The 115,343-nt window shown below is 40.8% G+C and carries 102 protein-coding genes (2 of these 102 only partly in view); 97 read left to right on the forward strand and 5 right to left on the reverse strand.

What is annotated here, in order from left to right:
* From M594_RS03145 to M594_RS03310, 34 genes are all read left to right on the forward strand, one after another.
* On the forward strand, positions 1-735 hold the end of the coding sequence (locus tag M594_RS03145; RefSeq protein WP_173875935.1) for a putative polysaccharide biosynthesis protein. It extends 888 nt beyond the left edge of the window; only the last 735 of its 1,623 coding nucleotides appear in the window; its start codon lies beyond the left edge, outside the window; it ends in the stop codon at positions 733-735.
* A 204-nt stretch (positions 736-939) separates the two neighbouring features.
* The gene (locus M594_RS03150) at positions 940-2,898 is read left to right on the forward strand and encodes a peptide ABC transporter substrate-binding protein (RefSeq protein WP_173875936.1); all 1,959 of its coding nucleotides are present in this window, start codon (positions 940-942) and stop codon (positions 2,896-2,898) included.
* A gap of 315 nt (positions 2,899-3,213) precedes the next feature.
* Complete coding sequence (locus M594_RS03155) at positions 3,214-3,669, forward strand: hypothetical protein (protein WP_173875937.1); 456 nt, start codon at positions 3,214-3,216, stop codon at positions 3,667-3,669.
* A gap of 165 nt (positions 3,670-3,834) precedes the next feature.
* Positions 3,835-4,929 carry a cystathionine gamma-synthase gene (locus M594_RS03160; protein WP_173875938.1) on the forward strand — a complete coding sequence of 365 codons (1,095 nt, stop codon included), beginning with the start codon at positions 3,835-3,837 and terminating at the stop codon, positions 4,927-4,929.
* A 7-nt stretch (positions 4,930-4,936) separates the two neighbouring features.
* Positions 4,937-6,103 (forward strand): MalY/PatB family protein, encoded by a 1,167-nt coding sequence (locus tag M594_RS03165; RefSeq protein ID WP_173875939.1) that lies wholly within the window; start codon positions 4,937-4,939, stop codon positions 6,101-6,103.
* A gap of 91 nt (positions 6,104-6,194) precedes the next feature.
* Positions 6,195-9,293, forward strand: a complete 3,099-nt coding sequence (locus M594_RS03170; protein WP_173875940.1) for a DEAD/DEAH box helicase — start codon at positions 6,195-6,197, stop codon at positions 9,291-9,293.
* A 47-nt stretch (positions 9,294-9,340) separates the two neighbouring features.
* Positions 9,341-9,958, forward strand: a complete 618-nt coding sequence (locus M594_RS03175; RefSeq protein WP_173875941.1) for a cystathionine gamma-synthase — start codon at positions 9,341-9,343, stop codon at positions 9,956-9,958.
* Between the two features lie 10 nt (positions 9,959-9,968).
* Positions 9,969-11,303, forward strand: coding sequence for a UDP-N-acetylmuramate--L-alanine ligase (murC, locus tag M594_RS03180; RefSeq protein ID WP_173875942.1), 1,335 nt, complete (start codon positions 9,969-9,971; stop codon positions 11,301-11,303).
* A gap of 9 nt (positions 11,304-11,312) precedes the next feature.
* On the forward strand, positions 11,313-11,780 hold the full coding sequence (locus tag M594_RS03185; protein WP_173875943.1) for a GNAT family N-acetyltransferase: 468 nt from the start codon (positions 11,313-11,315) through the stop codon (positions 11,778-11,780).
* On the forward strand, positions 11,777-12,271 hold the full coding sequence (locus tag M594_RS03190) for a GNAT family N-acetyltransferase (protein WP_173875944.1): 495 nt from the start codon (positions 11,777-11,779) through the stop codon (positions 12,269-12,271). Before M594_RS03185 ends, M594_RS03190 begins: the two co-directional genes overlap by 4 nt.
* Before the next feature lie 79 nt (positions 12,272-12,350).
* The gene (gene mltG / locus M594_RS03195) at positions 12,351-14,054 is read left to right on the forward strand and encodes an endolytic transglycosylase MltG (protein WP_173875945.1); all 1,704 of its coding nucleotides are present in this window, start codon (positions 12,351-12,353) and stop codon (positions 14,052-14,054) included.
* Positions 14,055-14,112: 58 nt separating this feature from the next.
* Complete coding sequence (gene greA, locus M594_RS03200) at positions 14,113-14,595, forward strand: transcription elongation factor GreA (protein WP_000818750.1); 483 nt, start codon at positions 14,113-14,115, stop codon at positions 14,593-14,595.
* A 73-nt stretch (positions 14,596-14,668) separates the two neighbouring features.
* Entirely contained in the window at positions 14,669-16,033 is a 1,365-nt protein-coding gene (locus tag M594_RS03205; RefSeq protein WP_173875946.1) for an amino acid permease, read from the forward strand.
* A gap of 100 nt (positions 16,034-16,133) precedes the next feature.
* Positions 16,134-16,544: a GNAT family N-acetyltransferase gene (locus M594_RS03210; protein WP_173875947.1), complete on the forward strand. Its 411-nt coding sequence runs from the start codon at positions 16,134-16,136 to the stop codon at positions 16,542-16,544.
* 382 nt (positions 16,545-16,926) lie between these two features.
* A complete protein-coding gene (locus M594_RS03215) occupies positions 16,927-17,772 on the forward strand; it encodes an ABC transporter ATP-binding protein (protein WP_080977898.1) in 846 nt (281 codons plus the stop codon).
* Positions 17,773-17,787: 15 nt separating this feature from the next.
* Positions 17,788-18,516: an ABC transporter permease gene (locus tag M594_RS03220; protein WP_049543346.1), complete on the forward strand. Its 729-nt coding sequence runs from the start codon at positions 17,788-17,790 to the stop codon at positions 18,514-18,516.
* A 383-nt stretch (positions 18,517-18,899) separates the two neighbouring features.
* Complete coding sequence (locus M594_RS03225; protein ID WP_173875948.1) at positions 18,900-19,109, forward strand: helix-turn-helix transcriptional regulator; 210 nt, start codon at positions 18,900-18,902, stop codon at positions 19,107-19,109.
* The gene (locus M594_RS03230; RefSeq protein WP_125455083.1) at positions 19,099-19,587 is read left to right on the forward strand and encodes a DUF6773 family protein; all 489 of its coding nucleotides are present in this window, start codon (positions 19,099-19,101) and stop codon (positions 19,585-19,587) included. The genes M594_RS03225 and M594_RS03230 overlap by 11 nt, the downstream gene beginning before the upstream one ends.
* 115 nt (positions 19,588-19,702) lie before the next feature.
* Positions 19,703-21,163 (forward strand): nicotinate phosphoribosyltransferase, encoded by a 1,461-nt coding sequence (locus tag M594_RS03235; RefSeq protein WP_173875949.1) that lies wholly within the window; start codon positions 19,703-19,705, stop codon positions 21,161-21,163.
* Positions 21,160-21,984 carry an ammonia-dependent NAD(+) synthetase gene (nadE, locus tag M594_RS03240; RefSeq protein WP_173875950.1) on the forward strand — a complete coding sequence of 275 codons (825 nt, stop codon included), beginning with the start codon at positions 21,160-21,162 and terminating at the stop codon, positions 21,982-21,984. Before M594_RS03235 ends, nadE begins: the two co-directional genes overlap by 4 nt.
* A 207-nt stretch (positions 21,985-22,191) precedes the next feature.
* Positions 22,192-22,740: a GNAT family N-acetyltransferase gene (locus M594_RS03245; RefSeq protein WP_173875951.1), complete on the forward strand. Its 549-nt coding sequence runs from the start codon at positions 22,192-22,194 to the stop codon at positions 22,738-22,740.
* 165 nt (positions 22,741-22,905) lie between these two features.
* On the forward strand, positions 22,906-23,616 hold the full coding sequence (gene ccdA2, locus M594_RS03250) for a thiol-disulfide oxidoreductase-associated membrane protein CcdA2 (RefSeq protein ID WP_173875952.1): 711 nt from the start codon (positions 22,906-22,908) through the stop codon (positions 23,614-23,616).
* A 13-nt stretch (positions 23,617-23,629) separates the two neighbouring features.
* Entirely contained in the window at positions 23,630-24,193 is a 564-nt protein-coding gene (locus tag M594_RS03255; RefSeq protein ID WP_000759264.1) for a redoxin family protein, read from the forward strand.
* 9 nt (positions 24,194-24,202) lie between these two features.
* The gene (msrB, locus tag M594_RS03260; protein WP_173875953.1) at positions 24,203-25,315 is read left to right on the forward strand and encodes a peptide-methionine (R)-S-oxide reductase MsrB; all 1,113 of its coding nucleotides are present in this window, start codon (positions 24,203-24,205) and stop codon (positions 25,313-25,315) included.
* 70 nt (positions 25,316-25,385) lie between these two features.
* Positions 25,386-26,123: a response regulator transcription factor gene (locus tag M594_RS03265; RefSeq protein WP_173875954.1), complete on the forward strand. Its 738-nt coding sequence runs from the start codon at positions 25,386-25,388 to the stop codon at positions 26,121-26,123.
* A complete protein-coding gene (locus M594_RS03270) occupies positions 26,120-27,811 on the forward strand; it encodes a cache domain-containing sensor histidine kinase (protein ID WP_173875955.1) in 1,692 nt (563 codons plus the stop codon). Before M594_RS03265 ends, M594_RS03270 begins: the two co-directional genes overlap by 4 nt.
* 114 nt (positions 27,812-27,925) lie before the next feature.
* Positions 27,926-28,489, forward strand: a complete 564-nt coding sequence (locus M594_RS03275) for a TIGR01440 family protein (RefSeq protein WP_173875956.1) — start codon at positions 27,926-27,928, stop codon at positions 28,487-28,489.
* Between the two features lie 2 nt (positions 28,490-28,491).
* A complete protein-coding gene (locus M594_RS03280; RefSeq protein ID WP_173875957.1) occupies positions 28,492-34,416 on the forward strand; it encodes a ZmpA/ZmpB/ZmpC family metallo-endopeptidase in 5,925 nt (1,974 codons plus the stop codon).
* 72 nt (positions 34,417-34,488) lie between these two features.
* A complete protein-coding gene (pabB, locus tag M594_RS03285; RefSeq protein ID WP_173875958.1) occupies positions 34,489-36,210 on the forward strand; it encodes an aminodeoxychorismate synthase component I in 1,722 nt (573 codons plus the stop codon).
* A complete protein-coding gene (locus M594_RS03290) occupies positions 36,211-36,828 on the forward strand; it encodes an alpha/beta fold hydrolase (protein WP_173875959.1) in 618 nt (205 codons plus the stop codon).
* Between the two features lie 49 nt (positions 36,829-36,877).
* Complete coding sequence (locus tag M594_RS03295; RefSeq protein WP_080975959.1) at positions 36,878-37,687, forward strand: N-acetylmuramoyl-L-alanine amidase family protein; 810 nt, start codon at positions 36,878-36,880, stop codon at positions 37,685-37,687.
* 163 nt (positions 37,688-37,850) lie between these two features.
* Positions 37,851-39,758 carry an Ltp family lipoprotein gene (locus M594_RS03300; RefSeq protein ID WP_254597204.1) on the forward strand — a complete coding sequence of 636 codons (1,908 nt, stop codon included), beginning with the start codon at positions 37,851-37,853 and terminating at the stop codon, positions 39,756-39,758.
* A gap of 103 nt (positions 39,759-39,861) precedes the next feature.
* Positions 39,862-40,821, forward strand: coding sequence for an ROK family glucokinase (locus M594_RS03305; protein ID WP_125838762.1), 960 nt, complete (start codon positions 39,862-39,864; stop codon positions 40,819-40,821).
* A gap of 97 nt (positions 40,822-40,918) precedes the next feature.
* Positions 40,919-41,758 carry a thymidylate synthase gene (locus tag M594_RS03310; RefSeq protein ID WP_173875961.1) on the forward strand — a complete coding sequence of 280 codons (840 nt, stop codon included), beginning with the start codon at positions 40,919-40,921 and terminating at the stop codon, positions 41,756-41,758.
* 50 nt (positions 41,759-41,808) lie between these two features.
* Here M594_RS03310 and M594_RS03315 read toward each other — a convergent pair whose 3' ends face one another.
* Positions 41,809-41,979 carry a DUF3042 family protein gene (locus M594_RS03315; RefSeq protein WP_001051780.1) on the reverse strand — a complete coding sequence of 57 codons (171 nt, stop codon included), beginning with the start codon at positions 41,977-41,979 and terminating at the stop codon, positions 41,809-41,811.
* Positions 41,980-42,099: 120 nt separating this feature from the next.
* Between M594_RS03315 and miaA the strand changes: the two genes are divergently transcribed.
* The 6 genes from miaA to M594_RS03345 all read left to right on the forward strand — a co-directional run bounded on the left by miaA (position 42,100) and on the right by M594_RS03345 (position 54,524).
* Positions 42,100-42,984, forward strand: coding sequence for a tRNA (adenosine(37)-N6)-dimethylallyltransferase MiaA (gene miaA, locus M594_RS03320; RefSeq protein WP_020902452.1), 885 nt, complete (start codon positions 42,100-42,102; stop codon positions 42,982-42,984).
* Positions 42,977-44,215 (forward strand): GTPase HflX, encoded by a 1,239-nt coding sequence (hflX, locus tag M594_RS03325; protein WP_173875962.1) that lies wholly within the window; start codon positions 42,977-42,979, stop codon positions 44,213-44,215. Before miaA ends, hflX begins: the two co-directional genes overlap by 8 nt.
* Positions 44,208-44,831: a cystathionine beta-lyase gene (locus M594_RS03330; protein WP_000129696.1), complete on the forward strand. Its 624-nt coding sequence runs from the start codon at positions 44,208-44,210 to the stop codon at positions 44,829-44,831. The genes hflX and M594_RS03330 overlap by 8 nt, the downstream gene beginning before the upstream one ends.
* Positions 44,832-44,845: 14 nt before the next feature.
* On the forward strand, positions 44,846-45,775 hold the full coding sequence (gene rnz / locus M594_RS03335) for a ribonuclease Z (protein WP_084862498.1): 930 nt from the start codon (positions 44,846-44,848) through the stop codon (positions 45,773-45,775).
* A gap of 20 nt (positions 45,776-45,795) precedes the next feature.
* Positions 45,796-46,551, forward strand: a complete 756-nt coding sequence (locus tag M594_RS03340; protein WP_173875963.1) for an SDR family NAD(P)-dependent oxidoreductase — start codon at positions 45,796-45,798, stop codon at positions 46,549-46,551.
* Positions 46,552-46,793: 242 nt separating this feature from the next.
* A complete protein-coding gene (locus M594_RS03345; RefSeq protein ID WP_254597212.1) occupies positions 46,794-54,524 on the forward strand; it encodes a G5 domain-containing protein in 7,731 nt (2,576 codons plus the stop codon).
* Positions 54,525-54,702: 178 nt separating this feature from the next.
* Here M594_RS03345 and M594_RS03350 read toward each other — a convergent pair whose 3' ends face one another.
* Positions 54,703-55,062, reverse strand: a complete 360-nt coding sequence (locus tag M594_RS03350; RefSeq protein ID WP_173875964.1) for a DUF3397 family protein — start codon at positions 55,060-55,062, stop codon at positions 54,703-54,705.
* 91 nt (positions 55,063-55,153) lie between these two features.
* Here M594_RS03350 and M594_RS03355 point away from each other — a divergent pair, with 91 nt between their 5' ends.
* Genes M594_RS03355 through M594_RS03375 form a run of 5 tightly spaced genes read left to right on the forward strand, consistent with a single transcriptional unit; the run spans position 55,154 to position 59,852 of the window.
* On the forward strand, positions 55,154-56,110 hold the full coding sequence (locus tag M594_RS03355; RefSeq protein ID WP_153193854.1) for a TIGR01212 family radical SAM protein: 957 nt from the start codon (positions 55,154-55,156) through the stop codon (positions 56,108-56,110).
* Positions 56,094-56,651 carry a tRNA (mnm(5)s(2)U34)-methyltransferase gene (locus tag M594_RS03360; RefSeq protein ID WP_173875965.1) on the forward strand — a complete coding sequence of 186 codons (558 nt, stop codon included), beginning with the start codon at positions 56,094-56,096 and terminating at the stop codon, positions 56,649-56,651. The genes M594_RS03355 and M594_RS03360 overlap by 17 nt, the downstream gene beginning before the upstream one ends.
* On the forward strand, positions 56,644-56,898 hold the full coding sequence (locus tag M594_RS03365; protein ID WP_173875966.1) for a hypothetical protein: 255 nt from the start codon (positions 56,644-56,646) through the stop codon (positions 56,896-56,898). The genes M594_RS03360 and M594_RS03365 overlap by 8 nt, the downstream gene beginning before the upstream one ends.
* Positions 56,899-56,909: 11 nt before the next feature.
* Positions 56,910-58,964, forward strand: coding sequence for a cation:proton antiporter (locus M594_RS03370; protein WP_173875967.1), 2,055 nt, complete (start codon positions 56,910-56,912; stop codon positions 58,962-58,964).
* A 27-nt stretch (positions 58,965-58,991) separates the two neighbouring features.
* Positions 58,992-59,852 carry a YihY/virulence factor BrkB family protein gene (locus M594_RS03375; protein WP_173875968.1) on the forward strand — a complete coding sequence of 287 codons (861 nt, stop codon included), beginning with the start codon at positions 58,992-58,994 and terminating at the stop codon, positions 59,850-59,852.
* Between the two features lie 80 nt (positions 59,853-59,932).
* Here M594_RS03375 and queA read toward each other — a convergent pair whose 3' ends face one another.
* Positions 59,933-60,961 (reverse strand): tRNA preQ1(34) S-adenosylmethionine ribosyltransferase-isomerase QueA, encoded by a 1,029-nt coding sequence (gene queA / locus M594_RS03380; RefSeq protein WP_173875969.1) that lies wholly within the window; start codon positions 60,959-60,961, stop codon positions 59,933-59,935.
* Between the two features lie 150 nt (positions 60,962-61,111).
* On the opposite strand from queA, the gene M594_RS03385 reads away from it, so the two are divergent.
* The 21 genes from M594_RS03385 to M594_RS03485 all read left to right on the forward strand — a co-directional run bounded on the left by M594_RS03385 (position 61,112) and on the right by M594_RS03485 (position 77,355).
* Positions 61,112-61,819, forward strand: coding sequence for a glucosamine-6-phosphate deaminase (locus M594_RS03385; protein ID WP_173875970.1), 708 nt, complete (start codon positions 61,112-61,114; stop codon positions 61,817-61,819).
* A 150-nt stretch (positions 61,820-61,969) separates the two neighbouring features.
* Positions 61,970-62,146, forward strand: a complete 177-nt coding sequence (gene rpsU, locus M594_RS03390) for a 30S ribosomal protein S21 (RefSeq protein WP_000048054.1) — start codon at positions 61,970-61,972, stop codon at positions 62,144-62,146.
* Positions 62,147-62,427: 281 nt separating this feature from the next.
* Positions 62,428-63,366 (forward strand): HPr(Ser) kinase/phosphatase, encoded by a 939-nt coding sequence (gene hprK / locus M594_RS03395; RefSeq protein ID WP_173875971.1) that lies wholly within the window; start codon positions 62,428-62,430, stop codon positions 63,364-63,366.
* The gene (gene lgt, locus M594_RS03400; RefSeq protein ID WP_173875972.1) at positions 63,359-64,147 is read left to right on the forward strand and encodes a prolipoprotein diacylglyceryl transferase; all 789 of its coding nucleotides are present in this window, start codon (positions 63,359-63,361) and stop codon (positions 64,145-64,147) included. Before hprK ends, lgt begins: the two co-directional genes overlap by 8 nt.
* Positions 64,148-64,531 carry a DUF948 domain-containing protein gene (locus tag M594_RS03405; RefSeq protein WP_173875973.1) on the forward strand — a complete coding sequence of 128 codons (384 nt, stop codon included), beginning with the start codon at positions 64,148-64,150 and terminating at the stop codon, positions 64,529-64,531. It abuts the gene before it with no gap.
* 15 nt (positions 64,532-64,546) lie between these two features.
* Positions 64,547-64,936, forward strand: coding sequence for a YtxH domain-containing protein (locus tag M594_RS03410; RefSeq protein WP_000517381.1), 390 nt, complete (start codon positions 64,547-64,549; stop codon positions 64,934-64,936).
* An 83-nt stretch (positions 64,937-65,019) separates the two neighbouring features.
* Entirely contained in the window at positions 65,020-66,150 is a 1,131-nt protein-coding gene (gene hemW / locus M594_RS03415) for a radical SAM family heme chaperone HemW (protein WP_173875974.1), read from the forward strand.
* A gap of 4 nt (positions 66,151-66,154) precedes the next feature.
* A complete protein-coding gene (locus M594_RS03420; RefSeq protein ID WP_173875975.1) occupies positions 66,155-66,892 on the forward strand; it encodes an acyl-[acyl-carrier-protein] thioesterase in 738 nt (245 codons plus the stop codon).
* Positions 66,893-66,901: 9 nt separating this feature from the next.
* A complete protein-coding gene (locus M594_RS03425; protein ID WP_173875976.1) occupies positions 66,902-67,675 on the forward strand; it encodes a TIGR01457 family HAD-type hydrolase in 774 nt (257 codons plus the stop codon).
* On the forward strand, positions 67,665-68,282 hold the full coding sequence (locus M594_RS03430) for a TIGR01906 family membrane protein (protein ID WP_173875977.1): 618 nt from the start codon (positions 67,665-67,667) through the stop codon (positions 68,280-68,282). The genes M594_RS03425 and M594_RS03430 overlap by 11 nt, the downstream gene beginning before the upstream one ends.
* A 211-nt stretch (positions 68,283-68,493) precedes the next feature.
* Positions 68,494-68,895, forward strand: a complete 402-nt coding sequence (locus M594_RS03435) for a Spx/MgsR family RNA polymerase-binding regulatory protein (protein ID WP_000631255.1) — start codon at positions 68,494-68,496, stop codon at positions 68,893-68,895.
* Complete coding sequence (locus M594_RS03440) at positions 68,895-69,173, forward strand: UPF0223 family protein (RefSeq protein WP_023939738.1); 279 nt, start codon at positions 68,895-68,897, stop codon at positions 69,171-69,173. Before M594_RS03435 ends, M594_RS03440 begins: the two co-directional genes overlap by 1 nt.
* Positions 69,163-69,936, forward strand: a complete 774-nt coding sequence (locus tag M594_RS03445; protein WP_173875978.1) for an inositol monophosphatase family protein — start codon at positions 69,163-69,165, stop codon at positions 69,934-69,936. Before M594_RS03440 ends, M594_RS03445 begins: the two co-directional genes overlap by 11 nt.
* Entirely contained in the window at positions 69,937-71,241 is a 1,305-nt protein-coding gene (locus M594_RS03450; protein ID WP_173875979.1) for an RsmF rRNA methyltransferase first C-terminal domain-containing protein, read from the forward strand.
* Between the two features lie 221 nt (positions 71,242-71,462).
* Positions 71,463-72,341, forward strand: coding sequence for a phosphate ABC transporter substrate-binding protein PstS family protein (locus M594_RS03455; protein ID WP_173875980.1), 879 nt, complete (start codon positions 71,463-71,465; stop codon positions 72,339-72,341).
* Positions 72,341-73,258, forward strand: coding sequence for a phosphate ABC transporter permease subunit PstC (gene pstC / locus M594_RS03460; protein WP_001070903.1), 918 nt, complete (start codon positions 72,341-72,343; stop codon positions 73,256-73,258). The genes M594_RS03455 and pstC overlap by 1 nt, the downstream gene beginning before the upstream one ends.
* Positions 73,248-74,132, forward strand: coding sequence for a phosphate ABC transporter permease PstA (gene pstA / locus M594_RS03465; RefSeq protein WP_000543046.1), 885 nt, complete (start codon positions 73,248-73,250; stop codon positions 74,130-74,132). Before pstC ends, pstA begins: the two co-directional genes overlap by 11 nt.
* Before the next feature lie 10 nt (positions 74,133-74,142).
* On the forward strand, positions 74,143-74,946 hold the full coding sequence (pstB, locus tag M594_RS03470; protein WP_020900241.1) for a phosphate ABC transporter ATP-binding protein PstB: 804 nt from the start codon (positions 74,143-74,145) through the stop codon (positions 74,944-74,946).
* A gap of 12 nt (positions 74,947-74,958) precedes the next feature.
* A complete protein-coding gene (gene pstB / locus M594_RS03475) occupies positions 74,959-75,717 on the forward strand; it encodes a phosphate ABC transporter ATP-binding protein PstB (RefSeq protein ID WP_000133484.1) in 759 nt (252 codons plus the stop codon).
* An 11-nt stretch (positions 75,718-75,728) separates the two neighbouring features.
* The gene (gene phoU, locus M594_RS03480; protein WP_000946460.1) at positions 75,729-76,382 is read left to right on the forward strand and encodes a phosphate signaling complex protein PhoU; all 654 of its coding nucleotides are present in this window, start codon (positions 75,729-75,731) and stop codon (positions 76,380-76,382) included.
* A 157-nt stretch (positions 76,383-76,539) separates the two neighbouring features.
* Positions 76,540-77,355, forward strand: coding sequence for an ABC transporter substrate-binding protein (locus M594_RS03485; RefSeq protein ID WP_153198746.1), 816 nt, complete (start codon positions 76,540-76,542; stop codon positions 77,353-77,355).
* A gap of 20 nt (positions 77,356-77,375) precedes the next feature.
* Here M594_RS03485 and M594_RS03490 read toward each other — a convergent pair whose 3' ends face one another.
* Positions 77,376-78,647: a PLP-dependent aminotransferase family protein gene (locus M594_RS03490; protein ID WP_173875981.1), complete on the reverse strand. Its 1,272-nt coding sequence runs from the start codon at positions 78,645-78,647 to the stop codon at positions 77,376-77,378.
* Between the two features lie 294 nt (positions 78,648-78,941).
* Here M594_RS03490 and budA point away from each other — a divergent pair, with 294 nt between their 5' ends.
* The 13 genes from budA (at position 78,942) to alaS (ending at position 95,384) form a co-directional block, all read left to right on the forward strand.
* Positions 78,942-79,673 carry an acetolactate decarboxylase gene (budA, locus tag M594_RS03495; RefSeq protein ID WP_000360311.1) on the forward strand — a complete coding sequence of 244 codons (732 nt, stop codon included), beginning with the start codon at positions 78,942-78,944 and terminating at the stop codon, positions 79,671-79,673.
* Between the two features lie 9 nt (positions 79,674-79,682).
* Complete coding sequence (locus M594_RS03500; protein WP_045611274.1) at positions 79,683-80,435, forward strand: YhfC family intramembrane metalloprotease; 753 nt, start codon at positions 79,683-79,685, stop codon at positions 80,433-80,435.
* Between the two features lie 110 nt (positions 80,436-80,545).
* Positions 80,546-81,451 carry a UDP-N-acetylmuramate dehydrogenase gene (gene murB / locus M594_RS03505; protein ID WP_173875982.1) on the forward strand — a complete coding sequence of 302 codons (906 nt, stop codon included), beginning with the start codon at positions 80,546-80,548 and terminating at the stop codon, positions 81,449-81,451.
* Positions 81,452-81,610: 159 nt separating this feature from the next.
* Positions 81,611-82,768: an ABC transporter ATP-binding protein gene (locus M594_RS03510; RefSeq protein WP_173875983.1), complete on the forward strand. Its 1,158-nt coding sequence runs from the start codon at positions 81,611-81,613 to the stop codon at positions 82,766-82,768.
* The gene (locus M594_RS03515; protein WP_000753801.1) at positions 82,749-83,555 is read left to right on the forward strand and encodes an ABC transporter permease; all 807 of its coding nucleotides are present in this window, start codon (positions 82,749-82,751) and stop codon (positions 83,553-83,555) included. Before M594_RS03510 ends, M594_RS03515 begins: the two co-directional genes overlap by 20 nt.
* Entirely contained in the window at positions 83,552-84,325 is a 774-nt protein-coding gene (locus M594_RS03520) for an ABC transporter permease (protein WP_125442884.1), read from the forward strand. Before M594_RS03515 ends, M594_RS03520 begins: the two co-directional genes overlap by 4 nt.
* Complete coding sequence (locus tag M594_RS03525; RefSeq protein ID WP_023946326.1) at positions 84,322-85,392, forward strand: ABC transporter substrate-binding protein; 1,071 nt, start codon at positions 84,322-84,324, stop codon at positions 85,390-85,392. Before M594_RS03520 ends, M594_RS03525 begins: the two co-directional genes overlap by 4 nt.
* Positions 85,393-85,655: 263 nt before the next feature.
* The gene (locus M594_RS03530) at positions 85,656-88,448 is read left to right on the forward strand and encodes a class I SAM-dependent DNA methyltransferase (protein WP_001085249.1); all 2,793 of its coding nucleotides are present in this window, start codon (positions 85,656-85,658) and stop codon (positions 88,446-88,448) included.
* Positions 88,445-90,376 (forward strand): DEAD/DEAH box helicase, encoded by a 1,932-nt coding sequence (locus M594_RS03535; protein ID WP_023946332.1) that lies wholly within the window; start codon positions 88,445-88,447, stop codon positions 90,374-90,376. Before M594_RS03530 ends, M594_RS03535 begins: the two co-directional genes overlap by 4 nt.
* On the forward strand, positions 90,369-91,514 hold the full coding sequence (locus M594_RS03540) for a GIY-YIG nuclease family protein (RefSeq protein ID WP_000997679.1): 1,146 nt from the start codon (positions 90,369-90,371) through the stop codon (positions 91,512-91,514). The genes M594_RS03535 and M594_RS03540 overlap by 8 nt, the downstream gene beginning before the upstream one ends.
* A gap of 72 nt (positions 91,515-91,586) precedes the next feature.
* Positions 91,587-91,892, forward strand: a complete 306-nt coding sequence (locus M594_RS03545; RefSeq protein WP_000429946.1) for a hypothetical protein — start codon at positions 91,587-91,589, stop codon at positions 91,890-91,892.
* A gap of 366 nt (positions 91,893-92,258) precedes the next feature.
* The gene (locus M594_RS03550; protein ID WP_173875984.1) at positions 92,259-92,744 is read left to right on the forward strand and encodes an LURP-one-related/scramblase family protein; all 486 of its coding nucleotides are present in this window, start codon (positions 92,259-92,261) and stop codon (positions 92,742-92,744) included.
* Between the two features lie 21 nt (positions 92,745-92,765).
* The gene (alaS, locus tag M594_RS03555) at positions 92,766-95,384 is read left to right on the forward strand and encodes an alanine--tRNA ligase (protein ID WP_173875985.1); all 2,619 of its coding nucleotides are present in this window, start codon (positions 92,766-92,768) and stop codon (positions 95,382-95,384) included.
* Between the two features lie 90 nt (positions 95,385-95,474).
* Here alaS and M594_RS03560 read toward each other — a convergent pair whose 3' ends face one another.
* A complete protein-coding gene (locus tag M594_RS03560; protein WP_173875986.1) occupies positions 95,475-96,929 on the reverse strand; it encodes an alpha-amylase in 1,455 nt (484 codons plus the stop codon).
* 177 nt (positions 96,930-97,106) lie between these two features.
* On the opposite strand from M594_RS03560, the gene M594_RS03565 reads away from it, so the two are divergent.
* The 18 genes from M594_RS03565 to M594_RS03645 form a co-directional block, all read left to right on the forward strand.
* A complete protein-coding gene (locus M594_RS03565) occupies positions 97,107-97,856 on the forward strand; it encodes an ABC transporter ATP-binding protein (protein ID WP_033684913.1) in 750 nt (249 codons plus the stop codon).
* Positions 97,837-99,471: a hypothetical protein gene (locus M594_RS03570; protein ID WP_173875987.1), complete on the forward strand. Its 1,635-nt coding sequence runs from the start codon at positions 97,837-97,839 to the stop codon at positions 99,469-99,471. The genes M594_RS03565 and M594_RS03570 overlap by 20 nt, the downstream gene beginning before the upstream one ends.
* A gap of 71 nt (positions 99,472-99,542) precedes the next feature.
* Positions 99,543-99,803 (forward strand): hypothetical protein, encoded by a 261-nt coding sequence (locus M594_RS10190; RefSeq protein WP_368039307.1) that lies wholly within the window; start codon positions 99,543-99,545, stop codon positions 99,801-99,803.
* 467 nt (positions 99,804-100,270) lie between these two features.
* Positions 100,271-101,434, forward strand: coding sequence for a class I SAM-dependent rRNA methyltransferase (locus M594_RS03575; RefSeq protein ID WP_173875988.1), 1,164 nt, complete (start codon positions 100,271-100,273; stop codon positions 101,432-101,434).
* Complete coding sequence (gene aroD, locus M594_RS03580; protein ID WP_173875989.1) at positions 101,431-102,108, forward strand: type I 3-dehydroquinate dehydratase; 678 nt, start codon at positions 101,431-101,433, stop codon at positions 102,106-102,108. The genes M594_RS03575 and aroD overlap by 4 nt, the downstream gene beginning before the upstream one ends.
* On the forward strand, positions 102,098-102,952 hold the full coding sequence (locus M594_RS03585) for a shikimate dehydrogenase (RefSeq protein ID WP_173875990.1): 855 nt from the start codon (positions 102,098-102,100) through the stop codon (positions 102,950-102,952). Before aroD ends, M594_RS03585 begins: the two co-directional genes overlap by 11 nt.
* 18 nt (positions 102,953-102,970) lie before the next feature.
* On the forward strand, positions 102,971-104,038 hold the full coding sequence (aroB, locus tag M594_RS03590; RefSeq protein WP_173875991.1) for a 3-dehydroquinate synthase: 1,068 nt from the start codon (positions 102,971-102,973) through the stop codon (positions 104,036-104,038).
* A gap of 9 nt (positions 104,039-104,047) precedes the next feature.
* Positions 104,048-105,214, forward strand: coding sequence for a chorismate synthase (aroC, locus tag M594_RS03595; RefSeq protein ID WP_173875992.1), 1,167 nt, complete (start codon positions 104,048-104,050; stop codon positions 105,212-105,214).
* Between the two features lie 9 nt (positions 105,215-105,223).
* Positions 105,224-106,327, forward strand: a complete 1,104-nt coding sequence (locus tag M594_RS03600) for a prephenate dehydrogenase (RefSeq protein ID WP_173875993.1) — start codon at positions 105,224-105,226, stop codon at positions 106,325-106,327.
* Positions 106,328-106,337: 10 nt separating this feature from the next.
* On the forward strand, positions 106,338-106,676 hold the full coding sequence (locus M594_RS03605; RefSeq protein ID WP_000065980.1) for a YlbF/YmcA family competence regulator: 339 nt from the start codon (positions 106,338-106,340) through the stop codon (positions 106,674-106,676).
* Between the two features lie 91 nt (positions 106,677-106,767).
* Entirely contained in the window at positions 106,768-108,051 is a 1,284-nt protein-coding gene (aroA, locus tag M594_RS03610) for a 3-phosphoshikimate 1-carboxyvinyltransferase (protein ID WP_173875994.1), read from the forward strand.
* A complete protein-coding gene (locus M594_RS03615) occupies positions 108,044-108,520 on the forward strand; it encodes a shikimate kinase (RefSeq protein WP_173875995.1) in 477 nt (158 codons plus the stop codon). Before aroA ends, M594_RS03615 begins: the two co-directional genes overlap by 8 nt.
* A complete protein-coding gene (gene pheA, locus M594_RS03620) occupies positions 108,517-109,365 on the forward strand; it encodes a prephenate dehydratase (RefSeq protein WP_173875996.1) in 849 nt (282 codons plus the stop codon). The genes M594_RS03615 and pheA overlap by 4 nt, the downstream gene beginning before the upstream one ends.
* The gene (locus M594_RS03625; RefSeq protein WP_173875997.1) at positions 109,362-110,672 is read left to right on the forward strand and encodes an LCP family protein; all 1,311 of its coding nucleotides are present in this window, start codon (positions 109,362-109,364) and stop codon (positions 110,670-110,672) included. Before pheA ends, M594_RS03625 begins: the two co-directional genes overlap by 4 nt.
* 144 nt (positions 110,673-110,816) lie before the next feature.
* Entirely contained in the window at positions 110,817-111,653 is an 837-nt protein-coding gene (locus M594_RS03630; RefSeq protein ID WP_173875998.1) for a LicD family protein, read from the forward strand.
* Complete coding sequence (locus M594_RS03635; protein ID WP_173875999.1) at positions 111,650-112,618, forward strand: glycosyltransferase family 2 protein; 969 nt, start codon at positions 111,650-111,652, stop codon at positions 112,616-112,618. The genes M594_RS03630 and M594_RS03635 overlap by 4 nt, the downstream gene beginning before the upstream one ends.
* 21 nt (positions 112,619-112,639) lie before the next feature.
* A complete protein-coding gene (locus M594_RS03640; protein ID WP_173876000.1) occupies positions 112,640-114,799 on the forward strand; it encodes a LicD family protein in 2,160 nt (719 codons plus the stop codon).
* Positions 114,800-114,856: 57 nt separating this feature from the next.
* Positions 114,857-115,343: the 5' portion of a LicD family protein gene (locus M594_RS03645; protein WP_173876001.1), read on the forward strand. It continues 326 nt past the right edge of the window; only the first 487 of its 813 coding nucleotides appear in the window; its start codon is at positions 114,857-114,859; its stop codon lies beyond the right edge, outside the window.

The following is a 115,343-nucleotide window of genomic DNA, read 5'->3' on the forward strand; positions in this document are numbered from 1 at the left end:
ATCACAATGATTTTGATTTCTGTTGGGGTTTCGATTGGGAGTGTAGGGTTGCCACTTTTGACTGAAAACTATGTCAAGGGAGACTTGAAGGCAGCTTCTCGTCTAGTTCAGGACAGCATTACCATGCTTTTCCTATTCCTGCTGCCAGCAACGATTGGAGTAGTCATGGTAGGAGAACCTCTCTATACTGTCTTCTATGGCAAGCCAGATAGTTTGGCCATGGGCTTGTTTGTCTTCGCAGTTTTACAGTCTACTATTTTAGGCTTGTACATGGTCTTGTCTCCAATGCTTCAGGCCATGTTCCGCAACCGCAAGGCAGTTCTCTATTTTATCTATGGTTCTATTGCAAAGCTAGTCTTGCAACTTCCAACCATCGCTCTCTTCCACAGTTATGGGCCTTTGATTTCAACAACCATCGGTCTCATCATTCCTAATGTTTTGATGTATCGGGACATTTGCAAGGTAACTGGTGTCAAGCGCAAGGTGATTTTGAAGCGAACCATTTTAATCAGTTTGCTAACTCTTTTCATGTTTCTAGTAGTTGGGACATTGCAGTGGATTTTAGGATTTGTCTTCCAACCAAGTGGACGTTTGTGGAGTTTCCTATATGTAGCCCTTGTCGGTGCCATGGGTGGAGGTGTTTATGGAGTTATGAGTCTCCGTACCCGTTTGTTGGATAAGGTGATTGGAAAAGCTCAAGCAGATCGCTTACGAATCAAATTGAAGTTAACTTAAAAAACATTTATAAATAAAAGGGATAATTTGAACATTTCTATCATGAAATGCTTAGATTATTCTCTTTTTTATTAATTTGTGGAATAATAGCTAAAATTTGTAGATAGTAATTTAATTTTTCTTAAATTTTACTTAAAAAACTATTGACTAAATAAAACTCAAGTTGTATAATAAGACAAATATTTAAATCAGGAGGTTCTGGAGATGAAAAAGTCTAAAGCCAAGTATGCAGCACTTGCAGGTGTCGTGTTAAGTGCAGGTATTTTATTAAGCGCGTGTGGAAATTCTAGCACAGGGTCAAAGGCATATAACTATGTTTACACTAGTGATCCATCTAGTTTGAATTACCTAGCAGAAAACCGTGCAACGACCAATGATATCGTGGTTAATTTGGTAGATGGGCTCATGGAAAATGACCAGTATGGGAACTATATCCCATCCTTGGCAGAGGATTGGAGTGTATCCAAGGATGGTTTGACCTATACCTACAAACTGCGTAAAGATGCTAAATGGTATACTGCAGATGGGGAAGAATATGCTCCTGTAACTGCCCAAGATTTTGTAACAGGTTTGAAATATGCGGCTGATAAAAAATCAGAAGCCTTGTACTTAGTTCAAGAATCCGTTGCTGGTTTAGATGACTATATCACTGGTAAAACAACAGACTTTTCAACTGTTGGAGTTAAGGCTATTGACGACCAAACGGTTCAATATACCTTGACACGACCAGAATCTTATTGGAACTCAAAAACAACTTCAACCATTCTCTTCCCAGTTAATGCGGAGTTCTTGAAATCAAAAGGGGATGATTTTGGAACAGTTGATCCTTCAAGTATTTTGTACAATGGACCTTTCTTGATGAAATCCTTTGTTTCAAAATCTGTCATCGAATTCAAGAAAAATCCTAACTACTGGGATGCTAAAAATGTCTTTGTAGATGATGTGAAATTGGCCTATTATGATGGTAGTGACCAAGATGCACTGGCTCGTAACTTTGTAGAAGGTGCTTATAGCTACGCTCGTCTTTATCCAAATAGTTCAAGTTTTGAAGGAATTAAAGAAAAGAATAAGGACAATATCATTTATAGTTTACAAGATGCTACTTCTTACTTCTTAAACTTTAATCTAGATAGAAAATCTTATAAATTCACTTCCAAGACAAGTGATGCTGAGAAGAAATCGACTCAAGAAGCGGTTCTTAACAAAAATTTCCGTCAAGCCATCAACTTTGCCTATGATCGTACAGCTTACGGGGCTCAATCTCAGGGAGAAGATGGTGCAACTAAGATTTTGCGTAACTTGGTTGTTCCTCCAAACTTCGTAAGTATCAACGGAAAAGACTTTGGTGAAGTAGTAGCCTCTAAGATGGTTAATTATGGTAAGGAATGGCAAGGAATCAACTTTGCGGATGCCCAAGATCCATACTACAATGCTGAAAAAGCCAAGGCTAAATTTGCAGAGGCTAAGAAAGAACTCCAAGCTAAAGGAGTCCAATTCCCTATTCACTTGGACATGACAGTTGACCAAGCTGCTAAAAAGGGTGTTCAAGAGGCAAACTCTATGAAGCAATCTATTGAGGCAGCTTTAGGTGCAGAAAATGTTGTAATTGATATTCAACAACTCACTACTGAAGACTTTGATAATACAAGCTATTTGGCTCAGACTGCAGCACAGAAGGATTATGATCTTTACAACGGTGGTTGGGGTCCTGATTACCAAGATCCTTCAACCTATCTGGATGTCTTAAATGTTAATTCTGGTGGTTTGCTGCAAAATCTTGGTTTAGAGCCAGGTGAAGCCAATGACAAGGCCAAGGCAGTTGGATTGGATGTCTACACTCAAATGTTGGAAGAAGCTAATAAGGAACAAGATCTTGCAAAACGCTATGACAAGTATGCTGATATTCAAGCGTGGTTGGTAGATAGTGCTTTAGCAATTCCAAATGTGTCTAAGGGTGGAACACCAGTATTGAGAAAAACAGTTCCTTTCTCAGAACCATATTCATTGGCTGGTAATAAAGGTATCGAATCATATAAATACCTCAAAGTACAAGATAAGACAGTCACAAAAGAAGAGTATGAAAAAGCCAAAGAAAAATGGCTGAAAGAAAAAGAAGAATCCAATAAAAAAGCCCAAGAAGAATTGGCAAAACATGTCAAATAAGGATTTTTCAAGAAAAACGATGGTTTCGGAAGAAACTGTCGTTTTTTAATAGAATAACGTTAAATTCAGATTAAAAACGCTTACATTTTTTAGATTGTTTATTTTAATTATGATATAATAAATATGATAAAAATATAAAAAGTTACTTTCGAAATCCTCTTCTGGTGTTAGTTGAAGTATGCATATTCTAGAACAATTTTATAGGAGGCATGCTATCTACTGAAAAAGTAAGATAAAACGCAACAAATGATAAGTTCTTCTTTTATGTGAAGAGTTCTTATCTGCCTATTTACTAATAGTTATGGAGGTAAAATCATGGGCGCTATTATGGAGTTTGCAACAGAAAAACAGATTGAATCCTTTCTTTCAACTTGTCACATTAAAGGGCAAAAGAATTTTCTGATGGCTTTCAAGAAAAAGACATGGTTGAAATCCTTTATTGATTTTTTCATTATAGGTGGTTCCTACTATGTTCAGTCGAGTGTGAATCCTAAGATTCTGGCATTCACACCAAAGGGAATCTACTTGATGGATATCAGTGATGTGACTGAGAATCGTTCTAATCACGTCGTAGAGATGCCTTGGAATCAAGTTCAAGATTTTACTTATAAGACAGTCTTGAATACAGTTAGACTTAATTGGCATTATCAAAATGAAGACTATATTTTTTCCGTGGATGTCGGTCAGATTGGTCAGCATGTGGGCCAATATCAATTTAACAAAGACCATTATGACTATTTAGCCCAACAGGCTTTCTTTCGTTCACAGTAAATTCTAGCAATCATTTTCACAAAAGAATCTGGAAGCTTTTCTGGATTTTTTTTTAGCTTTACTCGATAAGTCTATAGTTTGAAACTATAGCTAGCTCTTGAAAAGAAGAAAATGAGTTGATGAAAATAAGTGGTACAATAGTTACTATAGATTTGGAGGAATTGTATGAGCAAGGAATTACACATTAACACAATTTTGGCCCAGGCGGGTATCAAGTCAGATGAAGCGACAGGAGCCTTGGTGACACCGCTTCATTTTTCAACGACCTATCAGCATCCAGAGTTTGGTAAATCTACTGGATTTGACTATACGCGCACCAAAAACCCAACTCGCAGTAAGGCGGAAGAAGTCTTGGCGGCTATTGAGTCAGCAGACTATGCCCTAGCGACTAGCTCAGGGATGTCAGCTATTGTACTGGCCTTTAGCATCTTTCCAGTAGGAAGTAAGGTCTTGGCTGTCCGTGACCTTTATGGTGGTTCTTTCCGCTGGTTCAACCAAGTGGAGCAAGAAGGACGTTTCCATTTTACCTATGCCAATACAGAAGAAGAGTTGATTGCTGAGCTAGAAAAGGACGTGGATGTTCTCTATATCGAAACACCAACCAATCCCTTGATGTTGGAATTTGATATCGAAAAACTAGCAAAATTAGCTCATGCTAAGGGTGCCAAAGTAGTTGTGGACAATACATTCTACAGCCCTATCTACCAACGTCCGATTGAAGATGGAGCAGATATCGTTCTCCATTCAGCAACCAAGTATCTAGCAGGGCACAATGATGTCTTGGCTGGAGTGGTTGTGACCAATAGTTTAGAACTATACGAGAAGCTCTTTTACAATCTTAATACGACAGGGGCAGTCTTGTCTCCATTTGACAGTTATCAATTGATTCGTGGTCTCAAGACCTTGTCTCTTCGTATGGAGCGCTCAACAGCTAACGCCCAAGAAGTGGTTGCCTTTTTGAAGGATTCTCCAGCAGTTAAGGAAGTTCTCTACACTGGTCTAGGGGGCATGATTTCCTTTAAAGTAGCCGATGAAACTCGCATTCCTCATGTTTTGAACAGTCTCAAGGTCTTCTCTTTTGCGGAAAGTTTAGGTGGGGTAGAAAGTCTCATTACTTATCCAACAACGCAAACTCACGCTGATATTCCAGCAGAAGTGCGCCATTCTTATGGTTTGACAGATGACCTCTTGCGCTTGTCAATTGGGATTGAAGATGCTAGAGATTTAATTGCGGATTTGCGCCAAGCCTTAGAAGGATAAGAAAAAGATGGGAAAATATGATTTTACAAGCCTGCCCAACCGTTTAGGGCACCATACCTATAAATGGAAAGAGGCAGAAACGGATAGTGAAGTCCTACCAGCTTGGATAGCGGATATGGACTTTGTGGTCTTGCCTGAAATCCGCCAAGCCGTGCAAACTTACGCAGATCAATTGGTCTATGGTTATACCTATGCCAGTGAAGAGTTAATTAAGGAAGTTCAAAAGTGGGAAGCCACACAACACGGTTACCACTTTGATAAAGAAGCTCTAGTCTTTATCGAGGGTGTAGTCCCAGCTATCTCAACAGCTATTCAAGCCTTTACAAAAGAAGATGAGGCGGTTTTGATTAACACACCTGTCTATCCACCTTTTGCCCGCAGTGTTAAGTTGAACAATCGCAGATTGATTACCAATTCTTTGGTGGAAAAGGATGGTCTGTTTGAGATTGACTTTGACCAACTGGAGAAGGATTTGGTGAAAGAGGAGGTCAAACTCTATATTCTTTGCAACCCTCACAATCCTGGTGGACGTGTTTGGGAAAAGGAAGTGTTGGAGAAGATTGGCCAACTCTGTCAAAAACACGGTGTTTTGTTGGTTTCAGATGAGATTCACCAAGATTTGGCCCTCTTTGGTCACAAGCACCATTCCTTCAATACCATCAATCCTGATTTTAAAGAATTTGCTATCGTCTTAAGCAGTGCCACTAAAACATTTAATATTGCTGGAACAAAAAATTCCTATGCAGTCATTGAAAATCCTAAGTTGAGACTGGCTTACCAGAAACGACAGTTAGCAAATAACCAGCATGAAATTTCAGGTTTGGGTTATTTGGCGACAGAAGCTGCCTATCGCTATGGGAAGGATTGGTTAGAGGAACTAAAGCAAGTCTTTGAAGACCATATTAATTATGTGGTAGATTTATTTGGAAAAGAGACTAAAATCAAGGTCATGAAGCCGCAAGGAACCTACTTGATTTGGCTTGATTTTTCAGCCTATGACCTGACTGATGAAACATTGCAAGAGCTTTTGAGAAATGAAGCTAAGGTTATCCTCAATCGTGGTTTGGATTTTGGGGAGGAAGGAAGTCTCCATGCCCGCCTCAATGTAGCCATGCCTAAATCTTTGCTGCAAGAAGTTTGTCAGCGGATTGTGGCAACTTTTGCCAAACTTTAAAATCCAGCCTTCTAGGAGAAAAGTATCCTTAGAAGGCTATTTTCATAGGTAAAAATATGGTATAATAAAAAGATAAGGTAAAGGTAAAAATATGGCTAAATTGATTCCGGGGAAAGTCCGTATCGAAGGCGTTGCCCTTTATGAAACTGGTAAAGTTGACATCATCAAGGAAAAGAATAATCGGCTCTACGCTCGCGTCGCAGAAGAAGAACTGCGCTATAGTTTAGAGGATGATTTGGTTTTTTGTGCCTGCGATTTTTTCCAAAAGAGGGGCTACTGTGTGCATTTGGCAGCGTTGGAGCATTTTCTGAAAAATGATGAGCGTGGTCAGGAAATCTTGCAGGGTCTGGAAGAAGGTCATGAAGAAAAAGAAGCCGTTGAAACCAAGGTGACCTTGGGTGGTAAATTTTTGGAACGAATCTTATCTCCAAAATCAGACCGAGCTTATGAGTTATCGGCTGTGGGTCAGGTGGAAGCAGGAAGCAATCATATCTTGTGGACGCTGAGAATCGGCCAAATCAATAGCCAAAAATACTACGTTATTCGGGATATTCCACTCTTTTTAAGAGTTGTCGAGAAGAGAAAACCTTATATGATTGGTAAGACCTATGAGGAGTCTCTGTCTTGGGAAGCCTTTGATGAAGCTAGCCAAGAACTTCTGACTTTTTTGCGTGGACTAATGGAGGAAGGACTTAGTCCAGACCTCTTTTTCCAAAACCAAGGTCGGCATCTCTTTTTTCCTCTGACCTTTTTTGAGCAGGGTGTGAATTTACTGATGGCCTTGCCGCATTTTCAATTTGACCATCAAGTGGATAGCTACCAAACCCTACTTTTTCAGGATTTGCATGCGGATGCTAATCTATTTGCCTTTACAGTAACAGAATACTCGGATTATTTTGAAATGGAAATCAGTGAGAGTCCAAGGGTCAATGTCTTTTATCAGGGAGCTGTGCTTTTCAATAAAGGACAGGTTTATTTTCTAACAGACCAGCAGATGCGTCTTCTCAAGGAAATCAAAGCGCTGCCTTTGGATCAACATGGAAAGAAATACCTGCAATTTGATAGCAGTGACCGCGATAAGTTGGCTTCTTGTCTAACTCTCTTTGGCCAGATGGGCACCGTTTCAGCTCCAGAACGTCTACAAATCAAAACTTTTGTGCCCTCTTTCTACTTTGACAGGGAAGAAGATAATCGGATTCGTTTAGAAATTCAGTTTGATTATGGAGATAAGCAGGTATCTAGTCGACAAGAGCTAGAAGAATTGCCATTTTCGAGTGACGCGGACTTAGAAGAAAGAGTTTTCCAAGTCTGTTTGGCTGTGGGCTTTGAAGCAGACTTTCAATCTTGGCGTCAGGCCTTAAAAGCAGAGTCTGTCTATCATTTCTTCCATGAAATCATTCCAGTCTTTGAAAAACTTGGGAATGTTGATTTATCAGACAAGTTAGAAGAGCTTTATAGTCTAGCAAGCCCTCAAGTGCAAATTGCTTCCAGGGGAGGTCTCTTGGAAATCCAGTTTGATTTTCAAGATATCGCCCAAGAGGAAATTGACCAAGCCATGAAGGCCTTGGTTACCAATCAAGATTTTTACATTGGTTCGTCTAATCAAGTCTACTTTTTCGATGAAGAAACCAAGAAAATTCGCCAAAATCTACAGGAACTGGGGCAGTTTGAATTAAAAGATGGGGCCTTGCAGGCTCGAAAATCCTTGGCTTATAGTTTAGCTCATCTTTTTGAGGGGCGTGACCGTGTTTCTTTTTCACAAGAATTCCAGAATTTGGCCCACGACTTGACGCATCCAGAGGATTTCCCTAGACAAGCAACTCAGGTTCAGGCTGATTTGCGAGATTATCAGGAAAAGGGAATCGGCTGGCTGCAAATGCTCCATCATTATGATTTTGGTGGGATTTTGGCTGATGATATGGGACTTGGTAAAACCCTGCAGACTATTGCTTTTTTGACCAGTCAAGTGACAAAAGAAAGCCGGGTTTTGATTTTAGCTCCGTCAGGTTTGATTTACAACTGGGCAGATGAGTTTCAGAAATTTGCCCCACAGTTGGATGTGGCTGTTGTTCATGGTTTGAAAGCTAGTCGTGAGGAGATTCTTGCTGAGAACCATCAAATCTATGTGACGAGCTATGCTACCTTCCGTCAGGATAGCGATCTTTATCAGGGGATGGCCTTTGACTTCCTTTTCTTAGATGAGGCTCAGGTCATGAAGAATGCCCAGACCAAGATTGCTCAGACATTGAGACAATTTGTGGTGCCATCAGTATTTGCCCTGTCAGGAACTCCTATTGAAAACCATCTAGGTGAGCTGTGGTCTATTTTCCAAATCGTCATGCCAGGACTTTTGCCAAGCAAGAAAGAATTTATGAAATTACCAGCTGAGCGCGTTGCTCAGTTTATCAAACCTTTCGTGATGCGGCGCAAGAAAGAAGAAGTTCTGACTGAATTGCCAGACTTGATTGAAGTGGTTTATAAAAATGAACTGGAAGACCAGCAAAAGGCTATCTACCTAGCCCAGTTGCAACAGATGCGGGACCGTCTAGCTCAAGTGTCAGATCAGGAATTCCAGCGAAGTCGGGTGGAAATCTTGTCTGGTCTGATGCGCTTGCGTCAAATTTGTGATACTCCTGCCCTCTTTATGGAGGATTATCAGGGTGCCAGTGGTAAACTGGATAGTCTCCAAGACCTGCTAGTACAGGTGGCAGACGGTGGACACCGTGTCTTGATTTTCTCGCAGTTCAAGGGAATGTTGGAGAAAATAGAACAAGAACTGCCAGACTTGGGCTTGACATCTTTTAAAATTACGGGTTCAACCCCAGCCAAGGAAAGACAAGACATGACCAAAGCCTTTAACCAAGGGGAAAGAGATGCCTTTCTGATTTCCCTCAAGGCTGGTGGTGTCGGTCTGAATCTGACAGGTGCTGATACGGTTATCTTGGTTGACCTTTGGTGGAATCCTGCGGTGGAAGCGCAAGCCATTGGCCGTGCCCATCGGATGGGTCAGGAAGAAACGGTTGAGGTCTATCGCTTGGTGACCAAGGGAACCATTGAAGAAAAAATTCAGGAACTCCAAGAACAGAAGAAACATCTGGTGTCACAGGTATTGGACGGCACAGAGTCACGTGGCAGTCTGACCCTAGCAGAAATTAGAGAAATTTTGGGAATTTCTGAAGCCAGCACTTGAAAAATCAAGACAATACGCTATAATGAAGTGTTGAAAGGAAATAGAAAATGAGAGAAGAACGATTTCCATTGGTGTCAGATGATGAGGTCATGCTGACTGAAATGCCGGTTATGGACCTCTATGATGAATCTGACTTTATCAGTAATATCAAGGGAGAATACCGTGATAAGAATTATCTGGAGTGGGCCCCTATTACTGAAGAAAAACCAGTCAAACCGCTTGAAAAGCCAGTAGAGAAACCTAAGAAGGCTGGTTTAGGAGTTAAAAAAGAAGGAAAGAGCTATGCGGAGGTAGCGCGTGAAGAAGCGCGTGCGGATTTGAAAAAGAAACGCTCAGCAAGTTATCTGACTAAGGATATTACTCCTACAAGACGCCATTCTCAGCCAAATTTGGTTAGACAGGGCAATCAACCTACTGCGCCTTTCCAAAAGGAAAATCCTGGTGAATTTGTTAAATATAGTCAAAAATTGACCCAGTCTCATTACATCTTGGCGGAAGAAGTGAACAATATTTCGACTCAAGCTGAGCCAAAAGAAACTTCAGGCCCAAAGAAAAACAACTATGATTTTCTGAAGAAGAGCCAAATCTACAATAAAAAGAATCAACAAAAAGAACAAGAACGTCAGGTTGCCCAAGAGTTGAATCTGACAAGAATTACGGAATAGGGGAGAAAACATGTCAAAGACATATCATTTTATCGGAATTAAGGGATCAGGTATGAGTGCCTTGGCCTTGATGTTGCACCAAATGGGGCATAAGGTACAGGGTTCAGATGTTGAAAAGTACTACTTTACTCAACGTGGTCTTGAGCAGGCAGGAATTACCATTCTTCCTTTTGATGAAAAGAATCTAGACGGTGATATGGAAATTATCGCTGGAAATGCCTTTCGTCCAGATAACAATGTCGAAATTGCCTATGCAGACCAAAATGGTATCAGCTACAAACGTTACCATGAGTTCCTAGGTAGCTTTATGCGTGACTTTGTCAGCATGGGAGTTGCTGGAGCGCACGGAAAAACTTCAACAACAGGTATGTTGTCTCATGTCTTGTCTCATATCACAGATACTAGCTTCTTGATTGGAGACGGGACAGGTCGTGGTTCAGCCAATGCCAAATATTTTGTCTTCGAATCTGACGAATATGAGCGTCACTTCATGCCTTACCACCCAGAATACTCTATTATCACTAACATCGACTTTGACCATCCAGACTATTTCACAAGTCTAGAGGATGTATTCAATGCCTTTAACGACTATGCTAAACAAATTACCAAAGGTTTGTTTATCTACGGAGAAGATGCAGAATTACGTAAGATTACGTCTGATGCTCCGATTTATTACTATGGTTTTGAAGCAGAAGGGAATGACTTTGTAGTTAGTGATCTTCTTCGTTCAACAACTGGTTCAACATTCACAGTTCACTTCCGTGGACAAGAGTTGGGTCAATTCCACATTCCAACCTTTGGTCGTCACAATATCATGAATGCGACAGCTGTTATTGGTCTTCTTTACACAGCAGGATTTGATTTGAACTTGGTGCGTGAACACCTGAAAACATTTGCCGGTGTTAAGCGTCGTTTCACTGAGAAAATTGTCAATGACACAGTTATTATCGATGACTTTGCCCACCATCCAACAGAAATTATTGCGACCTTGGATGCGGCTCGTCAGAAATACCCAAGCAAGGAAATTGTAGCAGTCTTCCAACCGCATACCTTTACAAGAACCATTGCCTTGTTGGACGACTTTGCCCACGCTTTGAATCAAGCGGATGCTGTTTACCTAGCGCAAATTTATGGATCTGCTCGTGAAGTAGACCATGGTGATGTTAAGGTAGAAGACCTAGCCAATAAAATCAACAAGAAACACCAAGTGATCACTGTTGAAAATGTTTCTCCACTCCTAGACCATGATAATGCTGTCTATGTCTTTATGGGAGCAGGAGACATCCAAACCTATGAATACTCATTTGAGCGACTCTTATCTAACTTGACAAGCAATGTTCAATAGGACGTTCTCATGGAAATTCCAATTAAGATCATTCAGGCAAGTAAGTCTGATTTGGCTGAGATAGAGGCACTTCAGGCTTCATCTTTTCCAGCTGAAAAGCAGCAACCTTCCCATATTTTAGAAGAAAGTATCCGTAAGTGTGCGGATACCTTTCTTCTAGCTAGGGATGAAAATCAGCTTCTGGGCTATGTTCTAGGTGGTCCTTACCCACACAATCCGCAATGTCTAGAAATACATTCTTTAGTCATTGATACTGACCATCAGAGACAGGGCTTGGGAACGCTTCTTCTTGCGGCATTGAAAGATGTGGCAGTTGAGCTGGATTACAAAGCTATTCGTTTGAAGAGTCCTGATGAGTTGCTTTCCTATTTTGAAATGAACGGTTTTATTGATGAAGAAGAGACAGATTCGCTTTATGCAGCTAGTCAAGGTTTTAGTATGATTTGGTTTAATCTCTTTTATCTGGAGGTGCAATGAAAATTAGGAAAGCAAGATTAGAAGATTTGGATCGTATCGTTGAGATTGAACTAGAAAATTTCTCGGTTGAAGAAGCCATTCCTCGCTCTATTTTTGAGGCGCATTTTCGAGAGATTCGGACCTCTTTTCTGGTTGCAGAAAAAGAAGGCAGAATCATGGGGTATATAGAAGGGCCAGTTGGGCCACACCGCCATCTGCAAGATCAGTCTTTTACAGAAGAGATAGAAGATTATAGTCATGAGCCTGGTGGTTATATCTCTGTGACCTGTCTTTCTATTGCCGAGGAGGCACAGGGCCTTGGACTTGGTCAAAAATTACTAACAGCCTTGAAAGAACTGGCTCTTGAACACGAAAGAGAAGGCATTAATCTAACCTGTCATGACTATCTCATCGCCTACTATGAAAAACAAGGATTTGTTAATGAAGGCCTGTCCCAGTCAACCTTTGCAGGGGAAACATGGTATGATATGATTTGGGAAGCTAAAAAATAAGCTAGAAAAGCATGCTAGGTTGCTTTTCTTTCGTTTTTAAGATATAATATTATCGACTGTCAACAAGGAGGTAAATCTTTTGAGTGAAAATCCAAAAGAAGAAAAATTAAGCTTTAAAGAGCAGATTTTACGTGATTTAGAGAGAGTAAAAAAACAAGATAGAAGTGAGCAAGAAAACGAGATTACAAGTTTTGAAACTCCTTCGTCTCCAGAAAATTCAGTAGTTCCTTCAATTCAGGACAACGAACCTTCAGCAGAAGAGTTGATGGCTAATTCTCTCTCTGTTGTGGATCAAATATTAAAGAACGCTCCTAGTGTTCCGTCACGTTCAAATGATATTTCGGATGAAATTGCAGCAAATGAAGAAGTTGCAGAATCTAAAATTGAAGCGGCTGCTGAGCCTGTAGTTGAACCTGTAGAACCTATTTTTGAGCCAGTTCAACCGAAAGTAGAACCTGTAAAGCTTAACGAAGACAAAGAATTTAACGAGATTCCAACAAAGGTTGCGGTGTCGTATAAAACAAGTAAACAGCAGAAAGAAGTTAGTACTCCTGCAGTGGATAATGAGCTATCTGAGTCAGCTGAATTAACAGACAGCCTAGCTAGTGCTCCGAGACGTAGTCGTCGCGAAGCTACAAAATCAACTGCTAAGAAGAAGCCAAAAGGGAAAGGATGTCTTGTTGGCTTCCTGTTATTCTTGGTAGTTGTTGCTCTTGGTGGCTATTTTGGCTATGTCTATATCCAAGATTCATTTAAACCTGTAGATGCAAACTCTAAGGAATATGTAACGGTTCAAATCCCAGAAGGCTCCAATGTCCAAGAAATTGGGAATGCTTTGGAAAAATCTGGTTTGGTCAAACATGGAATTATCTTCAGCTTGTATGCTAAGTACAAAAATTACTCTGATTTCAAATCAGGATACTATAATTTGATGAAGAGTATGAGTACGGATGATTTGATTAAAGAATTGCAAAAAGGTGGTACACCTGAACCTCAGGCCCCATCTCTTGCGAACTTGACAATTCCAGAAGGTTATACGATTGATCAAATCGCACAAGCAGTGGGACAACTTGAAGGTAATTTTAAAGAAGCTCTTACGGCAGATGCCTTCTTGACAAAAGTTCAAGATGAAACCTTTATTGCTCAAGAGGTAGCTAAGTATCCAAACTTGCTTGGAAGTTTGCCAACAAAAGAGTCTGGTGTTCGTTATCGTTTGGAGGGATATCTTTTCCCAGCAACATACTCTATCAAGGAAAGCACAACTATTGAAAGTTTGATTGATGAGATGCTGTCTGCTATGGATAAGGCCTTATCAAACCATTATAGTGCGATTAAAGAAAAGAATTTGACGGTTAATGAACTATTGACGATTGCATCCCTTGTAGAAAAAGAGGGTGCTCAGACAGAAGATCGCAAAAAAATTGCTGGTGTCTTCTATAACCGTTTGAATCTTGGTATGCCACTTCAAAGCAATATTGCGATTTTATATGCTCAAGGAAAACTTGGTCAGAAAATTAGTTTAGCAGATGATGCTGGAATTGATACAAATATTGATTCACCTTTTAACGTCTATACTCGTTTAGGTCTTATGCCTGGGCCAGTTGATAGTCCAAGTCTTGATGCTATTGAAGCAAGTGTTAACCAAACAAAGAGTGAATATTTGTACTTTGTAGCCAATGTTGAAGATGGAAAAGTTTACTTTGCAACAACTAAAGATGAACATGATCAAAATGTTGCACAGCATATCAACAGCAAATTATCCCAATCAAGTAGTGCAAACTAAAATTATGTGGTTCGCCACATAATTTTGCTTTAAAAGTTAAATAAGAAAGTTGAGAAAAATGGCAGAAAAAACATATCCTATGACCCTAGCGGAAAAGGAAAAACTTGAAAAAGAATTAGAAGAATTGAAATTGGTCCGCCGACCAGAAGTGGTAGAACGCATTAAGATTGCCCGTTCATACGGTGACCTTTCTGAAAACAGTGAATATGAAGCAGCTAAGGATGAACAAGCCTTTGTCGAAGGACAAATCTCTAGCTTGGAAACAAAAATTCGCTATGCTGAAATCGTCAATAGCGACTCAGTTGCTCAAGACGAAGTAGCGATTGGTAAAACAGTCACTATCCAAGAAATTGGTGAGGACGAAGAAGAAGTTTATATTATCGTAGGTTCAGCGGGTGCGGATGCCTTTGCAGGTAAAGTTTCAAATGAAAGCCCAATTGGACAAGCCTTGATTGGCAAGAAAACAGGTGACACAGCAACTATTGAAACACCTGTTGGTAGCTATGATGTAAAAATTTTGAAGGTTGAAAAAACAGCCTAAAAACAAAAAAGGAGTGGGGGGGCAATGCGCTTCACTCACTCCTTTTTCCATTTTAAATTGAATTGGAGACGATATGAGTTCAAAGAAGAAAAAAAATAAGATGGAACGTGGTCTGACCAATCGTCACGTGCAGGTTATGGCCATTGCGGGAACAATTGGAACAGGACTCTTTTTGGGAGCGGGTCGATCTATCAGCCTAACAGGTCCTTCTATTGTACTAATTTATATGATTACGGGGGCCTTCATGTTCCTCATGATGCGTGCGGTTGGGGAAATGCTCTACCAAGATCCTGAGCAACATACCTTTATCAACTTTATCACGCGTCATTTAGGTAAGGGCTGGGGTTATTTCTCAGTTTGGTCTTACTGGTTATCCGTTGTCTTTATCGGTATGGCGGAAATCACTGCGATCTCTCACTATGTTCAGTTCTGGTTCCCTAGCTGGCCAAGTTGGATGATTGAGATTGGATTTTTGACCATTCTAGCCTTGGTCAATCTGATCGCGGTGAAGCTCTTTGGGGAAGTTGAGTTTTGGTTCGCTATGGTCAAGATTGTGGCTATTTTAGCCATGATTGCAACAGGAGTCTTTATGGTCTTGACAGGCTTTAAGACACCTCATGGAGTAGCAAGTTTGGCTAATATTGCCGACAATTTCTCCCTTTTCCCAAATGGTGGAGTGAACTTTGTCATGGCCTTCCAGATGGTTTTCTTTGCCTACCTCATGATTGAGTTTATCGGGGTAACGACTTCAGAAACAAAAAATCCACGCCAGGTCTTGCCAAAAGCCGTTAAGGAAATTCCTTTGCGTATCGCTTTTTTCTACGGTGGTGCCCTCTTAGCCATCATGGCTATCATTCCATGGCGTGAGCTTGCATCGGCTGATTCACCTTTTGTTACAGTATTTGAATTGGCAGGTATCAAGTGGGCAGCAGCCTTGATTAACTTCGTCGTTTTGACCTCAGCAGCATCTGCTCTTAACTCAACCCTTTATTCAACAGGTCGTCACTTGTATCAGATTGCTCATGATTCACCAAATCGCTTCCTAAAGGCTATTAAAGCAGATACTCTTTCTCGCCATAATGTACCACAAAATGCCATCATCGCTTCAGCAATCTTGATTGCCCTAGCAGCCTTTATCAACATCTTGCCAGGTGTGTCGGATGCCTTTGCCTTGATTACGGCATCATCATCAGGTGTCTATATCGCCATTTATATCTTGATTATGGTGGCTCACCTTAAATACCGCAAGTCACAGGACTTTATGGCGGACGGCTATCTCATGCCCCATTATCGTTTCCTAAATCCCTTAACCATGCTCTTCTTTGCCTTTGTCTTTGTAACTCTCTTTTTACAAGAGTCTACATTTGTCGGAGCAATCGGTTCAGCTATCTGGATTATCGGTTTTGGGATTTACAGCCAGTGGAAATTTAGAAAATAGATTTGAAACTCATCAACTCAGGTTGGTGAGTTTTTGCTAGTTTGACAGTCTATTGAAATAAGACTATAATCAAGCTGTAACAGTATTTAAGGAGGTTTAGATGTACTTTAGATTGGAAAATAAAGAATCCCATAAATCACAAGAAATAGGGAATCTGATTCGTGTTTATAACCGTTCAAAAAGAGAAGAATCTGAAAGTGAGTCACTTAATCTTTATGTCGAAGATGAAAAGGGCAATCTCCTGGCAGGTTTGATAGCAGAGACTTTTGGAAATTGGTTGGAAATCGAATATTTGTTTGTAAAAGAGGAACTGAGAGGGCAAGGAATCGGTTCAAAATTATTGCAGCAAGCAGAAACTGAAGCAAAGAATCGAAACTGTCGTTTTGCTTTTGTTAATACTTACCAGTTTCAAGCTCCAGATTTTTATAAAATGCATGGCTACAAGGAAGTTTTTACCTTACAAGACTATCCCTACACAGGAAAAAGATTTTATTACCAAAAAGATTTGTAAGGAGAATATGAAATCATAAAGTAAAGAGGGGGCTTGACATAAGTATGGAGGTGGACTAATGGATATGAGTAACTATCGATAAGTAGCAGTTATAATCTACAAATTGTGTCTTTCTAGACGATATTGAGGACAATACAGTCGTAGCTAAGACATTAGATGTGAAATCCTACGATGCTGTAGATGTTTTGAGAAAATTGAATAAGCAGAAAACTCTCTATCATTTAGGTGGTAGAGAGTTTTTTGTTAATAAAATTTTACAAAATGACATTTATATATTGCATTAAGTTAGATATATGATATAATGTTGTTAAAAAGAGGCGCAACTTTTTAAAATTAATGAGAATCAAAGAGAAAACCAAGAATGTTAATGGAGGAATAAAAAATGGAAGTTATAAATGTAAGTAAGCATTATGCTCATTCAATCATTCTCAAAGATATAAATTTTGCACTTAATAAGGGTGAAATTGTTGGTCTAGTAGGGAGAAACGGAGTTGGCAAGAGTACATTGATGAAAATTCTTGTTCAGAATAATCAACCGACTTCAGGGAATATTATAAGTAGTGATAATGTTGGGTATTTAATCGAAGAACCAAAATTATTTTTATCTAAAACAGGTTTAGAGAATTTAAAATATTTGTCAAATTTATATGGTGTTGACTACAATAAAGAAAGATTTGGAAGTTTGATCCAAGAGTTAGATTTGACTCAGTCTATTAATAAAAAAGTAAAGACCTATTCTTTAGGTACAAAACAAAAATTAGCTTTGCTTCTAACTCTCGTTACGGAACCTGATATATTGATTTTAGATGAACCGACTAATGGTTTAGATATTGAATCATCACAAATAGTTTTAGCAGTTCTAAAAAACTTAGCTTTACATGAAAATGTGGGAATTTTAATATCGAGTCATAAATTAGAAGATATTGAAGAAATTTGTGAGAGGGTCCTTTTCTTGGAGAACGGGCTTTTGACATTCCAAAAAGTAGGAAAAGATAGACATAATTGCTTGTTTGAGATAGCTTTTTCATCAGCTACAGATAAAGACATTTTCCTTACCAAACAAGAATTTGGGGATATTGTTCAGGAAGAGGGACTGAAAATTACTATGTCTGGGAATATTCAAAGTAGTGAGCTTTTTAAATTTTTTAACGAAAACTCTATTAAAGTAGTTGATTTTGAAACTAAAAAAGAGACGCTTAAAGATATTTATCTAAATCGTTCAAAATAAAGGAAGGTTATAATCATGAAATTAAATAAATTGAATTTTCTTAAGGAAAATATAAGAGATTTATATTCATCAGGCGTAATATATCTCGGATTGATTATCTCGTTTATACCGCCGATACTGGTTACATTCTTTATTCTAAAGACTCAAGGGACATCACTTGGTATTAAGCATATTTCAAATTTTTATGCTATGCTCGGTATGTTAATGGCTGTTATACATGCTAACCGAATTATTAGCAGGGATTTTTCTAACAATACGATCAGTTTATTTTATAATCAAAAGAAAAATCGGATGATTTACGTCTTGTCTAATTTTCTATATGCCATCTCAGTTTCTATTATTTATGCTTTGAATGGCATTGTGCTACTAGTCATCGTATGTAAATTGGGTGTTCCAGGTGATTTAGGATTAGATTTTATAGTAGCTATTGTAGTCAATACAATTTTGTTAGTCCTATTTTATTTTCTATTATCTTACATTTTCTATTTATACAAATTGAAAAGTGGCTTGATATTTGGTATTTTAGTTGCTTTACTACTCTTTATCCCTAATATATTAAATACGATTATGATGAATACTAGTAATGATTTGTTTATCAAAGCAATTGAACTTCTTCCTTTTTATTCTTTACCTGTATTTGTGGCTTCAAATACGATGTCTATTAGTCAGTATCTTGTGGTAATCACTACAATCATTTTATTGTACTTTTTCACTCTCAAGAAAAGCAAGAAGTATTCATTTTAGTTTCGTTTAGTATTATTTTGCATACTTAAAACCAGCAAAAAATCAGTCATCTTGGTATGCTCCTTCTCTTGCTGTTCACCACGTTTTTGACTTATACTAGACTCATTTCCAAAAGCATTATATAATAGTAATATGAAACCAACTAAACTAAACAAGAAGTACAAGCAATAAAAACTCGTTTAAAAGATTCTACTAAAGCTAATACTAAACAAAAATAAAAGAGTAAACTAGGAAGTTTATTTCAAACAATCCAACATACTGATTTTAGGTTGAAGATAATATTGGAGTGCTAATTAATGAGGTTATAATAAATAGCTGACAGCTTGTGTTAGTTTTGGATTTTTTAAGAGTAGATGAGTATTAAAACTATAAGGAGGACGCAGGTGGCTAAAAATTTAAAATTAAAATTAGCTCGTGTAGAGCTTGATTTAACACAAGGTCAACTGGCAGAGGCTGTTGGTGTGACGCGCCAGACTATTGGTTTGATAGAGGCGGGGAAATACAATCCCAGTCTCTCACTCTGCCAGTCGATTTGCAGATGTTTAGGGAAAACCCTAGACCAACTATTTTGGGAGGAAGAAGATGGTAACTAAATTCATTCATTATCAATTACTTGACGAAAGAGAAGAACAACTAATCAATAAAGCTGGGGCGGAATCCTTTACCCTCTTCATTGGACTGGTGCTTCTAAGCTATTTGGTGGCTGTATTGGCTCCATCTCTTTTTAATCCGAATTTTCTAGTCTATACTCTGATAGTAGGAATTCTCTTCTTTTTCAATCGTGCTCGTTATCTGGGAGTGACCTATTATAGTCGTTTTCATTTTACGATTTTGGGTTGTTTTTTCCTAACCTTGGCGATTACAACTCTCTTGATGTTGCAGAATTATCAATTCAATATAGACATTTATCAGCACAATCCTTTGAATCCTAAATACCTGTCCGCTTGGGCTATTACTTATGTCATTTACCTTCCTTGGGTCTTTATTGGCAATCTCGGTTTGAAGAGTTATGGAGAATGGGCTCAGAAAAAGTTTGAACAAGACATGGATGAACTGGAGAGTGGAGAATAGCTTGTTACTTTTTTCTCAATCCAAATAAAATGTGATATAATAGTACTAATTTATTGGAATACATGAAAGTTTTTGAAAATTTTTATGGGTTTCTAGTTAAGGAAGTAGGAAAAGTATGTATCCAGATGATAGTTTGACATTGCACACGGACTTGTACCAGATTAACATGATGCAGGTTTACTTTGACCAAGAAATTCACAATAAAAAGGCGGTTTTTGAGGTTTATTTCCGCCAACAGCCTTTTAAGAACGGCTATGCAATTTTTGCAGGTTTGGAAAGAATTGTGAGTTATCTTGAAGACCTGCGTTTTTCAGATAGTGATATTGCCTATTTGGAATCACTAGGCTATCATGGGGCATTCTTGGACTATCTCCGCAATTTCAAGTTGGAGTTGACTGTTCGTTCTGCCCAAGAAGGGGACTTGGTCTTTGCAAATGAACCGATTGTACAGGTGGAAGGCCCTCTAGCCCAATGTCAGTTGGTTGAAACAGCTCTTTTGAACATCGTCAACTACCAGACCTTGGTGGCGACTAAGGCAGCTCGTATTCGCTCGGTTATTGAAGATGAACCCTTGATGGAGTTTGGGACACGTCGGGCTCAAGAAATGGATGCAGCTATCTGGGGAACACGCGCAGCGGTGATTGGTGGCGCCAATGGAACTAGCAACGTGCGTGCTGGTAAACTCTTTGACATTCCTGTCTTGGGGACCCATGCCCATGCCTTGGTGCAGGTTTATGGCAATGACTATGAAGCCTTCAAGGCTTACGCTGCGACCCACAAAAATTGTGTCTTTCTTGTGGATACCTATGATACTCTTCGCATTGGGGTACCCGCTGCCATTCAGGTGGCGCGTGAGCTGGGTGACCAGATTAACTTTATGGGTGTGCGGATTGATTCTGGGGATATTGCCTACATTTCCAAGAAAGTCCGTCAGCAACTGGACGAGGCTGGATTTACAGAGGCTAAGATTTATGCTTCAAATGACCTAGATGAAAATACCATCCTCAACCTCAAGATGCAAAAGGCCAAGATTGATGTCTGGGGTGTGGGAACTAAGCTGATTACAGCCTATGACCAGCCAGCTCTTGGGGCTGTTTACAAGATTGTTGCGATTGAAGATGAAAATGGGAACATGCGCAATACCATCAAATTGTCAAACAATGCGGAAAAAGTATCAACACCTGGTAAGAAGCAGGTGTGGCGCATTACCAGTCGTGAAAAAGGCAAGTCAGAAGGCGACTACATCACATATGACGGTGTGGATGTGAGCGACATGACAGAAATCAAGATGTTCCATCCGACTTATACCTACATCAAGAAGACCGTTCGTAATTTTGATGCCGTTCCTCTCTTGGTGGATATCTTCAAAGACGGAAAATTGATTTACAACCTGCCTAGCTTGACTGAGATTCAGGATTATGCTCGTAAGGAATTTGACAAGCTTTGGGATGAATACAAGCGTGTGCTCAATCCGCAGCATTATCCAGTGGATTTGGCGCGTGATGTATGGCAGGATAAGATGGACTTGATTGACAAAATGCGCAAGGAAGCCCTTGGTGAAGGAGAAGAAGAATGAGTTTGCAAGAAACGATTATCCAAGAACTTGGCGTGAAACCAGTCATTGATGCCCAGGGAGAAATCCGTCGTTCTATTGATTTCTTAAAAAGATACCTGAAAAAACATCCCTTTCTAAAAACCTTTGTACTAGGGATTTCTGGGGGACAAGACTCAACCTTAGCAGGTCGATTGGCCCAATTAGCTATGGAAGAACTGCGAGCAGAGACTGGTGACGATAGTTACAAATTTATTGCTGTCCGCCTGCCTTATGGAGTGCAAGCTGATGAAGCCGATGCTCAAAAAGCCCTTGCCTTCATCCAGCCAGATGTCAGTTTGGTAGTTAATATCAAGGAATCAGTAGATGCTATGACAGCTGCAGTTGAAGCGACAGGTAGTCCTGTTTCAGACTTTAACAAAGGCAATATCAAGGCACGTTGCCGTATGATTGCTCAGTATGCCCTTGCTGGTGCTCATAGCGGAGCGGTCATTGGAACAGACCACGCTGCGGAAAATATCACAGGTTTCTTTACCAAGTTTGGTGACGGTGGTGCAGATATTCTCCCTCTTTACCGCCTTAATAAACGTCAAGGAAAGCAATTATTGATGGCATTAGGAGCGGATCCAGCCCTTTATGAAAAAATCCCAACAGCAGACCTCGAAGAAGACAAACCAGGTCTAGCTGACGAAGTAGCCCTCGGGGTCACTTATGAAGAGATTGACGACTACCTAGAAGGCAAAACAATCAGCCCAGAAGCCCAAGCAACTATCGAAAACTGGTGGCACAAAGGCCAACACAAACGCCACCTACCCATCACCGTATTTGATGATTTTTGGGAGTAAAAACCTCCAGTGGAGGTTTTTACCCCGAGCGTGGAAACAGGTAAGCGAGGAAGGTCCGGGGGACCTTTTTAGCTTCTTGCCCTGAAATTAAAAAGCAAGAAAAACCTCCAGTGGAGGTTTTTAGCCCGAGTCTAAAAATAGGAAAACGAGGAAGGTCTGGGGGACCTTTTTACCCTGAGCCTAGAAATGAGAAAGCGAGGTAACATTATGAAAGCAATCGGTACGCAAAAGTTACAGACAGAACGTTTGATTTTGAGAAGATTTGTGGAGAGTGATGCGGAAGCCATGTTTCAAAATTGGGCTTCATCTGCTGAGAATCTGACCTATGTCACCTGGGATCCTCATCCTGATGTTGAGGTGACTCGGAACTCGATTCGAAATTGGGTTGCATCCTATACTAATCCCAACTATTACAAATGGGCCATTTGTCTCAAAGAAAATCCTGAGCAAGTGATAGGAGATATCAGTATCATTGAAATGCACGAGGAAGATTTAAGTTGTGAAATTGGGTATGTTTTAGGAAAAAACTTTTGGGGCCGAGGTATGATGACGGAGGCCTTGAAAGCTGTGCTAGACTTCTGTTTTACTCAAGCAGGTTTTCAAAAGGTCAGAGCACGATATGCCAGTCTCAACCCAGCTTCAGGTCGTGTCATGGAGAAGGCTGGAATGTCCTATCTAAAAACCATTACTAATGGTGTTGAGAGAAAAGGCTACCTTGCGGACCTTATTTATTATCAGATAAGTAGGGAAGAGTAGTGAATTTTCTTTTCTGTTTCTATCAGAGTCAGACCTTGTCTGGCTTTTTTTGTACCATTTTTACATAACCTGATTAAATTCCTATTTTTCCCTATCATTATCCCTGTTTTTTCTGGAGTTTTGGGGCTATAATAGTCCTATCAAATCAAAGAATGGAGGAAGGCAATGGATAATATTATCTTTTTTATCAGTGTTTTTCTTGCTGGAATTCTTTCCTTCTTTTCTCCTTGTATCTTACCCTTGTTACCGGTCTATGCAGGGGTCTTGTTGGATGATAAAGATGGTGCTCAGGTTTCTAGTGGCAAATTTTCAATCTCAATTGTTAGTTTATTGAGAACTCTAGCTTTCATAGCGGGGATCTCCTTTATCTTTATCTTACTGGGTTATGGAGCTGGCTTTTTAGGAGACCTTTTGTATGCTTCTTGGTTTCAGTATGTGACGGGTGCCGTTATCATTCTCTTGGGCTTACACCAGATGGAAGTCTTACATTTTCAGGGACTCTACAAGGAAAGAAGGCTACAATTAAAGAGAGAAGGGCAAAAGAGTAACGGCTATAGTCAGGCATTTTTACTGGGATTGACCTTTAGTTTTGCTTGGACGCCATGTGTGGGACCGGTTCTGGGCTCTGTTTTAGCCTTGGCTGCTTCAGGTGGTTCAGGTGCTTGGCAGGGAGCTGGTCTCATGTTAATCTATACGCTGGGTCTAGCGCTACCATTTTTGGTTCTAGCTCTTGCCTCCAGCTATGTTTTGAAACATTTCCGAAAACTCCATCCTTATCTAGGAACCCTCAAAAAAGTGGGTGGTTTCCTCATTATCGTGATGGGAATCTTGGTGCTTTTGGGAAATGCTTCTATTTTGACAAGTTTATTTGAATAGAGAGGAAGAAGAAATGAAAAAATGGCAAACATGTCTCCTTGGAGTCGGATCAATCTGTTGCTTGGCAGCTTGTTCGGCTAAAAATATGTCAGATGAATCTACTATGAAGGAGCAAACAAAAACAGAACAAGTCAGTTCGCAAACTGCCACCAAGGGTCAGGCGGTTGCTGATTTTGAATTGACAGGAGTAGATGGCAAGACCTACCGCTTGTCTGATTACAAGGGCAAGAAAGTCTATCTCAAATTCTGGGCTTCTTGGTGTTCCATCTGTCTGGCCAGTCTTCCAGATACGGATGAAATCGCTAAGGATGCTGGTGATGACTATGTAGTTTTGACAGTGGTCTCTCCTGGACACAAGGGGGAACAAGCTGAAGCAGACTTTAAGAATTGGTACAAGGGTTTGGATTATAAAAATTTCCCAGTTCTAATTGACCCATCAGGCAAACTTTTAGAAAGTTATGGTGTTCGTTCTTACCCAACTCAAGCCTTTATAGACAAGGAAGGCAAGCTGGTCAAAACGCAACCAGGTTTTATGGATAAGGATATGATTTTAAAAACATTGAAAGAAATGGGGTAGCGAAAGGTCATGAATGATAAAGTAAAATTGTTTGTCTTGGCAGGAATTTTTGTTCTAGCTATAAGTGGTTTCTATTTTCTATTGATGCGAAATGCAGGGCAGACAGATAGCTCGCAAATTGAGAAAGCATCAGTTAGCCAAGGAGGAAAAACAGTGAAAAAAACAGAAGTTAGCAAAGACGCAGACTTGCACGAAATTTATCTGGCTGGAGGTTGTTTCTGGGGAGTGGAGGAATATTTCTCACGCGTTCCCGGTGTGACAGATGCCGTATCAGGTTATGCGAATGGTAGAGGGGAAACAACCAAGTACGAATTGATTAACCAAACAGGTCATGCGGAGACTGTCCATGTTACTTATGATGCCAAGCAAATTTCCCTCAAGGAAATCTTGCTTCATTACTTCCGAATTATCAATCCAACCAGCAAAAATAAACAAGGAAATGATGTGGGTACCCAGTATCGTACCGGTGTTTATTATACAGATGATAAGGATTTAGAGGTGATTAACCAAGTCTTTGATGAGGTGGCTAAGAAATACGACCAACCTCTAGCAGTTGAAAAGGAGAGTCTGCAGAATTTTGTAGTGGCTGAGGATTACCACCAAGACTATCTCAAGAAAAATCCAAATGGCTACTGCCATATCAATGTCAATCAGGCGGCCTACCCCGTCATTGATGCCAGCAAATATCCAAAACCAAGTGATGATGAATTGAAAAAGACCCTGTCACCTGAGGAGTATGCAGTCACCCAGAAAAATCAAACAGAACGAGCTTTCTCAAACCGTTACTGGGATAAATTTGAATCTGGTATATATGTGGATGTAGCAACTGGCGAACCCCTCTTTTCATCAAAGGATAAGTTTGAGTCTGGTTGTGGCTGGCCTAGTTTTACCCAACCAATCAGTCCAGATGTTGCTACCTACAAAGAAGATAAGTCTTACAATATGACACGCATGGAAGTTCGGAGCCGAGTTGGAGATTCTCACCTTGGCCATGTCTTTACGGATGGACCACAGGACAAGGGTGGCTTGCGCTACTGTATTAATAGTCTCTCTATCCGCTTTATTCCCAAAGATCAAATGGAAGAAAAAGGTTATGCTTATTTACTAGATTATGTTGATTAAGAGGGCTTTCCTAAGCAGTTAGAGGAGAATTTTGCTATACTGATACTAGTAAGTGACAAAGGAGAGAAGCATGACCTATACAATCTTAATCGTAGAAGATGAATATCTGGTAAGACAAGGCTTGACCAAGCTGGTCAATGTAGCAGCCTACGATATGGAAATCATCGGTCAGGCTGAAAATGGAAGGCAGGCTTGGGAATTGATTCAAAAGCAGGTGCCAGATATCATTTTAACCGATATCAACATGCCTCAGCTAAATGGCATCCAGTTAGCGAGTCTGGTCCGAGAAACCTACCCTCAGGTTCATTTGGTCTTTTTGACTGGCTACGATGATTTTGATTATGCCTTGTCTGCTGTCAAACTCGGTGTAGATGACTACCTACTCAAGCCCTTTTCTCGTCAGGATATTGAGGAAATGTTGGGGAAAATTAAGCAAAAGTTGGACAAGGAAGAAAAAGAAGAGCAGTTACAAGATTTATTAACCGATAAGTTTGAAGGAAACATGGCCCAGAAAATCCAGTCTCATCTAGCTGATAGTCAATTTAGTTTAAAGAGCTTGGCCAGTGTCTTGGGCTTTAGTCCGACTTATCTGAGTTCTTTGATTAAGAAAGAGTTGGGCCTGCCTTTTCAGGATTATCTGGTGAGAGAACGTGTCAAACAAGCCAAGCTCTTGCTTTTAACTACAGATCTGAAGATTTATGAGATAGCAGAGAAGGTTGGTTTTGAAGATATGAACTATTTCACCCAACGTTTTAAACAGATTGCAGGTGTGACACCTCGTCAGTTTAAGAAGGGGGAAGGTCGATGAAGCGTTCTTCTCTCCTAGTCAGAATGGTTATTTCTATCTTTCTGGTCTTTCTCATTCTCCTAGCTCTGGTTGGGACTTTCTACTATCAATCTAGTTCTTCAGCCATTGAGGCTAGCATTGAGGGCAATAGTCAAACGACTATCAGTCAGACTAGCCACTTTATCCAGTCTTATATCAAAAAATTAGAAACCACCTCGACCAGTTTGACCCAGCAGACGGATGTCCTAGCCTATGCTGAGAATCCCAGTCAAGACAAGGTCAAGGGAATCCGAGATCTATTTTTGACTATCTTAAAGGCAGACCAGGACTTGAAAGCTGTTGTGCTGGTAACCAAGTCTGGTCAGCTCATTTCTACAGATGACAGTGTGCAGATGAAAACTTCTTCTGATATGATGGCTGAGGATTGGTACCAAAAGGCCATTCATCAGGGAGCCATGCCAGTTTTGACACCAGCTCGTAAATCAGATAGCCAGTGGGTCATTTCTGTCACTCAGGAACTTGTTGATGCAAAGGGAGCTAATCTGGGTGTGCTTCGTTTGGATATTTCTTATGAAACTCTGGAAGCCTATCTAAATCAACTTCAGTTGGGTCAGCAGGGCTTTGCCTTTATTATCAATGAAAACCATGAATTTGTTTATCATCCTCAACACACAGTTTATAGTTCGTCTAGCGAAATGGAGGCCATGAAACCCTATATTGAGACAGGGCAGGGCTATACTCCAGATCACCAATCCTACGTCAGTCAAGAAAAGATTGCTGGAACTGATTGGACGGTGCTTGGTGTGTCTTCGTTGGAGAAGTTAGACCAGGTTCGGAGTCAACTCATGTGGACCTTGCTTGGAGCCAGTGTCACCTCTCTTCTTGCCTGTCTCTGTTTGGTGTGGCTTAGTCTTAAACGCTGGATTGCTCCTCTGAATGACTTGAGAGAAACCATGCTGGAGATTGCTTCTGGTAATCAGAATCTTCGTGCCAAGGAAACTGGTGCCCATGAACTGAGAGAAGTGACTCGTCAGTTCAATGCCATGTTGGATCAGATTGATCAGCTGATGGCGGATATTCGCAGGCAGGAAGAAACGACCCGTCAGTACCAACTTCAAGCCCTATCGAGCCAGATTAATCCGCATTTCCTTTATAATACCTTGGACACCATCATTTGGATGGCTGAATTTCAGGATAGTCAGCGCGTGGTTCAGGTGACCAAGTCTTTGGCAACCTATTTCCGCTTGGCGCTCAATCAAGGTAAGGACTGGATTTGTCTGTCTGACGAAATCAATCATGTCCGCCAGTATCTCTTTATCCAGAAACAACGCTATGGAGATAAGCTGGAATACGAAATTAATGAAAATCCTGCCTTTGATCAGCTAGTCTTGCCCAAGCTAGTGCTACAACCTCTAGTAGAAAATGCTCTTTACCATGGCATTAAGGAAAAGGAAGGCCAGGGACATATTAGAGTTTCTGTTCAGAAACAGGATTCGGGATTGGTCATCCGCATTGAGGATGATGGGGTTGGTTTCCAAGACGCTAGCGATAGTAGTCAAAGTCAACTCAAACGTGGGGGAGTTGGTCTTCAAAACGTTGACCAGCGGCTCAAACTTCATTTTGGAGAATATTACCAGATGAAGATAGATTCTGTCCCCTCAAAAGGGACGACAGTTGAAATATACATAAATAGAATAGAAACTAGTTAACTCCCAGTCAATTCTGGGAGTTTTATGCGTAATTGGGCAAGCTTTCTAGGTTGTCTATCTTGCTAAAACGTAGAAAAAACGATATGATAGATAATGACAAAAGAGGTATCAAGTATGAAGGAAAAAGACATTCAAAGAGAAACAAGCCAGATTGTAAAAGATGTATTAGAAAAGGCCAATTTGAAGCAAGGATCTATCTTTGTTTTGGGCCTTTCTTCTAGTGAAGTGATAGGTGGTCAGATTGGCAAGGAATCCAGCCAAGAAATTGGGGAAATCATTGTGAAGACCATCCTAGATATCCTAGAAGAAAATGGAATTCATCTAGCTGTTCAAGGTTGTGAACATATCAATCGGGCCCTTGTGGTTGAACGTCAGGTGGCAGAGCAGTTTGGTCTGGAAATCGTCAGTGTCCTTCCTACCCTTCATGCAGGAGGTTCAGGTCAGTTGGCAGCCTTCAAGTTTATGCAAGATCCAGTTGAGGTTGAATTTATCAAGGCTCATGCTGGATTGGATATCGGAGACACTGCAATTGGCATGCATGTCAAGCATGTTCAGGTTCCGATTCGCCCTCTTTTGAGAGAAATTGGGCATGCCCATGTAACGGCCCTTGCTAGCCGTCCAAAATTAATTGGAGGTGCGCGTGCGCATTATCCACAAGATTCTATCAGAAAGTCGTGAGAATGAAAAAAACAAAACAACAACTAGAAAAAATTACCAAATATTCCATTCGTAAGCTAACTGTTGGGGTAGGTCCTGTAGCCATTGGGGCCTTCCTTTTTGGTGCCAGTACCCTTTCAGTAGATAAGGTGCACGCCAATGAAGTCGGTGGTGCTCATAGTGTTCATTACCGTTATTTGGCGGAGCAGGAATTGACCGAGTCTGAAAAAGCTCTGATTCATCATGAGGTTCCAACAGAGTTTCAAGATGAAGATATTATTTATGTAGTTTATCGCAAGAAGGCGACTACCAGTCAACAACTTCCTTACACAGGAAGTAAGGAAGTCGCTCTAGCAGGTCTTGGCTTGGCAACAGCCTCGCTAGCGGTTCTATTAGTTTCAAAGAAACACCGCAGTAAAGTACTAGGGGTTCTGTTAATCAGCTCTATTGGAGTCAGCAATTTTGTACCTTTTACTGCCTTTGCATTTGAAAATAAAGAGTTACTTTCTTATAACCAAACTATTTCAGCCTCTACACATGAAGGCTTGGCTAAAGGAGTTATTCATATTGAAGGATATGAGTATGTTGGTTACTTTAGAGAATCAAAATCGACTATCAATACAAGCAGTAAAAAAGGCGAATCTTTAGTTCAAGAATCGCAAGCAGCATATACTGGAAAGGTTGAGGCTAAAGGCACTCAAGAGACTGGTAAAGAGGGCGAGTCTTTAGTTCAAGAACCACAGGAAGCATATACTGGAAAGGTTGAGGCTAAAGGTACTCAAGAACCAGGTAAAGAGGGCGAGTCTTTAGTTCAAGAACCGCAAGCAGCATATACTGGAAAAATTGAAGCTAAAGGCACTCAAGAAACTGGTAAAGAAGGAGAGTCTTTAGTTCAAGAACCGCAAACAGCATATTCAGGCAAAATCGAGGCTAAAGGCACTCAAGAACCTGGTAAAGAGGGCGAGTCTTTAGTTCAAGAATCGCAAGCAGCATATACTGGAAAAATTGAAGCCAAAGGCACTCAAGAACCTGGTAAAGAGGACGAATCCTTAGTTCAAGAACCACAAGTAGCATATTCAGGAAAAATTGAAGCCAAAGGCACTCAAGAGACTGGTAAAGAGGGCGAATCCTTAGTTCAAGAACCGCAAGCAGCATATACAGGAAAGGTTGAGGCTAAAGGCACTCAAGAAACTGGTAAAGAAGGAGAGTCTTTAGTTCAAGAACCGCAAGCAGCATATACTGGAAAGGTTGAGGCTAAAGGCACTCAAGAGACTGGTAAAGAGGGCGAATCCTTAGTTCAAGAACCGCAAGCAGCATATACAGGAAAGGTTGAGGCTAAAGGCACTCAAGAAACTGGTAAAGAAGGCGAATCTTTAGTTCAAGAAAAGTTACCTGAATATAAAGTAACTGAGGGAGCGGTTACGAAAGAAACTACTACTGAGATTGACTATAAGACAGAAATTATCGATGATCCAACCAAATATACGGATGAAGAAATTGTAGTTCAAGATGGAGAAAAGGGTAGTAAAATTACCAAAACGACTTATAAGACTCTCGAAGGTGTTGAGACTGACGAAGTTTTAAATACAACAACTACTGTCATCAAAGAACCAGTCACTAAAAAAATAAGTCGTGGTACAAAACCAATTGAAGGAACTCTGGTAGAAGAAAGTCTTGAAAAGATTCCATTTAAGGAAGTTATTAAAGAAGATGACCAACTGAAAAAAGGTGAAAGAGTTACTGTCCAAGAAGGAAAAGATGGGCAGAAAAAAGTTACCAAGACTTACAGAACTATCAAAGGTTTAAAAACTGAAGAAGCACCGAAAATTGTGGAACAGGTTCTGGAGTTAGACCAAGATCGTATCGTCAAATTAGGAACTAAAAACTTTGAAAAACCAATCTTAAGTTTGTCACTTGTCGATGTTCAAGATTTGAAACGATCATCTCAAATTCGTTATAATTTGGAAAATCCAAGTAAGGCAGCCATTAAATCAATCACCTTAACTCTGAAAAAAGGTGATGAGATTGTGAAAACATTGAATGTTTCACCAGAAGATCTAACAGCTTCTTTGACAGACTTACAGTACTACAAAGATTATAAACTTGAGACGAAGATGGTTTATGACCGTGGTGAGGGTGATGAGGAAGAAGTTCTGAAAGAAGAACCGCTAAGAATCGACCTCAAAAAAGTTGAAATCAAAAATATCAAAGAAACAAGCTTGATAAGTGTGGACGCTGATGGTAACGAAACAGACACTAGTTTGCTGACAGAAAAACCAGCTGATGTTGCTCCACTCTACCTAAGAGTTACAACTCACGACAACAAAGTTACAAGACTGGCTGTTGACAAGATTGAAGAAGTAGAAAAAGACGGAAAAACGTTATTTAAAGTTACTGCAACAGCTCCTGATTTAGTTCAGCACACAGATGCTTTTAAATTGGCAAACGAGTATGTCCATTACTTTGAAAAACAAAAAGCACACGATGGTGATGTATATTATAGCTTTAACGACCTAGTAACGGCTATGAAAGCTAATCCAAGTGGTACCTTTAAACTTGGTGCAGATTTGAATGCAGCAAATGTACCAACTCTGAATAAACAATATGTACCTGGTAAATTTAGCGGAACTTTAACAAGTGTCGATGGAAAACAATATACAATTCACAATATGGCTCGTCAGTTATTTGATAATGTTGAAGGCGCTACAATTAATAACATTAACTTAGGTAATGTTAATATTAATATGCCTTGGATTGAAAATATTTCAGCACTATCAAGAGTAGCTAAAAACGCTACGGTTGAAAATGTCAAGGTAACTGGTAGCATCCTTGGTAAAGATGGTATTGCAGGTATTGTAAACAAAGTGGACGTTGGTGGTTTATTACAAAATGTTGCCTTTGTTGGTAAACTTACTGGTGTCGGCGATAAAGGCTGGGATATGGGTGGTATTTCTGGAGAAGTTTGGAAAGGGAATATTAAAAAAGCCTATGTTGATGCTGATATTGTAGCCAATAAAGCTCGTATTGGTGGTCTTGTTGCTAGAACAGATAATGGTTACGATGGAAATGGGGTTAATAAATACGCATTTACTAGTCAATCTGTCGTTAAAGGAACTATTAAGGTGAAAACTCCTGTTGAAGTTGGTGGTTTCATTAGTAAAAACTATCCATGGGGTAGAGTTCTTGATACTGTTACAATGATGAAAGTTGAAAATGGCGAAGAATTCTATGGTTCTAAAGACCTTGTTGATGAAGATGGATACTTTACAAATAATTGGATTGATAGAAACTATGTTGTTACAGGTGTGAGTGAAGGGAAACGTTCATTCAAATATTCTCGTAGTAAACGAATCCAAGAAATCAGCTTAGAAGAAGCCAACAAGAAAATAGAGTCATTCGGAATTACAGCAGATAAATTCGAAATTGCTCCACTTGTGGAAGATAAACTAAACCAAGTAAAACCAAAATCTGACACTTACAAGGATACTCAAGATTATGATGTATCTCGTGAGCTTGCTTACCGTAATATTGAAAAGCTTCAACCGTTCTACAACAAAGAATGGATTGTAAATCAAGGTAATAAGATTCCTGCAGATTCTAAATTATTAACTACTGAAGTATTATCTGTTACAGGTATGAAAGATGGACAATTTGTGACCGACTTATCAGATGCTGATCATATTATGATTCATTACGCTGATAAGACGAAAGAAATTAAAGCTATTACACAAAAAGAATCTAAGGTTCAACAAGTTCGTGAATATAGTATTGAAGGATTAGGTGATATTGTCTATACACCAAATATGGTTGTTAAAGATAGGACACAGTTAATCAGCGATATCAAAGCTAAATTAGCTTCTGTTGAACTTGATTCAGATGAAGTTCGTAAGATTAATAACAATCCTAAGATGTTATACATGGAAGAAAGCTTCAAAGAAGTAAAAGATAATCTTGATGCTTTAGTTAAAGCTTTAGTTGAAAATGAAGACCACCAATTAAATACGGACGAAGCAGCTAAACGTGCATTGATTAAAAAAGTTGAAGATAACAAAGCTAAAATCATGTTAGCTCTGGCTTATTTAAACCAATACTATGGAATTAAATTTGACGGATTAAATATCAAAAATATGATGACCTTCAAACCGGATTTCTACGGTAAGAACGTTAACGTACTTGATAGATTAATCAGCTTCGCTTCAAATGGTAACAACCTAAAAGGTGATCAATCACACGATGCATTTAACAGAGCTCTTGCAAGTGCTACTGGTAAAGCTAACTTACACGAATTTCTGAAGTACAACATGGAATTATTCACTAGTGAAACAGATATGAATACTTGGTTCAAGAACAACATTGCAGATAACGCTTATGTTGTTGAGAAACAATCATCAAATCCTGATTTTGCGAATAAGAAACATAAATTGTATGAAGTAATTAATAATGGACATCACGGACGTTATATTCTACCACTTCTGAACCTGAAGAAAGCGCATATGATCTTAATTACGACATATAATACCATTGCCTTTAGTTCATTTGAGAAATACGGTAAGAACACAGCAGAAGAACGTGAAGCATTCAAGAAGCAAGTTGATTTACGTGCGCAAGAACAAATCAATTATTTAGACTTCTGGTCAAGACTTGCTGCAGATAATGTACGAAATAATCTTCTTAAGAGTGAAAATATGGTTCCATCTGCAATTTGGGATAACCATGATGTACCAGGTTTGGGATGGGTTGACCGTATGGGACATACGAAGAAAGGTGATTTTGCTCCAATTCGTGAATTCTATGGTCCGACTGATAAATGGCATGGATACAATGGAATGGGTGCATACGCTTATATCTTCCAAAATCCACAACCACAAGAGGCGGTATATTACATCATCTCTAGTATGATTAGTGATTTTGGTACATCTGCATTCACTCACGAAACAACTCACATCAATGACCGTATGGCCTACTTAGGAACATGGCGTCACCGTGAAGGAACAGACGTTGAAGCCTTCGCTCAAGGTATGTTACAATCACCATCAGTTTCAAATCCAAATGGTGAATATGGTGCCTTAGGATTGAACATGGCTTACGAACGTCAAAATGATGGAAATCAAATTTACAACTATAATCCAAATGTGTTAAATAGTCGTGAAAAAATCGATCACTACATGAAGAATTACAATGAATCCATGATGATGCTTGATTACTTAGAAGCTGAGTCTGTCATCAAGAAAAATACTGGAACAAATGATAAGTGGTTCAAGAAAATCGATAAGAAATATCGTGAAAAAGCGGATCGCAATGGCTTAGTTGGTGAACCACACCAATGGGATTTAGTTCGTGATTTGAATGATGACGAAAAGAATACGAAGCTGACAAGTATTGATCAACTGGTTGATGGAAACTTTGCAACGAAACATGGATTACCAGGAAATGGTCATTACCGTACTGAAGGATTTGATTCTGCTTATACTGTAGTAAATATGATGACAGGTATTTATGGTGGTAATACAAGTAAGAGTGCGGTTGGTTCAATCTCATTCAAACATAATACCTTCCGTATGTGGGGTTACTTCGGATATCTAGACGGATTCTTAGGTTATGCATCAAACAAATACAAACAAGAATCTAAAGCAGCTGGAAATAAAGGTCTTGGTGATGACTTTATTATTAATAAAGTTTCTAACGGCAAATTCAAAAGCTTAGAAGCATGGAAGAAAGCATGGTATCATGAAGTACACGAAAAAGCCCAAAGAGGTTTTGTTGAAATTGAAATCGATGGTCAAAAGATTTCAACTTACGCACAACTTCAGACCTTATTTGATGCAGCAGTCGAAAAAGACCTTCAAGGTAATGATTTCAAGAATACTGTAGATCTTAAATGGAAGGTTTACAAACAACTCTTACAGAAATCAGATGGATTTGCTGGTGATTTATTCACTAAAGCATAATCAATAGTAAGAAAATAATAAAAAGGTAGATCAGCTTTGTCTGAATCTGCCTTTTTATGCTATACTTGAAATATGCATAGAAAAACAGTGATTGATTTTAGGGCTTTAGGGGAGAGATACACCTTTACCCAGCCGATTAAAGAGTTGAAAACGAGAAATGTAGCAGAAGTGGCAGATTTGCTGGCACAAGTGGAAAGTTACCAAGAGCAAGGCTATTATGTGGTGGGCTATGTCAGCTACGAGGCTGCACCTGCTTTTGAAGAGAAATTGGCAGTTCATAAAGCTCCTTTACTGGGAGAGTACCTGCTATATTTTACAGTTCATGATAGGGTAGAAACATCCCCTATTCCTCTGACTTATGATGAGGTTGATTTGCCTTCAAATTGGCAGGAAGTAACGTCTGCAGAGGATTATGAAAAGGCGATTGCCCAGATTCACTATCATTTGCGGCAGGGAGATACCTATCAGGTCAACTACACCGTCCAACTCAAGCAAGATTTAAGTGCCAATTCTTTTGCCATCTACAATCGTATGGTGGTAGAGCAGGAGGCGGGTTACAATGCTTATGTTGAACATGACGAGATGGCAGTGATTTCCATGAGCCCAGAGCTCTTTTTTGAGCAAAATGACCGCGAGTTGACAACACGACCAATGAAGGGAACGACTCAGCGTGGCATGACTGACCAAGAAGATTTAGAACAGGCTAGCTGGTTGGAGCAGGATCCCAAAAATCGCTCTGAAAATATGATGATTGTGGACCTCTTGCGCAATGATATGAATCGTATTTCTGAAGTGGGGAGTGAACATGTGGAGCGTTTGTGTCAAGTGGAGCAGTATTCGACTGTCTGGCAGATGACTTCGACTATCAAGAGTCGGTTGCGAGAGGATGTTGACCTTGTTGAAATCTTCCGTTCTCTATTTCCTTGTGGTTCCATAACGGGAGCACCGAAAATTGCGACTATGGAGATTATAAAGGACTTGGAGCCACAACCGCGTGGAGTCTACTGCGGAACGATTGGTCTCCTGCTTCCAAATGGACGACGGATTTTTAATGTGGCTATCCGGACTATTCAACTGTATCAAGGGAAAGCCATCTATGGAGTTGGCGGAGGCATTACATGGGATAGCACTTGGGAGTCTGAATACCGTGAGGTTCATCAAAAGGCAGCAGTTCTCTATCGTAAACAAGCTCGCTTCAAACTGATTACTACAGGGAAAATCAGCCAGAAGAACTTGTTGTTTGAATATCAGCATTTGGAAAGATTGAGAACAGCTAGTCGGTATTTTGCCTTTCCTTTTGACCCAGAAATTTTGAGACAAAAGATTGAAGCAGAGTGTCAGGCTTGTGATGCTAATCAAGATTACCGTTTGCGTATTTCTCTCAGCAAGTCTGGAGAGATAGAAGTAGATCGCCAAGTATTAACACCCCTCAGTCCAAGTTTTTGTCAGGTCCAACTTTACCTTCAGGAAGCCAATTTGCAACAAGCATTTACCTATTTCAAAACGACTCACCGACCGCATTTGAGCCTAGGGGAACAAGAGAAGATTTACCATAATGGAAAAGGAGAACTTCTTGAAACCTCTATCGGAAATTTGGTTCTGAAAATTTCAGGGAAACTCTACACACCGCCTATCCGACTTGGAATCTTGCCAGGAATTTATCGTCAGCATTTACTAGAAACAGGACAGGTAGAAGAGAAAGTCTTGACCTTGGCAGATTTTGCTCAAGCAGAAGCCATCTATGGCTGTAACGCGGTGAGGGGTTTGTATGAATTGTCAGTAAAGGAGAGCTAAATGAAACTAATATTTTTACATGGCCTAGGTCAGTCAGCAGATAGTTGGAAAGAAGTGCAAGAGTTGCTTGTAGATTATCCTTCTGAAGCCCTAGAGTTATTTCCTTCCGGAGTTGCTACCTATCAAGAAGCCAAGGAGCGCATTTATCAGCACTTGTCAGAGGAGACAGAACCTTTTATTTTGGTTGGATTGTCCTTAGGTGCTGCTCTGGCACTAGAACTTTCCAGTTACGATTTACCAAATCTTCAGGCCTTGGTTTTGTCAGGCTGTCCATTGAAACTAGCTGGCAATATCCCTTTTTACATTCAGTTGCTGATATTTAAACTACTCCCCAAAAGGACATTTGAGAAACAGGGAGCAGATAAATCGCTTTTGGTTGGAGTTTCTGAGGAATTAAAAACACTTGATTTAAGAGAGATTGCAAAGAATTGTCCCTATCCAACTTTGTTAATTTGTGGTAGTCAAGATAAGCCTAATCTCAGTTCAATGAAAGCTATTCAAGAACTGATGCCAAATTCCCAGTTCCAGATTATCCCTGACGGTCCTCATGTCTTGAATAGAGTCAAACCAAAAGAGTTTGCAGCAATAACTAGAAGTTTTCTTGAATTGCTGAAATAAGTTTGATAAAATAATATTGAAAACGATATCATAATTATGGGAGAAAGAAATGAGCAAACGTCTATTTTTAAAAATGAGTCTGGCAACCTTGCCAGTTTTAGCCTTATTTTCACAACCTGTGTTAGCAGAAGAAAACATTCATTTTTCTAGTTGTAAAGAGGCGTGGGCGAATGGATACTCAGATATTCATGAGGGAGAACCTGGTTATTCTGCTAAGTTAGACCGTGATCATGATGGTGTGGCGTGTGAATTAAAAAATGCCCCAAAAGGTGCTTTCAAAGCAAAACAATCAACTGCGGCTCAAAACAATACAAATTCAGCAACAACAAGTGGCTGGGTTAAGCAGGATGGTGCATGGTATTACTTTGATGGAAATGGAAATCCAGTGAAAAATGCTTGGCAGGGAAGCTATTATCTGAAAGCGGATGGTCAAATGGCACAGAGCGAATGGATTTATGATACTTCCTATCAAGCTTGGTATTATTTGAAATCAGATGGATCTTATGCAAAGAATGCATGGCAAGGAGCTTACTACCTTAAATCAAATGGTAAGATGGCTAAAGGTGAGTGGGTCTACGATAGTAGCTACAAATCATACTACTACTTGACATCAGAAGGTAGTTACGCTCGTAACACTTGGTCAGGTAATTATTATCTAAAATCAGATGGTAAGATGGCTAAAGGTGAGTGGATATATGATAGTAACTATAAATCATATTACTACTTGACATCAGAAGGAAGTTATGCTCGTAACACCTGGGTAGGAAATTACTATCTTAAATCAAACGGTAAAATGGCTGTTAATGAACGTACACCAGATGGTTATCGTGTAGATGGTTCAGGTAAATGGGTTAAATAAGAAATTAAAAAATAGGATAATAGGTAATATCAGATGAACATGTCTTTTGTGTTGCACTTCATTTTAAAATAGGGCTTTCATAAATAGTTATTATTTTAATATAAAAAAGATTAAGGATATGGTATACTATAGGTATAAATCATTAAAAACAACGGAGATTTTTATGAGAAGATCAAAAAAAATTTTGGTTACAAGTTTAGCAGCAACTACACTTGCACTTGTTTCTCTTTCAGATACAATGGGGATGTTGCCTTTCTCATCTCAGAAAGTATCTGCTCAAGAAAAGGATGCGTCTAAAAATGGTAAGATTGTAAAAGAGAATACAAAACCTGCACCAAAACCTGCACCAAAACCTGCACCAAAACCTGCACCAAAACCTGCACCAAAACCCGCACCAAAACCCGCGCCGAAGCCAGCACCAAAACCCGCGCCGAAGCCAGCACCAAAACCCGCGCCGAAGCCAGCACCAAAACCTGCGCCGAAGCCGGCACCGAAACCCGCGCCGAAGCCGACACCGAAACCCGCGCCGAAGCCAGCACCAAAACCCGCGCCGAAGCCAGCACCAAAACCTGCGCCGAAGCCGACACCCAAACCCGCGCCGAAGCCAGCATCAAAACCTGCGCCGAAGCCGACACCAAAACCTGCGCCGAAGCCAGCATCAAAACCTGCGCCGAAGCCGGCACCAAAACCTGCGCCGAAGCCAGCATCAAAACCTGCGCCGAAGCCAGCGCCAAAACCTGCGCCGAAGCCAGCACCAAAACCCGCGCCGAAGCCAGCACCAAAACCCGCGCTGAAGCCAGCACCAAAACCTGCGCCGAAGCTAGCACCAAAACCCGCGCCGAAGCCAGCACCAAAACCTGCGCTGAAGCCAGCACCGAAACCTAAAGAAACAACTCCTAAACAGGATAAATCAAAATCTAAAGTTCAGTCTGGCTGGGTAGGAAATTACTACGTCAAATCAGATGGAAAGAGAGCTAAAAATGAATGGGTAGATGGTGGTCGTTATTATGTTGATTCTGATGGAAAAAAGGTTAAAAGTGACTGGATTTATGATAAAAAGCATGGTTCATATTATTATCTAACAGCAGAAGGAAGCTCTGCTCGCAACAAATGGGTAGGAAATTATTATCTCAAATCAGATGGTAAGATGGCCAAGAATGAATGGGTAGATGGTGGTCGTTACTATGTTAAATCAGATGGTGAAATGGTTAGGGGCAAATGGGTAGATGGTGGCCGTTACTATGTAGGATACGATGGTGTGCGGCAACCAAAACCGGCAAACGGGAATCCATACTCAGCAGCTTTAAAGGAAGCACAAGCTTATAATAGGATTCATTTGTCAAAAAAAAGAATTTATAGGATGTTAATTTTTGAAGGTTTTAATAGTGACACTGCACAATATGCTATCAATCATTTGCAAGCAGACTATAAGGCGAATGCCTTAGCTACAGCAAGGGATTATAGAAAATATGGTAGTTCATCTAGATCAGAATTATATAGAAAGCTGACCTCTCCGTATGATGGTAGCTTTACCAAAGAAGAAGCCAACTATGCTATTCAAAAACTTAATCTACCATCAGAAGGCAGCTATCCTCGCAATAAATGGGTAGGAGCTTATTATTATAAATCGGATGGAAAGATGGCCAAGAATGAATGGGTAGATGGTGGCCGTTACTATGTTGGATCAGATGGTGAAATGGCTAGGGGCAAATGGGTAGATGGTGGCCGTTACTATGTAGGATACGATGGTGTGCGGCAACTAAAACCGGCAAACGGGAATCCATACTCAGCAGCTTTAAAGGAAGCACAAGCTTATAATAGGATTCATTTGTCAGAAAAAAGAATTTATAGGATGTTAATTTTTGAAGGTTTTAATAGTGACACTGCACAATATGCTATCAATCATTTGCAAGCAGACTATAAGGCGAATGCCTTAGCTACAGCAAGGGATTATAGAAAATATAATAAAATATCGAAATTGGAAATACATAGACGGCTAGTCTCGCCTTATGATGGAGGATTTACAGAAGAAGAAGCTAATTATGCAATTCAAAAACTAGGGGATAAATAGTTATTAATTATTAGATGTAACTTTTTCATGCAAAGCTTTGCACAAATCTAATGATTTTGTTATACTATATCTGTAAGCATTTTCAATTAAAAAGGAGAAGACGATGAGTCAAAAGATTATTGGGATTGACCTTGGTGGAACTTCTATCAAATTTGCAATCTTGACAACAGCAGGAGAGATCCAAGAAAAATGGTCTATCAAGACCAACATTTTGGATGAGGGAAGTCATATCGTAGATGATATGATTGAGTCTATTCAACATCGTTTGGACTTGCTTGGATTGGCAGCAGCAGACTTCCAAGGTATTGGAATGGGATCACCTGGTGTGGTTGACCGTGAAAAAGGAACTGTTATTGGTGCCTACAACCTCAACTGGAAAACCCTTCAACCAATCAAAGAAAAGATTGAAAAAGCCTTGGGCATTCCTTTCTTCATCGATAATGATGCCAACGTAGCTGCTCTTGGTGAGCGCTGGATGGGTGCTGGAGATAACCAACCAGACGTTGTCTTTATGACACTCGGTACTGGTGTTGGTGGCGGTATCGTTGCAGAAGGCAAATTGCTTCACGGTGTTGCTGGTGCAGCAGGTGAGCTTGGCCACATCACTGTTGACTTTGACCAACCAATCGCATGTACCTGTGGTAAGAAAGGCTGTCTTGAGACAGTCGCTTCTGCAACAGGGATTGTCAACTTGACTCGTCGCTATGCCGATGAATACGAAGGCGATGCAGCCTTGAAACGCTTGATCGACGACGGTGAAGAAGTAACTGCTAAAACTGTTTTTGACTTGGCAAAAGAAGGAGACGACCTTGCCTTGATCGTTTACCGTAACTTCTCACGTTACTTGGGAATCGCTTGTGCTAACATCGGATCAATCCTAAACCCATCAACCATCGTCATCGGTGGTGGTGTGTCAGCTGCAGGAGAATTCCTTCTACAAGGTGTTCAAAAGGTTTACGACGAAAATACCTTCCCACAAGTACGCACATCTACTAAATTAGCTCTTGCAACTCTAGGAAATGACGCTGGGGTTATTGGAGCAGCATCACTTGTATTGCAATAAAATAATAAAAGGAGAAAAACACTATTTTACAGCGAGTGATTTTCCTCCTTTCTTTTTTTATGCTATACTAGTTAGGAAATAAATGAGGTGAGAGTAAATGACAAAAGCAGATACGATTTTTAAAGAGAATATTGAACGAATCCTCAAAGACGGTGTCTTTTCTGAGCAGGCCCGTCCCAAGTACAAGGATGGGACTGTTGCCAACTCCAAGTATGTAACGGGTGCATTTGCCGAGTATGACTTGGCAAAGGGGGAATTCCCCATCACAACCTTGCGTCCTATTGCCATCAAATCCGCCATCAAGGAAGTCCTTTGGATTTACCAAGACCAGTCAAATAGACTAGACGTGCTCAATGACAAGTACAATGTTCACTACTGGAATGACTGGGAAGTGGGAGATACGGGAACCATCGGTGAGCGCTATGGTGCCGTTGTTAAGAAACACGATATCATCAATAAGATTCTCAAGCAGTTGGAAGCCAACCCTTGGAACCGCCGCAATATCATTTCGCTCTGGGATTACCAAGCTTTCGAAGAAACAGATGGGCTGCTCCCATGCGCTTTTCAGACCATGTTTGATGTCCGCCGTGTAGATGGGGAGATCTATCTGGATGCGACCTTGACCCAGCGTTCTAACGATATGCTGGTGGCCCACCACATCAATGCTATGCAGTATGTGGCTCTTCAAATGATGATTGCCAAACATTTCGGCTGGAAGGTTGGGAAGTTCTTCTACTTCATCAACAATCTCCATATCTATGACAATCAATTTGAACAAGCTCAGGAATTGCTCCGTCGTGAGCCATCAAACTGCCAACCACGTTTGGTCTTGAATGTGCCAGATAAGACCAATTTTTTTGATATTAAAGCAGAGGACTTTGAGTTGGTGGATTATGACCCTGTCAAGCCACAGTTGAAGTTTGACCTAGCTATTTAAAAGAATAGAAAAAAGAAGTTGAGAAAATAAATCCCAACTTCTTTTGTTTCTTAACGTGATACGCGGCGACGAGCTGCTTTTTTACGGTTTTCTTCGATGAAAGCTGCTTTTTGCTCTTCTGGTTCGATCACTTTCTTTTTAAATGCGTATACTGCACCTGCGACTGCAGCGACAGTTCCTGCGACACCTGTTACAAGACCTTTAGCGAATCCTTTAGCCATGAGTCTTCCTCCTTTATCTTCTTAATCAGCCAGCCCCCTCAAGAGGTCACATTTTTCTGACTGACCTTTTTGTGTTATAATAATAGTAACGAAAAAATGGGAATTTTTCAAGGAAAAAAGATGAAAACAAAAATAATTGTGATTGTTGGACCGACTGCAGTTGGAAAAACAGCCCTTGCCATCGAAGTTGCAAAGCGTTTTAATGGCGAAGTGGTTAGTGGAGATAGCCAGCAAGTCTATCGAGGTCTGGATATAGGGACGGCTAAGGCTAGTCCAGAAGAGCAGGCAGCTGTTCCTCATCATTTAATCGATGTTAGAGAGGTAACCGAGTCTTACTCGGCTTTTGATTTTGTTTCAGAAGCTAAGAAGGCTATTGAGGATATTCAAAGCCGTGGCAAGCTAGCTATTATTGCTGGTGGGACTGGGCTTTATATCCAGAGCTTGCTTGAAGGCTACCACCTAGGTGGTGAGACTCCTCATGAGGAGATTTTAGCTTATCGAGCTAGTTTGGAGCCATATTCAGATGAGGAATTAGCCCATTTGGTGGAGCAAGCAGACCTTGAGATTTCCCAGTTTAATCGTCGTCGTGCGATGCGTGCCTTGGAAATTGCCCATTTTGGTCAGGATTTGGAAAATAAAGAGAGTCTATATGAACCGCTGATTATCTGCTTGGACGATGAGCGCAGTCAGCTTTATGAGCGTATCAATCACCGAGTGGACCTGATGTTTGAAGCTGGACTTCTAGACGAAGCTAAGTGGTTGTTTGACCATTATCCAGATGTGCAGGCTGCTAAAGGGATTGGTTACAAGGAACTCTTTCCTTACTTCCGTGGAGAGCAGACCTTGGAGGATGCTAGTGAGAGTCTCAAACAGGCGACTCGTCGTTTTGCCAAACGTCAGTTGACCTGGTTCCGTAATCGCATGCAGGTGACCTTTTATCAGATTGGAGAAACTGGTGTAAAAGATCGCATTTTAAGCCAGATAGAGGAGTTTTTAGATGATTGAAACGGAGAAAAAAGAGGAACGGGTCCTGCTCATTGGTGTAGAATTGCAGGGCATGGACAATTTTGATCTCTCTATGGAAGAATTGGCCAGTTTAGCGAAAACAGCAGGGGCAGTCGTTGTAGATAGCTACAGACAAAAACGTGAAAAATATGATTCCAAGACCTTCGTCGGCTCTGGTAAGTTAGAAGAAATTGCGCTTATGGTGGATGCAGAAGAAATTACCACTGTCATCGTCAACAACCGTTTAACTCCACGGCAAAATGTCAATTTAGAAGAAGTTCTCGGTGTCAAGGTCATTGACCGTATGCAGTTGATTTTGGATATCTTTGCCATGCGAGCTCGAAGCCATGAAGGGAAGCTCCAAGTTCACCTAGCTCAGCTCAAATATCTCTTGCCTCGCTTGGTTGGTCAGGGAATTATGCTCAGTCGTCAGGCAGGGGGAATTGGTTCCCGTGGACCTGGTGAAAGCCAGCTGGAGCTGAATCGTCGTAGTGTTCGCAATCAAATTACGGATATCGAGCGCCAGCTCAAGGTGGTTGAGAAAAATCGGGCGACTGTCAGAGAAAAACGTTTGGAGTCAAGCACCTTTAAGATTGGTTTGATTGGTTACACCAATGCTGGGAAATCAACCATCATGAACACTTTGACCAGTAAGACACAGTATGAAGCAGACGAGCTCTTTGCGACTTTGGACGCGACAACTAAGAGTATCCATCTGGGAGGCAATCTCCAAGTAACTTTGACAGATACAGTTGGCTTTATTCAAGATTTGCCGACAGAGTTGGTGTCCAGTTTCAAGTCAACCTTGGAAGAAAGCAAGCATGTGGACCTTCTGGTTCATGTTATCGATACCAGCAATCCTTACCATGAGGAGCATGAAAAAACAGTCCTGTCCATCATGAAAGACCTGGACATGGAAGATATTCCTCGCTTGACCCTTTATAATAAAGCGGATTTGGTGGAGGATTTTACGCCGACCCAAACGCCTTATGCCCTCATTTCTGCCAAGTCTGAGGATAGTCGTGAGAACTTGCAGACACTATTTTTAGAGAAAATCAAGGATATTTTTGAATCTTTTACCCTGCGCGTGCCTTTTTCTAAGTCCTACAAGATTCATGATTTAGAAAGTGTTGCGATTCTTGAAGAACGTGATTATCAGGAAGACGGCGAAGTGATTACAGGCTACATTTCCGAGAAAAATAAATGGAGGTTAGAGGAATTTTATGACTGATATTAAAACCTTGGCTCTAAAATATGGGGGCTATACAAGTCTGGATAAGGTCTATCTGGATCAACTTCTAGCTGGTAAAACAGAGCAAGAGCAGTTGGCACTGATCACTCCTCCGCCTAGCGTGGTCAATGCTTATTTTGCAGAACTCTACCAGAAAAAAAGTCCTGAGGCTGCGACGGATTATTTTGCGGAACTCAGTCAGGAACTGAATCTTTACAATACTGAGCCAAGTTTCACCCTAGAAAATAAGCCTTTTATTCGGCTTAATCTGTCGGGTAAATCCTTTGGTTTTTGTTATGAGAGTGAGGGTCTGGGTCGGATTTTCTCTGAAAATGAAGAGAAGATTTCGGATGACTTGCTTTTTGAAATTGCGCAAATTTTCCCCCATCAACTGGTCTTTGAAGAGTCTGGTAAGATTTACATGAAGGCTGTTGTAGATGAGGAAGTTGTTAGCATGGAGAGTCTCACAGCTTTGACTGATTTGGAAAGCTTGGCTGATGGTCGTAAACGTCTCAAAGCCTACAGTCAAGAGGATTTATTGCAAGAAGCTAGAGCTTTTACTGGCAAGCGCTATTTCCGATCGGAAAACCGCACAGCCATGTTATATATTGATTAATTAGAAAGTATCGAATGGATATTCAATTTTTAGGAACGGGGGCAGGTCAGCCCTCTAAAGCCCGCAATGTTTCCAGTCTCGCCCTGAAACTCTTGGACGAGATTAACGAAGTCTGGCTCTTTGACTGTGGAGAAGGTACGCAAAATCGCATTCTGGAAACCACAATTCGACCACGTAAGGTCAGCAAAATCTTTATTACCCACCTACATGGAGACCACATCTTTGGCTTGCCAGGTTTCCTTTCTAGTCGTGCCTTTCAGGCCAATGAAGAGCAGACAGATTTGGAAATCTATGGACCTCAGGGAATCAAGTCATTTGTCTTAACCAGCCTTCGTGTGTCAGGTTCGCGCCTGCCTTACCGAATTCATTTTCATGAGTTTGACCAAGATTCCCTTGGGAAAATCCTTGAGACCGATAAATTCACTGTGTATGCAGAGGAACTGGACCATACTATTTTCTGCGTTGGCTATCGTGTCATGCAAAAGGACCTAGAAGGAACGCTGGATGCTGAAAAACTCAAGGCAGCTGGTGTCCCATTTGGCCCACTTTTTGGGAAAATCAAAAACGGCCAGGATGTTGTTTTGGAAGACGGAACTGAAATCAAGGCAGCAGACTATATCTCAGCGCCACGTCCTGGTAAGATTATTACTATTCTAGGCGATACCAGAAAAACCAATGCTAGTGTGCGTCTGGCTGTCAACGCCGATGTCCTTGTCCATGAATCCACTTATGGCAAGGGCGATGAAAAAATTGCTCGTAATCATGGCCACTCAACCAACATGCAGGCAGCGCAGGTGGCAGTAGAAGCAGGTGCCAAACGCCTTCTGCTTAACCACATCAGTGCCCGTTTCCTCTCAAAAGATATCAGCAAGCTCAAAAAAGACGCTGCTAGTGTTTTTGAAAATGTCCATGTGGTCAAAGACTTGGAAGAAGTGGAAATCTAAAAGCTTGAGAAAGGATAAGTATGCCTACTATTCTCATTACCGGAGCTAGCGGTGGCCTAGCTCAAGAAATGGTCAAACTCTTGCAAAATGACCAACTCATCTTGCTTGGTAGAAATAAGGGAAAATTAGCCCAACTCTACGGAAACCATCCTCATGCAGAATTGATTGAAATCGATATTACCGATGATTCAGCCTTAGAAACTATGGTAGCAGACCTCTATCTCCGTTATGGCAAGATTGATGTTTTGATAAACAACGCTGGTTACGGGATCTTTGAGGAATTTGACCAGATTTCCGACCAAGATATTCATCAGATGTTCGAGGTCAATACCTTTGCCCTAATGAATCTGTCTCGTCGCCTTGCGGCTCGAATGAAGGAAAGTCGAAAAGGCCATATCATCAATATTGTTAGCATGGCAGGTTTAATCGCTACTGGCAAGTCTAGTCTCTACTCAGCGACCAAGTTTGCGGCCATTGGTTTTTCAAATGCGTTGCGCCTCGAACTTATGCCCTATGGAGTCTATGTGACAACAGTCAATCCAGGTCCAATCCGTACAGGATTTTTCGACCAAGCCGACCCAGATGGAACCTATCTCAAATCTGTTGACCGTTTCCTGCTAGAACCAGATACAGTGGCTAAAAAGATTGTCAAGATTATAGGAAAAAACAAACGAGAACTCAATCTCCCGATGTTGTTGAACCTAGTCCATAAGTTTTATACTCTCTTTCCCAAGTTAGCTGATAAGTTGGCAGGGGAAACTTTTAATTATAAATAGAAGAAGTTCCTTTTAAAGGAACTTTTTTGGTGCTCAAGATTTAGATGTTAGTAAGTATTTTTTTTAAAACTACATTCAGATTTTTAATTCTTCTACAAATTTTAGAAAAAACAATCAAAAATATTATTTTATATGCTTAAAGTATTGAAAATTCCTATATTATTTTATAAAATAAGGATAAAAGACTATTAAAAGTTATGCGCTTACATAAAAATGAAAGCGATTACTAAAAGGGGGATTTTATGGGAAAAGGCCATTGGAATCGGAAAAGAGTTTATAGCATTCGTAAGTTTGCTGTAGGAGCTTGCTCAGTAATGATTGGAACTTGTGCAGTTCTATTCGCAGGAAATATAGCTGGAGAATCTGTAGTTAATGCGGATGAAACACCTATTACTCATACTGCTGAGAAACCTAAAGAGGAAAAACCGATAGTAGAAGAAAAGGTTGATCAAGCTTTGGATACTAAAAATGTAGTCGAAAGTACAGCACAAAAACAACCTAGTGCGACTGAGTCTATTTCATCTGAGAAGAAAGAAGATGAAGCAGTAACTCTAAAAGAGGAAAAAGCGTCTTCAAAATCTGAAGAAAAAGCTCCAAAGATAGAATCACAAGCTTCAAGTCAAGAAAAACCGCTCAAGGAAGATGTTAAAGCTGTGACAAATGAAGAAGTCAATCAAATGATTGAAGACAGAAAAGTGAATTTTAACCAAAATTGGCACTTTAAACTCAATGCGAATTCTAAAGAAGCCATTAAACCGGATGCAGATGTATCTACGTGGAAAAAATTAGATTTACCGCATGACTGGAGTATCTTTAACGATTTTGATCATGAATCTCCTGCACAAAATGAAGGTGGACAGCTTAACGGTGGGGAAGCTTGGTATCGCAAGACTTTCAAACTAGATGAAAAAGACCTCAAGAAAAATGTTCGCCTTACTTTTGATGGCGTCTACATGGATTCTCAAGTTTATGTCAATGGTCAGTTAGTGGGTCATTACCCAAATGGTTATAATCAATTTTCATATGATATCACTAAATACTTGAACAAAGATGGACGTGAGAATGTAATTGCTGTTCATGCAGTCAACAAACAGCCAAGCAGCCGTTGGTATTCAGGAAGTGGTATCTACCGTGATGTGACTTTACAAGTGACAGATAAGGTGCATGTTGAGAAAAATGGGACAACTATTTTAACACCAAAACTTGAAGAACAACAACATGGCAAGGTTGAAACTCATGTGACCAGCAAAATCGTCAATACGGACGACAAAGACCATGAACTTGTAGCAGAATATCAAATCGTTGAACGTGGTGGTCAGGCTGTGACAGGTCTAGTACGTACAGAGAGTCGTACCTTGAAAGCACATGAAGCAACTAGCCTTGATGCGATTTTAGAAGTTGAAAGACCAAAACTCTGGACCGTTTTAAATGATAAACCTGCCTTGTACGAATTGATTACGCGTGTTTACCGGGACGGTCAATTAGTTGATGCTAAGAAGGATCTGTTTGGTTACCGATATTATAACTGGACTCCAAATGAGGGCTTCTCTTTGAATGGTGAACGCATTAAATTCCATGGAGTTTCCTTGCACCATGACCACGGAGCGCTTGGAGCAGAAGAAAACTACAAGGCTGAGTACCGTAGACTGAAACAGATGAAGGAAATGGGAGTGAATTCGATTCGTACGACTCACAACCCAGCAAGTCCTCAGACTTTACAGATTGCAGCTGAACTTGGTTTACTTGTTCAAGAAGAGGCCTTTGATACTTGGTATGGCGGAAAGAAACCTTATGACTATGGACGTTTCTTTGAAAAAGATGCTACCCATCCTGAGGCTAAAAAAGGTGAAAAATGGTCCGACTACGATCTACGTACTATGGTAGAGAGAGACAAAAATAATCCTGCTGTTTTTATGTGGTCAATCGGAAATGAAATCGGTGAAGCAAATGGGGATCCCCATTCTCTAGCGACTGTTAAACGTCTAGTCAAAGTTATCAAGGGTGTTGATAAGACTTGTTATGTTACCATGGGAGCAGATAAGTTCCGTTTCGGTAATGGTAGCGGTGGGCATGAAAAAATTGCTGATGAACTCGATGCTGTTGGATTTAACTACTCTGAAGATAATTACAAAGCCCTCAGAGCTAAGCATCCAAAATGGTTGATTTATGGGTCAGAAACATCTTCAGCAACGCGTACAAGAGGAAGTTACTTCCACCCAGAGCGTGAGTGGGTACAAAGTAATCAGTCATGGCGTAACTATGAACAGTCAGATTATGGGAATGACCGTGTTGGTTGGGGTAAAACGGCAACTGCTTCATGGACATTTGACCGTAACAATGCTGGCTATGCTGGTCAATTCATTTGGACAGGTACGGACTATATCGGTGAACCAACTCCATGGCACAACCAAAACAACACGCCGGTTAAAAGCTCTTATTTTGGTATCGTAGATACTGCAGGTATTCCAAAAAACGACTTTTATCTTTACCAAAGTCAATGGGTTTCTGCCAAGAAAAAACCAATGGTTCACCTTCTTCCTCACTGGAACTGGGAAAACAAAGAGTTGATAGACAATGTAGCAGACGCGGAAAATAAAATCCCTGTACGTGCTTATTCTAATGCTGCAAGTGTAGAATTGTTCTTGAATGGAAAATCTCTTGGTCTTAAGACTTTCAACAAAAAACAAACTAGCGATGGACGAACTTACCAAGAAGGTGCTAATGCTAATGAACTTTATCTTGAATGGAAAGTTGCTTATCAACCAGGTACCTTGGAAGCAATTGCTCGTGATGAATCTGGCAAGGAAATTGCTCGAGATAAGATTACGACTGCTGGTAAGCCAGCGGCAGTTCGTCTTATCAAGGAAGAGCATGCAATCGCAGCAGATGGAAAAGACTTGACATACATCTACTACGAAATCGTTGACAGCCAAGGGAATGTAGTACCAACTGCCAATAATCTGGTTCGCTTCCAATTGCACGGACAAGGTCAACTTGTCGGCGTCGATAACGGAGAACAAGCCAGCCGTGAACGCTATAAGGCACAAGCAGATGGTTCTTGGATTCGTAAAGCATTTAATGGTAAAGGGGTTGCCATTGTCAAATCAACTGAACAAGCAGGGAAATTCACACTGACAGCCCATTCAGATCTCTTGAAATCTAGTCAAGTAACTGTCTTTACTGGTAAAAAAGAAGGACAAGAGAAGACTGTTTTGGGGACAGAAGTAGCAAGAGTTCGTACATTAATTGGTAAAGAACCAAAAATGCCGAAAACAGTAGGTTTTGTATACAGCGATGGTAGTCGTGAAAAACTTCCAGTAACTTGGTCTCAAGTCGATGTTAGTCAAGCAGGAGTTGTGACTGTTAAAGGTACAGCAAATGGACGTGAGGTAGAGGCTCGTGTCGAGGTTCTAGCAATTGCGAAAGAATTACCAACAGTTAAACGTGTTGCTCCAGGAGCAGATTTGAACACTGTAGATAAATATGTGTCAATACTTGTAACCGATGGAAGTGTACAAGAGTACGAAGTAGATAGTTGGGAGATTGCGGAAGCGGATAAAGCCAAACTTTCAGTAGCTGGATCGCGTATTCAAATGACTGGTCAGTTAGCTGGAGAAACTATTCATGCAACCCTTGTGGTAGAAGAAGGAAAAGCTGCAGCACCTGTAGTGCCAACTTTTACTGTTGGTGGTGAGGCAGTAACAGGCCTTACTAGTCAACAACCAATGCAATACCGCACTCTTGCTTATGGTGCCCAATTGCCAGAAGTCACAGCAAGTGCTGAAAATGCGGATGTTACAGTTCTTCAAGCAAGCGCAGCAAACGGCATGCGTGCAAGCATCTTTGTTCAGTCTAAAGATGGTGGCCCTCTTCAAACCTATGCAATTCAATTCCTAGAAGAAGCACCAAAAATTGCTCATTTGAGCTTGCAAGTGGAACAAGCTGACGGTCTCAAAGAAGACCAAACAGTCAACTTGTCGGTTCGAGCTCATTATCAAGATGGAACGCAAGCTGTATTACCAGCTGATAAGGTGAGCTTCTCTACAAGCGGTGAAGGGGAAGTTGCAGTCCGAAAAGGAATGCTTGAGTTGCATAAACCAGGAGCACTTACTCTGAAAGCTGAATATGAGGGTGCTACAGGTCAAATTAATCTCACTATACAAGCAAATACTGAGAAGAAGATTGCGCAATCCATCCGTCCTGTAAATGTAGTGACAGATTTACATCAAGAACCTACTCTCCCGTCAACAGTAACTGTTGAGTATGACAAAGGTTTCCCTAAAACTCATAAAGTCACTTGGCAAGCTATTCCGAAAGAAAAACTAGACCACTATCAAAGCTTTGAAGTGTTAGGTAAAGTTGAAGGCATTGACCTGGAAGCGCGTGCTAAAGTATCTATAGAAGGCATCGTTTCAGTTGAAGAAGTTAGTGTGACAACTCCAGTCGCAGAAGCACCACAATTACCAGAAAGCGTTCGTACATATGATTCAAATGGTCACGTTTCATCAGCTAAGGTTGCATGGGATGCGATTCGTCCAGAGCAATACGCTAAGGAAGGTGTCTTTACAGTTAATGGTCGCTTAGAAGGTACTCAATTAACAACTAAACTTCATGTTCGCGTATCTGCTCAAACTGAGCAAGGTGCAAACATTTCTGACCAATGGACCGGTTCAGAATTGCCACTTGCCTTTGCTTCAGACTCAAATCCAACCGACCCTGTTTCAAATGTCAACGATAAATTGATTTCCTTTAATGACCGACCAGCCAATCGTTGGACAAACTGGAATCGTAGTAATCCAGAAGCTTCAGTCGGTGTCCTATTCGGAGATTCAGGTATCTTGAGCAAACGTTCCGTTGATAATCTAAGTGTTGGATTCCACGAAGACCATGGAGTTGGTGCACCGAAGTCTTATGTGATTGAGTATTATGTTGGTAATACTGCTCCAACAGCTCCTAAAAACCCTAGCTTTGTAGCCAATGAGGACCATGTCTTTAATGATTCTGCTAACTGGAAACCAGTGACTAATCTAAAAGCCCCTGCTCAACTCAAGGCTGGAGAAATGAACCACTTTAGCTTTGATAAAGTTGAAACCTATGCTGTTCGTATTCGCATGGTTAAAGCAGATAACAAGCGTGGAACGTCTATCACAGAAGTACAAATCTTTGCGAAACAAGTTGCGGCAGCCAAACAAGGACAAACAAGAATCCAAGTTGATGGTAAAGACTTAGCAAACTTCAACCCTGATTTGACAGACTACTACCTTGAGTCTGTAGATGGAAAAGTTCCGGCAGTCACAGCAAGTGTTAGCAACAATGGTCTCGCTACCGTCGTTCCAAGCGTTCGTGAAGGTGAGCCAGTTCGTGTCATCGCGAAAGCTGAAAATGGCGACGTCTTAGGAGAATACCGTCTGCACTTCACTAAGGATAAGAACTTACTTTCTCATAAACCAGTTGCTGCGGTTAAACAAGCTCGCTTGTTGCAACTAGGGCAACCACTCGAATTGCCGACTAAGGTTCCGGTTTACTTCACAGGTAAAGACGGTTACGAAATAAAAGACCTGACAGTTGAATGGGAAGAAGTTCCAGCAGAAAATCTGACAAAAGCAGGTCAATTTACTGTTCGAGGTCGTGTCCTTGGTAGCAATCTTACTGCTGAGTTCACTGTACGAGTGACAGACAAACTTGGTGAGGCTCTTTCAGATAACCCTAACTATGATGAAAACAGTAACCAGGCCTTTGCTTCAGCAACTAATGATATTGACGACAGTTCTCATGACCGGGTTGACTATATCAATGATAGAGATCACTCTGAAAATCGTCGTTGGACAAACTGGTCTCCAACGCCATCTTCTAATCCAGAAGTATCAGCAGGTGTGATCTTCCGTGAAAATGGTAAGATTGTAGAGCGGACTGTTGCGCAAGCCAAACTTCACTTCTTTGCAGATAGTGGTACAGATGCACCATCTAAACTTGTTTTAGAGCGCTATGTCGGTCCAGACTTTGAAGTGCCAACCTACTATTCAAACTACCAAGCTTATGAATCAGGACATCCATTCAACAACCCAGAAAATTGGGAAGCTGTTCCTTATCGTGCGGATAAAGACATTGAAGCTGGTGATGAAATAAACGTAACATTTAAAGCTGTCAAAGCCAAAGCCATGAGATGGCGTATGGAGCGTAAAGCAGATAAGAGCGGTGTTGCGATGATTGAGATGACCTTCCTTGCACCAAGCGAATTGCCTCAAGAAAGCACTCAATCGAAGATTCTTGTAGATGGAAAAGAACTTGCTGATTTCGCTGAAAACCGTCAAGACTATCAAGTAACCTATAGCGGACAACGTCCAAAAGTTTCAGTCGAAGAAAACAATCAAGTAGCTTCAACAGTTGTAGATAGTGGCGATGATAGCCTTCCAGTACTTGTTCGTCTTGTTTCAGAAAATGGAAAACAAGTCAAGGAATACCGTATCCAGTTTACTAAGGAAAAACCAGTTTCTGAGAAAACAGTTGCTGCAGTACAAGAAGAACTTCCAAAACTTGAATTGGTTGAAAAAGATATAGCCTACAAGATAGTTGAGAAAAAGGATTCAACACTGTATCTTGGTGAAACTCGTGTAGAACAAGAAGGAAAAGTTGGTAAGGAACGTATCTTCACAGCGATAAATCCTAATGGAAGTAAGGAAGAAAAACTCCATGAAGTGTTAGAAGTTCCGACAGACCGCATTGTCTTGGTTGGAACCAACCCAGGCACCTCTCTTCCAGAAGACGAAGTGAAAAATCTTGTGCTTAACAGACCAGAACTTGTAATCGAAGAAGAAATCATCGACTTCAATGTTCAGGAACGTAAGTCTGACAAGTTGTATCTAGGTGAAACCCGTGTCCTCCAAGAAGGAAAACAAGGCGTTCGTGTTCACTTGATTGAAGTGGAAAATGGGAAACGTCAACTCAAAGACACATATGATAAAGTTGCTGCACAAGATCGTATCGTGGAAGTGGGGACCAATCCAGGTACTTCTCTTCCAGAAGACGAAGTGAAGAATCTTGTTCTGAATCGCCCAGAACTTGTAGTCGAAGAAGAAACCATTGACTTTAAGGTTCAGGAGCGTAAGTCTGATAAGTTGTATCTAGGTGAAACCCGTGTCCTCCAAGAAGGAAAACAAGGTGTCCGTGTTCACTTGATTGAAGTGGAAAATGGAAAACGTCAGCTTAAAGAAACTTACGATAAAGTCGTTGCACAAGATCGTATCGTGGAAGTGGGGACCAATCCAGGTACTTCTCTTCCAGAAGACGAAGTGAAAAATCTTGTTCTGAATCGTCCAGAGCTTGTAGTCGAAGAAGAAACCATTGACTTCAATGCTCAGGAGCGTAAGTCTGATAAGTTGTATCTAGGTGAAACCCGTGTCCTCCAAGAAGGAAAACAAGGTGTCCGTGTTCGCTTGATTGAAGTGGAAAATGGAAAGCGTCAGCTTAAAGAAACTTACGATAAAGTTGCTGCACAAGATCGTATAGTAGAAGTTGGTACTAAACTAGGAACTTCTCTTCCAGAAGACGAAGTGAAAAATCTTGTTCTGAATCGCCCAGAGCTTATTTTAGAAGAAGAAACCATCGATTTCAAGGTTCAGGAACAAAAGAACGAAAAACTTCCCGCAGGTGAAACACGAGTCCTCCAAGAAGGAAGACAAGGTGTCCGTGTTCACTTGATTGAGGTTGAAAATGGTAAGCGAACTGAAAAGGATAGCTATAATAAAGTTATGGTTCAGGATCGCATCGTAGAAGTCGGTACAGCTGGCGAAATAACTAAACCAGTAACGCAAGAAGCTACAAAACAAATCGCTTCAAGTGAAGCCGGTCAAGATAACCAAGCCCAGTTACCAAATACAGGAAGTGCGGCAAGCCAAGCAGCAGTAGCAGCAGGTTTAGCTCTTCTCGGTTTGAGTGCAGGATTAGTAGCCACTAAAGGTAAAAAAGAAGATTAGAAATTTTGATACCTTCTTTATCATTAAAGATCAGAGAGCAACTCTGTTCTAGATAGAAGATAAATCCCTTGGAATATAAGTTTCTAAGGGATTTTCTTTGTATAAAATTGTATAGTGTTACTGTCTATCTTATTTTGAAGAGAAAGCAAAAATCCCTAGAAAATGTTTAGGGATTCGATTATTTCATTAAGAACAATTCAACAACCATCTCGATATACATGACAAGGGTTAATAAGAATCCTGCACGCCAGAAGAATTTGATGAATTTAGGATAGTAAAAGCTGCGTTTTTTCAAAAGGAAGAAAAAAACGAGAATAATGGCTAGGAGTGAGAGGGCTAGTCCCAGTCTAGGGAGGAAATTATGGGTAAAGGTTTTAGCTGTGATTAGGTAGTACTCAAATACCAAGACTGGAAAAGCCAAATCCGCAAAGTTTCGTCCTAGTTTTTTTAATCTAAAAAGTTTGGTTATGATAATGCAGACTACTAAGGTCAGTATCAATAATAAAATAGATGCTAATTTCATTAAAATCATATCCATATTGTATCATAAAAAATCGCTAAAGGAAACGAGAAACAGAGGAATTTATAGGAAAGTCAGGCTTTTGAGATTGTAGATGTTTTCTGTTATAATGAAAGTTATGAAATCTTATAATACCTTGAATGATTATTATCGAAAACTATTTGGAGAAAAGACCTTTAAAGTCCCTATTGATGCGGGGTTTGACTGTCCTAATCGTGATGGGACTGTGGCTCATGGAGGCTGTACTTTTTGTACGGTTTCAGGTTCTGGAGATGCTATCGTAGCACCGGACGCGCCTATCCGTGAGCAATTTTATAAGGAAATTGACTTTATGCACCGTAAGTGGCCGGATGTTCAGAAGTATCTGGTTTATTTTCAAAATTTTACCAACACCCATGAAAAGGTGGAAGTCATCCGAGAGCGCTATGAGCAGGCTATCAATGAGCCAGGTGTAGTAGGAATCAATATTGGAACGCGGCCAGACTGTTTACCAGATGAAACCATCGAATATTTGGCTGAATTATCGGAGCGAATGCATGTGACGGTTGAATTGGGCTTGCAGACTACTTATGAAGAAACCTCTGATCTGATTAACCGCGCCCACTCCTATGAATTGTATGTGGAAACGGTCAAGCGTTTGAGAAAGTATCCCAAGATTGAGATTGTTTCCCATCTGATCAACGGACTTCCTGGTGAAACCCATGAGATGATGATTGAAAATGTCCGCCGATGTGTCACGGATAACGATATTCAAGGAATTAAACTGCATTTGCTCCATCTTATGACAAATACTCGTATGCAACGAGATTACCACGAAGGACGCTTGCAGTTGATGAGTCAGGACGAATATGTCAAGGTCATCTGTGACCAACTGGAAATCATTCCCAAGCATATCGTCATCCATCGAATCACAGGAGATGCACCTAGAGATATGCTGATTGGGCCTATGTGGAGCCTCAATAAATGGGAAGTTCTAAATAGTATTGAGATGGAGATGCGACGTCGCGGAAGTGTTCAAGGATGCAAGGCTGTAAAACAGGAGTTTGAAAATGAAAAGACCACTTGAGATGGCACATGATTTTTTGGCTGAAGTAGTTACAAAAGAGGATATCGTAGTGGATGCGACTATGGGAAATGGCCATGACACGCTTTTTTTAGCCAAGCTAGCCAAGCAAGTCTATGCCTTTGATATTCAGGAACAAGCCTTGGAAAAGACGCAAGAGCGTTTGAACCAAGCTGGCCTGACAAATGCCCAGTTAATCTTGCAAGGTCATGAGACACTGGACCAGTTTGTGACAAAAGCCAAGGCAGGTATCTTTAATCTGGGCTATCTGCCGTCAGCTGATAAGTCTGTCATCACCCGACCACAGACAACGATTGAAGCATTAGAAAAGCTGTGTGGCTTACTTGTCAAAGGTGGACGGATTGCTATCATGATCTACTATGGTCATGAAGGAGGCGACCTCGAGAGGGATGCTGTCTTGGATTTTGTTAGCCAGTTGAATCAACAAGAGTACACAGCTGCCATTTACCGAACTTTAAACCAAGTCAACAACCCACCATTTTTAGTAATGATTGAAAAATTAGAGAGATATAGACATGGATAAACAATACCTACGTGAAAAGCTGGATGCCATGCGCCAGAATTTTGTCGAATCAACCCACCACGAACGAGCAGTAGGTGTGTTAGACCAAGCACACATGAGCAAAAAAATGCTTAAAATCAAGAAAAAATTAGTTTCTCTTGAAATGGAACGGTGCCAGAGAAAAATTGAGCACAAGGATTGTTCCAAGATTGACCAAAAAATTAAAGAGCAGAAGGAGATTTTTGAATCTTGTTGTAAAAAAGATTAAGGAGGGCGTGCGTGGAATTACTGATTTATCTTATTCTATTTTTACTGGTCTTGATTGTCTCAAGTACAACCAATAAACTTCTGCCCTTTTTGCCTCTCCCTTTGGTGCAAATTCTTTTGGGAATTGTGATTGGTCTCTTTTTACCCAATACCGACTTTCATCTCAATACAGAGTTGTTTTTGGCCCTGGTTATTGGGCCCTTGCTTTTCCGAGAGTCGGAAGAAGCGGATATTACGGCTATTTTAAAACACTGGCGAATCATTATTTATCTCATATTTCCAGTGATTTTCATTTCGACCTTGAGTTTGGGTGGCTTGGCCCACCTTCTTTGGCTCAGTCTTCCCTTGGCGGCTTGCTTGGCCGTTGGGGCAGCCCTTGGACCTACAGACTTGGTTGCCTTTGCCTCTCTTTCAGAGCGCTTTAGCTTTCCTAAGCGCGTGTCCAATATCCTTAAGGGTGAAGGGCTCTTGAATGATGCTTCTGGCTTGGTTGCCTTTCAGGTGGCCTTGACAGCCTGGACAACTGGAGCCTTTTCCCTTGGGCAAGCGAGTAGTTCGCTCATCTTTTCAATCCTAGGCGGTTTTTTAATTGGATTTTTAACAGCCATGACCAACCGTTTCCTCCATAGCTTCTTGCTAAGTGTGAGAGCAACGGATATTGCTAGTGAGCTTCTTCTGGAATTGAGTTTGCCCTTGGTGACCTTCTTCCTGGCAGAAGAAGTCCATGTTTCAGGGATTATTGCCGTCGTAGTTGCTGGGATTTTAAAGGCAAGCCGTTTTAAGAAAATTACGCTCCTTGAAGCTCAAGTGGATACGGTGACTGAGACGGTCTGGCATACAGTGAACTTTATGCTCAACGGTTCTGTCTTTGTGATTTTAGGGATGGAGCTGGAAATGATAGCAGAGCCTATCTTGACCAATCCAATCTATAATCCCTTACTTTTATTGGTATCTCTTATAGCCCTTACCTTTGTCCTCTTTGCCATTCGTTTTGTCATGATTTATGGCTATTATGCCTATAGGACTAGACGTCTCAAGAAAAAGCTAAATAAGTATATGAAGGACATGCTTCTTTTGACCTTCTCAGGTGTCAAGGGAACGGTGTCGATTGCTACGATCCTTCTGATACCAAGTAATCTAGAACAGGAGTATCCTCTCTTGCTTTTCCTTGTCGCAGGTGTGACGCTTGTAAGCTTTTTAACAGGCCTCGTGGTTTTGCCTCATCTTTCTGATGAACAGGAAGAAAGCAAGGACTATCTCATGCATATCGCCATTTTGAATGAAGTAACGATAGAGTTGGAAAAAGAGTTGGAAGATACCAGAAATAAGCTCCCTCTCTATGCAGCTATTGACAATTATCATGGACGAATAGAGAATCTTATCTTGAGTCAAGAAAATAAGGGGGCTCAAGAAGACTGGGAGACCTTGAAACTTCTCATCCTCAGTATTGAAAGTGATGGTCTGGAACAGGCCTACGAAGAAGGCAAGATGAGTGAGCGTGCCTATCGAGTCTACCAACGTTATCTGAAAAACATGGAACAAAGTATCAATCGCAAGTTTGCTTCACGAGTGACCTATTATTTCCTTGTTTCCTTGCGGATTTTACGTTTTCTCCTTCACGAAGTCTTTACCTTAGGTAAGACTTTCCGCAGTTGGAAAAATGAAGAATCACAGAAACTCAGAGCCCTTGACTATGATCAAATTGCAGAACTCTATCTAGAAAATACAGAGATGATTATCGAAAGTTTGGAGAACCTAAAAGGGGTTTATAAGAGTTCTTTAATCAGCTTCATGCAGGATTCTCGTCTCCGTGAAACAGCTATCATCACCAGTGGTGCCTTTGTCGAACGGGTTATCAATCGTGTCAAACCCAACAATATCGATGAAATGCTGAGAGGCTATTATCTGGAGCGTAAATTGATTTTCGAATACGAAGAAAAACGATTGATTACGACCAAGTATGCCAAGAAATTACGACAAAATGTGAATAACTTAGAGAACTATTCTCTGAAGGAAGCTGCCAATACCCTGCCTTATGATATGATGGAATTGGTAAGAAGAAATTAATCAAGATTGTAAGTGAAGGAGTGTGACATGAAGAAGTGGTGGAAAGAGCTGATAGACAAGCCTTTAGTAAAAGCTTTTTTACATTATTATCAAGCATCAGATAGTGAGTTGACCAGTGTCGCAGTAGCCTACTATTGGTTGATTTCGATTTTCCCCCTGCTTCTGGTGGTGGTCAATATCCTCCCTTATTTTCAGATTCCAGTTTCCAATTTTTTAAAGGTTGTAAATGAATTCTTGCCCGATACCATGTATGATGTGGTTGCAAAGATTATTACAGAAGTGCTGACCCAACCTTCAACGGGCTTATTAAGTTTTGCGGTTTTGTCAGCCCTATGGACCTTTTCAAAATCCATGAATTTCCTACAGAAAGCTTTTAATAAAGCTTACGGAGTAGCTAAGAGTAGAGGTTTAATTTATCAGCAATTGATGAGTTTACTAGTCAGTTTTGGCTTGCAAATCCTTTTTGCCTTAGCTCTCTTTCTCAGTGTCTTTGGCCGCATGCTTCTCAACCTTATCAAAAGCTACTGGAAATCAGATAATCCTCTCTTTGATTATCTGCAAGACCTAACAGGCCCTTTGGTCTATGCCTTGATTTTTGCCATCCTGGTCATGATTTATTATTTCCTGCCCAATGTTAAGGTGCGAAGGATTCGACATGTATTGCCAGGTAGTGCCTTTGTCTTGTTGACCCTGGTCTTACTGCTCAATATCTTTTCAGTCTATGTCAACAATTATGTCAATCACCTAGTGGACGTCCGTTTTTTCAGTTCTATTGTCGTTGTGGTCATGATGTTCTGGTTTATTCTCATCGCTAAGATTTTGATTGTCGGCGCGGTGATCAATGCCAGTGTCCAGAGTTTGAAAGATCCGAGCTTTAGAATAAATTAACTTCATTTTTTATCCATTACAAAACGCATACTATCAGGCTTTATAAAACCTTGATAATATGCGCTTTTTGATTATGAAAATTAATAGATAAACATGGCATCACCGAAACTGAAGAAGCGGTAGTGTTCTTGGATGGCATGTTGATAAGCGTCTAAGACTAATTCACGGCCTGCAAAGGCAGAAACCAACATGACCAGAGTTGATTTTGGCAGGTGGAAGTTGGTTGAGAAGGCATCCACAACCTTCCATTCATAGCCAGGTTTGATAAAGATATTGGTCCAGCCAGAATCTGCTTGGATTTGTCCATCAAACTTGGAACCAATAGTTTCCAAGGTGCGGATAGAAGTGGTTCCGACAGCGATGACACGGCCTCCATTTTCCTTGACAGATCGAAGGGTGGTAGCAGATTCCTCAGAAAGCTGGTAGAATTCTGAGTGCATTTCGTGTTCGTCCAGATTATCTACAGAAACGGGTCTAAAGGTTCCGAGTCCGACATGAAGAGTCAGATAGACTAGATGAACACCCTTAGCTTGGATTTCTGCCAGCAGTTCTTTGGTGAAGTGCAATCCAGCAGTCGGTGCAGCAGCAGAGCCACTTTCCTTGGCGTAGACGGTTTGATAGCGTTCACGGTCATCCAGTTTTTCATGGATATAAGGTGGTAGTGGCATTTCTCCCAGACTTTCCAAGACTTCTAGAAAAATTCCTTGGTATTCAAAGCGGACAATGCGGCCCCCGTGAGTCAATTCTTCCGTAACGACAGCGATGAGGCGACCATCACCAAAACTGACACGAGTACCGACCTTGAGACGTTTGGCAGGTTTAGCCAGAACTTCCCACTCATCTCCAGCAGTATTTTTGAGCAGGAGAAGTTCCACATGGCCTCCAGTTTCTTCCTTTTGACCATAGAGGCGGGCAGGGAGAACTCGGGTGTCGTTCATAACAAGGGCATCACCAGGTTCCAGCATATCAATAATAGAGTGGAAGTGTTTATCCTGCATTTCTCCCGTCTCACGGTTGACGATGAGGAGTTTAGAGGCGTCCCGTTTTTCAAGAGGCGTTTGGGCAATCAATTCCTCAGGCAAGTGGAAATCAAAATCAGCTGTATTCATATATCTGTTCATTCTTTCTAAGTTCTAATCTTATCCATTATAACATGTTTCAACTATAGTCGCTCTTTTTTTAGAAATTAAATCGTTTTCACTTGACAAAAATTGGTCTATACCATATAATGAATATAGATTGAAACGGAGGATAAAAAGATGAAAGTTATTAAAGTTGAAAACCAAATCGAAGGTGGAAAAGTTGCTTTTGAGATTTTGAAGGAAAAATTGGCAAATGGAGCTCAAACCCTAGGACTTGCGACAGGAAGTAGCCCACTTGAATTTTACAAGGAAATTGTTGAGAGTGACCTTGATTTTTCAAATCTAACCAGTGTCAACCTTGATGAGTATGTAGGGCTTGATGGAGACAATCCACAGTCTTATCGTTACTTCATGCAAGAAAACTTGTTTAACCAAAAACCATTTAAAGAAAGTTTCTTGCCTCGTGGGGTTAAGGACAATGCTGAAGCTGAAGTTGAACGCTACAACCAAATTTTGGCTGACCATCCAGTTGACCTCCAAATCTTGGGAATCGGTCGCAATGGACATATCGGATTTAATGAACCTGGTACTCCATTTGACAGTCAAACTCACCTTGTAGAACTTGACAAGTCTACTATCGAAGCAAACGCACGTTTCTTTGACAAGATTGAAGATGTTCCAACCCAAGCCATTTCAATGGGGATTAAAAATATCTTGGATGCCAAGTCAATCCTTCTCTTTGCCTACGGTGAATCAAAAGCAGAAGCCATTGCTGGAACAGTGTCTGGCCTAGTGACTGAGAATCTACCTGCAAGTAGCCTACAAAACCACCCAGATGTGACCATCATCGCAGATGCTGAAGCGCTCAGCTTACTCGAAAAATAAAAAAGTGAAACCCTTCAGTTTTTTCTATTGAATGCTTTCAAGACTTGTATAAATGGCAGAAAAATCAAAATTAACCCGCATTTTTTCTTGACAATTATTCCTTTTACGTGTAAAATAGAATAGATCTTGAACTTGAAGGGAGTGAAAAAAATGTCTAAAACAGTAGTACGTAAGAATGAATCTCTTGACGACGCACTTCGTCGTTTCAAACGTGCGGTTACTAAAGCTGGTACTCTTCAAGAAACACGCAAACGTGAATTCTATGAAAAACCTTCTGTAAAACGTAAACGTAAATCAGAAGCAGCTCGTAAACGTAAAAAATTCTAATTAGAAATGAAAGGCTAGAGAAATCTAGTCTTTTTCTTTTAATACTCTTCGAAAATCAAATTCAAACCACGTCAACGTCGCCTTGGATTATATATGTGACTGACTTCGTCAGTCTTATCTACAACCTCAAAGCAGTGCTTCGAGCAACCTGCGGCTAGTTTCCTAGTTTGCTCTTTGATTTTCATTGAGTATAAATAAATACTTCAAAGCCTGCAAAAATCTCAAATATCCTCCTACAATTTGATATAATAGAGAGAAGAACTCATTTGAAGGAGGAAATGATGTCGGTTTTAGTAAAAGAAGTGATTGAAAAGCTCAGACTAGACATTGTCTATGGCGAACCAGAATTACTTGAAAAGGAAATTAATACCGCGGACATTACGCGACCTGGTCTTGAAATGACGGGCTATTTTGACTATTATACGCCTGAGCGAATCCAACTCTTGGGAATGAAGGAGTGGTCCTATCTCGTTTCGATGTCCTCTCACAACCGTTACCAAGTCTTGAAAAAAATGTTTCTACCTGAGACACCTGCGGTCATTGTTGCTCGTGGTTTGGTGGTTCCAGAGGAGATGCTAAAGGCAGCCAGAGAATGTAAGATTGCCATTTTAACCAGCCGTACGGCAACCAGTCGTTTATCTGGAGAGTTATCTAGTTATCTGGATTCACGTTTAGCAGAACGGACCAGTGTGCACGGTGTCTTGATGGATATCTATGGAATGGGTGTCTTGATTCAAGGTGATAGTGGCATCGGTAAGAGTGAGACAGGTCTAGAGCTTGTCAAACGTGGTCACCGCTTGGTAGCCGATGATCGTGTCGATATCTTTGCCAAGGATGAGATTACTCTTTGGGGTGAACCAGCTGAAATCTTGAGACACCTGATTGAAATTCGTGGGGTTGGGATTATCGATGTCATGAGCCTCTACGGTGCGAGTGCCGTCAAGGATTCTTCACAAGTCCAGCTGGCTGTTTATTTGGAAAATTACGATACACATAAAACTTTTGATCGTCTTGGAAACAATGCAGAGGAACTTGAAATTTCTGGCGTATCCATTCCTCGTATCCGTATTCCAGTTAAAACTGGTCGAAATATTTCTGTTGTGATTGAGGCAGCTGCCATGAATTATCGTGCCAAGGAAATGGGCTTTGATGCGACGCGTTTATTCGAAGAACGCTTGACCAATCTCATTGCTCAAAACGAGGAGGTGCCTAATGTTTGATCCAATTGCGATTCATCTAGGCCCTCTAGCCATTCGATGGTATGCCTTGTGTATTGTAACAGGCTTGATTCTTGCGGTTTATTTGACCATGAAAGAAGCACCTAGAAAGAAGATCATACCAGACGATATTTTAGATTTTATCTTGATAGCCTTTCCTCTGGCTATTTTAGGAGCTCGTCTCTACTATGTTATTTTCCGTTTTGATTACTATAGTCAGAACTGGGGAGAAATTTTTGCCATTTGGAATGGTGGTTTGGCCATTTACGGTGGTTTGATAACTGGGGCTATTGTGCTCTATATCTTTGCTGATCGTAAACTTATCAATACTTGGGATTTCCTAGATATTGCGGCGCCTAGCGTCATGATTGCCCAAAGTCTGGGGCGCTGGGGCAATTTCTTTAACCAAGAAGCTTATGGTGCAGCAGTGGATAATTTGGATTATCTACCTGGCTTTATCCGTGACCAGATGTATATTGAGGGGAGCTACCGTCAACCGACCTTCCTTTATGAGTCTCTATGGAATCTACTTGGATTTGCTTTGATTTTGATATTCAGACGAAAATGGAAGAGTCTCAGACGAGGTCATATCACTGCCTTTTACTTGATTTGGTATGGTTTCGGTCGTATGGTCATCGAAGGCATGCGGACAGATAGTCTCATGTTCTTTGGACTTCGAGTATCTCAATGGCTTTCAGTTGTCCTTATCGGATTGGGTATTTTTATCATTCTATATCAAAATCGAAAGAAGGCCCCTTACTATATTTCAGAGGAGGAAAATTAAATGTTAGAAGTTGCATATATTCTTGTAGCCCTTGCTTTGATTGTCTTTTTAGTCTATCTAATCATTACTGTACAAAAGCTTGGACGTGTTATCGATGAAACAGAGAAGACGATTAAAACCTTGACTTCAGATGTGGATGTGACCTTGCATCACACCAATGAATTGCTGGCTAAGGTCAATGTCTTGGCAGATGATATCAATGTTAAGGTTGCAACGATTGATCCACTCTTTAGTGCAGTTGCTGATTTATCTCTATCTGTTTCAGACCTCAATGATCATGCGCGTGTCTTGAGCAAGAAAGCTTCATCAGCTGGTTCAAAAACACTTAAGACTGGTGCAAGTTTGTCAGCTTTTCGTGTAGCAAGTAAATTTTTCAAAAAATAAAAAAGGAGAATTCTTATGGGTAAACTATCCTCAATCCTTTTAGGAACCGTTTCAGGTGCAGCTCTTGCCTTGTTTTTAACAAGTGACAAGGGCAAACAAGTTTGCAGTCAGGCTCAAGATTTTCTAGATGATTTGAGAGAAGATCCTGAGTATGCCAAGGAGCAGGTCTGTGAAAAACTGACAGAAGTCAAGGAGCAGGCTACAGATTTTGTTCTTAAAACCAAAGAACAGGTTGAGTCAGGTGAAATCACTGTGGACAGTGTCCTTGCTCAAGCCAAATCATGTGCCCGTCAAGCGACAGAAGCATCAAAAGATCGATTCAATAATCTCAAGGAGCAATGGCAAGAAAAGGCCGAAACTCTTGATGAATCAGAAGAGATTGTTATTGACATAACAGAAGAATAAACCATCACCATCTCTGGACGGACTATGTATCTGGGGATGGTGATTTTTTTCTTGTAGCCTGTCTTTGTGGTATAATAATTACTATGCAGAAAAAACCAACGTCAGCCTATGTGCACATCCCGTTTTGTACCCAGATTTGTTATTATTGTGACTTTTCAAAAGTTTTTATCAAGAATCAGCCGGTAGATAGCTATTTAGAGCATCTGTTAGAAGAGTTTCGTTCTTATGATATTCAAAAATTGAGAACCCTCTACATCGGTGGTGGCACACCGACAGCTTTGTCAGCTTCTCAACTGGAGGTGTTATTGAAGGGCTTGACTAAAAAATTGGACCTGTCTGTCTTAGAAGAGTTGACTATTGAGGCTAATCCAGGCGACTTGGATGCGGATAAGATTGCTGTTTTGAAGAACTCGGCTGTCAATCGTGTTTCGCTAGGCGTGCAGACCTTTGATGATAAGATGCTGAAAAAGATTGGGCGCAGTCATTTGGAGAAGGATATTTATGAAAATATCGACCGTCTGAAACTGGCTGGTTTTGACAATATCTCTATTGATTTGATTTATGCACTGCCTGGTCAGACCATGGAGCAGGTCAAGGAAAATGTGGCTAAGGCCATTGGGCTGGATATTCCCCATATGAGTTTGTATAGCTTGATTTTAGAAAACCATACGGTTTTTATGAACCGTATGAGACGAGGGAAATTGCCTCTGCCTAAGGAGGAACTGGAAGCTGAGATGTTTGAGTACATCATTGCAGAGCTGGAGCGAGCTGGTTTTGAGCACTATGAGATTTCCAATTTCTCCAAACCTGGTTTTGAAAGTCGCCACAATCTCATGTACTGGGACAATGCTGAGTACTATGGTATCGGTGCTGGGGCGTCTGGTTATGTCAATGGCGTGCGCTATAAAAATCATGGGCCGATACGTCATTATCTCAGTGCGGTTGAGGAAGGCAATGCTCGCATCACAGAAGAACACCTGAGTCAAAAGGAGCAAATGGAAGAAGAAATGTTCCTGGGTCTTCGCAAGAAATCAGGGGTCTCCATGGCGAGATTTGAAGAAAAATTTGGACGGTCTTTTGATGGACTTTATGGAGAAATCGTCAAGGACTTGGTTCAACAAGGTCTCATGCAAATAGAGGGTGACCGAGTTCGCATGACAAAAAGAGGTCTCTTTTTAGGAGACACCGTAGCAGAACGATTTATTTTGGAGTAGGATGATGGGCTTAACTTATCAAATGAAAATGAAAATTCCTTTTGATATGGCTGATATGAACGGTCATATCAAGCTACCAGATGTGATTTTGCTGTCCCTACAAGTTTCAGGGATGCAGTCTATTGAACTGGGAGTTAGTGATAAAACCATTTTAGAAGACTATAATCTTGTCTGGATTATCACAGACTATGATATTGAGGTGGCTCGTTTGCCTCGTTTTGCGGAAGAAATCACCATCGAAACGGAAGCCCTGAGTTACAATCGACTCTTTTGCTACCGTCGCTTTACCATTTGTGATGAAACGGGGCAGGAGCTCATTCACATGATGGCGACCTTTGTTCTCATGGACCGAGACAGTCGAAGAGTTCATATTGTCGAGCCTGAGATTGTGGCTCCTTACCAGTCTGATTTTGATAAAAAACTTATCCGCGGGCCAAGGTATGAGTCCTTGGAAGAGCCAATCAGCAAGGATTACCATGTTCGTTTTTACGACTTGGATATGAATGGCCATGTCAATAACAGTAAATACTTGGACTGGATTTTTGAAGTAATGGGAGCGGACTTTTTGACCCAATATATTCCCAAGAAAATCAATCTCAAGTATGTCAAGGAAGTTCGACCAGGTGGGGTGATCGCATCGGCTGTTGAACGGACTGGACTGGAAAGCAAACATGAGATTACAAGCGACGGGGCTACCAATGCCCAAGCTATCATCACTTGGCAAGAAATAAAAAAAGATTAGGAAGAAAGTATGAAATATAAAGGCTATTTAATTGATTTAGACGGTACTATTTATAAGGGGAAAGACCGAATTCCGGCTGGAGAGGCTTTTGTTCATGAATTGCAAAAGCGGGATATTCCCTATCTCTTTGTGACCAACAATACAACTCGCACTCCAGAGAGTGTTCAGGAGATGTTGGCTCAGAATTTTAATATCGATACGCCCCTGTCGACTGTCTACACAGCGACTTTGGCGACTATCGACTATATGAACGACTTGGGTCTTGAAAAGACCGTCTACGTCATCGGAGAAGCAGGCCTCAAGGAAGCCATCAAGGCGGCTGGTTATGTCGAAGACAAGGAAAATCCAGCCTATGTGGTAGTAGGTTTGGATTGGCAAGTCGACTATGAAAAATTTGCCACAGCAACTCTGGCTATCCAAAAGGGTGCCCACTTTATCGGAACCAACCCTGACCTCAACATTCCGACAGAACGAGGACTTTTGCCAGGTGCTGGTTCACTGATTACGCTGCTTGAAGTAGCAACACGAGTGAAGCCTGTTTATATCGGAAAACCCAATGCCATCATTATGGACAAGGCGGTTGAGCACTTAGGTTTGGAACGTGAAGAATTAATCATGGTTGGGGACAATTATTTGACTGATATCCGAGCTGGGATTGACAATGGCATTCCAACGCTCTTGGTGACGACTGGTTTTACCAAGGCAGAAGAAGTAGCTGGCCTGCCAATCGCACCGACTCATGTGGTTTCTAGCCTAGCGGAGTGGAACTTTGATGAAAACTAAACTGACCTTTTGGAGCTCTATGCTCTTTCTCCTCTCTTTCTCAATCCTTTTGACCATTTATTTGGCTTGGAGTTTTTATCCTTTGGAGATTGAGTGGCTGAATTTAACAAATCGGGTTTATCTAAAACCAGAAACCATTCAGTACAACTTTCATATTTTGATGAATTACCTGACCAATCCTTTTAGTCAGGTATTAGAGATGCCAGATTTTCGTTCGTCAGCAGCTGGTCTGCACCACTTTGCGGTGGTCAAGGACCTCTTCCACTTTGTTCAGCTAGTAGCTCTAGTGACACTGCCAAGTTTCTATTTCTTTGTCAAAGGGATTGTGAAAAAGGGATTTTTATCTTTATTTAGTAAGGAACTTCTGACTCTAGTAGTTTTGCCTTTGGTGATTGGGCTTGGGGGAGTTTTGATTGGTTTTGACCAATTCTTTACCCTTTTCCATCAAATTCTCTTTGTGGGAGATGATACCTGGCTTTTTGACCCAGCCAAGGATCCAGTTATTCTGATTTTGCCAGAGATTTTCTTCCTCCATGCCTTCCTCCTCTTTTTCACCCTCTATGAAAGCTTCTTTGGTTTTCTATACCTGAAAAGTCGTAGGAAATAATACTAAAGATGTTCTTATTTTGAGTAAATCAATTAGGTATATGATTCGAAACTATTGTCAAGAGTGAATTAACTAAATCTACCTTACCTCAATCGTTCGCAAACAGTCTATTTTTCTTGAAAAAATAGGCTTTTTTTCTAAAAATCTCTAGTCAAGCGCTTTATTTTTTTGTATAATAGAATTAGCAAAGTATAGATAAGAAGAGAAAAGCATGATTACACTATTTCTATCACCGAGCTGTACTTCATGTCGTAAGGCAAAGGCCTGGTTAGAAAAACATAAGGTTCCCTTTGAGGAACACAATATTATGACCAGTCCTTTAACAAGAAAAGAATTGCAACACATCCTTTCCTTGACCGAAAATGGTACTGATGACATCATTTCAACTCGTTCAAAAATTTTTCAAAAATTGAATATTGATGTAGAGAGTATCTCGGTATCGGAATTGCTTCATTTAATTGAGCAGTATCCAAGTCTTTTGCGTCGTCCCATTATTATTGATGCCAAACGTATGCAAATTGGTTTTAATGAAGATGAGATTCGTGCTTTTCTCCCTCGTAGTTACCGTAAGCAAGAACTAAAAGAAGCAAGAATGAGAGCTGGTATTAGTTAATGAACAAACAGTATAGTTACCCACTAGATTTGTCGTGGAGCACTGAAGAACTTGCTTCAGTGCTTTCTTTTTTTAATGATGTTGAAGCTGTCTATGAGGGCAAGGTAGAGGCTAAAAAGTTACTGGACTCCTATAAGGGATTCAAGGCGGTCGTGCCAAGTAAGAGCGAAGAGAAACGTTTGGGACGAGAATTTGAAACAGTGAGTGGCTATTCGCTTTACCGAGCAGTTCAGGCGGCTAAGGAAAAAGGGGAAGGAAAGATTTCTCTTGGAAAGTAAATTTGAATTTGCTAAAGAGCTAATTAAGAAAGCAGGCCAGTACATCCTTGACCACATGCAGGAAGACTTGTGTGTTGAGACCAAGTCCTCTCCAACAGATTTGGTGACCAAACTGGACAAGGAAGTTCAGGAACTTTTGGTTGGTGAGATTTTGTCCCGTTATCCTGAGGATAAGATTTGTGCTGAAGAAGGTTGTCTGAGAGCTTCGATTCAAGAGGGCAAGGTTTGGGTTATTGATCCGATTGATGGGACCAATAATTTTGTCGCCCAGCAGGAAGATTTTGCTGTTATGATGGCTTATTTTGAAAATGGTCAGGGGCAGTTTGGACTGATTTATGATGTGGTCAAAGGGGATTGTTATCACGGTGGTGGTAAGTTTCCAGTCTGTCGAAATGATCAGCCCCTAGCTCCCTTTAAAGCAAAACCACTTGGAGATTTTCTCATTGCGGGGAATAGTGGTATGTTGGAAACCAATGAATGGGGTCTAGCTGATTTGGGTCGAGCGGTTCTCGGCGTTCGTGTCTATGGGAGTGCGGCCATTAGTTTTGCCAAGATTTTGTCAGGGCGTTTGTTGACTTATGTTACTTATCTGCAACCATGGGATTATGCTGCGGCTAGTATTTTAGGGGAAAGTCTGGGCTATCGGGTTGTGACCCTATCTGGTGGGGCTCCTGATTTTCAAACCAGACAACTGGTCATGATGGTGCCTCTTGAGATGCAGGAGGAAATTCAGTCCTATATTTACGAAAGGAAAAGAACTTAAATGCAATTTCCAGAAGGATTTGTTGAAAAATATGAAGAGATACTAGGAGATGAGGCAAGAGATTTTCTTGCCTCTTTTGAGGAGGAAGCGGTTTCGGCCTTTCGGGTCAATCCTTTAAAAGAAGCGCCAGTTTCCTTCTCTGATCCCATTCCTCAAACCCCTTGGGGCCACTATGGAAAGGTATCAGGGAAATCGCCTGAGCATGCTACTGGTTTGGTTTATTCGCAAGAACCTGCTGCCCAGATGGTTGCTCAGGTAGCCCAGCCCAGTCCTGGTATGAAGGTCTTGGATTTGGCTGCTGCACCGGGTGGAAAATCCACTCAACTAGCAGCCTATCTAGCAGGGGAGGGTCTCCTTGTTTCCAATGAAATTTCAAGCAAACGGGCTAAGATTTTAGTAGAAAACATGGAGCGCTTTGGAGCGACAAATGTCGTGGTGACCAATGAATCTGCTGACCGCTTGGCCAAGGTTTTTAAGGGCTATTTTGACCTCATTGTCCTTGATGCCCCTTGCTCTGGTGAAGGGATGTTTCGTAAGCAACCAGATGCTATGGACTATTGGAGCTTAGATTATCCGAGTCAATGTGCTAGCTTGCAAAGAGAAATTCTGGAAGATGCAGTAACCATGCTAGCTGAAGGTGGTCGCTTGGTTTATTCAACCTGTACCTGGGCACCCGAGGAAAACGAAGAGATTGTCAATTGGCTACTGAAAGAGTATGATTTTGATTTGTTACCAGTAGAGCATATCAATGGAATGGTAGCTGGTATTGACCTGCCAGAAACGGCTCGGATGTACCCACATCATTTTAAGGGAGAGGGTCAGTTTGTCGCCCATTTACAATTTAAAGGTGAAAATCCAGCCCCAAAATGTAAGGCAAGTAAGAGTAATCTCAGTCGTGAACAACTTGCCTTGTGGCAGGAATTTGCCCAAAAATATTTGCAGGTCAATCTAAGGGGAATCTTGCAGACTTTTGGTGACCAACTTTATCTCTTACCAGAACTCTTGCCAGATTTAGGGAAACTCAAGATTGCTCGCAATGGCCTGCATCTGGGCACTTTTAAGAAAAAACGCTTTGAGCCTAGTTTTGCTCTTGGTCTAGCCTTGAAACCGAGTCAGGTCAAGCAGTCGGTTGAAATTGACCAAGAAGCGTTTGTCAAGTATGTGGCTGGAGAAACCGTTCAGCTGGCGGAAAGTCTTCCAAATGGTTGGTACCAAGTTTTGGTTCAAGGAAATGGTTTGGGCTTTGGAAAGGTGACTGGAAATGTTTTGAAAAACTATTTTCCAAAAGGTCTCAGATTCAAGTGAAAATGCTAGTCAAAGTAGCTTGTCTATGTTATAGTGGAAGTATGGATTTTTTTCAAATTGTCTTTCATTTTAAGTCAAAATTGGCGGAAAAGGTAACTGAGCAAATTTCTAGTAAAATTAAGCTATCAACTTCAGTTTGCTCTCAATTTTAAAAAAGAAAAACATAAATAAATAATTGAAAAAATTCACAGCATTCACCATTATTTTCAAGGAGAAAAACAGTGAAAAAAAGGAAAAAACTCGCTCTATCCCTTGTGGCTCTTTTGCTAGCAGGTTCTTTGGCGGGATGTGCTAGCTGGATTGATCGTGGAGAATCCATGACGGCTGTTGGCTCAACGGCTCTTCAGCCCTTGGTCGAAGCAGCAGCAGATGAATTTGGCTCTATGCACGTTGGAAAAACAGTCAACATCCAAGGTGGAGGATCTGGTACAGGTCTGTCTCAGGTTCAGTCTGGAGCCGTTGATGTAGGAAATTCAGACGTATTTGCCGAGGAAAAAGACGGTATCAACGCCTCCGCTCTAGTGGACCACAAGGTTGCCGTAGCGGGCTTGGCAGTCATTGTAAATAAGGAAGTTGACGTTGAAAATCTGACAACTGAACAACTCCGTAGCATCTTCACAGGTCAAGTGACCAACTGGAAAGAAGTCGGTGGGAAAGACCTAGCCATTTCCATTATCAACCGCGCGGCAAGTTCGGGTTCACGTGCAACCTTTGATAGTGTTATCATGGATGGTCAGTCTGCCGTGCAGAGTCAAGAACAGGATTCAAATGGGATGGTTAAAAACATTGTTTCCCAGACACCAGGAGCCATTTCTTACCTAGCCTTTGCCTATGTGGATGACTCAGTTAAACGCATGAAGTTGAACGGCTATGAGCCGATTGCAGAAAATGTTACAAGCAATAACTGGCCTTTGTGGTCTTATGAACACATGTACACCCTAGGTCAGCCAAACGAATTGGTGGCAGAATTCCTCAACTTTGTCCTCTCTGATGAAGCGCAAAGCGGAATCGTTAAGGGGATGGGCTATATTTCTGTTAAGGAAATGAAGGTTGAAAAAGATGCTGTAGGAACGGTGACAGCACTAGAAGGGAGTCAATAATGAATCAAGAAGAATTAGCTAAAAAATTACTTTCTCCCTCAAAGAACTCTCGTCTAGAGAAACTAGGGAAAGGCTTGACCTTTGCCTGTCTGTCTTTGATTGTCATCATTGTGGCTATGATTTTGATTTTCGTAGCCCAAAAAGGTTTGTCGACCTTCTTTGTCAATGGGGTCAATATCTTTGATTTCCTCTTTGGCCAAACTTGGAATCCTTCAGGTAAACAATTTGGTGCCCTTCCTATGATTTTAGGTTCCTTTATTGTCACAATCCTATCAGCCCTTATCGCAACTCCTTTTGCCATTGGTGCGGCAGTCTTTATGACCGAAGTTTCACCAAAAGGTGCTAGAATCTTGCAACCAGCTATTGAATTGCTTGTCGGAATTCCTTCAGTCGTGTATGGATTTATCGGTTTGCAAGTCGTAGTTCCTTTTGTCCGTAGTGTCTTTGGTGGAACTGGTTTTGGAATCTTGTCAGGGATTTTCGTTCTCTTTGTCATGATTTTACCGACAGTAACCTTTATGACAACGGACAGCTTGCGTGCGGTGCCTCGTCACTACCGCGAAGCTAGTTTGGCTATGGGGGCCACTCGTTGGCAAACCATCTGGCGCGTGACCTTGAAGGCAGCGCGTTCAGGGATTTTCACTGCAGTGGTCTTTGGGATGGCGCGTGCCTTTGGTGAGGCCTTGGCCATTCAGATGGTAGTCGGAAACTCAGCCGTTGTCCCAACTTCACTAACAACACCTGCAGCAACCTTGACTTCTGTTTTGACCATGGGTATTGGAAATACCGTTATGGGAACCGTTGACAATAACGTTCTCTGGTCACTGGCCTTAGTCTTGCTCTTGATGAGTTTGGCCTTCAACAGTGTGATTAAATTGATTACGAAAGAAAGAGGAAAGAAAAACTATGCACGCTAAGAAATTAGATAAAATTGCAACAGCTGTCCTCTACTCGATTGCAGGGATTATCGTTGCCATCTTGGCATCCTTGATTCTTTATATCTTGGTTCGTGGTTTGCCCCACATCTCTTGGTCTTTCTTGACTGGCAAATCCTCTTCTTACCAAGCAGGCGGAGGGATTGGAATTCAGCTCTATAATTCCTTCTTCCTTTTGGTCATCACCTTGATTATCTCTGTTCCTTTATCTATGGGAGCTGGGATTTTCCTAGCTGAATATGCTAAAAAAGGTCCTGTGACCAATTTTGTCAGAACCTGTATTGAAATCTTGTCTTCACTGCCATCAGTGGTTGTGGGTCTCTTTGGTTACTTGATCTTTGTAGTTCAGTTTGAGTATGGATTTTCAATTATTTCAGGTGCCTTGGCCTTGACAGTCTTTAACTTGCCTCAGATGACTCGTAATGTCGAGGACAGTTTGAAACACGTTCACCATACGCAACGTGAGGCTGGTCTGGCCCTTGGGATTTCTCGTTGGGAGACAGTTGTCCATGTAGTCATTCCAGAAGCTCTTCCAGGTATTGTGACTGGGGTCGTCTTAGCTTCTGGTCGTATCTTTGGTGAGGCTGCGGCTCTTATCTATACAGCAGGACAATCCGCTCCAGCCCTAGACTGGTCTAACTGGAATATTCTCAGTGTAACTAGCCCAATCTCTATCTTCCGTCAAGCAGAAACCTTAGCTGTCCATATTTGGAAAGTCAATAGTGAAGGAACCATTCCAGATGGAACCATTGTATCAGCAGGTTCTGCAGCCGTGCTCCTCATCTTTATCCTCATCTTTAACTTTGGAGCCCGCAAACTCGGAAGCTACCTACATAAGAAATTAACCGCTGCCTAAAGGAGAAGCCATGTCAAAATATAATTGGGATGAAAAGCATATCATCACCTTTCCTGAAGAGAAAGTGGCCCTCTCTACTAAGGATTTACATGTTTACTACGGTAAAAAAGAATCCATCAAGGGCATCGATATGCAATTTGAAAAGAATAAAATTACAGCCTTAATTGGCCCATCTGGATCAGGGAAATCAACCTACCTCCGCAGTCTCAACCGTATGAATGATACCATTGATATTGCTAAGGTAACAGGTCAAATTCTCTATCAAGGGATTGATGTCAACCGTCCAGAAATCAATGTCTATGAGATGCGTAAGCACATTGGAATGGTCTTCCAACGACCAAATCCCTTTGCCAAGTCTATCTACCGTAACATCACTTTTGCCCATGAACGTGCAGGAGTTAAGGACAAGCAAGTCTTGGATGAAATTGTGGAAACCTCTCTTCGTCAGGCTGCCCTCTGGGATCAGGTCAAAGACGATTTGCACAAGTCAGCCTTGACCCTATCTGGTGGTCAGCAGCAACGTCTCTGTATCGCTCGTGCTATCTCTGTTAAACCAGATATCCTCTTGATGGATGAGCCGGCGTCAGCCTTGGATCCGATTGCGACAGCCCAGCTGGAAGAAACCATGTTGGAATTGAAGAAAGACTTCACCATCATCATCGTGACCCACAGTATGCAGCAGGCTGCGCGTGCTAGTGATTACACAGGATTTTTCTACTTGGGTGACTTGATAGAGTACGATAAGACCTCTAATATTTTCCAAAATGCTAAACTACAGTCAACCAATGACTACGTAACAGGACACTTTGGATAGAAAGGAAACAGTATGACAGAAGCGATTTTACAGGTATCAGACCTGTCCGTTTACTACAATCAAAAAAAGGCCTTGAATAGTGTTTCCCTATCTTTCCAACCTAAGGAAATTACAGCCTTAATTGGTCCATCTGGATCAGGGAAGTCAACTCTTCTCAAGGCTATCAACCGTATGGGGGATCTCAATCCAGAGGTAACCACAACTGGTTCAGTAGTTTACAACGGCCACAACATTTACAGTCCGCGTACAGATACAGTTGAATTGCGGAAGGAAATCGGGATGGTTTTCCAACAACCAAACCCCTTCCCTATGTCTATCTACGAAAACGTTGTTTATGGGCTTCGTATCAATGGAGTGAAGGACAAGCAAGTTCTGGATGAAGCAGTAGAAAAAGCCTTGCAACGAGCTTCCATCTGGGATGAGGTCAAGGATCGCCTACATGATTCAGCTATCGGGCTTTCAGGTGGACAACAGCAACGTGTTTGTGTTGCCCGTGTCTTGGCAACCAGTCCTAAAATCATTCTCTTGGATGAACCGACTTCAGCCTTGGACCCTATATCTGCTGGGAAGATTGAGGAAACCTTGTATGGTCTAAAAGATAAATACACCATGCTCTTGGTTACGCGTTCCATGCAACAAGCCTCTCGTATCTCTGACAAGACAGGATTTTTCCTAGATGGAGATTTAATTGAGTTTAACGATACCAAGAAGATGTTCCTCAACCCACAACACAAGGAAACAGAAGATTATATTTCAGGAAAATTTGGATAAGGAGATAAATGATGTTACGTTCTCAATTTGAGGAAGATTTAGAGAAATTGCACAACCAGTTCTATGCTATGGGACAAGAAGTGCTATCTCAAATCAATCGGACAGTGCGTGCCTTTGTTACGCATGACCGTGATTTGGCCAAGGAAGTCATCGAAGACGATGCAGAAGTAAACGAATACGAAGTGAAATTGGAAAAGAAATCATTTGAAATGATTGCCCTTCAACAACCCGTTTCTCAGGACTTGCGTACAGTTCTAACAGTCTTGAAGGCTGTATCTGACTTGGAACGTATGGGTGACCATGCCGTTTCCATTGCAAGAGCAGCCATTCGTATGAAGGGGGAGCAACGCATCCCAGCTGTTGAAGAAGAAATCAAGAGAATGGGTCGCGATGTCAAGAACTTCGTTGAAGCAGCCCTTGAACTTTATCTCAATGGTTCAGTTGACCAGGCCTATGAAGTAGCAGCCATGGATGAAAAAATCAACCATTACTTTGATAGCATTCGTGATTTGGCCACAGAAGAAATTAAGAAAAATCCAGATGCTATCGTTACAGGTCGTGATTACTTCCAAGTGATTGCTTTCTTGGAACGCATTGGAGACTATGCCAAGAATATCTGTGAATGGGTTGTTTACTTTGAAACAGGTAAGATTGTTGAACTATAAAACAGATTTATTCTGTATAAAAAGGAGCTTGAAATCAATAGATAGCTCCTTTTATTGAATGAAAAAAATATTTTTAAGATAAAAATTCAAAAAATACTTGACAAGTATCTTGAACGGCGTTATAATTATACAAAATCAACAGAGAGGTTGTTTATTTATGAAATCAAAAAAATGGATATTTGTTTTATGTAGTTTTCTTGCAAGTTTCTTCTTAGTAGCTTGTCAGTCGGGTTCTAATGAGTCTCAGTCAGCTGTTGAGGCCATTAAGCAAAAGGGGAAATTAGTTGTGGCGACTAGTCCTGACTATGCACCTTTTGAATTTCAGTCTTTAGTTGACGGGAAAAATCAGGTAGTCGGTGCGGATATTGACATGGCCCAAGCTATCGCAGATGAACTTGGGGTGAAGTTGGAAATTTCAAGCATGAGTTTTGACAATGTCTTGACCAGTCTTCAAACTGGGAAGGCTGACCTAGCGGTTGCAGGAATTAGCGCTACTGATGAGAGAAAAGAAGTCTTTGATTTTTCAATCCCTTACTATGAAAACAAGATTAGTTTCTTGGTTCGTAAGGCTGATGTAGAAAAATACAAGGATTTAACTAGCCTAGAAAGTGCCAATATTGCGGCCCAAAAAGGGACTGTTCCAGAATCAATGGTCAAGGAACAATTGCCAAAAGCGCAATTAACTTCCCTAACCAATATGGGTGAAGCTGTTAATGAATTACAGGTTGGAAAAGTAGATGCCGTTCATATGGATGAGCCTGTTGCTCTTAGCTATGCTGCTAAAAATGCCGACCTAGCTGTCGCAACTGTCAGCTTGAAGATGAAGGACGGCGAAGCCAACGCAGTTGCCCTTAGAAAAAATAGTGCTGATTTGAAAGAAGTGGTGGACAAGGTCATCCAAAAACTCAAGGATGAAGGAACTTACCAAAGCTATCTTGAAAAAGCGGCAACCCTAACAGAAGTTGAACAATAAGAAAAAAGCAGAGTTGGATGTCATTCCAATTCTGCTTTTAAATAGTTTAAAACCTTTTCCAGATTGTCTAAGGACACCTTAGCAAATTGATAAGGGCAGGCATCCAAGTATGCCTCTTCAAAGAAGTCTAAGCCCAGTTGGCTGTGTTTGAGACTAGCAATTTTAGGATAATGTCTTAGGTCTAGTAATAAACCATCGTGTAGGGGAAAGTAAGGAAGGGGACAAGGAGTTTTAGCTAGTCTTTCCTCGATTTGTTTTTGGTAAGCTTCCTGATTGGATAAGCGAGCCAGACGATTTTTTTCAAATAATTGACTGTCAATATAGAGTGACAGGGCCTTTTGCATAATGAGGTTGCTGTCGTAGTCTAGGATATTTTTGTAGGCCACAAAGGCTTCCTTGATAGCATTTGGAAGGATGAGTGCTGTTATCCGCAAGGCTGGAAAGAGGCTGGTTGAGAAGGACTTGATGTAAATGACCCGCTCCTCTGTATCCAGATAGTGGAAGGTCTGGCCCTTCTTGGAGTCCAAATCCCCCAGATAGTCGTCCTCTACGATATAGACACCGTACTTGGCAGCTAAGTCAAGAATAGCCCGTTTGTCCTGCTCTGAATAGGAATGTCCCAGAGGATAGTGAAAACGAGGAATGGTATAGAAAAACTTAATTTGTCCTGTTTTGAAGTGGCCTTCCAGTTCCTCCAAGTCAATTCCATCAATGCCTCGTTCAATCGTTTGATAGTCCAGACCTTGAGCAATCAAGAGGCGATTCATCCGATGGTAGGTCGGCTGTTCCACCAAGATTTCCTTGGCTTGGCTAGGAAAGGAAATTTGAGAAAGGATAAACAAGGCTTGCTGGGTTCCAGAAGTCAATACCAACTGGTCTGCCTTGCAGTAGAGAGCTTGGTCAAAGAGGAGTTTATGAATGGATTGTCTTAAGTCTTCTAATCCTTCTTGGTTGTCATAGTAGTTGAAGAGGTAGTTTTCCCGACCAATCAAGGTTTCATTGATACAGAGTCGGAAATCGTCATAGGCACTGGCATGTTCGTCAGTGACTTCAATTTCTAGATCCTGGTGTTGCCCTTGTTCTAGGACATAGTAACCACTCTGGGGCTTGGCATAGAGGTATTGTTCGTGCCGTAATTCCAGCAGGGCTCGTTGAATGGTGTCCTTGCTACAGTGAAAGTCAAGGCTCAGTTGACGGATAGAAGGCAGGCGACTTCCCGTTGGAAAACGTCCAGACTCGATACCGTTTTTCAGATAGGAAACAACCTCTTGGTACTTGCTTTGTTTCTTCATTCCAGACCTCCCTTGATTTTGTTACATTGTACCTTTTTTTTTCCTTCTTGGCAATGTCCAGAGTGTTTCTATCGTTCACATCTAGGGGCAAATGTGGTATACTTAGGAGTAACATTTATAGAATAATACTCTTCGAAAATCTCTTCAAACCACGTCAGCTTCGCCTTGCCGTAGATATATGTAACTGACTTCGTCAGTCTTATCTACAACCTCAAAGCAGTGCTTTGAGCAGCCTGCGGCTCGCTTCCTAGTTTGCTCTTTGATTTTCATTGAGTATAACAGACAAGAAAGAGAATGGATAAGAACGTGCAGGAACCAGTGAAATTATTTCAATACAATACCCTTGGAGCCTTGATGGCAGGCCTTTATGGTGGTACCATGACAGTAGGAGAATTGCTAGAGCATGGTGACCTTGGTTTGGGAACCTTGGATTCCATTGATGGGGAATTGATTGTCTTAGATGGCAAGGCTTATCAGGCCAAAGGATCAGGAGAGCAACCGGAAATTGTAGAAGTGTCACCAGATGCCCTTATTCCTTACGCAGCAGTGGTACCGCATCAGGCAGAGGTCATTTTCCGCCAGCGCTTTGAGATGACAGACAAGGAATTGGAAGAACGAATTGAGTCTTATTATGATGGGGAAAATCTTTTCCGCTCAATCAAGATTCGTGGGGAGTTTTCGCATATGCATGTGCGCATGATTCCCAAGTCGACACCAGATACCAAGTTTGCTGATGTCGCAACCCATCAACCTGAGTATAGTCGTGACAATGTGGCGGGAACTATCGTTGGTTTCTGGACGCCAGAGATTTTCCATGGAGTCAGTGTGGCAGGCTACCATCTGCACTTCATTTCAGATGATTTGACCTTCGGTGGTCATGTCATGGACTTTGTCATCAAGGAAGGGATTATTGAGGTGGGAGCTGTTGACCAATTGGATCAACGTTTCCCAGTCCAAGACCGTCAATACTTGTTTGCTAAGTTCAATGTTGACGAGATGAAAAAAGATATTGAAAAGGCGGAATAGGAGAAGAAAATGACCATTCATATTATCATTACCATGGTGCTGTTGCTGGCTTTCTTGCTAGGAAGTATTTGGTATGCCAAAAAGAAATACCAGATTAATCTAGCTGTCTTGGGCTTGGGGGCTGTTGCTTTCTTTGTCTCTTCACAGATTTTAGAAAAACTGGTGCATATCTTGGTTTTACATCCTCAAAAAGACGGTAGTATTGCCCTCATGCAAGACCATCCGCTTGTCTATATCATCTATGGCCTAGCTATGGCAGCATTTTTTGAGGAAACTGCTCGTCTTATTTTCTTCAAATGGTTGGAGAAAAAGAGAAGTTTGGAAAAGGCAGATGCCTTGGCTTATGGCTTAGGGCATGGTGGCTTGGAGTTGATTTTCCTAGGTCTTACTAGTTTGATTAATCTCTACATCGTTCTCTCAGCAGTTCAAACTCAGAATCCACAGGTCATGCAATTGCTGTCTGAAAATATGTTGAAAACTATTCAGTCGCTATCAGCCTGGCAGATTTATTTGCTTGGTTTTGAGAGAATCTTGGCGCTAGGTTTCCAATTACTCTTGACTGTTTGGGTTTACCAAGCTGTTCGCCAGAAGAAATGGATTTATCTCCTAGCAGCCTATGGACTACATGCCTTCTTTGACCTAGCTCCATCTCTAGCCCAAGTTGGCTGGCTGACAAATCCAGTCTTGGTTGAAGTTGTCCTAGCACTAGAGCTCGTTCTGCTTGCCTATGGAACAAAGGCTATCTTTTGCAAAAAATCATAAAAAGAGGGGAAACCTCTTTTTTGTTTAAAATAAGCCCAAGATTTTTTTAGGGTCGTCAAATGGTCTTAAAAATGGTATAATGGAATGAATTTTGTAAAAGGAAGAGTGTCATGTCAGTAAAAGAAAAAATGATTGAAATCTTAGAAGGGATTGATATCCGTTTCAAGGAACCCTTGCATGCTTATAGTTATACAAAAGTAGGTGGAGAGGCCGATTATTTGGTCTTTCCACGAAATCGTTTTGAGTTGGCTCGCGTTGTCAAATTTGCCAATCAAGAAAGTATTCCTTGGATGGTTCTTGGAAATGCCAGCAACATCATCGTTCGTGATGGTGGAATTCGTGGATTTGTCATCTTGTGTGACAAGCTCAATAATGTTTCCGTTGATGGCTATACCATTGAAGCTGAAGCTGGTGCTAACTTGATTGAAACAACTCGCATTGCGCTTCGTCATAGTTTGACTGGTTTTGAGTTTGCTTGTGGCATTCCAGGAAGCGTTGGCGGTGCTGTCTTTATGAATGCCGGTGCCTATGGTGGCGAGATTGCCCACATCTTGCAGTCTTGTAAGGTCTTGACCAAGGATGGAGAAATCGAGACCCTGTCTGTCAAGGACTTGGCTTTTGGTTACCGTCACTCAGCCATTCAAGAGTCTGGTGCAGTTGTCTTGTCAGCTAAATTTGCCCTTGCTCCAGGAAGCCATCAGGTTATCAAGCAAGAAATGGATCGCTTGACGCATCTACGTGAACTCAAGCAACCTTTAGAATACCCATCTTGTGGTTCGGTCTTTAAGCGTCCAGTAGGGCATTTTGCAGGTCAGTTAATTTCTGAAGCTGGCTTGAAAGGCTATCGTATTGGTGGAGTAGAAGTCTCAGAAAAGCACGCAGGTTTTATGATCAATGTTGCAGATGGAACGGCCCAAGACTACGAAGACTTGATTGAGTCTGTGATTGAAAAAGTCAAGGAACACTCTGGCGTTACTCTTGAGAGAGAAGTTCGTATCTTGGGTGAAAGCAAGTAGGAAGCTGTATTTGAAAAGCTGCTGCTATGTCATGGAAAGGGGGTGAAAGCCTATCGTTAGTGCAGAAGAATGTAGGCAGTTCAATCTCCTACACGAGGTAGTAGTGGCCTGACAGAGCCCTGATCTGTTAATCTATGAAAAAGAAGGAATAAATGACAATTGAAAAAACCAATTATTGAATTCAAAAACGTCTCTAAAGTTTTTGAAGACAGCAACATCAAGGTTCTCAAAGACATCAACTTTGAGTTGGAAGAGGGGAAATTCTATACCCTTCTAGGCGCATCTGGTTCAGGAAAATCAACCATCCTAAACATTATTGCAGGTTTACTGGATGCGACGACAGGAGATATTTTGCTGGATGGTGTCCGTATCAATGACATCCCAACCAACAAGCGAGACGTCCATACGGTCTTCCAATCCTATGCCTTGTTTCCACATATGAATGTGTTTGAAAATGTTGCTTTTCCACTTCGCTTGCGTAAGATCGACAAGAAAGAAATTGAGCAACGCGTAGCGGAAGTTCTCAAGATGGTTCAGTTGGAAGGTTACGAAAAACGTTCCATTCGTAAACTCTCTGGAGGACAACGTCAGCGTGTGGCTATTGCCCGTGCCATTATCAACCAACCCCGTGTGGTTTTGTTGGACGAGCCTTTGTCAGCGTTGGACTTAAAATTACGAACAGATATGCAGTACGAACTGCGTGAACTGCAACAACGATTGGGCATTACCTTTGTCTTTGTCACTCACGATCAGGAAGAAGCCCTGGCTATGAGTGACTGGATTTTCGTTATGAATGATGGCGAGATTGTCCAGTCTGGAACACCTGTGGATATCTACGATGAGCCGATCAATCACTTTGTTGCCACCTTTATCGGTGAGTCAAATATCTTGCCAGGAACCATGATTGAGGACTACTTGGTTGAGTTTAACGGCAAACGCTTTGAAGCGGTCGATGGTGGGATGAAGCCAAATGAACCTGTTGAAGTCGTGGTTCGTCCAGAGGACTTGCGCATTACCCTTCCTGAAGAAGGCAAGCTCCAAGTTAAGGTGGATACCCAGCTCTTCCGTGGAGTTCACTATGAAATTATCGCCTATGACGAACTTGGAAATGAATGGATGATCCACTCGACTCGCAAGGCCATCGTGGGTGAGGAAATCGGTCTGGACTTTGAGCCAGAAGATATCCATATCATGCGTCTCAACGAAACCGAAGAAGAGTTCGATGCTCGTATCGAAGAATACGTGGAAATCGAAGAGCAAGAAGCAGGTCTGATCAATGCAATCGAGGAGGAAAGAGATGAAGAAAACAAGCTCTAAACTCTTTGTAGTGCCCTACATGCTCTGGATTGCCCTCTTTGTCCTAGCACCCTTGGTCTTGATTTTCGGACAATCTTTTTTCAACATTGAAGGCCAGTTTAGCTTAGAAAACTATAAATCTTACTTTGCATCACAAAACTTGACCTACCTCAAAATGAGCTTTAACTCTGTGCTTTATGCAGGAATTGTGACCTTTGTAACCCTGCTTATCAGCTATCCGACAGCCCTCTTTTTGACCCGTCTCAAGCACCGTCAACTCTGGCTTATGCTGATTATCCTGCCAACTTGGATCAATTTGCTCCTCAAGGCATATGCCTTTATTGGGATTTTTGGTCAAAATGGCTCTATTAATCAATTCTTGGAATTTATCGGAATCGGTTCACAGCAGTTGCTCTTTACCGATTTCTCCTTTATCTTTGTCGCAAGCTACATCGAGCTTCCCTTTATGATTTTGCCGATTTTCAATGTCTTGGACGATATGGATAACAATCTCATCAATGCCAGCTATGACCTCGGTGCGACCAAGTGGGAGACCTTCCGTCATGTCATCTTCCCTCTATCGATGAACGGAGTGAGAAGTGGGGTCCAATCGGTCTTTATCCCAAGTTTGAGTCTCTTCATGCTGACCCGTTTGATTGGTGGGAATCGCGTTATCACCTTGGGGACAGCCATTGAGCAGAACTTCCTGACCAATGACAACTACGGTATGGGTTCTACCATCGGTGTGATTCTCATCCTGACCATGTTCATCACCATGTGGGTGACCAAGGAAAGGAGAGAACGATGAAAAGATTTGCCAACCTTTATCTGGGACTGGTTTTTCTTGTCCTCTACCTGCCGATTTTTTACTTGATTGGCTATGCTTTTAATGCAGGTAACGACATGAATAGTTTTACAGGCTTTAGCCTGAGCCATTTTAAAACCATGTTTGGCGATGGTCGTCTCATGTTGATTGTGACTCAGACCTTTTTCTTGGCCTTCCTGTCAGCCTTGATTGCGACCATTATCGGGACTTTTGGTGCCATTTATATTTACCAATCTCGTAAGAAATACCAAGAAGCCTTTCTTTCACTCAATAATATCCTTATGGTTGCGCCTGACGTTATGATTGGTGCCAGCTTCTTGATTCTCTTTACCCAACTCAAGTTTTCACTTGGCTTTTTGACCGTTCTATCTAGTCACGTGGCCTTCTCGATTCCTATCGTGGTCTTGATGGTCTTGCCTCGACTCAAGGAAATGAACGGTGACATGATTCATGCGGCCTATGACCTTGGTGCCAGTCAATTTCAGATGTTCAAGGAAATCATGCTTCCTTACCTGACACCGTCTATCATTGCAGGTTACTTCATGGCCTTCACCTATTCGCTAGATGACTTTGCCGTGACCTTCTTCGTAACGGGAAATGGCTTTTCAACCCTGTCAGTCGAGATTTATTCTCGTGCTCGTAAGGGGATTTCGCTAGAAATCAATGCCCTGTCTGCCCTTGTATTTCTCTTTAGTATTATCCTAGTTGTTGGATATTACTTTATCTCACGTGAGAAGGAGGAGCAAGCATGAAAAAACTCTATTCATTTTTAGCAGGAATTGTAGCCATTATCCTCGTCTTGTGGGGAATTGCGACGCATTTAGATAGTAAAATCAATAGCCGAGATAGTCAAAAACTGGTTATCTACAACTGGGGGGACTATATAGATCCTGAACTCTTGACTCAGTTCACAGAAGAAACAGGAATCCAAGTCCAGTACGAGACTTTTGACTCCAATGAAGCCATGTATACCAAGATCAAGCAGGGTGGAACGACCTACGATATTGCCATTCCTAGTGAATACATGATTAACAAGATGAAGGACGAAGACCTCTTGGTACCGCTTGATTATTCAAAACTTGAAGGTCTTGAAAATATCGGACCAGAGTTTCTCAACCAGTCCTTTGACCCAGGCAATAAATTCTCTATCCCTTACTTCTGGGGAACCTTAGGAATTGTCTACAATGAAACCATGGTAGATGAGGCTCCTGAGCATTGGGACGACCTCTGGAAACCAGAGTATAAGAACTCTATCATGCTCTTTGATGGGGCGCGTGAGGTATTGGGACTGGGTCTCAACTCCCTCGGCTACAGCCTCAACTCCAAGGATACCCAGCAGTTGGAAGAAACAGTGGACAAGCTCTATAAATTGACTCCAAATATCAAGGCCATCGTTGCCGACGAGATGAAGGGTTACATGATTCAGAATAACGCTGCTATCGGAGTGACCTTCTCTGGTGAAGCCAGCCAAATGCTAGAAAAAAATGAAAACCTACGCTATGTGGTACCGACTGAGGCCAGCAACCTTTGGTTTGACAATATGGTCATTCCAAAAACCGTGAAAAACCAAGATGCCGCCTATGCCTTTATCAATTTTATGTTGAAACCTGAAAATGCTCTCAAAAATGCAGAGTATGTCGGCTATTCAACTCCAAACCTACCAGCTAAGGAACTGCTCCCAGAGGAGAAAAAAGAAGACAAGGCCTTCTATCCAGATGCTGAAACCATGAAACACCTAGAAGTTTACGAGAAATTTAACCATAAATGGACAGGCAAATACAGCGACCTCTTCCTACAGTTTAAAATGTATCGGAAGTAGGAGCTAAACGGATGAAAACGAATCAGTCAGCTGGTTCGTTTTTTAGAAAAAATAGAAATCATGGTATAATAGTTTTAGGGTGAGAGTTATTAGTATTGTTTACAGCATCTCTGAAAATTTAATTCCAAAGGAGTTCAAAATGAGTCAGACTACGCAAATGCATATATATATATATATATATAACCTAATAAAAAAATGCAAAAAATATAGATTGAAACCTACTGAAAATCCAGTAGGCTTTTTGCGTTTCTTGGAGGTATCTAATGGCTAAAAAGTTATTAAATATCACTGAGATTGAGGATAGAACCAAGGTTTTAGTAGAGAATCTTAATAAATCGACATTCATTATTGATTTTGTTTCATTGTTTGACATTACTAAAACGACCATAACAAGAGCAAGTAAAGTGGCATCTGATGATTTTATAATAAAAAACAGATTGTATTTTCGTAAAGTTGAAAATCAGCCATTACTTGCTCTGACTGAGATTGATAAAGAGTTGGATGGTCAGGTTCGTAAATCTCGATTTATTATTACAACAGATTTTCAAGAATTATATGCAAAGGATACACAGACAGGACTGACTCTAGCAATTTCTTTTAATGATTTACCAGCCCATTGTGATTTCTTCTTACCTTGGAATGGTATTGAAAAGATTGATTATGATAAGGAAAACCCTGCTGATGTAAAAGCGGCAGAGCGTTTCACCAAACTTTATGATGAACTAATTTCTATCAATCCTGAACTTGCCATTACTGAAACTGACGGTAAATCATTTAATCTATTTTTGATTCGTGTTCTTTTTCTACTATTTGCAGAAGATACAAATATCATCTCCAAGGGAGCTTTCACAAATGTTATTAAGATGAGGACATCTGAAGATGGTTCTGACTTGAATGAGTGTGTTAGAAAACTATTTACTGTTTTAGATATGCCTGAATTTAGTCGTCAGGATTTGGAGTCGTGGTTATCAGATTTTCCCTATGTAAATGGTAAGCTTTTTTCAGAGCCACATCATGACCTTATTTTCAATAAAAGAACTCGTCAATTACTCATTGAAGCAGGGGAATTGCTAAACTGGAATGAAATCAATCCAGATATTTTGGGCTCCATGATTCAAACCGTGGCAAATGCAGAAGCAAGATCAACATCGGGTATGCACTATACTAGCGTGCCCAATATTATGAAGGTCATCAAACCACTGTTTTTAGATAATTTACGAGCAGCATTTACGGAATTAGAAGAACGAGCTGACTACTATATAGGAGGTGGTGACTTTAGCGAGGAACATCGTCGCAAGGAATTGCGACAAATCTTACCTAAGTTAGAAGAGTTGCTCACTCGTATGGCCTCTATCAAGTTTTTAGACCCTGCTTGTGGTTCTGGAAATTTCCTCATCATTACTTATAAAGAACTTCGTCGTTTAGAAATTAATATCTTAATCAAACAGCGTGAAATTCGTGAATCCTTAAATGAAAAAGCTGTTTATCAAGGAGAATTGATTGCTGATGCATCTAAGATTTCTCTATCCCAATTTTCAGGAATTGAATTGGATGATTTCGCTCATGAAGTAGCAAGGTTATCCTTGTATATAGCGGAACACCAGATGAATGTGGAGATGGAAGAAGCACTTGCTGATGTCCATCCAAGGCTACTCCCCTTAAGAGAAGCTGGGAATATCGTTTGTGGGAATGCCCTAAGAATTGACTGGACAACTGTTTTGAATGCTAAGGCAGATGATGAAGTTTATATATTTGGGAATCCGCCGTATATAGGCTCTAAAAAAATGACCTTGGAACAAAAGAAGGAACTAGAAAATGTGATTTGTTCAGAAATTTCTTCTAAAAAATTAGATTATATTTCGGGATGGTTTTATAAGGCAACTCACCTTATTTATGGTAAAAATGCTCAATATGCTTTTGTAACAACAAATTCAATAAATCAAGGTGAGCAAGTTTCAATTTTGTGGAGTGTTCTTCTACAATATGGCCAAATTTCCTTTGCATATCAATCGTTTAAATGGAATAATAGCGCGGCCCATAATGCAGGGGTTACAGTTACTATCATTGGATTTTCAAATAAAAATGATAAGAAAAGAATTATATATAGTGATAAGGGAGAGAGTTATGGAAAGAATATAAATCCCTATCTAGCTTTTGCAGATGATATTATTGTATCTAATCACAATGATTCAGAGAAGTTAAATAATTTTCCAAAAATAGTCTTTGGGAATATGCCAAGAAGTAAATATCTAATACTGACAAATGATGATAAAAATCAATTAGTTCAAAGATATCCTGAAACTGAAGTGTATTTTAAAAAGTATATTGGAGCAGATGAGTATATCAATGGAAATTTTAGATATACTATTTGGATTGATCAAGATGAATATACTAAATTAGATAAGATCCAGGAATTCCATCAATTATTTGAAAATGTAAGGCAAGAACGCCTGAATTCTAAGGCTGCTGGAACAAGAGAAACTGCATCCACACCATGGAAATTTGTTCAACGTGGTGAATGGGATGATATGTTTTCTAAGGGGAAAATAGAAGGGAAGTTTCAACTGTTAGTTCCTGCTGTTACTTCAGAAGATAGAGATTATATACCAATGGGATTTGTGGGAGACGATACAATTATTTCAAATCGTTGCTATATTGTGTATGATACTCCAATTTGGCTACTTGGATGTCTTGTTTCTAAAATGCATATAAAATGGTTTCAAGCGATCGGTGGGAAATTAGAAACTCGATATAGTTATTCAGCTGGACTGGTTTATAATACATTCCCAATCCCAGAACTTTCAGATAGTCGGAAAAATATGCTTGAAGAAGCTGTTTTTGAAATGCTAGATGTTCGAGAAGAAGAAGGTGGAACCTTGGCTGAATTGTACGGTGGAGCCAATAAACCGATGAACGAACGTCTTCGTCAAGCACATGAAAAAATTGATGGTATCGTAGAACGTGCCTACCAGCAAAAGCCTTTTGAATCAGATGAAGAAAGGCTCAGTGTCTTATTGAACCTGTATAAAGAAATGACAGAAAAGGAAGCGAAATGACCTCAAATATATTTGAAATTAATTACAATGGTACAGGTGCTAGTCAATCAAATAATGCACTTGGTATGCGTGAAATGCAGGAGCGGGTATATGCTAAGAGAACTTCTCAACACTTATTGATTAAGGCGCCTCCTGCATCTGGTAAGTCGAGAGCTTTGATGTTTATTGCTCTTGATAAATTACATGCTCAAGGTCTGAAAAAAGCTATTATAGCTGTTCCAGAAAGATCTATTGGAAAATCGTTTCGTTCAACAAAATTGACAGATTATGGTTTTTACTGGGATTGGGAAGTTCTTCCCAAAAATAATTTGACTGAACAAGGGAGCAGTAAAAGTAAGGTAAAACAGTTTGTAGACTTTATGCATTCAGAGTCTCCTGATGATAGAGCTTTAATCTGTACGCATGCCACCTTGCGTTTTGCCTTTGAACAGCTAGCTGATAGTGATTTTAATGATGTTCTTCTAGCTATCGATGAATTTCATCATGTATCTCAAGATGATAATTCAGTTTTAGGAAATGCCTTAAGAAACATATTAGCCAATTCAACAGCCCATGTAGTAGCTATGACAGGGTCTTATTTCCGTGGAGATTCTGTACCCATTTTGGCACCTGAAGATGAGCAAAAATTTGATAAGGTATCCTATACTTATTATGAACAGTTGGAGGGGTACAAATATCTGAAAAGTTTTGCCATGGGTTATAACTTTTATCGTGGTCGTTACACAGATGCCTTGCACGAAGTACTGGACACGAGTAAGAAAACTATCATTCATATTCCCAATGTAAACTCAGGTGAATCAACCAAGGATAAGTATGATGAAGTTGACCGAATTTTAGATGAACTAGGGCAAGCAGTTCCAGATCCTAAGACTGGATTATGGTTAGTTACTGAGGAAACAGGTCGTGTATTGAAAGTTGCAGACCTTGTCATAGAAGAAGGACGTGAAAAAGTACAGGATTACCTAAACAAAATGACCAGTTTAGATGATCTCGATATCATTATCGCACTTGGTATGGCTAAAGAAGGTTTTGACTGGCCTTATGCTGAGTATGCTTTGACGATTGGCTATCGTCAGTCGCTAACAGAAATTGTTCAGATTATAGGTCGAGTAACACGCGATAGTTCCAATAAGTCACACGCTCAATTTACCAATCTCATTTCTCAACCAGATGCTCAAGATGATGAAGTTTTCTTTGCTGTGAATAATGTTATGAAGGCCATTACAGCTAGTCTATTGATGGAGTCTGTTTTAGCGCCAAATTTCAAGTTCAAACGAAAAGACCGAGAAGACCAGAAATCTTCTGGTGCCGAAATATTCGTTAAAGGCTTAAAAGAGCCTAGTACACAGAGAACAAAGGATATCATAGAAAATGATTTGAATGACTTACGTGCTAGTATATTGCAAGAACCGCGTATCCAAACTGCAATTGCTGCGGGAACGGATGCAGAAGTCATTAATAAGCAGATGATTCCAGCCATCATTAAACAAATCTATCCTGACTTAAGTGGGGCTGAAGTTGAAGAAGTTCGTCAACAGTTTATTAGTCAATCGGTAGTTCAATCAGCTGAACGGAAAGAGGGAGTAGGGCAAACAGACTTTCTAAAAATGGCAGATAAATTTGTGAATATTGATGAGTTATCTATTGATTTAATTGATCAGATTAATCCTTTCCAGAGAGCTTACGAAGTTATATCACGTGAAATTGATGCTCCGACTCTGCGTCTAATACAAGACTATATGGATGGTCAGAAGATGGAGTTTTCTGAAGAAGAACTGTTAATTCTTTATCCTCAAATTAAGCAATTTTTAAATGAAAATGGTCGTCATCCAGATAAATCAAGTCACGATAAGTACGAACAGAGACTTGCGTATGCTTTGTTACAATTGTCTCAGATGAAGCTGAAGATGGAGAGCGGTAATGAATGATTTCAAAAACTTAAATGACATTTTTAATGATTCTGATTTTGAACATTTAATAGCTCCTTTAAAACCTATGAAAAAAATAGTTATAGATCACGAAGTGGAGAAATTTTTAGAAATCATAGATTGGGTGAGAGAAAATAATGGGCAAGAGCCACAAAAGTCTAGAAATATTAAAGAACGCAGTTTATTTTCTCGATTGAATGGTATTAGAAAATCTCCTGATAGCATCCGAAAGTTAGAACCTTATGATGAATTTGGGCTACTAAAAATAGATATAGTTGAGTCCGAGCCCCCTATTTCAAGTCCTGCTAGTTTAACAGATATTTTATCAGATGAATTGTTTGAGTCAGTGAATAGTGCTGAGAAATCTTTATTTGATGTCTCACGTTATAAACGAACGATTCAAGCGCGGGATAAAACACGAACACGTAAACGGATGGGAAATTTTGAAGATTATCAGGGATTATTTACTCGTGTTCATGATGAAATTAGTGAAGGTCGTCGTCAAGTCAGAAAGTCTGATGTGATAAAAGAAAAAGAAATTAAACCTGATATGTTCTATGTGGATAATGGAGTAATGGTTTATGTTGTTTCTAAAGGAGAAGACTTCACTGATAAGAATGGTTATACTAATGCTGAACTTCATCTCGTATATGAAAATGGTACAGAAAATAAGAAGGCCTTACTCCGCTCTTTTGTATCTAATCTGCACGATAGAACGCGCCATGGACGAATGGTAACAGAATTGATAGAAGATGTGATGACTGGTATCAGTCCAAGCGAACGAATTACAACTGGATATATCTATGTAGTAAAATCCTTGAGTAGCCATCCTCAAATTGCCAACATCCGTAATCTCTATAAAATCGGTTTTACACAGGATCGAATTGAAAAACGGTTAGCAAATGCAGAAAGAGAAGGAACCTATCTTTATGCTCCTGTCCGTTTAGTAGCTAGTTTTGAGGTTCAAAATTTCAGCGCTCGAAAATTAGAAACGACTCTTCATCATTATTTTGCAGACAAGCAGTTAGATATGGAATTAATAGCACCAAATGGAGAGAGCTTTGTCCCTAAAGAATGGTTTCTAGTATCGCTAGATGAGATCCAAGAAGTGATTGAAAAAGTTAGCTTAATGATCTAGTGGGATAAGGGAGTATTTTTCCCCCTTTGGATTTAAGAAAACACAAAACAGAAAGAAAAGGAATATACTAACATGGAAAACAATAATACAAATTATAAAATCTTTAAATTCTTGGGAATTGCTGTGGTGCTGTTTTATGCTTTTATCTTTATTGGTAGTAGTTTTTCTACTGCTGGGGTAAAAGATGCACCACAAATTGAGTATAAAAGCGACTATATGAACCAGAAAGTGGAACTGAAAGACGCTGAGGTATTGGGCAAGTTTTGGAATGATGAAGGGCACTATCTCGTAGTGTATGACGAAGACACAAAATCCCCAAAATTATTCAAGATAAGCTACTCTGAGTGGAATCTTATCAGTATAGGGGGTACATACTAAACAGCGCTGGAGGGCTATGCTAGATAGAAAGGTTTTAGAAATAAATTAAATATTACTACTTACATTTCGAAACTAGTAGTTAAATTTTTAAAAGGTCTTCACTCCTACCTCACTACTATTAGTTAAGATGATTTCCAGTTGACGCAAGCTTAAAAAAACGATATAATAAGAAAGTTGAGATTTGATTTTCAGTTGTCTTAGTCCAGAGAAATGGCGGTGCTGCGAGCCATCTAAGCTAGAAAGTCATGCTACTCAATCATACAATTGCATAAGAATAAGAGAATGACAAGTTCATTGAATGAAGGTGGTACCGCGGTTTTTCGCCCTTCGTGATATGAGCTTGTCTTTTAATTTTTGGAGGTGTTGATGAAAACATTTCTTGTCAAACAAAAGTTTCGTCTTGGAGGCGAACGCTTCGCTATCAAGGATGACAGGGGAGAAATCGCCTATCAGGTGGAGGGATCATTTTTTAAGATTCCCAAAACTTTTACCATCTATGATGCGGCTGGTGAACAGGTCAGTCAGATTAGTAAAGAAATCTTGACCTTGCTCCCTCGTTTTGAGATTCAGCTTCAGGATGGCTCGAGTTTTGTCATTCGTAAGAAGTTGACCTTCTGGCGAGATAAGTATGAGTTTGATAATCTAGGTCTTCGTATCGAGGGCAATATCTGGGATTTGGATTTCAAATTGCTGGATGATCGCGATCAGCTGATTGCGGAAATTAAGAAGGACCTCTTCCATCTGACCTCTACCTATACCGTAACGGTTCTTGAGGACGCTTATGCAGACCTAGTCATTTCCCTCTGCGTCGCGATTGACTATGTGGAGATGCTGGAAAGCCAATCACATTAAACAAGTAAATAAGGAGACAATATGAAACAACTATCTAGTGCACAAGTACGCCAAATGTGGCTTGATTTCTGGGCGACCAAAGGTCACTCAGTAGAACCATCAGTGAGTTTGGTTCCTGTAAATGACCCAACTCTTTTGTGGATCAACTCTGGGGTAGCAACGCTTAAGAAATACTTTGATGGGACTATTATCCCAGAAAATCCACGTATTACCAATGCCCAAAAGGCCATCCGTACCAACGACATCGAAAACGTAGGGAAGACTGCACGTCACCATACCATGTTTGAAATGTTGGGGAACTTCTCTATCGGTGATTACTTCCGTGACGAAGCCATCACTTGGGCTTATGAGCTTTTGACAAGCCCAGAATGGTTTGACTTCCCAGCTGAGAAACTTTACATGACCTACTATCCAGATGATAAAGATTCATACAACCGCTGGATTGAAGTGGGAGTGGATCCAAGTCACTTGATTCCAATCGAGGACAACTTTTGGGAAATCGGTGCGGGACCTTCTGGACCGGACACAGAGATTTTCTTTGACCGTGGAGAAGCTTTTGACCCAGAAAATATCGGTCTTCGCCTTCTTGCAGAAGATATCGAAAACGACCGTTATATCGAAATCTGGAACATCGTTTTGTCACAATTTAACGCAGACCCTTCCGTTCCTCGTAGCGAATACAAGGAATTGCCACACAAGAATATTGATACGGGCGCTGGTTTGGAGCGTTTGGTGGCCGTTATCCAAGGGGCTAAGACCAACTTTGAAACGGACCTCTTCATGCCGATCATCCGTGAAGTGGAGAAATTGTCTGGTAAGGTTTATGACCAAGATGGCGATAACATGAGCTTTAAGGTTATCGCTGACCACATCCGTTCACTTTCATTTGCTATCGGTGATGGTGCCCTTCCAGGAAATGAAGGTCGTGGTTATGTCCTTCGTCGTTTGCTCCGTCGTGCTTCTATGCATGGTCAAAAATTGGGTATCAACGAGCCTTTCCTTTACAAACTAGTTCCAACCGTTGGAAAAATCATGGAAAGCTACTACCCAGAAGTGCTTGAAAAACGTGACTTTATCGAAAAAATCGTTAAGAGCGAAGAAGAATCATTTGCCCGTACCCTTCACTCAGGTCAACACTTTGCCCAAGGCATTGTAGCTGACTTGAAAGAAAAAGGTCAATCTGTCATTGCTGGTTCAGATGTATTTAAACTTTACGACACTTATGGATTCCCAGTTGAATTGACTGAAGAAATCGCTGAAGAAGCTGGGATGACTGTAGACCGTGAAGGATTTGAAGCAGCCATGAAAGAACAGCAAGAACGCGCGCGTGCCTCAGCTGTCAAGGGTGGCTCAATGGGGATGCAAAATGAAACCCTTCAAAACATCACTGTAGAAAGTGTCTTCAACTACAATGCTAGCCAATTGCCTTCTAAGTTGGTGGCTATCGTAGCGGATAATGCAGAAGTAGAAGCTGTAGCAGAAGGAATTGCCTCTCTTATCTTTGCAGAAACACCATTCTACGCTGAAATGGGTGGACAGGTCGCTGACCACGGACAAATCTTGGATGAGTCAGGTAAGGTCGTGGCTACTGTGACCAATGTTCAAAAAGCACCAAACGGACAAGCACTTCACACGGTTGAAGTTCTTGCACCTCTTGCCTTGAACCAAGAATATACCTTGGCAATTGATACAAATCGTCGTCACCGTGTTATGAAAAACCACACTGCGACTCACTTGCTTCACGCTGCCCTTCATAATATCCTTGGAAACCATGCAACACAAGCAGGATCTCTTAACGAAGTCGAATTCCTTCGCTTTGACTTTACTCATTTCCAAGCTGTGACTGCTGAAGAATTGCGTGCCATTGAACAGCAAGTCAACGAGAAAATCTGGGAAGCTCTTGAAGTTAAGACAGTTGAAACGGATATTGATACTGCTAAAGAAATGGGAGCTATGGCTCTCTTTGGTGAGAAATACGGCAAGGAAGTTCGTGTTGTTACTATCGGTGACTACTCTATCGAGCTTTGTGGTGGTACCCACGTTGGCAACACTTCTGAGATTGGACTCTTCAAGATTGTCAAAGAAGAAGGTATCGGATCAGGAACTCGCCGTATTTTAGCAGTGACTGGTAAGGAAGCTTTTGAAGCCTACCGCGAACAAGAAGATGCTCTTAAAGCTGTCGCAGCAACCTTGAAAGCACCTCAAGTCAAGGAAGTACCTCACAAGGTGGAAGGACTCCAAGAACAACTTCGTCAACTTCAAAAAGAAAATGCTGAGTTGAAAGAAAAAGCCGCAGCAGCTGCCGCAGGTGATATCTTCAAGGATGTTAAGGAAGTCAACGGTCACCGTTACATTGCTAGTCAAGTGTCTGTATCAGATGCAGGTGCCCTTCGTACCTTTGCAGATAACTGGAAACAAAAAGACTACTCTGATGTGCTTGTCCTAGTTGCAGCTATTGGTGACAAGGTCAATGTCCTTGTCGCAAGCAAGACAAAAGACCTTCATGCAGGAAACCTTGTCAAAGAATTGGCACCAATCGTCGATGGACGTGGTGGTGGTAAACCAGACATGGCCATGGCAGGAGGAAGCAACCAAGCTAAGATCCAAGAATTGTTGGATGCCGTAGCAGGTAAATTGTAAGAAAACAAAGATCTATCCATTAGGGTAGGTTTTTTTTGTGAATACAAAAAAGCCAAATCCGATTGAACCTGGCTTGATAATCATTGGCAATTAGATTGTATTGGCTGCCCAGACACTTACCGAAGCAGTTGAGACTGGAAATTGTCCATAACCTTCCTCATCAATTGTAACTTGACCTAGGTGGTTTTCAAGTAAATCTACAAAGGTTTGGTTAGCCCATTCTTGGCCGACAAACATTGATTTGCTGTTTTCTTGGTCATTTGAAATCAAGACTGCGATTGGGGATTGATTTTCAGCACTTGAGCGTACCCAACCAATACAGTTAGGATCATCAAAGTAGTCATTTTGTTCTCCATAAGCCAAATCTTTTCGGATAGCTAGGAGGCGGTCAAGGACTTCTTTGAAATCTTGCTGAGCATACTGCCCTGAAATACCATAGTAGTCTCCGTAAAAGACACATGGAAGGCCGTCTTGGCGTAATAGAATGAGGGCATAGGCTGCTGGTTTGAACCATTCTTCAACAGTAGACTCAAGAGCCTGACCACGTTGGGTATCGTGGTTGTCGACAAAGGTTACAGCCTTGTAAGGTTTGTCGACAACCAAGCTATCTGTGAAAATACCACGAAGGTCATAGTTTGCGCCAGCTTGACTGGCTTCAAAGAGATTCTGGTGGAGACGAACATCAACAAGGTCGAATCGTTCTTCCGTTTTTTCAAGATAGTCCAGATTGGCTTCCTTGTCAGGATTCCAGAATTCACCAAAAACATAGAAATCCTCACCGTATTTTTCCTTCATATCACGGATAAAATTGCTCATGAAGAAAGAGTCAATGTGTTTAACGGCATCCAAGCGGAAACCAGCTACACCAGTCGTTTCCATGAACCAGTCAGCCCAGTCATAGATATTTTGGATGACTTCAGGATGTTTAAAGTCTAGGTCGGCATACATGAGGTAGTCATAGTTACCGTTTTCATTATCGACCAATTCCTCATTTGCCCAACCCTTGTTGTCTCCTTGAATCAGATAAATCCCAGACTTGCGACGTTTGGCATCATAGTCTGTACCGGTGAAGTGGTACCAGTGCCAGTGGAAGTCATTGTAGGTATCTTGGCGACCATCGAAGGTAAAGCTAGTCCAGCCATTGATGGTGAAGGGTTCCCCAAGTTCAACTGTACGGTCTACAGGATCTACTTCAATAACCTGAAAGGCTTCCATGTGATCAGCAGCAGCCTTGTGATTGAGCACCACATCGGCCATAGGTTGAATTCCCTGTTCTTTTAGAGCTTGAATGGCTTGAAGATAGTCTTCTTTAAAACCATACTTGGTGCGGACAGTACCTTTTTGATTAAACTCTCCTAAGTCGAATAAGTCATAGACCCCATAGCCGACATCTTTTTCATTGGTAGCCTTGAAGGCTGGTGGCATCCAGACATGGCTGATACCGAGATCAGCTAGGTGTGGAGCATCTTCAGCCAGACGCGTCCAGTGCTGGCCGTCATGGGGCAGATACCATTCAAAGTATTGCATGAGTGTTTGATTTTGCATGATGTTTCCTCTTACTTGTCAATCTTGTTCTTTATTCTATCATAAAGTATCGGTTAGCTCAAACGTTTGCGTAAAACTGAATAATAAGTTTTTGACTATTTTATATAAAATGTTGATTTTTAAAATGAAAGCGCTATAATTATAGTAAATTACATAGATAAAGAGAGGAGATTTCTCATGATTGAATTTCAAAATGTTAGTAAGTTGTATGGTGATAAAGAGGCCTTGAGCAATCTCAATCTGCAGATTGAAAATGGAGAGATTATGGGCTTGATTGGCCATAATGGGGCTGGAAAATCGACCACTATAAAATCCTTAGTCAGTATCATTTCACCCAGCAGTGGTCGTATTTTGGTAGACGGTCAGGATTTATCGGAAAATCGTTTAGCTATTAAACGAAAAATTGGCTACGTAGCAGACTCGCCTGACTTATTTTTACGCTTAACAGCCAATGAATTTTGGGAATTAATCGCCTCCTCTTATGATCTGACTAGCTCTGACTTGGAGGCTAGTCTAGCTAGGCTATTGAAAATTTTTGATTTTGCTGAAAATCGCTATCAGGTCATTGAAACTTTTTCTCACGGAATGCGTCAGAAAGTCTTTGTCATAGGGGCACTCTTGTCTGATCCTGATATTTGGGTCTTGGACGAACCCTTGACTGGTTTGGATCCCCAGGCTGCCTTTGATTTGAAGCAGATGATGAAGGAACATGCACAAAAAGGCAAGACGGTCTTGTTTTCAACCCATGTTCTAGAGGTGGCCGAGCAAGTCTGTGATCGGATTGCCATTTTGAAAAAGGGGCATTTGATTTATTGTGGTAGCGTGGAGGACTTGAGAAAAGACCACCCAGACCAGTCTTTGGAAAGTATCTACCTTAGCCTTGCTGGTAGAAAAGAGGAGGTTTCAGATGCGTCTCAAGGTCATTAAAAAATTAGTGGATATCAATATTCTCTATTCATCTCAAGAAGCTAATCTGGCTAACCTACGAAAGAAGCAAGCTAAAAATCCTGGAAAAAAAGTAAATGTTTCCGCTAGAGTCCTAAGTTCTTACATTTTTTCTAGTCTCTTGATGCTTTTCATGTTTATAAATATAGCCTTTCGTTTTCCTTTTGAGGAAATGCCAAGTTTTTTTAGTAGCATGGTTGCTATTTTACTGGTGCTTGCCTTTTCAACTTCTTTCACTGCATTTTACAATGTCTTTTATGAGAGTAAGGATTTGGTATCGTATAGACCCTATGCCTTTAAAGAATCAGAGATTATAATCGCTAAAGGACTGTCTGTCCTCTTGCCAGCTCTGCCTGGAATTGTACCAATCCTAGCTTATTTTCTAGTCCTCTACATTAGGCTAGCTCCTTCTCTGTGGCTGGGCTTGCCTTTGATGCTGCTGTCCTTGGCCCTATTAATTGTCTCTGTTAGTTTAGTGATGGTAGTGGCAGTACATTTCTTGGCTCAGACTAGGGTCTTCAGAAAGTATCAGTCTATTTTTGCGAATGTGATGATTGGGATAGGAGTTCTCATACCTTTAATATTTGTCTTCTTTCTACAGTCGACTTCTGGAGTTATAGTTGACAGAGTTAGAGACATTCCACCTCTTCTTTATCCTATTCATCTCTTTTACAAAATAGCAGTGGAGCCTTTTTCGACAGAAGCCATCTTGGGTTTGCTCGCTTGGATAGGACTAACTCTCTTCCTGCTTTATCTGACCAAAAAGAAGGTTTTGCCTCGTTTTTATGATGTGATCCTACTTAATAGTGAGGAGAAGGTCAAAAAAGAACGTCGCAGCAAGGAGAGGATTTCAACTACTAAAAAGGGATTTTTCCGCATGGTTTTGCGCTACAACCTCTCCCTCTTGGGACAGGGAACCGGCGTGGTTACAGTGCTTTTTACAAGTGCTTTCCTTCCTTATCTCATGATGATTGGTCTGATTTCCAAAATCCGAGATTCTCAGATAGTTCCAGACATTCATCCTCCATACTGGTTACCCTTGTTTTTTATAGCTCTCTTTATAGCAGTTGTCAATAACAATATCACCAGCCTGCATTCAATTGCCTTGTCTTTAGAGAGGGAAAATGTTGATTTTCTGAAGAGTTTACCCTTTGACTTTGCTCGTTATGTGAAAGTGAAATTTTGGATTATCTTTGCTGTCCAGTCCTTTTTACCAATTCTGACTTTACTTGGTCTTTCTCTATATTTAGGTTTGCCCATCCTTTCGATGATTTACCTTCTTGTGGCATGGTTCCTTGCCAGTGTCATCCTTTCTTGCCACCATTACCTTAAGGACGTGAAAAATTTGTCAACCAATTGGAGTAACATTACGGACCTGGTGAACCGTTCAAATCGTATAGTAGCAATAGTTTTACTCTTAATTTATAGTGTTATCTTAATGATTTTAGTCATAGCAAGTTTGTTCTTGGTTCAGTCTCTCGCCCCTGTCCTTGCCATCAGCTTGGGAGTAGGAGCTCTTATCCTCTTACTTGGTCTTACTATTTTTGTCTATCATTACTACCTGTCACGCATATTGGCAGAAATAGAAAAAAGATGAGATAGTTGGTCGCTTGATTGATAAATTCAATTCGACAAACGCTTTTATAGTTTGTTAGAATGTAGTTGTAAATTATTAAGATTGGTAATCAAAAATATATAGGGAGGAACGTTTTGAATAAGAAATATAATATAGTTCTATTATTGTTGTTTATAGTTTATTTATTTGGATATTTTTCAATTTCAAAAACGTTAATTCCTATAATGTGTGTGATCCAAGTATTTTTGATAGAACATATATTTAGAATTCGAAATAGAATTATTCAAATAGGTGAAATTATAATAATTGTTGCTTCTATAATATTATTTATTGATAGTATATTGAGTTTGTAACAAAAGGCTTCTCTATAAAATCAAATTTTCCAGATACCTGCTGAAGTCGATTTATATCCTCATATTTCTTCTACTATCTTCGTCACTAAATTTGACAGACATATTGCAGGTACAGCCTCTCTAGCTACAATCTCAAAGTTAATACTCTTCGAAAATCAAATTCAAACCACGTCAGCTTTGCCTTGCCGTACTCAAGTACAGCCTGCGGCTAGCTTCCTAGTTTGCTCTTTGATTTTCATTGAGTATAACCTGTGGCTAGTTTTCTAGTTTGTTCTTTGATTTTCGTTGAATTTTATTTGATAAAAAGAAATGCTCCTCCACGATGGAAGAGCATTTTTTATTGTGATTCTCACACAAATATTTCTAACTTTTTATTAGTATAGTATACTATTTTTTAAAATGAAAGTAAAAAAGCAAGGGTAGTTTCTTTTTTGAGAATTGTCACAAAATTTGCTATAATAGGGACTATGAATAAAATAAGAGTCAACAAAAGGGTTGAAAAGAAGCTCGCTAAAGGGCTAGTTTTACTAGAAGCTAGCGACCTTGCAGATGTTCATCTCAAGGATCAGGAAGTAGAAGTTCATAGTCAAAATGGCAACTTTCTTGGTACTGCCTACCTTTCTCAGCAAAACAAGGGCTTGGGCTGGTTTGTGAGCACAGACAAGGTGACCTTCAATCAAGCGTTCTTTGAAGCACTGTTTAGACAAGCTAAAGAAAAGAGAAGTGCCTACTATCAAGATGAATTGACAACTGCCTTTCGTCTCTTCAACCAAGAGGGAGATGGCTTTGGCGGTCTGACAGTGGACCTTTATGGCGACTATGCTGTCTTTTCTTGGTATAACTCTTATGTTTATCAGATTCGTCAGACCATCTCAGAAGCCTTTAGACAGGTTTTTCCTGAGGTGTTAGGGACATATGAGAAGATCCGCTTTAAGGGTTTGGACTATGAATCTGCCCATATTTATGGCCAAGAAGCACCTGATTTTTTCACTGTTCTGGAAAATGGTGTCTTGTATCAAGTCTTTATGAACGATGGCTTGATGACAGGGGTTTTCCTAGACCAGCATGAAGTTCGCGGTAGTTTGGTGGATGGATTGGCTATGGGTAAATCCTTGCTCAATATGTTTTCCTACACAGCAGCCTTTTCAGTGGCTGCGGCCATGGGAGGAGCAAGCCAGACTACTTCGGTTGACCTAGCTAAACGTTCACGAGAATTGTCTCAAGCGCATTTTCAGGCTAATGGAATCAGCACAGACGACCATCGTTTTATAGTTATGGATGTTTTTGAGTATTTCAAGTATGCCAAGCGAAAAGGCTTGACCTATGATGTGATTGTCCTAGATCCGCCTAGCTTTGCTCGGAACAAAAAACAAACTTTCTCTGTGGCCAAGGATTATCATAAGTTGATTTCCCAGAGTCTTGAGATTTTAAATCCGGGCGGTATTATTATTGCCAGCACCAATGCTGCCAATGTATCCCGCCAGAAATTTACAGAACAAATTGATAAAGGCTTTGCAGGAAGAAGTTACCAGATTTTAAATAAATACGGTCTTCCAGCAGATTTTGCCTATAATAAAAAAGATGAAAGTAGTAATTACCTCAAGGTGATTAGTATGAAGGTTAGTAAATGAAATTAATTGTTTCAGTAATGCCCAGAAGTTTAGAGGAGGTCCAGGCTCTGGATGCCACGAGGTACCTAGATGCCGACATCATTGAATGGCGTGCCGACTATCTGCCTAAGGAAGCGATTTTGCAGGTGGCTCCAGCTATTTTTGAAAAATTCGCAGGCCGTGAGTTAGTTTTCACGTTGCGAACTCGCTCTGAAGGGGGAGAAATCGACCTTTCTCCAGAAGAATATATCCATCTAATCAAGGAAGTGGCGCAACTCTATCAACCAGATTATATTGATTTTGAGTACTATAGCTACAAGGATGTTTTTGAGGAAATGCTGGACTTCCCAAATCTCGTTTTGAGTTACCATAATTTCCAAGAAACACCTGAGAACATGATGGAAATCTTGTCAGAGTTGACGAGCTTAAATCCAAAACTTGTTAAGGTTGCAGTTATGGCTCATACGGAGCAGGATGTCTTAGACTTGATGAACTATACACGAGGTTTTAAAACCCTCAATCCTGAGCAGGAATATGTGACCATTTCTATGGGCAAGGTGGGCAAGGTCTCTCGTATCACTGCGGATGTGACTGGTTCGAGTTGGTCTTTTGCCAGTCTAGATGAGGCAAGTGCCCCAGGTCAGATTTCCTTAGCTAACATGAAAAAAATTCGGGAGATTTTGGATGAAGCTTGATGGCTATACACGTTTAGCTGCCGTTGTTGCCAATCCTATTAAGCATTCTATTTCCCCCTTTATTCACAATAGTGCCTTTGAGGCGACAGCTACCAATGGTGCTTACGTGGCTTGGGAGATTGAAGCGGGTGATTTGGCAGAAACAGTGGCCAATATTCGTCGCTACCAGATGTTTGGCATCAACCTGTCCATGCCCTATAAGGAGCAAGTGATTCCATATTTGGATGAGCTGAGCGATGAAGCACGCTTGATTGGTGCGATTAATACGGTTGTCAATGAGAATGGCAATTTAATTGGATATAATACAGATGGCAAGGGATTTTTTAAGAGCTTGCCTTCTTTTACAATTTCAGGTAAGAAGATGACCCTGCTGGGTGCAGGTGGTGCGGCCAAGTCTATCTTGGCACAAGCTATTTTGGATGGTGTCAGTCAGATTTCTGTCTTTGTTCGTTCAGTTTCTATGGAAAAAACAAGACCTTATCTAGACAAGTTACAGGAGCAGACAGGCTTTAAAGTGGATTTGTATGCTTTAGAAGATGTTCCTGAACTGCAAGCAAGGATTGCTGAGTCGGACTTACTAGTCAATGCGACAAGTGTAGGGATGGATGGTCAATCATCTCCAGTTCCTGAAAACATTGTCCTATCAGAAACTCTTTTAGTAGCAGATATCATTTACCAACCCTTTGAAACACCATTTTTGAAATGGGCCAGAAGTCAGGGGAATCCAGTTGTCAATGGTCTGGGAATGTTGCTCTATCAAGCTGCAGAAGCCTTTCAACTATGGACAGGAAAGGAAATGCCAACAGAAGAGATTTGGCAGTCCTTAACAGAAAAATACCAATAAAGAAAAGGAGACTCTCCTATGAAAATCAGAATCGATATTCCTCATCATCCTTATGATATTCAGATTGAAAAAGGTTGTCTGGCTCAGGCTGGCCAATGGTTGCGAGAACTATGGCAACCACAAAAAGTGGTCATTGTAACAGACAATCATGTAGCCTCTCTCTATGCAGAGAAGGTCAAACTCAGCCTAGAAGATGCTGGTTTTCAGGTAGCAGTTTTTGACTTTTTAGAAGGGGAAGAAAGAAAGAATTTAACCACTGTCCAGAAAGTCTATGAATTTCTAGTTAAGCAGGGGTTGACTCGTAGCGATGGAATCGTGGCTCTTGGTGGCGGTGTCGTTGGGGACATGGCTGGTTTTGTAGCCTCTACCTATATGCGGGGCATTCATTTTGTTCAGATACCGACTAGCTTAACAGCCCAGGTGGATTCTTCTATCGGTGGAAAGACAGGTGTTAACACTCCATTTGCCAAGAATATGGTGGGGACCTTTGCCCAACCCGATGGGGTTCTGATTGACCCACTTGTTCTTGAAACCCTTGGAAAAAGAGAGTTGATTGAAGGGATGGGTGAGGTCATCAAGTATGGCTTGATTGAGGATCCAGAACTGTGGGCTCTCTTGACGGAGCTAGATGGTTCTGTAGAGAGCATTCTGGAACATGCAGAGACTTTGATTGAACATTCTTGTCAGGTTAAACGCAAGATGGTAGTTGAGGATGAGTTGGACAATGGTGTACGCCTTTACCTCAACTTTGGCCACACTATTGGTCATGCCATTGAAGCAACGGCTGGTTATGGCAAGGTCATGCATGGAGAAGCTGTGGCAATGGGTATGGTACAGATTTCCAAGGTTGCTGAGGAAAAAGGTCTCATGTCAGCTGGCATAACTCAGTCCATTACAGATATGTGTCAGAAATTTGGCTTGCCTGTTGATTATGAAAACTGGGATGTTGACAAGCTTTATCAGGCTTTGACTCATGATAAGAAAGCGCGTGGCAATACCTTGAAATTGGTCTTGGTACCAGAGCTTGGTTCAGCGACTATTCACCCAGTTTCTCTGGAAGAGATGAAAGACTACTTGGTAAAATAAGGAGAGTGTATGAGATATTTAACTGCAGGAGAATCACACGGCCCCCGTCTGACAGCTATCATTGAGGGAATTCCAGCTGGACTTCCTTTGACAGCTGAGGATATCAATGAGGATTTGAAACGTCGTCAGGGTGGATACGGCCGCGGTGGTCGTATGAAGATTGAGAGCGACCAAGTTATCTTTACTTCGGGTGTTCGCCATGGGAGGACTACTGGGGCTCCCATTACCATGGATGTCATCAATAAGGACCACCAAAAATGGCTGGATATCATGTCTGCGAAGGACATTGAAGACCGCCTTAAAAGCAAACGGAAAATCACCCATCCACGTCCAGGTCATGCCGACTTGGTTGGGGGCATCAAGTACCGTTTTGACGATTTGAGAAATTCTTTGGAGCGTTCATCTGCCCGTGAAACCACCATGCGGGTGGCAATTGGGGCAGTAGCCAAACGCCTCTTGGCTGAGCTGGATATGGAGATTGCCAACCATGTCGTAGTCTTTGGTGGCAAGGAAATCGATGTTCCTGAAAATCTAACAGTCGCTGAGATTAAGGAAAGAGCCGCCCAGTCTGAAGTTTCTATTGTCAACCAAGAGCGGGAACAGGAAATCAAGGATTATATTGACCAAATCAAACGTGACGGTGATACCATCGGTGGGGTTGTGGAGACAGTCGTTGGAGGTGTTCCAGTTGGTCTTGGTTCCTATGTCCAATGGGACAGAAAATTGGATGCAAGATTGGCCCAAGCAGTTGTCTCTATCAATGCCTTTAAAGGGGTGGAATTTGGCCTTGGATTTGAAGCTGGTTACCGTAAAGGCAGCCAAGTTATGGACGAAATTCTCTGGTCTAAAGAAGACGGCTATACTCGTCGTACCAACAATCTAGGGGGCTTTGAAGGTGGTATGACCAATGGGCAACCTATCGTTGTTCGTGGCGTCATGAAACCTATTCCTACTCTTTATAAGCCTCTTATGAGTGTGGATATTGAAACCCATGAACCCTATAAGGCAACAGTCGAAAGAAGTGATCCGACTGCTCTTCCAGCAGCAGGTGTGGTCATGGAAGCCGTTGTGGCAACGGTTCTGGCACAAGAAATCCTTGAAAAATTCTCATCAGACAATCTAGAGGAATTAAAAGAAGCGGTAGCCAAACACCGAGACTATACAAAGAACTATTAAGGAGTTCCTATGGCAAAAACAGTCTATATCGCAGGTCTTGGATTGATTGGAGCCTCTATGGCCCTAGGTATCAAACGCGATCATCCAGGTTATAAAATTTTAGGTTATAATCGCAGTCAAGCTTCGAGAGATATCGCCTTGAAAGAAGGCATGATTGACCGTGCAACGGATGATTTTGCCAGTTTTGCTCCTATGGCAGATATCATCATTCTCAGCTTGCCAATCAAACAAACCATTGCTTTCATTAAGGTATTGGCCAACTTGGACTTGAAAGAAGGGGTCATTATTTCAGATGCTGGTTCGACCAAGTCAGCCATTGTGGATGCAGCGGAGCAGTATTTGACTGGCAAATCTGTTCGCTTTGTCGGGGCCCATCCCATGGCTGGTAGTCACAAGACAGGGGCTGCTTCTGCGGATGTCAATCTTTTTGAAAATGCCTATTATATCTTTACACCTTCAAGCCTGACAAGTCAGGACACGCTTGAGGAAATGAAGGACTTGCTTTCAGGTCTTCATGCCCGTTTTATCGAGATTGATGCCAAGGAGCACGATCGAGTGACTTCTCAGATTAGCCATTTCCCTCATATTCTGGCTTCTAGTCTCATGGAGCAGACCGCGGTCTACGCTCAAGAACATGAGATGGCAAGGCGCTTTGCGGCAGGTGGTTTTCGAGATATGACTCGTATTGCGGAAAGCGAGCCGGGTATGTGGACCTCCATTCTCTTGTCCAATCGTGAAACTATCCTAGAGAGAATTGAGGATTTCAAGGAACGTTTAGATGAGGTTGGACAAGCTATCAGCAAGGGAGATGAAGAGCAGATTTGGAACTTTTTCAACCAAGCGCGTGAGCAACGTCAGGCCATGGAAATTCATAAACGTGGCGGTGTGGATAGCTCTTATGACCTTTATGTCGATGTTCCTGATGAAGAAAACGTCATCCTGAGGATTTTGGAACTGCTACGTGGAACTTCCTTGGTCAATATTCATATCAACGAGGAAAACCGTGAGGATATTCACGGGATTCTACAAATTTCATTTAGAAATGCTCAAGATTTGGAACGAGCCGAGCATCTCATAACAGAAAATACCGACTACACAGTCGTCATCAAATAAGGAGAAAATTATGTCAAATATTTATGATAGTGCAAACGAACTCAGTCGCGGTTTACGCGAATTACCAGAATACAAGGCTGTTAAAGCAGCTAAAGATGCTATTTCAGCAGATGCTGAGGCAAGCAAAATCTTTACAGAATATGTTGCTTTCCAAGAGGAAATTCAAAGACTAGCGCAGACAGGTCAAATGCCAGATGCTTCCTTCCAAGCTAAGATGGAAGGCTTTGGCAAGCAGATTCAGGGGAACAGCCTTTTGTCAGAATTCTTTACCAAGCAACAACAATTGGCAATTTACCTTTCTGACATTGAAAAAATTGTTTTCGAACCAGTTTCAGAATTGCTAAAATAAGAAAATAACTATCATAAAGTCAGAAATTTTTAAGGAATTTCTGGCTTTTTATGATAAAATAGGTAAAAGTATTGCAAGTATGAGGTCCAGTATGAAACTAAAAACAAACATTAGCCACTTACACGGCAGTATCCGAGTTCCAGGTGACAAGTCTATCAGTCACCGTTCCATTATCTTTGGAAGTTTGGCTGAGGGTGAGACCAAGGTTTATGATATATTACGTGGCGAAGACGTCCTTTCAACTATGCAGGTATTTCGTGACCTCGGCGTAGAGATTGAGGATAAAGATGGGGTTATTACCATTCAAGGTGTAGGTATGGATGGTTTAAAAGCTCCGCAAAATGCCCTTGATATGGGAAATTCTGGGACATCTATTCGTTTAATTTCAGGCGTTCTTGCTGGTGCAGACTTTGAAGTAGAAATGTTTGGCGATGATAGTCTTTCCAAACGACCTATGGACCGTGTGACGATTCCACTTAAAAAAATGGGCGTTAGTATTTCAGGGCAAACTGAACGAGACCTGCCTCCCCTTCATTTAAAAGGGACAAAAAACCTAAGACCTATTCAATATGAGTTGCCAATTGCCTCTGCCCAAGTCAAGTCCGCATTGATCTTTGCGGCCTTGCAGGCTCAGGGGGAGTCTGTTATTATCGAAAAAGAGTGCACTCGTAATCATACTGAAGATATGTTGCAACAATTTGGTGGTCATTTAAGTGTGGATGGCAAGAAAATCACAGTCCAAGGACCGCAAAAATTGACAGGACAAAAGGTGGTTGTTCCAGGAGATATTTCCAGTGCAGCCTTTTGGCTAGTCGCAGGTTTGATTGTTCCAAATTCTCGTGTAGTACTGAAGAATGTTAGTATTAACGAAACGCGTACAGGTATCATTGATGTCATTCGCGCCATGGGTGGAAAATTAGAAGTTACTGAAATTGACCCAGTCGCTAAATCTGCAACCTTGACTGTTGAGTCTTCTGACTTGAAAGGAACGGAGATTGGTGGTGCTTTGATCCCACGATTGATTGATGAATTGCCAGTTATCGCTCTGCTTGCGACACAAGCCCAAGGTGTAACAGTTATCAAGGATGCTGAGGAGCTCAAGGTTAAGGAAACAGACCGCATTCAGGTTGTGGCAGACGCTTTAAATAGCATGGGTGCGGATATCACACCTACAGCAGATGGAATGATTATCAAAGGGAAATCAGCCCTTCACGGTGCTAGAGTCAATACTTTTGGAGACCACCGTATTGGCATGATGACAGCCATCGCATCCCTCTTGGTTGCAGATGGAGAAGTGGAGCTTGACCGTGCAGAAGCCATCAATACCAGCTATCCTAGCTTTTTTGATGATTTGGAGAGCTTAATTCATGGCTAAGGTGTTATTAGGATTTATGGGAGCTGGCAAATCGACTATTGCAAGAGGATTGGACCCTAATTACTTTGATATGGATGCTCTGATAGAGAAGCGCTTAGGCATGTCCATTGCGGAATTTTTCTCGGAAAAGGGAGAAGAATCCTTTCGTCAGATAGAATCAGAAGTCCTAGCTGATTTACTACAAAGAGACCAAGTTGTGTCAACTGGTGGAGGAGTGGTTATTTCTCAACGAAATCGTGACTTACTAAAGACGAATTCTGATAACATCTATCTGAAAGCTGATTTTGAAACCCTCTACCAACGCATATCAGCTGATAAGGACAATCAGCGCCCGCTTTTTCTAAATAATAGCAAGGAAGAATTAGCAGCTATTTTCCAAGAAAGACAGGCTTGGTATGAGGAAGTAGCTAGTCGGGTTTTGGATGTGACCAAGCTAAGCCCAGAGGAAATTATAGAGGAACTGAGATGAAAATTGCTTATCTAGGTCCCAAGGGATCATTTTCACACCACGTTGTGCAGACAGCTTTTCCTCAGGAGGAATTGCAGGCCTTTGCCAATATTACAGATGTCATCAAGGCCTATGAGCAAGGCTTGGTGGACTATTCTGTGGTGCCAGTTGAAAATTCTATCGAGGGTAGTGTTCATGAAACCTTGGACTACCTTTTTCATCAGGCTCGTATCCAAGCAGTGGCAGAAATCGTTCAGCCTATTCATCAGCAGTTGATGGTGGTTCCAGGTCACACTAAGATTGAAAAGATTTTTTCACATCCACAGGCCTTGGCTCAAGGAAAGAAATTCATCGATGAACAATATCCAGAGGCCCAAATCGAGGTAACAGCTAGTACAGCTTATGCGGCCCGCTTTATTTCCGAACATCCAGACCAACCTTATGCAGCGATTGCACCTAGAAGTTCTGCTGAAGAATATGGTTTAGAACTGATTGCCGAGGATATTCAGGAAATGGAAGCCAATTTCACACGTTTCTGGGTTTTGGGAGCTGAAAAGCCTAGTATTCCCTTGCAAGCACAAACTGAGAAAATGACTTTTGCCTTGACCTTACCTGACAACCTTCCAGGTGCACTTTATAAGGCCCTGTCGACCTTTGCTTGGAGAGGAATTGACCTGACAAAAATTGAAAGTCGACCACTCAAGACAGCACTGGGAGAATACTTTTTCATTATCGATGTGGATTATGCCGATAAGGACTTGGTTAACTTTGCCCAAAAAGAATTAGAAGCGATTGGAATCCAGTATAAAGTACTGGGAGCCTATCCTATTTATCCAATATCAGACCACGGAAAGGAGATAAGATGAGCAAAGAAAATCCCTTAAGCCATCACGAGCAGTTGCGTTATGACTATCTTTTTAAGAATATTCATTACCTCAATGAGCGAGAGAAAAAAGAGTTTGCTTACCTGCAAGGTAAGTTAAATATGGCTAGCAGTAGTAAAGCTTCTCCAGAAATTTATAATGAAAATCACGATATGGAAGAGTCTTTCAGGGAACCAGTCAATCAGTCTCCTCTTCCATCCTATGGTAACCGAAGTCGTGCAAAAAAATACCAGAAAACTCATTCTCATCCAAAGGTTAAGTCCAAAAAACGTAAGATTCGTTGGGGGCGCATTTTTGCAGGATTGCTTGCCCTTCTAGCCTGTGTCGGTTTTGGCATGATTTTTATGTTCCTAAAAGGCTATTCAAATGCGGATCCAAATAAACCTGCCAATGCTAAGGCAGCTCAAGTAGAAGTTTTTCATGGTCAAGATACCAAGGATGGGGTTAATATTTTGATTATGGGGACGGATGGACGGATTGGCCAAAATAGTGCTGAGACGAGAACGGACTCTATTATGGTACTAAATGTTGGTGGTTCAGATAAGAAAATTAAGCTTGTCAGCTTCATGCGTGATAACTTAGTTTATATTGATGGATATAGTAAGATTATCAATGGGAAGAAACAAACAGATAACAAGTTAAATGTAGCCTATGAACTAGGGGAACAAGAAGGTCAAAAAGGGGCAGAAATGGTTCGCCAAGTATTGAAAGATAATTTTGACTTGGACATTAAGTACTATGCCTTGGTTGATTTCCAGGCCTTCGCAACTGCTATTGACACTCTGTTCCCTGATGGGGTGACGATTGATGCCAAATTCTCAACCTTAGAAGGTCAACCTTTAACCGAAGCTACGGTGGGAGATGACTTGCATGCTACAGAAACAGAGTCTCCAACCCAGACTATCAAAGTTGGGAAACAGCAGATGAATGGTTCAACCTTACTCAATTATGCTCGCTTCCGTGATGATGATGAAGGTGATTATGGTCGTACCAAGAGACAACAGCAAGTATTGACAGCTGTTCTGCAACAGCTCAAGGATCCAACCAAACTCTTTACTGGATCAGAAGCACTTGGTAAGGTCTTTGGGATGACCTCTACGAATGTTCCCTATAGTTTCTTATTGACAAATGGTTTATCCTTCCTAGATGGGGCGCAAAATGGCATTGAGAGATTAACAGTTCCAGAACTAGGTGATTGGGTAGATGATTACGATGTTTATGGAGGACAGGCACTCTTAGTAGACCAAAATAAATATCAAACTAAACTATCTCAGATGAGGATGAGATAAGATAAGACAGAAAAAATCAAGGTTCGAATCACCAGTAAAATAGTGGTTTGAACTTTGATTTTTCTTAGTGTCAGATGGATTTTTAAGGCTATTTTATGGTATAATAAAACGATATAACTCGTTATTGAACAGAAGAGGAGAGACATGAGTGATTTGAAAGCGATTCAGGCTCGTAGTCTGGAAATGGCTGAATATTTCGTCGCATTTTGTAAAGAACATGATTTGCTTTGTTATCTTTGTGGTGGAGGTGCTATTGGTGCCCTTCGAAACAAGGGGTTCATTCCTTGGGACGACGACCTAGACTTTTTTATGCCCCGTAAGGATTATGAAAAATTGGCAGAATTATGGCCTCGTTATGCAGATGAACGTTACTTCTTATCAAAGAGTAATAAGGATTTTGTCGATCGTAATCTTTTTATTACCATTCGTGACAAGGAGACCACCTGTATCAAGCCTTATCAGCAGGATTTGGATTTGCCACATGGTCTGGCCTTGGATGTTTTGCCTTTGGATTATTATCCGAAAAATCCAGCTGAGCGGAAAAAACAGGTTCTTTGGGCACTGATTTATTCACTGTTTTGTGCGCAAACTATTCCAGAAAAGCATGGCGCACTTATGAAATGGGGAAGCCGTATTTTACTGGGGGTGACTCCCAAATCTCTCCGCTATCATATTTGGAAAAAAGCTGAAAAAGAAATGACCAAGTACAGTCTGGCTGAGAGCGATGGAATCACGGAGTTATGCTCAGGGCCTGGCTACATGAGAAATAAGTACCCAATCGCATCTTTTGAAGATAATCTTTTCTTGCCATTTGAAGAGACAGAGATGCCCATTCCAGTTGGCTACGATGCCTATCTCAGCACTGCTTTTGGTGATTATATGACACCTCCACCAGCAGATAAGCAGCTACCACATCATGATGCGATTATAGCAGACATGGATAAGAGTTATAGAGAGTACAAGGGAGAATACGGAGTATGATGGGAGAAAAAATAAGCGTTATCGTTCCAGTCTACAATGTAGAAAACTATCTGGAACGATGTGTGGAGTCAATTCTTCATCAGACTTATACCAATTTTGAACTAATCCTAATAAATGATGGATCTACTGATTCTAGTGGACAAATCTGTGATCATTTAGCAAATCAGTATGAGAATATCAAAGTTTACCATATCGAAAATGCTGGTGTTTCAAATGCTAGAAATATGGGAATTCAGCTAGCGACGGGTTCTTGGGTTACCTTTATTGATAGCGATGATTTTGCTACCCAAGATTACTTAGCTACTTTAGCAAGTGCAGTTGAAGGGTTGAATGTAGGCTTTGTAATTGCTCCTCTACACCATATCAAAAATGGCATTGTAACAGACCTACCTCCACATTCTGGAAAAACAGAACTCTGGTCAACAGAAGAAACCATGAAGGAACTACTGATGACTAGCAGAACGTCATTTTTTCCAGTCGCAAAACTGTTTAAGAGAGACCTGCTTGCGGATGAAAAGTTTAATACAAATTATCACCTAGCTGAAGATGCCTTATTTTTAACGGAATTGTTACTAAAGACAAGATGTAGTAGTGTATTCATTGATAAACCAATTTATTATTATGATCATCGTGAGGGAAGTGCGACAACATCTGTTAATCGGCATGTATTTGACACTATAAAAGTTTATACGAGAATTATTGCTCAAGTATCACAAGTCTTTCCTAATTTAAAATACGAATTAATAAACAGAGAATGTTGGTCGTACATCACAGTTTACGATAAGATTATCTTTACTTCACGTGAAGAGTATCAAAAGGAGAAAGCCGAGCTGAGGACTTGGATTGTTCAGCATCGACGCGAAATATGGAAGGATGCTTATTTCACTACTTTTCGCAAGGTAGCGATCTTTTCACTTGTCATTTCTCCATGGCTATATAAGAAAATTGTTGGATTAAAAAACTAATATCATGAGAAGGAGTTGAAAATGAATTTTTCAAAATTGGATGAATACTTTGAAAAATCAAAACTATGGATTGCGTATCTATTTGTTTTTATTTCGATTTTAAGTATGAGTTCACTGGTTTATAAGATAGCAAATCCCCTCTACAAGGGATTATCAGCGATTGTGGTGCTTTATATTTGCTATACCTTATTGTTTAAGTGGAAAGAAATCACAGTAGATCGCAAATTTCTATCCTTATTTGGACTCTTAGCTGGAAGTCATCTGCTATCAGCTATTTTCAATCGCTCTGGACATCTGATTGGAAATGTGATTGAAATCCTCTTCATGGTAACCTATGTTTTATTATTTACCATGTTACAATCAGGGAAACTTAAAAAATTATTTGACTGGATTGCTTATACGGTTCAAATTGTATCTTTTTCTTCAGCAATTTTTGCGTTTGGTTTATTGATAAGTAGAGTCCTTATCCTATTTAAGATTGGCGAACAATCTTATTACTATGGTGTTATGAATGGACGTCTGTGGGGGATTGTTAATCCAAATGCTAGTGCGATATTTTCATACATTAGCATTATTTTGGCTATGTATTTGATTCATAAAGGAAGTAAATATTCTGTCTATCTTAAACTGAATAATGTGATTCAATTAGTTTACTTCGCAACCATGCAAAGTAGAGGAGCTTTATTATCTTTAGTGTTAATGATTGGGTTTTATAGTTTCTTTATTAACGGTGGCAAGTTAGCTAAGCGATTTCTAATCTTTATTGTTTCTGCTTTACTTGTTTCTGCTGCTAACATCGGATTGAGTTATGTAACCTCTATTTACATATCCTCGGGGAAAGCGACTGTATTAGACTTAAATAAAGGACAATCTTATGCAGAAACGGATTCTTCAGTTATAAAAAAAACAGGTGAACTTCATCTAATAGAAACAACACCTAGTGGTAGAACTTATATTTGGAAAAATGCTATCAAAATGGGAAGCGAGAAACCAATTTTTGGTTATGGTGTACGGAATGTTCCAGATTATTATACAAAATATTTCAGTAAATTTGAGATTCAAAATTCTCTCATTGGTGGAAACTTCCATAACATTTTGGTAACGGTATTTGTTAGTTCTGGAATTTTAGGTTTAGTATCCTTTCTACTTCTACTAGGATATATAATTAAGCGCTTTTTGACTTATTTGATTGTTTCTAAAAAGAACTCTGAAAAGTTTATTATGATTCTTTTCTTTGGCATCTTGTTCGGTCAATTATTTGAAAGTCAGATTATGTACTCAACTAATTTTATTAATATTATCTTTTGGTTGATTATTGGTTATGGATTAGTTGTTTGCAAACGTGATGAAGGTATTCGTTATCAGGAAGTAACTGATATTAGAGAGATTCAACAGATGGAACTAGGAATCATGGAATACATTCATGAAACTTGTCAGAAAATTGGTGTCAAATATTTCCTAGCTTATGGCAGTCTTATCGGTGTGGTTCGTCATAAAGGTTTTATTCCTTGGGATGATGACATGGATATCTGTATGTTACGAGAAGATTATGAAAAGTTGCAAGACTATCTTATTGCTAACCCTGATGAACGTTACGAAGCGATGTCTTATAAAAATAATCTCAACTATGTCTATCCCTTCATGAAAGTGCAGGATAACCATACCTACTTGCTAGAAGAAGATGTTCGCATTGATTCAAATATGGGGATTTATGTAGATATTTTCCCTGTAGATGGCTACGAGAATGATGCAAATTTCAAGAACAAGATGACGAAGCTGATAAAGAAACGTCAATTGAGTTGCTATACATTTAAAGGTATCACCAATACGAAAAGTGCATTAAATTCACTGATACGCTATATTTCAGTTATTATTTTTTATTTCACAAATACAAATAAATACGTTGCACAAATTGAAGAACTTGCTAAATCACGTAAAGTGTCGGATTATGAGGAAGTGGATTATCTTATCTACAAGGATATGAACAAACCAGTGTGGAGACGCGAATGGCTAGAACAAGTTACTACTGGAACATTTGAAGGTAAGAAATTTACCATTCCGAAAAAATATCATGAAATTTTGACCTCAGACTACGGAGATTATATGCAATTACCGCCAGTTGAACAAAGAGTATCTCATCATGATTTTAAATTGTGGAAGATTATTAAAAGGTCTAAATGACGGGATTGGGATTAAGAAACGTTTAAAAATATAGTCAAATTTAGGAGAATAAAACCTATGTCTGAAAGAACTTTAACTCTTGAAGAAATCAAACAAGTAGAATTAGATATTTTAAAGTATCTTCATGATCTTTGTGAACAACATCAAATCAAATATTTTATTGATTTTGGAACATTACTAGGAGCTGTACGCCATAAAGGATTTATACCTTGGGATGATGATACAGATATTTCCTTAGCGCGTGATGAATTTGAAAAACTGTATAAGGTTTTAAAAAATGAAAATCATCCCTACTACAAATTAATTTCATTTAGAGAAACAAAGGGGTATCCTTACAGTTATATGCGAGTCTATGATGTGAGGACACGTCGAGATGCTAATCTTATAGATAAAACGGTTGTATTGGGAACCTGCGTTGACATCTTTCCATATGATGGTGTCGTAACGAAAGAAAGTGACCAGAAGAAAATGAAGCTCTACAAATATTTCATTCGTCTTTCTTCTTTGAATTTTAAAGGGATTAAGTCTGAGAATGGTGGACTTA

The organism is Streptococcus mitis, from assembly GCF_013305725.1.
In the GTDB taxonomy this organism is placed as follows: Bacteria; Bacillota; Bacilli; order Lactobacillales; family Streptococcaceae; genus Streptococcus; species Streptococcus mitis_BO.

Excerpts from the sequence above, each read along its gene's own strand:
- M594_RS03150 (WP_173875936.1), top strand. The coding sequence starts at position 940 with ATGAAAAAGTCTAAAGCCAAGTATGCAGCACTTGCAGGTGTCGTGTTA.
- M594_RS03625 (WP_173875997.1), top strand. The coding sequence starts at position 109,362 with ATGAGCAAAGAAAATCCCTTAAGCCATCACGAGCAGTTGCGTTATGAC.
- M594_RS03155 (WP_173875937.1), top strand. The coding sequence starts at position 3,214 with ATGGGCGCTATTATGGAGTTTGCAACAGAAAAACAGATTGAATCCTTT.
- M594_RS03265 (WP_173875954.1), top strand. The coding sequence starts at position 25,386 with ATGACCTATACAATCTTAATCGTAGAAGATGAATATCTGGTAAGACAA.
- M594_RS03360 (WP_173875965.1), top strand. The coding sequence starts at position 56,094 with ATGAAAAGACCACTTGAGATGGCACATGATTTTTTGGCTGAAGTAGTT.
- aroA (WP_173875994.1), top strand. The coding sequence starts at position 106,768 with ATGAAACTAAAAACAAACATTAGCCACTTACACGGCAGTATCCGAGTT.
- lgt (WP_173875972.1), top strand. The coding sequence starts at position 63,359 with ATGTTTGATCCAATTGCGATTCATCTAGGCCCTCTAGCCATTCGATGG.
- M594_RS03350 (WP_173875964.1), bottom strand. The coding sequence starts at position 55,062 with ATGGATATGATTTTAATGAAATTAGCATCTATTTTATTATTGATACTG.
- M594_RS03440 (WP_023939738.1), top strand. The coding sequence starts at position 68,895 with ATGAACAAACAGTATAGTTACCCACTAGATTTGTCGTGGAGCACTGAA.
- M594_RS03205 (WP_173875946.1), top strand. The coding sequence starts at position 14,669 with ATGAGTTCAAAGAAGAAAAAAAATAAGATGGAACGTGGTCTGACCAAT.
- phoU (WP_000946460.1), top strand. The coding sequence starts at position 75,729 with ATGTTACGTTCTCAATTTGAGGAAGATTTAGAGAAATTGCACAACCAG.
- M594_RS03540 (WP_000997679.1), top strand. The coding sequence starts at position 90,369 with ATGAATGATTTCAAAAACTTAAATGACATTTTTAATGATTCTGATTTT.
- M594_RS03410 (WP_000517381.1), top strand. The coding sequence starts at position 64,547 with ATGGGTAAACTATCCTCAATCCTTTTAGGAACCGTTTCAGGTGCAGCT.
- M594_RS03220 (WP_049543346.1), top strand. The coding sequence starts at position 17,788 with ATGAAATTAAATAAATTGAATTTTCTTAAGGAAAATATAAGAGATTTA.
- M594_RS03515 (WP_000753801.1), top strand. The coding sequence starts at position 82,749 with ATGAAGAAAACAAGCTCTAAACTCTTTGTAGTGCCCTACATGCTCTGG.
- M594_RS03500 (WP_045611274.1), top strand. The coding sequence starts at position 79,683 with ATGACCATTCATATTATCATTACCATGGTGCTGTTGCTGGCTTTCTTG.
- msrB (WP_173875953.1), top strand. The coding sequence starts at position 24,203 with ATGAATGATAAAGTAAAATTGTTTGTCTTGGCAGGAATTTTTGTTCTA.
- M594_RS03275 (WP_173875956.1), top strand. The coding sequence starts at position 27,926 with ATGAAGGAAAAAGACATTCAAAGAGAAACAAGCCAGATTGTAAAAGAT.
- M594_RS03375 (WP_173875968.1), top strand. The coding sequence starts at position 58,992 with ATGAAGAAGTGGTGGAAAGAGCTGATAGACAAGCCTTTAGTAAAAGCT.
- hprK (WP_173875971.1), top strand. The coding sequence starts at position 62,428 with ATGTCGGTTTTAGTAAAAGAAGTGATTGAAAAGCTCAGACTAGACATT.
- M594_RS03520 (WP_125442884.1), top strand. The coding sequence starts at position 83,552 with ATGAAAAGATTTGCCAACCTTTATCTGGGACTGGTTTTTCTTGTCCTC.
- aroD (WP_173875989.1), top strand. The coding sequence starts at position 101,431 with ATGAAATTAATTGTTTCAGTAATGCCCAGAAGTTTAGAGGAGGTCCAG.
- M594_RS03525 (WP_023946326.1), top strand. The coding sequence starts at position 84,322 with ATGAAAAAACTCTATTCATTTTTAGCAGGAATTGTAGCCATTATCCTC.
- nadE (WP_173875950.1), top strand. The coding sequence starts at position 21,160 with ATGAGTTTGCAAGAAACGATTATCCAAGAACTTGGCGTGAAACCAGTC.
- M594_RS03570 (WP_173875987.1), top strand. The coding sequence starts at position 97,837 with ATGCGTCTCAAGGTCATTAAAAAATTAGTGGATATCAATATTCTCTAT.
- alaS (WP_173875985.1), top strand. The coding sequence starts at position 92,766 with ATGAAACAACTATCTAGTGCACAAGTACGCCAAATGTGGCTTGATTTC.
- M594_RS03210 (WP_173875947.1), top strand. The coding sequence starts at position 16,134 with ATGTACTTTAGATTGGAAAATAAAGAATCCCATAAATCACAAGAAATA.
- pstC (WP_001070903.1), top strand. The coding sequence starts at position 72,341 with ATGAATCAAGAAGAATTAGCTAAAAAATTACTTTCTCCCTCAAAGAAC.
- M594_RS03365 (WP_173875966.1), top strand. The coding sequence starts at position 56,644 with ATGGATAAACAATACCTACGTGAAAAGCTGGATGCCATGCGCCAGAAT.
- M594_RS03485 (WP_153198746.1), top strand. The coding sequence starts at position 76,540 with ATGAAATCAAAAAAATGGATATTTGTTTTATGTAGTTTTCTTGCAAGT.
- M594_RS03630 (WP_173875998.1), top strand. The coding sequence starts at position 110,817 with ATGAGTGATTTGAAAGCGATTCAGGCTCGTAGTCTGGAAATGGCTGAA.
- M594_RS03165 (WP_173875939.1), top strand. The coding sequence starts at position 4,937 with ATGGGAAAATATGATTTTACAAGCCTGCCCAACCGTTTAGGGCACCAT.
- M594_RS03310 (WP_173875961.1), top strand. The coding sequence starts at position 40,919 with ATGACAAAAGCAGATACGATTTTTAAAGAGAATATTGAACGAATCCTC.
- M594_RS03185 (WP_173875943.1), top strand. The coding sequence starts at position 11,313 with ATGGAAATTCCAATTAAGATCATTCAGGCAAGTAAGTCTGATTTGGCT.
- M594_RS03450 (WP_173875979.1), top strand. The coding sequence starts at position 69,937 with ATGCAATTTCCAGAAGGATTTGTTGAAAAATATGAAGAGATACTAGGA.
- M594_RS03340 (WP_173875963.1), top strand. The coding sequence starts at position 45,796 with ATGCCTACTATTCTCATTACCGGAGCTAGCGGTGGCCTAGCTCAAGAA.
- M594_RS03535 (WP_023946332.1), top strand. The coding sequence starts at position 88,445 with ATGACCTCAAATATATTTGAAATTAATTACAATGGTACAGGTGCTAGT.
- M594_RS03215 (WP_080977898.1), top strand. The coding sequence starts at position 16,927 with ATGGAAGTTATAAATGTAAGTAAGCATTATGCTCATTCAATCATTCTC.
- M594_RS03550 (WP_173875984.1), top strand. The coding sequence starts at position 92,259 with ATGAAAACATTTCTTGTCAAACAAAAGTTTCGTCTTGGAGGCGAACGC.
- M594_RS03280 (WP_173875957.1), top strand. The coding sequence starts at position 28,492 with ATGAAAAAAACAAAACAACAACTAGAAAAAATTACCAAATATTCCATT.
- pstB (WP_000133484.1), top strand. The coding sequence starts at position 74,959 with ATGACAGAAGCGATTTTACAGGTATCAGACCTGTCCGTTTACTACAAT.
- M594_RS03300 (WP_254597204.1), top strand. The coding sequence starts at position 37,851 with ATGAGAAGATCAAAAAAAATTTTGGTTACAAGTTTAGCAGCAACTACA.
- M594_RS03345 (WP_254597212.1), top strand. The coding sequence starts at position 46,794 with ATGGGAAAAGGCCATTGGAATCGGAAAAGAGTTTATAGCATTCGTAAG.
- M594_RS03490 (WP_173875981.1), bottom strand. The coding sequence starts at position 78,647 with ATGAAGAAACAAAGCAAGTACCAAGAGGTTGTTTCCTATCTGAAAAAC.
- pheA (WP_173875996.1), top strand. The coding sequence starts at position 108,517 with ATGAAAATTGCTTATCTAGGTCCCAAGGGATCATTTTCACACCACGTT.
- M594_RS03190 (WP_173875944.1), top strand. The coding sequence starts at position 11,777 with ATGAAAATTAGGAAAGCAAGATTAGAAGATTTGGATCGTATCGTTGAG.
- M594_RS03420 (WP_173875975.1), top strand. The coding sequence starts at position 66,155 with ATGGGCTTAACTTATCAAATGAAAATGAAAATTCCTTTTGATATGGCT.
- rnz (WP_084862498.1), top strand. The coding sequence starts at position 44,846 with ATGGATATTCAATTTTTAGGAACGGGGGCAGGTCAGCCCTCTAAAGCC.
- M594_RS03425 (WP_173875976.1), top strand. The coding sequence starts at position 66,902 with ATGAAATATAAAGGCTATTTAATTGATTTAGACGGTACTATTTATAAG.
- M594_RS03245 (WP_173875951.1), top strand. The coding sequence starts at position 22,192 with ATGAAAGCAATCGGTACGCAAAAGTTACAGACAGAACGTTTGATTTTG.
- pstB (WP_020900241.1), top strand. The coding sequence starts at position 74,143 with ATGTCAAAATATAATTGGGATGAAAAGCATATCATCACCTTTCCTGAA.
- M594_RS03565 (WP_033684913.1), top strand. The coding sequence starts at position 97,107 with ATGATTGAATTTCAAAATGTTAGTAAGTTGTATGGTGATAAAGAGGCC.
- M594_RS03435 (WP_000631255.1), top strand. The coding sequence starts at position 68,494 with ATGATTACACTATTTCTATCACCGAGCTGTACTTCATGTCGTAAGGCA.
- M594_RS03545 (WP_000429946.1), top strand. The coding sequence starts at position 91,587 with ATGGAAAACAATAATACAAATTATAAAATCTTTAAATTCTTGGGAATT.
- murB (WP_173875982.1), top strand. The coding sequence starts at position 80,546 with ATGTCAGTAAAAGAAAAAATGATTGAAATCTTAGAAGGGATTGATATC.
- greA (WP_000818750.1), top strand. The coding sequence starts at position 14,113 with ATGGCAGAAAAAACATATCCTATGACCCTAGCGGAAAAGGAAAAACTT.
- M594_RS03290 (WP_173875959.1), top strand. The coding sequence starts at position 36,211 with ATGAAACTAATATTTTTACATGGCCTAGGTCAGTCAGCAGATAGTTGG.
- budA (WP_000360311.1), top strand. The coding sequence starts at position 78,942 with ATGGATAAGAACGTGCAGGAACCAGTGAAATTATTTCAATACAATACC.
- miaA (WP_020902452.1), top strand. The coding sequence starts at position 42,100 with ATGAAAACAAAAATAATTGTGATTGTTGGACCGACTGCAGTTGGAAAA.
- M594_RS03330 (WP_000129696.1), top strand. The coding sequence starts at position 44,208 with ATGACTGATATTAAAACCTTGGCTCTAAAATATGGGGGCTATACAAGT.
- hemW (WP_173875974.1), top strand. The coding sequence starts at position 65,020 with ATGCAGAAAAAACCAACGTCAGCCTATGTGCACATCCCGTTTTGTACC.
- M594_RS03615 (WP_173875995.1), top strand. The coding sequence starts at position 108,044 with ATGGCTAAGGTGTTATTAGGATTTATGGGAGCTGGCAAATCGACTATT.
- M594_RS03575 (WP_173875988.1), top strand. The coding sequence starts at position 100,271 with ATGAATAAAATAAGAGTCAACAAAAGGGTTGAAAAGAAGCTCGCTAAA.
- hflX (WP_173875962.1), top strand. The coding sequence starts at position 42,977 with ATGATTGAAACGGAGAAAAAAGAGGAACGGGTCCTGCTCATTGGTGTA.
- M594_RS03315 (WP_001051780.1), bottom strand. The coding sequence starts at position 41,979 with ATGGCTAAAGGATTCGCTAAAGGTCTTGTAACAGGTGTCGCAGGAACT.
- pabB (WP_173875958.1), top strand. The coding sequence starts at position 34,489 with ATGCATAGAAAAACAGTGATTGATTTTAGGGCTTTAGGGGAGAGATAC.
- aroB (WP_173875991.1), top strand. The coding sequence starts at position 102,971 with ATGAAAATCAGAATCGATATTCCTCATCATCCTTATGATATTCAGATT.
- ccdA2 (WP_173875952.1), top strand. The coding sequence starts at position 22,906 with ATGGATAATATTATCTTTTTTATCAGTGTTTTTCTTGCTGGAATTCTT.
- M594_RS03230 (WP_125455083.1), top strand. The coding sequence starts at position 19,099 with ATGGTAACTAAATTCATTCATTATCAATTACTTGACGAAAGAGAAGAA.
- M594_RS03605 (WP_000065980.1), top strand. The coding sequence starts at position 106,338 with ATGTCAAATATTTATGATAGTGCAAACGAACTCAGTCGCGGTTTACGC.
- M594_RS03560 (WP_173875986.1), bottom strand. The coding sequence starts at position 96,929 with ATGCAAAATCAAACACTCATGCAATACTTTGAATGGTATCTGCCCCAT.
- M594_RS03235 (WP_173875949.1), top strand. The coding sequence starts at position 19,703 with ATGTATCCAGATGATAGTTTGACATTGCACACGGACTTGTACCAGATT.
- M594_RS03585 (WP_173875990.1), top strand. The coding sequence starts at position 102,098 with ATGAAGCTTGATGGCTATACACGTTTAGCTGCCGTTGTTGCCAATCCT.
- rpsU (WP_000048054.1), top strand. The coding sequence starts at position 61,970 with ATGTCTAAAACAGTAGTACGTAAGAATGAATCTCTTGACGACGCACTT.
- M594_RS03430 (WP_173875977.1), top strand. The coding sequence starts at position 67,665 with ATGAAAACTAAACTGACCTTTTGGAGCTCTATGCTCTTTCTCCTCTCT.
- M594_RS03170 (WP_173875940.1), top strand. The coding sequence starts at position 6,195 with ATGGCTAAATTGATTCCGGGGAAAGTCCGTATCGAAGGCGTTGCCCTT.
- aroC (WP_173875992.1), top strand. The coding sequence starts at position 104,048 with ATGAGATATTTAACTGCAGGAGAATCACACGGCCCCCGTCTGACAGCT.
- M594_RS03405 (WP_173875973.1), top strand. The coding sequence starts at position 64,148 with ATGTTAGAAGTTGCATATATTCTTGTAGCCCTTGCTTTGATTGTCTTT.
- M594_RS03295 (WP_080975959.1), top strand. The coding sequence starts at position 36,878 with ATGAGCAAACGTCTATTTTTAAAAATGAGTCTGGCAACCTTGCCAGTT.
- M594_RS03635 (WP_173875999.1), top strand. The coding sequence starts at position 111,650 with ATGATGGGAGAAAAAATAAGCGTTATCGTTCCAGTCTACAATGTAGAA.
- pstA (WP_000543046.1), top strand. The coding sequence starts at position 73,248 with ATGCACGCTAAGAAATTAGATAAAATTGCAACAGCTGTCCTCTACTCG.
- M594_RS03640 (WP_173876000.1), top strand. The coding sequence starts at position 112,640 with ATGAATTTTTCAAAATTGGATGAATACTTTGAAAAATCAAAACTATGG.
- murC (WP_173875942.1), top strand. The coding sequence starts at position 9,969 with ATGTCAAAGACATATCATTTTATCGGAATTAAGGGATCAGGTATGAGT.
- M594_RS03160 (WP_173875938.1), top strand. The coding sequence starts at position 3,835 with ATGAGCAAGGAATTACACATTAACACAATTTTGGCCCAGGCGGGTATC.
- M594_RS03255 (WP_000759264.1), top strand. The coding sequence starts at position 23,630 with ATGAAAAAATGGCAAACATGTCTCCTTGGAGTCGGATCAATCTGTTGC.
- M594_RS03355 (WP_153193854.1), top strand. The coding sequence starts at position 55,154 with ATGAAAGTTATGAAATCTTATAATACCTTGAATGATTATTATCGAAAA.
- M594_RS03600 (WP_173875993.1), top strand. The coding sequence starts at position 105,224 with ATGGCAAAAACAGTCTATATCGCAGGTCTTGGATTGATTGGAGCCTCT.
- M594_RS03530 (WP_001085249.1), top strand. The coding sequence starts at position 85,656 with ATGGCTAAAAAGTTATTAAATATCACTGAGATTGAGGATAGAACCAAG.
- M594_RS03175 (WP_173875941.1), top strand. The coding sequence starts at position 9,341 with ATGAGAGAAGAACGATTTCCATTGGTGTCAGATGATGAGGTCATGCTG.
- M594_RS03270 (WP_173875955.1), top strand. The coding sequence starts at position 26,120 with ATGAAGCGTTCTTCTCTCCTAGTCAGAATGGTTATTTCTATCTTTCTG.
- M594_RS03385 (WP_173875970.1), top strand. The coding sequence starts at position 61,112 with ATGAAAGTTATTAAAGTTGAAAACCAAATCGAAGGTGGAAAAGTTGCT.
- M594_RS03305 (WP_125838762.1), top strand. The coding sequence starts at position 39,862 with ATGAGTCAAAAGATTATTGGGATTGACCTTGGTGGAACTTCTATCAAA.
- queA (WP_173875969.1), bottom strand. The coding sequence starts at position 60,961 with ATGAATACAGCTGATTTTGATTTCCACTTGCCTGAGGAATTGATTGCC.